At 64.1% G+C, this 112417-nt stretch carries 107 protein-coding genes, 1 other RNA gene and 3 pseudogenes (2 of these 111 only partly in view); 66 read left to right on the top strand and 45 right to left on the bottom strand.

The features are described from left to right. Window positions 1-209, bottom strand: partial view of a L,D-transpeptidase gene (locus IVB36_RS37160; RefSeq protein WP_085349071.1) — the start only. 598 nt of this gene lie to the left of the window's left edge; 209 of the gene's 807 nt are visible here — the first part of the coding sequence; its start codon is at window positions 207-209; its stop codon lies beyond the left edge, outside the window. Window positions 210-514: 305 nt separating this feature from the next. Here IVB36_RS37160 and IVB36_RS37165 point away from each other — a divergent pair, with 305 nt between their 5' ends. After that, window positions 515-838, top strand: a complete 324-nt coding sequence (locus IVB36_RS37165; protein WP_085349135.1) for a hypothetical protein — start codon at window positions 515-517, stop codon at window positions 836-838. Window positions 839-886: 48 nt separating this feature from the next. Here IVB36_RS37165 and IVB36_RS37170 read toward each other — a convergent pair whose 3' ends face one another. Both IVB36_RS37170 and IVB36_RS37175 read right to left on the bottom strand, forming a co-directional pair. Next, window positions 887-1648, bottom strand: a complete 762-nt coding sequence (locus IVB36_RS37170) for an ABC transporter permease (RefSeq protein ID WP_018454266.1) — start codon at window positions 1646-1648, stop codon at window positions 887-889. Further along, window positions 1645-2568, bottom strand: a complete 924-nt coding sequence (locus IVB36_RS37175) for an ABC transporter ATP-binding protein (RefSeq protein ID WP_018454267.1) — start codon at window positions 2566-2568, stop codon at window positions 1645-1647. The genes IVB36_RS37170 and IVB36_RS37175 overlap by 4 nt, the downstream gene beginning before the upstream one ends. A 280-nt stretch (window positions 2569-2848) precedes the next feature. Between IVB36_RS37175 and IVB36_RS37180 the strand changes: the two genes are divergently transcribed. Both IVB36_RS37180 and IVB36_RS37185 read left to right on the top strand, forming a co-directional pair. Next, window positions 2849-3562 (top strand): hypothetical protein, encoded by a 714-nt coding sequence (locus tag IVB36_RS37180; protein WP_247361207.1) that lies wholly within the window; start codon window positions 2849-2851, stop codon window positions 3560-3562. A 413-nt stretch (window positions 3563-3975) separates the two neighbouring features. Further along, complete coding sequence (locus tag IVB36_RS37185; protein WP_204512061.1) at window positions 3976-4965, top strand: putative zinc-binding metallopeptidase; 990 nt, start codon at window positions 3976-3978, stop codon at window positions 4963-4965. Between the two features lie 22 nt (window positions 4966-4987). On the opposite strand, the gene IVB36_RS37190 is transcribed toward IVB36_RS37185, so the two are convergent. Next, window positions 4988-5839 carry an alpha/beta hydrolase gene (locus IVB36_RS37190; protein ID WP_247294835.1) on the bottom strand — a complete coding sequence of 284 codons (852 nt, stop codon included), beginning with the start codon at window positions 5837-5839 and terminating at the stop codon, window positions 4988-4990. A 124-nt stretch (window positions 5840-5963) separates the two neighbouring features. On the opposite strand from IVB36_RS37190, the gene IVB36_RS37195 reads away from it, so the two are divergent. Both IVB36_RS37195 and IVB36_RS37200 read left to right on the top strand, forming a co-directional pair. After that, on the top strand, window positions 5964-6581 hold the full coding sequence (locus tag IVB36_RS37195) for an ABATE domain-containing protein (protein WP_247295147.1): 618 nt from the start codon (window positions 5964-5966) through the stop codon (window positions 6579-6581). A gap of 128 nt (window positions 6582-6709) precedes the next feature. Next, window positions 6710-7642 carry a LysM peptidoglycan-binding domain-containing protein gene (locus IVB36_RS37200; protein WP_247294832.1) on the top strand — a complete coding sequence of 311 codons (933 nt, stop codon included), beginning with the start codon at window positions 6710-6712 and terminating at the stop codon, window positions 7640-7642. A 336-nt stretch (window positions 7643-7978) separates the two neighbouring features. Here IVB36_RS37200 and IVB36_RS37205 read toward each other — a convergent pair whose 3' ends face one another. The 4 genes from IVB36_RS37205 to IVB36_RS37220 all read right to left on the bottom strand — a co-directional run bounded on the left by IVB36_RS37205 (window position 7979) and on the right by IVB36_RS37220 (window position 10408). After that, on the bottom strand, window positions 7979-8218 hold the full coding sequence (locus IVB36_RS37205; protein WP_018454273.1) for a hypothetical protein: 240 nt from the start codon (window positions 8216-8218) through the stop codon (window positions 7979-7981). 26 nt (window positions 8219-8244) lie between these two features. Further along, the gene (locus IVB36_RS37210; protein WP_018454274.1) at window positions 8245-8562 is read right to left on the bottom strand and encodes a hypothetical protein; all 318 of its coding nucleotides are present in this window, start codon (window positions 8560-8562) and stop codon (window positions 8245-8247) included. 117 nt (window positions 8563-8679) lie between these two features. Further along, window positions 8680-9135, bottom strand: coding sequence for an Hsp20 family protein (locus IVB36_RS37215; protein ID WP_247295145.1), 456 nt, complete (start codon window positions 9133-9135; stop codon window positions 8680-8682). Between the two features lie 199 nt (window positions 9136-9334). Then, window positions 9335-10408 carry a tartrate dehydrogenase gene (locus IVB36_RS37220; protein WP_247294829.1) on the bottom strand — a complete coding sequence of 358 codons (1074 nt, stop codon included), beginning with the start codon at window positions 10406-10408 and terminating at the stop codon, window positions 9335-9337. A 133-nt stretch (window positions 10409-10541) separates the two neighbouring features. Here IVB36_RS37220 and IVB36_RS37225 point away from each other — a divergent pair, with 133 nt between their 5' ends. Together IVB36_RS37225 and IVB36_RS37230 are read left to right on the top strand one after the other, a co-directional pair. Further along, complete coding sequence (locus tag IVB36_RS37225) at window positions 10542-11459, top strand: LysR family transcriptional regulator (RefSeq protein ID WP_018454277.1); 918 nt, start codon at window positions 10542-10544, stop codon at window positions 11457-11459. 37 nt (window positions 11460-11496) lie between these two features. Next, window positions 11497-12321, top strand: a complete 825-nt coding sequence (locus IVB36_RS37230; protein ID WP_247294827.1) for an aspartate dehydrogenase — start codon at window positions 11497-11499, stop codon at window positions 12319-12321. Between the two features lie 3 nt (window positions 12322-12324). On the opposite strand, the gene IVB36_RS37235 is transcribed toward IVB36_RS37230, so the two are convergent. The 8 genes from IVB36_RS37235 to IVB36_RS37270 form a co-directional block, all read right to left on the bottom strand. After that, entirely contained in the window at window positions 12325-13629 is a 1305-nt protein-coding gene (locus tag IVB36_RS37235) for a sorbosone dehydrogenase family protein (protein WP_247394817.1), read from the bottom strand. A gap of 391 nt (window positions 13630-14020) precedes the next feature. Continuing rightward, window positions 14021-14647 (bottom strand): isoprenylcysteine carboxylmethyltransferase family protein, encoded by a 627-nt coding sequence (locus IVB36_RS37240; RefSeq protein WP_007600907.1) that lies wholly within the window; start codon window positions 14645-14647, stop codon window positions 14021-14023. Window positions 14648-14677: 30 nt separating this feature from the next. After that, complete coding sequence (locus IVB36_RS37245) at window positions 14678-15709, bottom strand: NAD-dependent epimerase/dehydratase family protein (protein WP_018454281.1); 1032 nt, start codon at window positions 15707-15709, stop codon at window positions 14678-14680. A 29-nt stretch (window positions 15710-15738) separates the two neighbouring features. Beyond that, entirely contained in the window at window positions 15739-16275 is a 537-nt protein-coding gene (locus IVB36_RS37250; protein ID WP_018454282.1) for an Mpo1-like protein, read from the bottom strand. A 154-nt stretch (window positions 16276-16429) separates the two neighbouring features. Beyond that, window positions 16430-17101, bottom strand: a complete 672-nt coding sequence (locus IVB36_RS37255; RefSeq protein WP_018454283.1) for an OmpA family protein — start codon at window positions 17099-17101, stop codon at window positions 16430-16432. After that, window positions 17101-17517, bottom strand: coding sequence for a hypothetical protein (locus tag IVB36_RS37260; protein ID WP_018454284.1), 417 nt, complete (start codon window positions 17515-17517; stop codon window positions 17101-17103). Before IVB36_RS37260 ends, IVB36_RS37255 begins: the two co-directional genes overlap by 1 nt. Window positions 17518-17605: 88 nt before the next feature. Then, window positions 17606-17896 carry a type II toxin-antitoxin system HicB family antitoxin gene (locus IVB36_RS37265; RefSeq protein WP_247394820.1) on the bottom strand — a complete coding sequence of 97 codons (291 nt, stop codon included), beginning with the start codon at window positions 17894-17896 and terminating at the stop codon, window positions 17606-17608. 7 nt (window positions 17897-17903) lie between these two features. Then, a complete protein-coding gene (locus tag IVB36_RS37270; RefSeq protein ID WP_247394823.1) occupies window positions 17904-20543 on the bottom strand; it encodes a UvrD-helicase domain-containing protein in 2640 nt (879 codons plus the stop codon). Between the two features lie 241 nt (window positions 20544-20784). On the opposite strand from IVB36_RS37270, the gene IVB36_RS37275 reads away from it, so the two are divergent. Further along, window positions 20785-20958 (top strand): DUF1328 domain-containing protein, encoded by a 174-nt coding sequence (locus tag IVB36_RS37275; protein WP_007600914.1) that lies wholly within the window; start codon window positions 20785-20787, stop codon window positions 20956-20958. 5 nt (window positions 20959-20963) lie between these two features. On the opposite strand, the gene IVB36_RS37280 is transcribed toward IVB36_RS37275, so the two are convergent. Continuing rightward, window positions 20964-21470 (bottom strand): thioesterase family protein, encoded by a 507-nt coding sequence (locus IVB36_RS37280; RefSeq protein WP_085385101.1) that lies wholly within the window; start codon window positions 21468-21470, stop codon window positions 20964-20966. An 87-nt stretch (window positions 21471-21557) separates the two neighbouring features. Between IVB36_RS37280 and IVB36_RS37285 the strand changes: the two genes are divergently transcribed. Together IVB36_RS37285 and IVB36_RS37290 are read left to right on the top strand one after the other, a co-directional pair. Beyond that, window positions 21558-22982, top strand: a complete 1425-nt coding sequence (locus IVB36_RS37285) for an FAD-linked oxidase C-terminal domain-containing protein (protein ID WP_085350292.1) — start codon at window positions 21558-21560, stop codon at window positions 22980-22982. A gap of 50 nt (window positions 22983-23032) precedes the next feature. Then, the gene (locus tag IVB36_RS37290) at window positions 23033-23395 is read left to right on the top strand and encodes a hypothetical protein (protein ID WP_026232706.1); all 363 of its coding nucleotides are present in this window, start codon (window positions 23033-23035) and stop codon (window positions 23393-23395) included. Between the two features lie 6 nt (window positions 23396-23401). On the opposite strand, the gene IVB36_RS37295 is transcribed toward IVB36_RS37290, so the two are convergent. The 4 genes from IVB36_RS37295 to IVB36_RS37310 form a co-directional block, all read right to left on the bottom strand. Beyond that, complete coding sequence (locus tag IVB36_RS37295) at window positions 23402-25069, bottom strand: SulP family inorganic anion transporter (protein ID WP_018454290.1); 1668 nt, start codon at window positions 25067-25069, stop codon at window positions 23402-23404. Window positions 25070-25231: 162 nt separating this feature from the next. Then, a complete protein-coding gene (locus IVB36_RS37300) occupies window positions 25232-25498 on the bottom strand; it encodes a hypothetical protein (protein WP_018454291.1) in 267 nt (88 codons plus the stop codon). Next, window positions 25492-25773, bottom strand: coding sequence for a hypothetical protein (locus tag IVB36_RS37305; RefSeq protein ID WP_247394825.1), 282 nt, complete (start codon window positions 25771-25773; stop codon window positions 25492-25494). Before IVB36_RS37305 ends, IVB36_RS37300 begins: the two co-directional genes overlap by 7 nt. Window positions 25774-25863: 90 nt before the next feature. After that, entirely contained in the window at window positions 25864-26193 is a 330-nt protein-coding gene (locus IVB36_RS37310) for a hypothetical protein (RefSeq protein WP_247394826.1), read from the bottom strand. A gap of 171 nt (window positions 26194-26364) precedes the next feature. On the opposite strand from IVB36_RS37310, the gene IVB36_RS37315 reads away from it, so the two are divergent. Both IVB36_RS37315 and IVB36_RS37320 read left to right on the top strand, forming a co-directional pair. After that, window positions 26365-27075, top strand: coding sequence for a response regulator (locus tag IVB36_RS37315; RefSeq protein WP_018454293.1), 711 nt, complete (start codon window positions 26365-26367; stop codon window positions 27073-27075). 18 nt (window positions 27076-27093) lie between these two features. Beyond that, the gene (locus IVB36_RS37320; protein ID WP_018454294.1) at window positions 27094-28440 is read left to right on the top strand and encodes an ATP-binding protein; all 1347 of its coding nucleotides are present in this window, start codon (window positions 27094-27096) and stop codon (window positions 28438-28440) included. Here the strand turns inward: IVB36_RS37320 and IVB36_RS37325 are convergent. Together IVB36_RS37325 and IVB36_RS37330 are read right to left on the bottom strand one after the other, a co-directional pair. Next, entirely contained in the window at window positions 28434-29930 is a 1497-nt protein-coding gene (locus tag IVB36_RS37325; RefSeq protein ID WP_018454295.1) for a caspase family protein, read from the bottom strand. The genes IVB36_RS37320 and IVB36_RS37325 overlap by 7 nt on opposite strands. A 43-nt stretch (window positions 29931-29973) precedes the next feature. Then, window positions 29974-30288: a hypothetical protein gene (locus IVB36_RS37330; protein WP_247394828.1), complete on the bottom strand. Its 315-nt coding sequence runs from the start codon at window positions 30286-30288 to the stop codon at window positions 29974-29976. 68 nt (window positions 30289-30356) lie between these two features. Here IVB36_RS37330 and IVB36_RS37335 point away from each other — a divergent pair, with 68 nt between their 5' ends. Genes IVB36_RS37335 through IVB36_RS37345 form a run of 3 tightly spaced genes read left to right on the top strand, consistent with a single transcriptional unit; the run spans window position 30357 to window position 34263 of the window. Then, entirely contained in the window at window positions 30357-31388 is a 1032-nt protein-coding gene (locus tag IVB36_RS37335) for a TRAP transporter substrate-binding protein (RefSeq protein ID WP_085350285.1), read from the top strand. Between the two features lie 7 nt (window positions 31389-31395). Beyond that, window positions 31396-33273 (top strand): TRAP transporter large permease subunit, encoded by a 1878-nt coding sequence (locus IVB36_RS37340; protein WP_018454298.1) that lies wholly within the window; start codon window positions 31396-31398, stop codon window positions 33271-33273. 12 nt (window positions 33274-33285) lie between these two features. After that, window positions 33286-34263: a hydroxyacid dehydrogenase gene (locus IVB36_RS37345; RefSeq protein WP_018454299.1), complete on the top strand. Its 978-nt coding sequence runs from the start codon at window positions 33286-33288 to the stop codon at window positions 34261-34263. A 6-nt stretch (window positions 34264-34269) separates the two neighbouring features. Here IVB36_RS37345 and IVB36_RS37350 read toward each other — a convergent pair whose 3' ends face one another. After that, complete coding sequence (locus IVB36_RS37350; RefSeq protein WP_018454300.1) at window positions 34270-35403, bottom strand: ABC transporter substrate-binding protein; 1134 nt, start codon at window positions 35401-35403, stop codon at window positions 34270-34272. Between the two features lie 349 nt (window positions 35404-35752). Between IVB36_RS37350 and IVB36_RS37355 the strand changes: the two genes are divergently transcribed. The 3 genes and pseudogenes from IVB36_RS37355 to IVB36_RS37365 all read left to right on the top strand — a co-directional run bounded on the left by IVB36_RS37355 (window position 35753) and on the right by IVB36_RS37365 (window position 42272). Then, window positions 35753-38143: an EAL domain-containing protein gene (locus tag IVB36_RS37355; protein WP_018454301.1), complete on the top strand. Its 2391-nt coding sequence runs from the start codon at window positions 35753-35755 to the stop codon at window positions 38141-38143. 100 nt (window positions 38144-38243) lie between these two features. Beyond that, a complete protein-coding gene (locus tag IVB36_RS37360; RefSeq protein WP_018454302.1) occupies window positions 38244-39536 on the top strand; it encodes an MFS transporter in 1293 nt (430 codons plus the stop codon). 151 nt (window positions 39537-39687) lie between these two features. Then, a pseudogene (locus IVB36_RS37365) lies at window positions 39688-42272 on the top strand (EAL domain-containing protein). Window positions 42273-42337: 65 nt separating this feature from the next. Here IVB36_RS37365 and IVB36_RS37370 read toward each other — a convergent pair. After that, the gene (locus IVB36_RS37370; RefSeq protein ID WP_143273233.1) at window positions 42338-42622 is read right to left on the bottom strand and encodes a hypothetical protein; all 285 of its coding nucleotides are present in this window, start codon (window positions 42620-42622) and stop codon (window positions 42338-42340) included. A 417-nt stretch (window positions 42623-43039) separates the two neighbouring features. Between IVB36_RS37370 and IVB36_RS37375 the strand changes: the two genes are divergently transcribed. From IVB36_RS37375 to IVB36_RS37390, 4 genes are read left to right on the top strand one after another with little or no spacing between them, the layout of a single operon-like run. Further along, a complete protein-coding gene (locus IVB36_RS37375; protein WP_018454304.1) occupies window positions 43040-43231 on the top strand; it encodes a hypothetical protein in 192 nt (63 codons plus the stop codon). Window positions 43232-43255: 24 nt separating this feature from the next. Further along, complete coding sequence (locus IVB36_RS37380; protein WP_018454305.1) at window positions 43256-44221, top strand: class I mannose-6-phosphate isomerase; 966 nt, start codon at window positions 43256-43258, stop codon at window positions 44219-44221. Next, entirely contained in the window at window positions 44209-46485 is a 2277-nt protein-coding gene (locus IVB36_RS37385; protein ID WP_018454306.1) for a glycosyltransferase family 4 protein, read from the top strand. Before IVB36_RS37380 ends, IVB36_RS37385 begins: the two co-directional genes overlap by 13 nt. A gap of 44 nt (window positions 46486-46529) precedes the next feature. Continuing rightward, complete coding sequence (locus IVB36_RS37390) at window positions 46530-47834, top strand: glycoside hydrolase family 130 protein (protein WP_026232711.1); 1305 nt, start codon at window positions 46530-46532, stop codon at window positions 47832-47834. A 95-nt stretch (window positions 47835-47929) separates the two neighbouring features. Here the strand turns inward: IVB36_RS37390 and IVB36_RS37395 are convergent, their stop codons facing one another. Further along, on the bottom strand, window positions 47930-48733 hold the full coding sequence (locus IVB36_RS37395) for an isocitrate lyase/phosphoenolpyruvate mutase family protein (protein WP_018454308.1): 804 nt from the start codon (window positions 48731-48733) through the stop codon (window positions 47930-47932). Between the two features lie 56 nt (window positions 48734-48789). Beyond that, the gene (locus tag IVB36_RS37400; RefSeq protein WP_026232712.1) at window positions 48790-49698 is read right to left on the bottom strand and encodes an alpha/beta hydrolase; all 909 of its coding nucleotides are present in this window, start codon (window positions 49696-49698) and stop codon (window positions 48790-48792) included. 147 nt (window positions 49699-49845) lie between these two features. On the opposite strand from IVB36_RS37400, the gene IVB36_RS37405 reads away from it, so the two are divergent. Together IVB36_RS37405 and IVB36_RS37410 are read left to right on the top strand one after the other, a co-directional pair. Continuing rightward, the gene (locus tag IVB36_RS37405) at window positions 49846-50307 is read left to right on the top strand and encodes a MarR family winged helix-turn-helix transcriptional regulator (RefSeq protein ID WP_247371899.1); all 462 of its coding nucleotides are present in this window, start codon (window positions 49846-49848) and stop codon (window positions 50305-50307) included. 114 nt (window positions 50308-50421) lie between these two features. After that, a pseudogene (locus IVB36_RS37410) lies at window positions 50422-50878 on the top strand (hypothetical protein). A 76-nt stretch (window positions 50879-50954) separates the two neighbouring features. Here the strand turns inward: IVB36_RS37410 and IVB36_RS37415 are convergent. The 4 genes from IVB36_RS37415 to IVB36_RS37430 all read right to left on the bottom strand — a co-directional run bounded on the left by IVB36_RS37415 (window position 50955) and on the right by IVB36_RS37430 (window position 53148). Then, window positions 50955-51377: a hypothetical protein gene (locus IVB36_RS37415; RefSeq protein WP_018454312.1), complete on the bottom strand. Its 423-nt coding sequence runs from the start codon at window positions 51375-51377 to the stop codon at window positions 50955-50957. A 22-nt stretch (window positions 51378-51399) separates the two neighbouring features. Continuing rightward, window positions 51400-51753, bottom strand: a complete 354-nt coding sequence (locus tag IVB36_RS37420) for a hypothetical protein (RefSeq protein WP_026232714.1) — start codon at window positions 51751-51753, stop codon at window positions 51400-51402. Between the two features lie 59 nt (window positions 51754-51812). Next, window positions 51813-52349, bottom strand: coding sequence for a hypothetical protein (locus IVB36_RS37425; RefSeq protein ID WP_018454314.1), 537 nt, complete (start codon window positions 52347-52349; stop codon window positions 51813-51815). Window positions 52350-52536: 187 nt separating this feature from the next. Next, on the bottom strand, window positions 52537-53148 hold the full coding sequence (locus tag IVB36_RS37430) for a TetR/AcrR family transcriptional regulator (protein ID WP_018454315.1): 612 nt from the start codon (window positions 53146-53148) through the stop codon (window positions 52537-52539). A 127-nt stretch (window positions 53149-53275) separates the two neighbouring features. Here IVB36_RS37430 and IVB36_RS37435 point away from each other — a divergent pair, with 127 nt between their 5' ends. The 5 genes from IVB36_RS37435 (at window position 53276) to IVB36_RS37455 (ending at window position 60769) form a co-directional block, all read left to right on the top strand. Next, entirely contained in the window at window positions 53276-54505 is a 1230-nt protein-coding gene (locus tag IVB36_RS37435) for a cytochrome P450 (protein ID WP_018454316.1), read from the top strand. Between the two features lie 139 nt (window positions 54506-54644). Next, window positions 54645-58268 (top strand): AsmA-like C-terminal region-containing protein, encoded by a 3624-nt coding sequence (locus tag IVB36_RS37440; RefSeq protein ID WP_018454317.1) that lies wholly within the window; start codon window positions 54645-54647, stop codon window positions 58266-58268. Between the two features lie 326 nt (window positions 58269-58594). After that, window positions 58595-59713, top strand: coding sequence for a DUF2336 domain-containing protein (locus IVB36_RS37445; protein ID WP_018454318.1), 1119 nt, complete (start codon window positions 58595-58597; stop codon window positions 59711-59713). A 58-nt stretch (window positions 59714-59771) separates the two neighbouring features. Continuing rightward, the gene (locus tag IVB36_RS37450) at window positions 59772-60014 is read left to right on the top strand and encodes a hypothetical protein (protein ID WP_018454319.1); all 243 of its coding nucleotides are present in this window, start codon (window positions 59772-59774) and stop codon (window positions 60012-60014) included. 269 nt (window positions 60015-60283) lie between these two features. Then, the gene (locus tag IVB36_RS37455) at window positions 60284-60769 is read left to right on the top strand and encodes a DUF417 family protein (RefSeq protein ID WP_085360657.1); all 486 of its coding nucleotides are present in this window, start codon (window positions 60284-60286) and stop codon (window positions 60767-60769) included. A gap of 15 nt (window positions 60770-60784) precedes the next feature. Here IVB36_RS37455 and IVB36_RS37460 read toward each other — a convergent pair whose 3' ends face one another. Further along, entirely contained in the window at window positions 60785-61282 is a 498-nt protein-coding gene (locus IVB36_RS37460; RefSeq protein ID WP_018454321.1) for a GNAT family N-acetyltransferase, read from the bottom strand. Between the two features lie 143 nt (window positions 61283-61425). Here IVB36_RS37460 and IVB36_RS37465 point away from each other — a divergent pair, with 143 nt between their 5' ends. Further along, entirely contained in the window at window positions 61426-62601 is a 1176-nt protein-coding gene (locus IVB36_RS37465) for a GAF domain-containing sensor histidine kinase (protein ID WP_018454322.1), read from the top strand. 319 nt (window positions 62602-62920) lie between these two features. Beyond that, window positions 62921-64582, top strand: a complete 1662-nt coding sequence (locus IVB36_RS37470; protein ID WP_018454323.1) for a hypothetical protein — start codon at window positions 62921-62923, stop codon at window positions 64580-64582. A 169-nt stretch (window positions 64583-64751) separates the two neighbouring features. Here the strand turns inward: IVB36_RS37470 and IVB36_RS37475 are convergent, their stop codons facing one another. The 7 genes from IVB36_RS37475 to ssrA form a co-directional block, all read right to left on the bottom strand. Next, window positions 64752-66623, bottom strand: a complete 1872-nt coding sequence (locus IVB36_RS37475) for a ferrous iron transporter B (RefSeq protein ID WP_018454324.1) — start codon at window positions 66621-66623, stop codon at window positions 64752-64754. A 20-nt stretch (window positions 66624-66643) separates the two neighbouring features. After that, the gene (locus IVB36_RS37480) at window positions 66644-66919 is read right to left on the bottom strand and encodes a FeoA family protein (RefSeq protein ID WP_018454325.1); all 276 of its coding nucleotides are present in this window, start codon (window positions 66917-66919) and stop codon (window positions 66644-66646) included. Window positions 66920-67059: 140 nt separating this feature from the next. Next, window positions 67060-67314: a ribbon-helix-helix domain-containing protein gene (locus IVB36_RS37485; RefSeq protein WP_018454326.1), complete on the bottom strand. Its 255-nt coding sequence runs from the start codon at window positions 67312-67314 to the stop codon at window positions 67060-67062. Continuing rightward, on the bottom strand, window positions 67311-67499 hold the full coding sequence (locus tag IVB36_RS37490) for a DUF4169 family protein (protein ID WP_018454327.1): 189 nt from the start codon (window positions 67497-67499) through the stop codon (window positions 67311-67313). Before IVB36_RS37490 ends, IVB36_RS37485 begins: the two co-directional genes overlap by 4 nt. A 276-nt stretch (window positions 67500-67775) precedes the next feature. Further along, a complete protein-coding gene (fumC, locus tag IVB36_RS37495; RefSeq protein ID WP_244561280.1) occupies window positions 67776-69221 on the bottom strand; it encodes a class II fumarate hydratase in 1446 nt (481 codons plus the stop codon). A gap of 99 nt (window positions 69222-69320) precedes the next feature. Then, window positions 69321-69836, bottom strand: a complete 516-nt coding sequence (locus IVB36_RS37500) for a ClpXP protease specificity-enhancing factor SspB (protein WP_018454329.1) — start codon at window positions 69834-69836, stop codon at window positions 69321-69323. Between the two features lie 114 nt (window positions 69837-69950). Next, window positions 69951-70317: a transfer-messenger RNA gene (gene ssrA / locus IVB36_RS37505) on the bottom strand. Window positions 70318-70401: 84 nt separating this feature from the next. Here ssrA and IVB36_RS37510 point away from each other — a divergent pair. The 11 genes from IVB36_RS37510 (at window position 70402) to IVB36_RS37560 (ending at window position 80100) form a co-directional block, all read left to right on the top strand. Beyond that, entirely contained in the window at window positions 70402-71019 is a 618-nt protein-coding gene (locus IVB36_RS37510; protein ID WP_247394830.1) for a chromate transporter, read from the top strand. Then, window positions 71016-71546, top strand: a complete 531-nt coding sequence (locus IVB36_RS37515; RefSeq protein WP_018454331.1) for a chromate transporter — start codon at window positions 71016-71018, stop codon at window positions 71544-71546. Before IVB36_RS37510 ends, IVB36_RS37515 begins: the two co-directional genes overlap by 4 nt. A 95-nt stretch (window positions 71547-71641) precedes the next feature. Further along, window positions 71642-72403: a tripartite tricarboxylate transporter TctB family protein gene (locus tag IVB36_RS37520; protein WP_018454332.1), complete on the top strand. Its 762-nt coding sequence runs from the start codon at window positions 71642-71644 to the stop codon at window positions 72401-72403. 7 nt (window positions 72404-72410) lie between these two features. Then, window positions 72411-73976: a tripartite tricarboxylate transporter permease gene (locus tag IVB36_RS37525; RefSeq protein WP_018454333.1), complete on the top strand. Its 1566-nt coding sequence runs from the start codon at window positions 72411-72413 to the stop codon at window positions 73974-73976. A 221-nt stretch (window positions 73977-74197) separates the two neighbouring features. After that, a complete protein-coding gene (locus IVB36_RS37530) occupies window positions 74198-74992 on the top strand; it encodes a thymidylate synthase (protein ID WP_007613362.1) in 795 nt (264 codons plus the stop codon). A 5-nt stretch (window positions 74993-74997) separates the two neighbouring features. Beyond that, window positions 74998-75483, top strand: a complete 486-nt coding sequence (locus IVB36_RS37535) for a GNAT family N-acetyltransferase (RefSeq protein ID WP_018454334.1) — start codon at window positions 74998-75000, stop codon at window positions 75481-75483. After that, window positions 75483-75992 (top strand): dihydrofolate reductase, encoded by a 510-nt coding sequence (locus IVB36_RS37540; protein ID WP_018454335.1) that lies wholly within the window; start codon window positions 75483-75485, stop codon window positions 75990-75992. The genes IVB36_RS37535 and IVB36_RS37540 overlap by 1 nt, the downstream gene beginning before the upstream one ends. Window positions 75993-76145: 153 nt before the next feature. After that, window positions 76146-77282, top strand: coding sequence for an FtsH protease activity modulator HflK (gene hflK, locus IVB36_RS37545; protein WP_007600977.1), 1137 nt, complete (start codon window positions 76146-76148; stop codon window positions 77280-77282). After that, window positions 77279-78175 carry a protease modulator HflC gene (locus IVB36_RS37550; RefSeq protein ID WP_247394832.1) on the top strand — a complete coding sequence of 299 codons (897 nt, stop codon included), beginning with the start codon at window positions 77279-77281 and terminating at the stop codon, window positions 78173-78175. Before hflK ends, IVB36_RS37550 begins: the two co-directional genes overlap by 4 nt. Before the next feature lie 71 nt (window positions 78176-78246). Then, window positions 78247-78453 carry a DUF2065 domain-containing protein gene (locus tag IVB36_RS37555; protein ID WP_018454337.1) on the top strand — a complete coding sequence of 69 codons (207 nt, stop codon included), beginning with the start codon at window positions 78247-78249 and terminating at the stop codon, window positions 78451-78453. Between the two features lie 144 nt (window positions 78454-78597). Beyond that, window positions 78598-80100 carry a Do family serine endopeptidase gene (locus IVB36_RS37560; protein WP_018454338.1) on the top strand — a complete coding sequence of 501 codons (1503 nt, stop codon included), beginning with the start codon at window positions 78598-78600 and terminating at the stop codon, window positions 80098-80100. Window positions 80101-80222: 122 nt separating this feature from the next. On the opposite strand, the gene serB is transcribed toward IVB36_RS37560, so the two are convergent. Beyond that, the gene (gene serB, locus IVB36_RS37565; protein WP_018454339.1) at window positions 80223-81128 is read right to left on the bottom strand and encodes a phosphoserine phosphatase SerB; all 906 of its coding nucleotides are present in this window, start codon (window positions 81126-81128) and stop codon (window positions 80223-80225) included. An 11-nt stretch (window positions 81129-81139) separates the two neighbouring features. On the opposite strand from serB, the gene miaA reads away from it, so the two are divergent. The 11 genes from miaA (at window position 81140) to IVB36_RS37620 (ending at window position 92794) form a co-directional block, all read left to right on the top strand. Then, on the top strand, window positions 81140-82096 hold the full coding sequence (gene miaA, locus IVB36_RS37570; protein WP_018454340.1) for a tRNA (adenosine(37)-N6)-dimethylallyltransferase MiaA: 957 nt from the start codon (window positions 81140-81142) through the stop codon (window positions 82094-82096). A gap of 330 nt (window positions 82097-82426) precedes the next feature. Further along, window positions 82427-84202: an acetolactate synthase 3 large subunit gene (locus IVB36_RS37575; protein ID WP_018454341.1), complete on the top strand. Its 1776-nt coding sequence runs from the start codon at window positions 82427-82429 to the stop codon at window positions 84200-84202. Between the two features lie 5 nt (window positions 84203-84207). Continuing rightward, on the top strand, window positions 84208-85191 hold the full coding sequence (locus tag IVB36_RS37580; protein WP_026232715.1) for a threonine dehydratase: 984 nt from the start codon (window positions 84208-84210) through the stop codon (window positions 85189-85191). A 23-nt stretch (window positions 85192-85214) separates the two neighbouring features. Then, a complete protein-coding gene (ilvN, locus tag IVB36_RS37585; RefSeq protein ID WP_007613340.1) occupies window positions 85215-85757 on the top strand; it encodes an acetolactate synthase small subunit in 543 nt (180 codons plus the stop codon). Window positions 85758-85760: 3 nt separating this feature from the next. Further along, complete coding sequence (locus IVB36_RS37590; RefSeq protein ID WP_007613338.1) at window positions 85761-86450, top strand: class I SAM-dependent methyltransferase; 690 nt, start codon at window positions 85761-85763, stop codon at window positions 86448-86450. Window positions 86451-86519: 69 nt separating this feature from the next. Beyond that, window positions 86520-87395 carry an EamA family transporter gene (locus IVB36_RS37595; RefSeq protein ID WP_018454343.1) on the top strand — a complete coding sequence of 292 codons (876 nt, stop codon included), beginning with the start codon at window positions 86520-86522 and terminating at the stop codon, window positions 87393-87395. A 7-nt stretch (window positions 87396-87402) separates the two neighbouring features. Further along, the gene (locus IVB36_RS37600; protein ID WP_018454344.1) at window positions 87403-88005 is read left to right on the top strand and encodes a LysE family translocator; all 603 of its coding nucleotides are present in this window, start codon (window positions 87403-87405) and stop codon (window positions 88003-88005) included. 147 nt (window positions 88006-88152) lie between these two features. Further along, window positions 88153-89172 (top strand): ketol-acid reductoisomerase, encoded by a 1020-nt coding sequence (gene ilvC, locus IVB36_RS37605; RefSeq protein ID WP_007600992.1) that lies wholly within the window; start codon window positions 88153-88155, stop codon window positions 89170-89172. Window positions 89173-89644: 472 nt separating this feature from the next. Next, complete coding sequence (locus tag IVB36_RS37610; RefSeq protein WP_018454345.1) at window positions 89645-90496, top strand: SDR family oxidoreductase; 852 nt, start codon at window positions 89645-89647, stop codon at window positions 90494-90496. 62 nt (window positions 90497-90558) lie between these two features. After that, window positions 90559-90849, top strand: a complete 291-nt coding sequence (locus tag IVB36_RS37615; protein ID WP_018454346.1) for a DUF1330 domain-containing protein — start codon at window positions 90559-90561, stop codon at window positions 90847-90849. A gap of 232 nt (window positions 90850-91081) precedes the next feature. Further along, window positions 91082-92794: a sulfatase-like hydrolase/transferase gene (locus IVB36_RS37620; protein WP_018454347.1), complete on the top strand. Its 1713-nt coding sequence runs from the start codon at window positions 91082-91084 to the stop codon at window positions 92792-92794. Between the two features lie 56 nt (window positions 92795-92850). Here the strand turns inward: IVB36_RS37620 and IVB36_RS37625 are convergent, their stop codons facing one another. After that, on the bottom strand, window positions 92851-94410 hold the full coding sequence (locus tag IVB36_RS37625; RefSeq protein ID WP_018454348.1) for a glycine betaine ABC transporter substrate-binding protein: 1560 nt from the start codon (window positions 94408-94410) through the stop codon (window positions 92851-92853). Beyond that, entirely contained in the window at window positions 94407-95189 is a 783-nt protein-coding gene (locus IVB36_RS37630; protein WP_018454349.1) for an ABC transporter ATP-binding protein, read from the bottom strand. Before IVB36_RS37630 ends, IVB36_RS37625 begins: the two co-directional genes overlap by 4 nt. Window positions 95190-95335: 146 nt before the next feature. On the opposite strand from IVB36_RS37630, the gene IVB36_RS37635 reads away from it, so the two are divergent. Both IVB36_RS37635 and IVB36_RS37640 read left to right on the top strand, forming a co-directional pair. Beyond that, window positions 95336-96154: an ABC transporter ATP-binding protein gene (locus tag IVB36_RS37635; protein ID WP_026232716.1), complete on the top strand. Its 819-nt coding sequence runs from the start codon at window positions 95336-95338 to the stop codon at window positions 96152-96154. Further along, the gene (locus tag IVB36_RS37640) at window positions 96154-96939 is read left to right on the top strand and encodes an ABC transporter permease (protein WP_018454351.1); all 786 of its coding nucleotides are present in this window, start codon (window positions 96154-96156) and stop codon (window positions 96937-96939) included. The genes IVB36_RS37635 and IVB36_RS37640 overlap by 1 nt, the downstream gene beginning before the upstream one ends. A 45-nt stretch (window positions 96940-96984) precedes the next feature. Here IVB36_RS37640 and IVB36_RS37645 read toward each other — a convergent pair whose 3' ends face one another. Further along, a complete protein-coding gene (locus IVB36_RS37645) occupies window positions 96985-97434 on the bottom strand; it encodes a cupin domain-containing protein (protein ID WP_018454352.1) in 450 nt (149 codons plus the stop codon). A gap of 138 nt (window positions 97435-97572) precedes the next feature. Between IVB36_RS37645 and IVB36_RS37650 the strand changes: the two genes are divergently transcribed. The 9 genes and pseudogenes from IVB36_RS37650 to IVB36_RS37695 all read left to right on the top strand — a co-directional run bounded on the left by IVB36_RS37650 (window position 97573) and on the right by IVB36_RS37695 (window position 108447). Continuing rightward, window positions 97573-98598: an ABC transporter substrate-binding protein gene (locus IVB36_RS37650; protein ID WP_018454353.1), complete on the top strand. Its 1026-nt coding sequence runs from the start codon at window positions 97573-97575 to the stop codon at window positions 98596-98598. Window positions 98599-98627: 29 nt separating this feature from the next. Next, entirely contained in the window at window positions 98628-99332 is a 705-nt protein-coding gene (locus tag IVB36_RS37655; protein ID WP_018454354.1) for a hypothetical protein, read from the top strand. Window positions 99333-99427: 95 nt separating this feature from the next. After that, a pseudogene (locus IVB36_RS37660) lies at window positions 99428-100749 on the top strand (ABC transporter substrate-binding protein). Between the two features lie 31 nt (window positions 100750-100780). Continuing rightward, window positions 100781-101551 carry an ABC transporter ATP-binding protein gene (locus tag IVB36_RS37670; RefSeq protein WP_018454356.1) on the top strand — a complete coding sequence of 257 codons (771 nt, stop codon included), beginning with the start codon at window positions 100781-100783 and terminating at the stop codon, window positions 101549-101551. Next, complete coding sequence (locus IVB36_RS37675) at window positions 101551-102255, top strand: ABC transporter ATP-binding protein (RefSeq protein ID WP_018454357.1); 705 nt, start codon at window positions 101551-101553, stop codon at window positions 102253-102255. The genes IVB36_RS37670 and IVB36_RS37675 overlap by 1 nt, the downstream gene beginning before the upstream one ends. A 13-nt stretch (window positions 102256-102268) precedes the next feature. Beyond that, window positions 102269-103150 (top strand): branched-chain amino acid ABC transporter permease, encoded by an 882-nt coding sequence (locus IVB36_RS37680; RefSeq protein WP_018454358.1) that lies wholly within the window; start codon window positions 102269-102271, stop codon window positions 103148-103150. After that, window positions 103147-104166: a branched-chain amino acid ABC transporter permease gene (locus IVB36_RS37685; RefSeq protein ID WP_026232717.1), complete on the top strand. Its 1020-nt coding sequence runs from the start codon at window positions 103147-103149 to the stop codon at window positions 104164-104166. The genes IVB36_RS37680 and IVB36_RS37685 overlap by 4 nt, the downstream gene beginning before the upstream one ends. Then, window positions 104126-105085, top strand: a complete 960-nt coding sequence (locus IVB36_RS37690) for a polyphosphate kinase 2 family protein (RefSeq protein ID WP_018454360.1) — start codon at window positions 104126-104128, stop codon at window positions 105083-105085. The genes IVB36_RS37685 and IVB36_RS37690 overlap by 41 nt, the downstream gene beginning before the upstream one ends. A gap of 1040 nt (window positions 105086-106125) precedes the next feature. Beyond that, entirely contained in the window at window positions 106126-108447 is a 2322-nt protein-coding gene (locus tag IVB36_RS37695) for a mechanosensitive ion channel domain-containing protein (protein ID WP_018454361.1), read from the top strand. A 334-nt stretch (window positions 108448-108781) separates the two neighbouring features. Here IVB36_RS37695 and IVB36_RS37700 read toward each other — a convergent pair whose 3' ends face one another. Both IVB36_RS37700 and IVB36_RS37705 read right to left on the bottom strand, forming a co-directional pair. Then, window positions 108782-109501, bottom strand: a complete 720-nt coding sequence (locus IVB36_RS37700) for a hypothetical protein (RefSeq protein WP_018454362.1) — start codon at window positions 109499-109501, stop codon at window positions 108782-108784. Between the two features lie 106 nt (window positions 109502-109607). Then, window positions 109608-110582: a zinc-dependent alcohol dehydrogenase family protein gene (locus tag IVB36_RS37705; RefSeq protein ID WP_247394840.1), complete on the bottom strand. Its 975-nt coding sequence runs from the start codon at window positions 110580-110582 to the stop codon at window positions 109608-109610. A gap of 126 nt (window positions 110583-110708) precedes the next feature. Between IVB36_RS37705 and IVB36_RS37710 the strand changes: the two genes are divergently transcribed. Next, window positions 110709-111182: a helix-turn-helix domain-containing protein gene (locus IVB36_RS37710; protein ID WP_018454364.1), complete on the top strand. Its 474-nt coding sequence runs from the start codon at window positions 110709-110711 to the stop codon at window positions 111180-111182. 385 nt (window positions 111183-111567) lie between these two features. After that, window positions 111568-112417: the 5' portion of a tripartite tricarboxylate transporter substrate-binding protein gene (locus tag IVB36_RS37715; protein ID WP_085350245.1), read on the top strand. 146 nt of this gene lie beyond the right edge of the window; the window shows 850 of its 996 coding nt (coding positions 1-850); it begins with the start codon at window positions 111568-111570; its stop codon lies beyond the right edge, outside the window.

Consider the following 112417-nt stretch of genomic DNA (forward strand, 5'->3'; position numbering starts at 1 on the left):
GCGCCGTTCGGCGTCTCCCGCGAGGGGATGCCTGTCGACACCGGCCAGTGGTAGCGCGCGACGCCGTCGACGGCGACGGTCATCTGCTGATTGTCCTTGTCGACGGTGATGTCGACCTTGGCCTGCGCGGCGCCCGCGCTCAAAAGCATCAGGGAGGTGAAAGCAATAAAAAACGAACGCATCTGACTCGTGGCCTCCGGCCTGTTCATACTAGGCGCCGCGGCTCTCCGTCCCCCGGCGTGCATTATGCCTGCAATCGCGCTTTCGTTCCAGCGGCCTGCAAAGCAAACCTTATTGCCATCGTTAACGGGACGCCCGGCGTAAGCAAGGCCGCTTTGTGCCGCAAAGCGAGCGGCAGCGCTGACATTTTCGCGAGCGGGAGATGCGTTCACAACGCCGACAATTCATCACAATGGTGCAACCATCCGGGGCGCAACCATTTGGCCGCATCGGCGTTGACGATCGCTGCCTCGACCGGCCGCTTCCGCGGCCGGTTTTACCTTTGGGAATGAAGATGAACAAAGTCTGCGTCGCCGCCGCTTCTCGGCCGGCTGGTCTGCCTTTCCGTGTGCTCTTCGCTGGCGCCGCCGTTCTGGCCGCGCTGTCCTGCGTCCCCCAGCCTGGCCATGCCCAAGGCATCGTTCGGGGCGCCCAGGAAGGTTCTTACGAAGGCAACCGGATCGCCGGCCCCGTCGGCGGCGTGGTTGGGGGCGCGGTCGGCGCCGGTGTCGGCGGTGCCGTCGGCGCGGTCGAGGGGGTGTTCGGCATTCCCCATCGCGGCCACCGTCGGTGTCGCGGCTATTACGACGGATACAACCGCTTCCACTGCTATCGGTAGAGCTTGCGATTCCGGGGCGCGCGCGTGCCCCCCGGAATGACGGCCGGATCAGTTCTTCAACCGATATCCCGTGCGGAAAATCCACCAGATCACGACCAGGCAGATCACCAGGAACGCCGTTGTCATGCCGATGCTGACGGCCATGCTGACGTCCGCGATCTCGTAGAAGCTCCAGCGGAAGCCGGAGATCAGATAGACGACCGGATTGAGCAGCGCCACCGTGCGCCAGGCGGGCGGCAGCATGTCGATGGAATAGAAGCTGCCGCCGAGGAAGGTCAACGGCGTCACCACCAGCATCGGGATCATCTGCAGCTTTTCGAATCCGTCGGCCCAGATGCCGATGATGAAGCCGAACAGGCTGAACGTCACCGCCGTCAGCACAAGGAAGGCCAGCATCCAGACCGGATGATGGATGTGCAGCGGCACGAACAGGCCAGCCGTGGCGAGGATGATCAGGCCGAGGATGATCGATTTGGTCGCGGCCGCGCCGACATAGCCGAGCACGATCTCGAAATAGGAGATCGGCGCCGACAGGATCTCGTAGATCGTGCCGGTGAATTTCGGGAAGTAGATGCCGAACGAGGCGTTGGCGATGCTCTGCGTCAGCACCGAGAGCATGATCAGGCCCGGCACGATGAAGGTGCCGTAGCTGACGCCCTCGACCTGGCTGATGCGCGAGCCGATCGCGGCGCCGAACACCACGAAATACAGCGAGGTCGAGACCACCGGCGAGACGATGCTTTGCAGCAGCGTGCGCCAGGTGCGCGCCATTTCGAACAGGTAGATGGCGCGGACAGCGCGGTAGTTCATGACGCCCTCACGAGATCGACGAAGATGTCCTCGAGCGACGATTGCGTCGTGTCGAGATCGTTGAAGCGGATGCCGGCTGTACGGAGATCGCCGAGCAGGCTGGTGATGCCGGTGCGCTCGCCCTTGGTGTCGTAGTCGTAGACCAGCGTCGCGCCGCCGTCGCAGAGGTCGAGCTCGTAATGCCTGAGGCTCTCCGGCAGCGCATCGAGCTTGCCTTGCAGATGCAGCGTCAGCCGCTTCTTGCCGAGCTTCTGCATCAAGGTGGCCTTGTCCTCGATCAGCACGATCTCGCCCTTGTTGATGACGCCGATGCGGTCGGCCATCTCCTCGGCTTCCTCGATGTAATGCGTGGTCAGGATGATGGTGACGCCGGATTGCTGGAGCGTGCGCACCACCTCCCACATGCCCTTGCGCAGTTCGACGTCGACCCCGGCGGTCGGCTCGTCCAGGAACAGGATCTGCGGCTCGTGCGACAGCGCTTTGGCGATCATCACGCGACGCTTCATGCCGCCGGAGAGCGTGATGATCTTGCTGTCCTTCTTGTCCCACAGCGAGAGGTCTTTCAGCACCTTCTCGATATGATCGGGGTTCTTCGGCTTGCCGAACAGCCCGCGGGAGAAGCTCACGGTCGCCCACACGCTCTCGAAGGCATCGGTGTGCAATTCCTGCGGCACCAGCCCGATCAGCGAGCGCGCCTTGCGATAGGAGGTCTGGATGTTCTCGCCGCCGACGAGGACCTTGCCTTCGCTCGGATTGGCAATGCCGCAGATGATCGAGATCAGCGTGGTCTTGCCGGCGCCGTTGGGGCCGAGCAAGGCGAAGATTTCGCCGCGCGTGATGTCAAGATTGACGTTCTTGAGCGCCTTGAAGCCGGACCCATAGGTCTTCGACAAATTGGCGACGGAAATGATGGAGGACATGATGGCCGCAAGTCTGAGGGGCTAAGGCTGGGGAGGGGAGGCTGGAACCTACCGGGAGGGGCGGGTCAGCGGAGCCCTGACATAGGAAGGCCCTTGCGCGGCTGCAATTAGCGGGAGAAAAATGGCCTCGAAACAGCTCCTTCCGTGGCAGGTTTCGGGCAAGTGTTGCGCGATGGTCACGGCTTGATGCTAAGATCGTCGTTCACGCGGCTCTTTGTTGCGTCTGCGAGCAGGCCATGGCTACGATTCCGGCCGAAGCATATTCCCAGGGAAAAGATCGATGAGACCGAACGGCCGTCACACCGCTGGCGTCAGCCAGTTGTCCGCCCTCCGTGCCTGGGCGATGGGCCTGCTCCTGCTGTCAGCTGTTGCCATCAGCCCGACCACCGCCACGGCGGCGCCAAGCCAGGCTGCCGTCGCGACCACGCATGTCTACCTGCTCCGCGGCGTGCTCAACATCTTCTCGCTCGGGCTCGACACGATCGGCGCCCGGCTCCAGGCGCAGGGCATCCCGGTGACCGTGGCGAATTTCGTGTCCTGGTCCTCGCTCGCGGATGAGGCCGCGACCGCCTACAAGGCCGGCCGGCTCAAGACCATCGTACTGGTCGGGCACTCCTCCGGCGCGACTGCGCTGCCAGACATGATCGCCAAGCTCAACCGTCTCGGCGTGCCCGTGAAACTCGCGATCGGGCTCGACTCCGTGTTCAAGACCAAGCTGTCGACCGGCGCGGAGCGCTACATCAACATCTATATCGGCGACGGCCCCGGCGAGCCGGTGAAGCGCGCGGACGGTTTTCGCGGCAAGCTCGACAATGTCGACGTCCGCGGCTCCGGCGTCGGCCACATCTCGATCGACAAGAACGAAGCGATCCAGCGCCGCGTGATTGCCGAGATCGACGCCGCAATCATGCGATCGCGCGCACCGGCTCCGGTTGCCGAACCCGGCGCGCCCAGGTCGGCGCGCTCGGCGGCGGCAACGGCTCCCCGGAATTAAGCCGTTCGCCGCAAGCAGGTGAATTGACAATGCCGCCGTCACGCCGACGGCGGCATTGTCGTATCTGCACAAGCCAAGCTCGATCACCCGCCGGTCGAGGAAGGGAACTCGGCGTACGATCTGGTGTTGTTACAGCATGACAAGCGGACGAAACGTCGGCCCCATGGCGGTTCAGCCCGAGCGGACGTGGGCCGGTCGGCCTGTTTCCGAAAATGTCCTTGAGAAAAAGCCGCAGCCTCAATCGAGCCAGTTGAGCGCGACGCGAGCCGGCTTGTTAAGACAGCACGCGCTGCGGACGCAGCGTGCGTTGCTCGCCGGCAACAGCGACGGTCGCAAGAGTTCCTCGAAGTGCAAGAGTTCCTCGAATTGACAGGCCGGCCTTCCGGTGTGCCGTCTGTCTGGGGCCAGTCCACGTGAAGATCTTTCAGTGCCCGTCATGCCGCCATCCTGTCTCGTTCGAGCACATCGCGTGCGCGAATTGCAGCACTGAGCTGGCGTTCGACTCCTCGCGCATCGAGATGACTAGGCTTGCATCCCATCAATCTTGCCGTAACCGCGAGATCATCGGCTGCAACTGGTGTGTCGAGGGCGCGGACTGGTATTGCGGCTCGTGCCGCCTCACGCGCACAATTCCAAACCTCGGCAGCACCAGAAACATCATGCTCTGGCGCCTTATGGAGGAAGCCAAGCGCCGTCTTCTCTATGATCTCAGTCGCCTCAAGCTTCCGCTCGCATCGCGCAACGGCGCAGAATTGGCTTTCGACATTCTTTCGGACGAGGTCGGTCCGATCGTGACGGGGCATCTCTCGGGCCTGATCACGCTCAACCTTGCGGAGGCCGACGATGTCGAACGAGAATCTCGCCGCGTGGCGTTCCGGGAGCCGTACCGCACGCTGCTCGGGCATTTCCGGCACGAGATCGGTCACTTCTATTGGGACCTGCTCGTCGACGGCACGACATTCCAGGCCCCGTTCAAGCTGATCTTCGGTGACCAGGCGCAGGACTATCAGGCCGCGATCAACTCCTATTACAGCCGCGCCGATCGTTCATACGACCGAAGCGGCTTCATCAGCGAGTACGCCACGTCCCACCCCTGGGAGGATTGGGCGGAAACGTTCGCGCATTTCCTGCATATCGTGTCGACGCTCGACTCGCTCGCAGGTTTGCCGTTGGCGCTGGACGAGCGCGCCCGGCAGACCCTGACGGATCCCTATCTCGAGAGCGACTTCGAGGCACTCCTGGCACTGTGGATGCCGCTTGCTCGCAGCATCAACGAACTCAACCGCTCGCTCGGGATGAGCGATGCATATCCCTTCGACATATCGCCGGCGGTCAAAGGCAAGCTGCATCTCGTCCATATGGCGATCAGCGCATTCCGCGCTCAGCAGAGCCTGGCGGCGTAACTTTCGCGGAGGACAGCCCCCGTTACGTCAGGAAGGTACGAATGCTGTCCGCGATTTCCTTCGCGTGCGTCTCCAGCGCGAAATGACCGGTGTCAAAGAACTGCACCACGGCGTTCGGATTATCGCGCTTGAACGCTTCGGCGCCGGGCGGAATAAAGAATGGGTCGTTCTTGCCCCAGACCGCGAGGAACGGCGGCGTGTGCTTGCAGAAATAGTCCTGGAAGGCCGGATAGAGCGCGACGTTGCTCTTGTAGTCGCCGAACAGGTCGAGCTGCACGTCGTCCGAGCCCGGGCGCGCAAGGTAGAAATTGTCGAGGTTCTGGCCGTCCGGTGACACGGTCATCGGATCGGGGACGCCATGCGTGTACTGCCAGCGCGTCGCTTCCGGCGTGAGGAGCGCGCGTAGCGCGTCGCGATTGGCCGGCGACGGATCCTGCCAATAGGTCTTGAGCGGAGTCCAGTCGTCGCTGAGCCCTTCCTCGTAGGCGTTGCCGTTCTGTGAGATGATTGCCGTGATCCGCTCGGGGTGACTGAGCGCAAGCCGGAAACCAGTCGGCGCGCCGTAATCGAAAACGTAGACCGCGAAACGGTCGAAGCCGATCATTTCGGTGAAGCGTTCGATCACGCGCGCGAAATTGTCGAACGTGTAACGGAAGCTTTCGCGCGAAGGCATGTCGGATTGGCCGAAGCCGGGAAGGTCGGGCGCCACGATATGAAACCTGTCCGCCAGCAGCGGAATGAGGTCACGAAACATGTGGCCTGCGCTGGGGAAGCCGTGCAGCAGCAGGAGTTTTGGCGCTCCGACACGACCGGCCTCGCGATAGAACACCTTGAAGCCCTCGACATCCGCGGTGCGGTACGCGATTGCGGCCATGACATTCTCCATCTTAGTAACCACTAAATTGCCTACTAAGAGGTTACGTCTCCTTACCGTAACTTGTCAACGCCGTTCTATCAGGTTATCTGAGTCCATGCTCCCGACCGGCCAAGGACCGCTCATGGACCGCCCGCCCGCCATGTTCATCGCCGACTCTCTCGGCCTCGACTTCCTCAACTCGGTGGCGACGCCGCTCGATACGCCGGTCGACTGGATCGATGATGGTCATGGCCTGATCGACTGGCTGGCGCAGGCGAAGCTGGTGCCCGCGGATGATCTGCACGCGCTGACGGCGCGCGCCACGCCGGACGAGCTGGACAAGGTTGCGGATCAGGCGCGCGCCTTGCGCGAATGGTTCAGGGGCTTCGTGCGCAAGCATGCAGGCCGACCGCTCACGACGGATGCATTGCGCGAACTCGATCCGTTGAACAGCCTGCTGGAGCGCGACGAAGCGTTCAGCCGGATCGAGCCGGGCCATGCCGATGGCGGCGCTCTGGCATTGCGAATGAGGCGGCGCTGGCGATCGCCGGAGGCGCTATTGCTGCCGGTTGGCGAGGCCATGGCGAAGTTCGTTTGCGACGAGGATTTTTCGAACGTCAAGGCGTGCGAGGGGCACAACTGCACCATGCTGTTCGCTGACCACACGCGCAGACGCGCGCGACGATGGTGCATCATGGCGGTCTGCGGCAACCGCGCGAAACAGGCCGCACACCGCAGCAGGCTCAAGAGCATGCAGTGATTGGGGGGCGAGATGCTGGAATGAGCGCGGATCGAGCCCCGGTTCCGTGCCCCAAATTCCGCCCAATCGACCGTCACTAAGCGCCTTTGGGGGAGGCTGCAGCCTCCCGGAGTGGGACTGCTGGACTGATGATCGATTTGAGGCGACTTCTCGCGCTGGCAGCCGTTGCGCTGCTCGCCTTGAGCACCGGGACGACCGCTGCCTCACCTGCCAAGACGAAGCCCGCCGCGGCCGCACCCGCCGCGCCGCCGCCCCCACCGTTCGAGCCATTGCCGCCGCCGAAGATCTACCTGTTCCGTGGCGCCATGGGGCCGTTCTTCTCCACCGGCATGGACCGGCTCGAAGAGAAGCTGACGCAGGCCGGCTTTTCGGCCAACGTCTATGAATTCACCATCTGCCGATGGATCGGCGATCGTGCGATCTCCAGCTACAAGGAAGCGCCGGCGCCGATCGTGCTGATGGGGCATTCGATGGGCGGGCTTTGCTCGATCGTCATCTCCGAGATGGCGGCCAAGGAGAACATCCCGATCAGCCTCGTCATCACCATCGATCCCGCGCATGCGACCGGCGACGTGCCGCTCAATGTCGAGCGCTTCATCAACATCTATCTCTCCGACAGCGTGCTTGGCGGCGGCAACGTGGTCGCGGTGCCGGGCTATCGCGGTCACTATGCGAGCTATGACCTGAAGGAGAACGCGCGGGTCAGCCACATCAACATCGAGAAGTCCGACGACATCCACCGTCAGATCGTCGACATGGTCACGCAGTTGCCGCGCATTCCGCCCCAGACGCAGGTGGATGCCGTGCCGCTGCGTTATCTCGTGCCGGCGAATACGCTCGTCGAATTGTGGGACAGTGGCGTGCGGCTACCGGTGCGCCGCGGCGACACCATGGAGAGCATCGCGGCAGCCAATCGCGTGCCGCTGTGGTCGCTGGCGCAGAGCAACTCGCTGCCGGAGAACGCGACGCTCACCCCCGGCCAGTCCATCATCGTTCCACGCCACCTGACGCCGCCGGAGCCGACAGCCGCTATGGCGAACCCGCCGCCGGGACGGCGGTAAGCAGTCAGCAACGGAGATGGTCGGGATGGGCTGATGCAGGCACCATCCCTCGCGGCACCTGTCATTCACGCATCTTGTGCCGCGGCAGCCATCTTGATGCGGGTGTCGCCAAGGAGGAGCGAGCCGTGGCGGAAGCCCGGCCCGCCGGGCGATAGGGCGCGGCGAGAAGCATCATAAACAAGGCCCTGTCAGCCGCATATTTGGCAGCGGGTCGGCCATTTTCGAAGCCGTGCATGACCAGGCGTCCTTCCGTCGTGCAGACACGCCATCGCCATGTCCTTCGACCGCACTTCTTCAGGAACACTTCGAATGTCGGGAGGTGTTCGGGCATGTCGATCACCCGTGCCGGCTTGCCGTCAGGCGCGTGGTGGCGTTCCCCATCGCCCGGCTCGGAGCCTGAAAGGTGAGCGGAAAGGCGGAGACGGCGAGCTTCTCGATCGCCGAGCGCTCCTCGGACACACGTCTCTCGATGAACCGCCGTTCGAACTCGGTCAGCTCGGTCTTGAGCAACCGCTGATAGCGGCTGATGTTGCTGCGGTGGCCGCGCAACAAGGCCAGCTCTTCATCAAGCATCATCGCAATCCCCGTTGAGCTGTCGTTGCCTAGGCTGCGAGGCCGGTTCGTTCGACGGATCGCGTGCGGACCGGCTTGCCGCCCGGAGGGCCCTTCGGATGGTGGTCGAGGCTCGCGAGCGCTTCCAGAATTTCGTCGATGGTGACGGCTTTGTCCGAGCCGGGCAGCTCCCGCAATGTCGGGCTCGAGGCGACACTGGCTGCGTCCGAAGCCCAGGACGCTAGGATCGCGCGCTTCTCGCCGATCGACAAAGTTGGATCGGCTATGACGTCGCGGGGATGATCATAGACGGAGCCAGGGTGCAATATCGCGTTCAGATCGATGATGTTGTCGGCATGATCGAGCATGAGAGGTCCTCCTCCTTTCTCTAAAACCTCTGACTTGCATTCGGGTACGCGATCGAAGGCCATGGCCCATCCCGCCCGACGATCGGGCGGGATCACCGGGCCTCCGACAGACCGAATTCAGGCGGCTTTGCCCTCGAGTTGATGCACGTTGCCGGACGGCGCGGCATTGATCGCAATCCGCCGCGGCTTCATGGCTTCAGGGATTTCCCGGACCAGTTCGATCTTGAGCAGGCCGTTTTCGAACGAGGCGCTGTGCACCTGAACATATTCGGCCAGGTTAAACTGCCGCTTGAACGGCCGCGCGGAAATGCCCCGGTAGAGATACTCGCGTTCAGTTCTGTCCGGCTTGTTTCCCTCGACGGTCACCGCGTTCTGCTCGGCCGTCACCGCGACCTCGTTGGGTGAGAAGCCCGCAATCGCAAGCGAAATCTGGTAGCGATCCTCGCCGAGACGTTCGATGTTGTAGGGAGGATAGTTGTCCTCGCCGGCACGCTGTGCCGTTTCAACGAGGTCGAAAAGGCGGTCGAAACCAACGGTCGAACGCCACAAGGGAGAGAAGTCGTAAGCGCGCATAGCCAGATCCTCCAAGGAGCAAAATGGATACGAACGACACCGGACACGACCGGTGCCCGTCTCAGCTTCCCGACCCACCAGGCGTCGGGAACGCCACCTCTCGGCGGCAGCGGAAAAATAAAAAAAGCCCGTTTTGGTTTCAAGAGGGGGGCTCAAAATTTTTCGGAAACCCTGGCGCCTCCCGCTGACGTAGCTCGGATTACACGTTCGATCCGTGGATCGCTTCGATCACGGCATCGGTCACGTCCTTCGTCCTCGCCTTGCCGCCGACATCGGGCGTCAGCACGCCGGCCGCGCAGACGCGCTCCACCGCGGCCATCAACCGCACCGCCGCGTCCTTCTCGCCCAGATGCTCCAGCATCTGTGCGCCGGTCCAGAACGTCGCGACCGGATTGGCGATGCCCTTGCCGGTGATGTCGAAGGCCGAGCCGTGGATCGGCTCGAACATCGAGGGGAAGCGGCGCTGCGGGTCGATATTGGCGGTTGGCGCGACGCCGAGGCTGCCCGCCAGCGCCCCGGCGAGGTCGGAGAGGACGTCGGCGTGCAAATTGGTCGCGACAATGGTGTCGAGGCTCTTCGGATGCAGCGTCATGCGCACCGTCATGGCGTCGACCAGCATCTTGTCCCAGGTCACATCGGGGAATTCGGCCGCGACTTCGGCTGCGATCTCGTCCCACATCACCATGCCATGGCGCTGCGCGTTCGACTTGGTCACCACGGTCAGGAACTTGCGCGGGCGCGACCGCGCCAGCTCGAATGCATAGCGCATGATCCGCGTCACGCCGACGCGGGTGAACACCGCGACCTCGGTGCCGACCTCTTCGGGGAGACCCCTGTGGGCGCGGCCGCCCATGCCGGCATATTCGCCCTCGGAATTCTCGCGCACGATCACCCAGTCGAGGTCGCCGACGCCGACATTGCGCAGCGGCGAGGCGACGCCCGGCAAGATCTTGGTCGGCCGCACATTGGCGTATTGGTCAAAGCCCTGGCAGATCGGCAGCCGCAGGCCCCACAGCGTGATGTGATCGGGCACGTCGGGCGCACCGACCGCGCCGAAATAGATCGCGTCGAATTTCTTGAGCTCCGCGAGACCGTCGGCCGGCATCATCACGCCGTGCTTCTTGTAATAGTCCGAACCCCAGTCGAAGGTCTTGATGTTGAAGGCGAGGTCACCGCTGCGGTTGGCCAGCGCCTCCAGCACGCGGACGCCGGCGGAGATGACCTCGGGGCCGATGCCGTCCGCGGGGATCGCTGCAATCGAATGGGTGCGCATGAAGGGCTCCGTCCAGATGTCGGTGGGGTTGCGTGACACGAGCGAACCTAGGCGGGGAGGGGCAGGGACTCAATCGGCGCTGGTTTATACAAAAAAATGATATAATCCCGTCACGGGATCAGAGGACAGCGAGATGGAATTGCATCAGTTGCGATGCTTCGTGGCGGCGGCCGAGCAGCTGCATTTCGGCCGCGCAGCGCAGCATCTCCAGATGCTGCCCTCCGCACTCGGCCGCCAGATCAGGCTGCTGGAGCAGGATCTGGGCACGCGGCTGTTCGCGCGGACGACGCGTGCGGTGTCGCTGACGGAAGATGGCGTGACGCTGCTGCGTGATGCCCGTGCCATCCTCGCCCGCGTCGAGGCGGTCGAGACCAACCTGCGCAATCGCGCGCGCGCGGGGGCTGCTCGAAAACTCCGGGTCGGCGCCATCGACAGTGCCGCGGCGGGGCTGTTACCGGCGCTGCTGCGCGATTTTCGCGCAAAGCATCCCGATATCGCAGTGCAGCTCCTGGAAGAGAAGACCGTCCGGCTGCTGCCAAAGATCCTGACCGGCGCGCTCGATCTTGCCTTCGTGCGTCCACCGGCTCAGCGGGACAAGCGGCTCGAATTCCGCGATCTGCTGCAGGAAACAGCCATCGTGGCCTTCCCGCAGCGCCACGCGCTGGCCAAACGCAAGTCGATCACGCCGGCGGAGATCGCCGAGGAGGCGATGCTGGTGCCGGATCGTCGCTCGCGGCCGCACAGCCACGACCTCACGATAAGACTATTCGAGCAGGCAGGCCTCACGCCGCGCGTCGTGCAGGTCGCCGACGAGAAGCAGACCATCATCAATCTCGTCGCAACCAGGCTCGGGGTCGCGATCGTGCCGCGCTGGACCATGCGGATGGCGGTGTCAGGCGTGCGCTTCGTGCCGCTGCGGCCAAAGCAGATCGGGCCCGTCGGCCGGCTGCCGCTCGCTGCCGCATGGCTGCGCGGCTCGCGCGACCCCGCCCGCGACGCAATGCTCTCCGTGCTCGAGACGCGCCTGCGCAGCTATGCGCGCGACGCCTGAGGCGCTATGACATCGACTTGGCGAGAGGGGTGATGCGATGGCTGAACGGACAGCTTCGAACGAATTGCGGGTTGCCGTCGCGGGGCTCGGCTCGATCGGCACCAAGATCGCCGCCGCGCTCGATCAGGGCATCGAGGGATTGACGCTCTCCGCCGTGGCGGTGCGCGATCCTGCAAAGCATCAGAAATTGCTCGGCAGCCTGCGTCGTCCGCCATCCCTACTGCCGCTCGACCAGCTCGGCGACGCCGCCGATATCGTGGTGGAGTGCGCGCCGAGCAGCCAACTCCGCGCGATCGTCGAGCCCGCGGTGAAACGCGGCAGGGCCGCGGTCGTTGTCAGCGTCGGTGGGCTGCTCGACAATTTTGATCTCGTCGATCTCGCCCGGGCCAATGGCGGCCGCATCCTCGTGCCGACCGGCGCGCTGATCGGGCTCGACGCCGTCAACGCCGCCGCGATCGGCACAATTCACTCGGTGAAGATGGTGACGCGCAAGCCGATCGACGGCTTGAAGGGCGCGCCGTTCATCGTCCAGAACAACATCGATATCGACAATCTGCGCGAGCCGCTCAAGCTGTTCGAGGGGACCGCGCGAGAGGCAGCGAAAGGCTTTCCGGCCAATCTCAACGTCGCGGTCGCGCTGTCGCTCGCGGGCGTCGGGCCGGATCGCACCCAGGTGCAAATCTGGGCCGACCCGACCGTGACGCGCAATGTTCATCGCATCGAGGTCGAGTCGGATTCCGCGCGCTTCTCGATGTCAATCGAGAACGTCCCCTCCGAGAATCCCAAGACCGGGTTGATCACGGCACTGTCGGTGATCGCGCTGCTCCGCAAGCAGCGCACCACGCTTAGCGTTGGAACATAACCTTCAAGCGCCCGTCACGCGCCAGATCACGTTGCCGACGTCGTCGGCCATCAGCAGCGATTTCTTGTCGGGACCGATCACGACGCCGACCGGACGGCCGTAGGATTCTTTCTCGTCCGGCGCGAGGAAGCCGGACAGGATGTCGCGTGCTGGACCCGAAGGCTTTCCGTTCTCGAACGGGATGAACACCAGCTTGTAGCCGGACAGCGTGCTGCGATTCCACGAGCCGTGCTGGCCGATCGCCATGCCGTCGGGGAAGCCCGGCAGCGTGCCCGCGGGCATCCAGCACAGGCCGAGCGAGGCGGTGTGGCCGCCGAGCGCGTAGTCAGGCGTGAGTGCCTTGGCGACCATCGCCGGATCCTGCGGCACGCGGTCATCCACCGTCTTGCCCCAGTAGCAATAGGGCCAGCCGTAGAAACCGCCGTCGCGCACCGAGGTCAGATAGTCCGGCGGCGTTTCGTCGCCGAGGCCGTCGCGCTCGTTGACGACGGTCCAGAGCACACCGGTCGTCGGCTCCCAGGCGAGACCAACCGGGTTGCGCAGGCCGGCGGCGAAGATGCGGTGCGTACCGGCGACGAGGTCGAGCTCGTAGACCGCGGCGCGGCCTTCCTCGACCTCCATGCCCATCTCGCCGATGTTGCTGAGCGAGCCGACGCCGGCATAGAGTTTCTTGCCGTCGGGGCTTGCGAGCAGGCTGCGGGTCCAGTGGCCGCTCGGCTTGAAAGTGGTGAGGCGCTTGCCCGGCGCGGTGATGCGATCGGCATTCGCCACGTACGGGAAGGCCATCACGCCGTCGGTGTTGCCGACATAGAAGGTGTCGCCGACCAGCGCCATGCCGAACGGCTGGCTGAGGTTTTCCATGAACGCGCCGCGATACTCCGCGACGCCGTCGCCATCCTTGTCGCGCAGCAGCGTGATGCGGTTGGCGCTGACGCCGAGCGCGGCGGCGCGCCGCATCGTCGCTTGCATTGCGTAGTGAAACACGGACCGCGGCGCCCCCGCGATCTGCGTCGCCTCCGCGATCAGCACGTCGCCATTGGGCAGCACCTCGATCCAGCGCGGATGGTCGAGGCCGGTCGCGAACGCATTGACCTTGAGCCCGGGTGCGACCGTCGGCTTCTGTCTTTCGCTCCAGCCCCGCGCCGTCGGCATCTTCAGTGTCGGAATGGCGCCTTGCGGTTTTGCTTCGGGAATCGCGGGCGACTGGCCCCAGGCCGGCGCAGGCACGGTGCCTGACAGCTTCCGCCATTGCAGCGCGATGCCGCCGAGAAGCGCAACGAACTGCGCAAAGATGCTGGAAAACGTCATGAGAAGCCCCTGTTTGCGGGCGCATCCAACGGGCTGGCGGGGCAGACGTCAACCTGTGCGATGGGCCGCGGGGCTCTATTCCCGTGGAATGGCAGCCGTTCGAATTTGCATGGGACGAATGCCGGCAAGCGGGGCCCGGAGATCAGTGGCCGATCTGCCGCTCTGCCCGGCGCGCCGCGCGAAAATCATCCAGATGATGGATGTTCGGCGCGAGCGCGGCCTCCCTGGACAGGAGATGATAGACACGCGCCACGGTGCGCTGCTTCTGCTTCGGCCGCCCCGGCGGCAGCGCCCGCGCCTTGCGGACGGCGGCGATCGCGTGCTCGCGAAAATCTCGCTGTCGTCCGGCGAAGGCCGGGACGACAGCGAATGTGGGGCGCGTCCGCCGCTCTCAGCGCGGCGACAGGAACGGGATGATCATCGGCACGCGGCGGCAATAGGCGCCGTAGGCGTCTTCGCCGAGCTCCTTGGACAGGAACACTTCTTCCATCCGGCCCTTCTGCCACATGCCGAGCGAGATCAGGATCGCGCCGAGCATCGCGGTCACCGTGCCGACCGCGATGCCCGTCACCAGCATGCCGAGGATCAGGCCGGTGTAGATCGGATGGCGTACGATGCCGTACGGGCCGGTGTCGATGACGCGGTGGTCTTGCTTGTGGGTGATGGTGTTGGACCAGAATTGTCCGAGATGCAGCCGTCCCCACCAGGTGAAGGAGATCCCGGCCAGCACGATCAGCGCCACCACGTAGACAGCTGTATTGCTGAACACCCAGAGCGGCTTCTCGCCGAGCACTTCCGCGGTCCATGGCGTGAACAGGATGCCGCCGACCAGGATCGGGATGCGATAGCGGCCGGACTCCAGCGTCATTACCTGCTTCTGGGTGCGGCCCTGCCAGAACGAGGCGCCGACCCAGCTTGCGAGCCAGGCGAGCCAGATCAGGGCGAGCAGTTGCGTCGGCCAAGTCGTGGTCCAACCACCCCAGGCGACAGAGAGAAGCTTGCTGAAATCGAAGGACATGCGGAAAGGTTCTTTGGGTTGGGCGGCAGCTCAGCTGGCGCGCGAGGAGAGCGCGTGATGCTCGATGGCGCCGGAGGCAAGCGCGCCGCCGCGGGCGAGAAGATGGGTGATGGTTTCGCGCAGGACCGGCTCGATCGGGCGCGGCGCGTAGCCGAGTTCGGTGCGCGCCTTGCTGATCGAGAGGTCGCTCGCGGCGAGCGCAATGCGCACGCCCTCGGCGGTGCCGTTGGGCGGCCTGCGCGTGATGCGGTCAGAGAGATATTCAAGCATGATGCCGGACAGCTCGGCCATCTTGCCGGGAACGACGACCGGGAATTGCCGGCGGCCGCTCATCGCGGACATCATCCGCAGAATCTGGCCGAGCCTGACGCAGTCGCCGCCGAGGATGTAGCGCTGGCCGTTACGCCCGCGTTCCATGGTCAGCACGAGGCCCATGGCAACGTCGCGAACGTCGACGAGATTGACCGGGAAGTCGAGATGCGGCTGCACTTTCTTCTGCAGGAAGTACCACAGCATCGCAGTCGGCGGCGTCAGATTGTGGTCGGCAGCACCGATCGGCATGGTCGGGGTGCCGATCACCAGCGGAAAACCTTCAGCTGCGGCCTTCGCGGCGCAATGCTCGGCCAGCGATTTCGACCGCGTGTAGGCGCCCGGCATCGCATCGGCCGGCTGCAGCGCCTCTTCGGCGGGAACACCGTTGAGGTCGGAATAGGGGAATAGGATCGATTCCGTCGAGCAGTGCAGAAAGCGCGAGACCCCGCGCTTCATCGCGGCCGCGAGCACGATCTCGGTGCCGCGGCAATTGACGTCGTGAAAGGCCTGCTTGTCGGCGACCCACATGCCGGGCAGGCCCGCGAGGTGATAGACCTGATCGACCCCAGCAATCGCGGCATCGACCGCGGCACCGTCGAGCACCGAGCCTTGGGCATATTCAACGTCGGCATACGGCGCGGCAGGCGCACGGACGTCGAGAACACGCACCCGCTGCCCACGGGCGCGGAGCGCTTCTACAAGATGATGTCCGATGAAGCCGCTGCCACCGGTAACCAGTACGAGAGCCATGCAGTAGGTTTGCTGTTTCGCGTCTAGAACTATCGGGTTGAAAGGGAATTGGTCGGAGCAGGCGCCAGAATCGCGGCAAGGTCGCGACGGAAGCCCAATGCAATGAATAATTTTGCCATGACAAACATCGGTCCAAGCAGAAAATGCGTGGGGTGGTCGACCATCGACGGCTGCCGCTCCTCGAAAACCTTGTGACCGACGATTTGCGACGCGACGCCGAGCCCGATCAGCACCACAAAAATCGACCACATCATGACGATCGAGACCTGATTGCCAATCGCGGTTGCGACCGAAAGCAGCACGATCATCGAGGCGAGGATGCCGAGCCCGATCCCGGCGTCCAGCATCAGCCAGTAGGCCAGCACCGGCAGGGCAAGAACCATGGCCAGGCTGACCTCGATCCCGAACACCGGGAAATGGACCAGCGTCAGCGGCAGCACGGCGCCGGTGAAGAGCAGGAGGATGCCGACCACGTGCATCGCGCAGTTCCAGGGATCGCGATGATATTCGACGTAGTCGGCCAGCTGACGTTGAAAATAACTGGCCATCTCGGTCTCGTGCAGCATGGGGTCGGGCAGGGCGAAAAAAGCCTATAGCACCTGATAGGGCGGTGCACAAACCGGCGTAATTGTCGCGCGAAACCGCGCTGTTGCGCTGTGAGACAGGTCACAAAAGAAACGTGACTTCAAAGGGTTGCGTCAGACGCCGTGGCGCGTCCGCTCAGCGCTTCTTGGCGGGCTTTTTCGCTGCAGGCGCAGGTGTCGCAGCCGGATGCGCAGGCGCTTCCTCCGGTACCTTGGCGTAGGTCAGGATTTGCAACTGGGCGTTGGCGGCTGAGGTCGGCCTGGCCCGGTCGAGAAACTGCTCCTCGCCGAGGCCGATCGGATGCAGCCGCTTGGTCGAGATCTTGAACGTGTTCACCAGCACGTCGCGTATCGCGTCCGCCCGGCGCTGGCTCAGGATCGCGTTGGCCTCGCGCGTCTTCGCGTTGGATTCGACATGGCCGACGATCAGGAACGTGTAGGGCAGCAGCGAGGCATGGACCAGCGCATCGGCGAGGCGGCCGACGGTCTGGTAGGACGCCGGCTGGATGATCGGCGTGTCGGCGTCGAACTGGATCTGCGCAGTGAAGGTCGGCAGATTGACCAGATCAGGCGCGATCAGCGGCCGGTTCACCGGACCGGGATCGTTCTTGATCCTGGCCTTGGCCCGCTCCATCACCTGCAGCTTCAGCGCGGGGAGATCGATCTCGGCGGCTTGTTCGAAATGGTTGAGCTTGCCGACGATGTCGTCGCGGGTTGGCGGCGCCGTCTGCGCTTCCGCTGTGCCCGCGAGCAAAGCGAGGCCGAGCGCGATGCATATTCCGGCGGTGGAAAGCCTCGTCGCTGGCATCACCGATACCCCGCGTCGTCAACGGCCTTCAGGCAATTGTTGCTGATGCCCTTGGGCGTCGAGACCAGGCAGGGGACCGCCTTGCTGGTCTCCTTGGTCGAGCCGCCGCAGACCTTGACGATCTCGCGCTGGCAGACGTTCGCCACGGTGACACGGGCTGCGACGCGCTTCTGGATGGCGTCGAAGGCACCGAGATAATCGCTCTGGCACTGCTGCGAGAGCACGTCGCGGTTGCGCGAGAGGCACTCCTTCAGGCGGGTCGAATCCGGGTTGACGCCGCGGCAATTGGCGACGATTTCCGCGCCGCAACTTTTCGCCAGCAGCCCGATCGCATCGCCAAAGCTCATGGTCTCCGCCGCCGCAAGCGACGGCATACCCAATGCCAGCAAGATCAGTGTGATGGAGCCCCGGACCATGGCCGCATCTGATACGGGGAAGTTCACGGTGGTCAAGGGCTGTTCGGACCTGAACTGTCGAGAGTCCGACCAGTGCGGCGAACAGTCCTCACTCCGTGGCCTCAGTGAGGGATGGCCATTCGATCAGGGCGACCGTGTGCTTCCCGAGCTCGTCGGCGACATCAGGGTCGGCCTTGAGCTCGTCCAATGTCCGCGGCGGGGGAAGCTGGCGGCCGTCCGCGGTCAGTTCCTGTGCATAGAACGCGAGTGCCTCGGGCGCATTCTCCAGGGCCTCATCGACGTCGTCGCCGCCGGAAATGCAGCCGGGCAGGTCCGGAAACCACACGCCGACGGCTTCGTCCGGGCCGGCGTCCTCGATGATGGCGATGTAGTGCGGCATGCAGGCCTCACGCCCGCTGCACAAAACTGTCCACGACCTTCTTCTCCCCCGCCTTGTCGAAGGCGATGGTGAGCTTGTTGCCGTCGATCTTGGTGACGCGGCCATAGCCGAATTTCTGGTGGAAGACGCGGTCGGAGAGGGAGAATTCCGAGGTCGTGCCGGTGGATTTGGCCACCAGCTCGCCCTCGATCGTCAGCGGCCCGCGGCGGCGCGAGGAGAAGCTGCCGAAATCGGGCGAGGACGACTGGGACGAAAACGACGAGGCCTGTTCCTCGAAACTGCCGCGGCCGCCATTGCCGCCGCCACCGCCGCCGCGATTGCGATTGGCCTGGGCGCGCTGCCAGCCCGGGGTCGAATAGGTGGAGCCGAACGCTTCCATGTCGTCGAAGCGGGAGGCGCCGTAGCCGCCGGTGCCGCCCCAGGCCGAGCCGCCCTTGGATTCCGTGATCTCGACATTGGCCGCGGGCAGTTCGTCGAGAAAGCGCGAGGGGATCGTGGTCGACCAGGTGCCGTGGATCCGGCGGTTGGTGGCAAAATAGATTTTGGCGCGGCGGCGGGCCCGGGTCAGGCCGACATGACCGAGCCGGCGCTCTTCCTCGAGGCCGGCGCGGCCCTGTTCGTCCAACGTGCGCTGGCTCGGAAACAGGCCTTCCTCCCAGCCGGGCAGGAACACGTTGTCGAATTCCAGCCCCTTGGCCGAATGCAGCGTCATCAGCGACACCGCGTCCTCGTCGGCGCCGCTGTCGCGGTCCATCACCAGTGAGATGTGCTCCAAAAACCCTTGCAGGTTCTCGAACTCCTCCATCGAGCGCACCAGCTCCTTGAGGTTTTCGAGCCGACCCGCGGCGTCCGCCGAACGGTCCTTCTGCCACATCTCGGTGTAGCCGCTCTCGTCGAGCACGATCTCGGCGAGCTCGGTGTGCGAGGTGACCTCGCGCTGGGCGCGCCAGCGGTCGAACTGGGCGACGACGTCGCGCAAGGAGCCGCGCGCCTTCGGCTTCAGCTCATCGGTCTCGACCACCGCGCGCGCCGCCTCGAACAGCGGGATGCGGCGCTTGCGGGCGTGATCGTGCAGCATCTGCACGGTGGCATCGCCCAGGCCGCGCTTGGGCGTGTTGACGATGCGCTCGAAGGCGAGATCGTCGGCCGGTGAATTGATGACGCGGAGATAAGCCAGCGCATCGCGGATCTCGGCGCGCTCGTAGAAGCGCGGGCCGCCGATGACGCGATAGGGCAGGCCGAGCGTGACGAAGCGGTCCTCGAACTCGCGCATCTGGTAGGAGGCGCGCACCAGAATCGCGATCTCGTTGAGCTTGTCGCCCTGGCGCTGGATCTGCTCGATCTCCTCGCCGATGCCGCGGGCTTCCTCTTCCGAATCCCAAGAGCCTGTTACCGTGACCTTCTCGCCGTCCTGGTCCTCGGTGCGCAGCGTCTTGCCGAGCCGGCCCTCGTTGTGGGCGATCAGGTGCGAGGCGGCGGCGAGGATGTGGCCCGTCGAGCGGTAGTTGCGCTCGAGGCGGATGACCTTGGCGCCGGGGAAATCATGGTCGAAGCGCAGGATGTTGTCGACCTCCGCGCCGCGCCAGCCATAGATCGACTGGTCGTCGTCGCCGACGCAGCAGATGTTTTTGACGTGGCGCGTCTGCTCCTTCTCCCCGCTTGCGGGGTCGCGACGAGCTTCGCTCACGCTGAGAAGGTTAGGATGAGGGGCTGCCTCCACGAGCTCAGCTTGCTGAGAGTCCCCCTCACCCGGATCGCTCGGGCGCGCAATTGCGCTGCCGGGCGATCCGACCTCTCCCCGCACGCGGGGAGAGGCAAAAGAAGTCGGCGCTTGGGACAGCAGCCGCAGCCACAGATATTGAGCGACGTTGGTGTCTTGATACTCATCGACCAGGATGAATTTGAAGCGCTGCTGGTACTGCCGCAGGATATCCGGGTGCTCGCGGAAGATGCGGATGTCCTCGAGCAGCAGATCGCCGAAATCGGCGGCGTTCAGGATCTTCAGCCGCTCCTGGTAGCTCGCATAGAGCTTGCCGCCCTTGCCGTTGGCGAACACGGCGGCTTCGCCCGACGGCACCTGCGACGGCGTCAGGCCGCGGTTCTTCCAGCCGTCGATCAGCCCGGCCAGCATGCGCGCCGGCCAGCGCTTGTCGTCGATATTGTCGGCTTGCAGAAGCTGCTTGAGCAGTCGGACCTGATCGTCGACGTCGAGCACGGTGAAGTTCGACTTGAGCTGCGCCAGCTCGGCGTGGGTGCGCAGGATGCGCCCGCCGATGGAGTGGAAGGTGCCGAGCCACGGCATGCCTTCGACGGCATGGCCGAGCATCTGACCGAGCCGATGTTTCATTTCGCGCGCGGCCTTGTTGGTGAAGGTCACCGACAGGATTTCGGATGGGCGGGCGCGGCCCTGGCTCAGGATGTGGGCGATGCGCGTGGTCAGCACGCGGGTCTTGCCGGTGCCGGCGCCGGCCAGCACCAGAACCGGCCCGTCCAGCGTCTCCACAGCCTCGCGCTGCTCCGGATTGAGCCCGGACAGGTATTGCGGGCCTACCGAGGCGCGCGCACGCGCGGCGATGCCGCCGGCTGCGGGCTGGTGGTCGGGGACGCTCTGGGACGTGATCTTGCTCGGCTCGGTCATGCGAATCATTTGCCCCACGTTGGCACCGCGGGGTGGTGAAAGGGGAGCCTTCTTAACAGGGATTGGTCCCTATATGGGGCCGCGGACAGGGGTTTTCCACGTGCGCCGAAAGCCAATTTGTTCCTGTCGGTCAGGCGAATTTCCGGCTTCAGCGGCCCGGAACCATTGTTCCGAGTTGGCGATTGGTTCTGCAAGTGAGGCGCGTCAGCCGCGCCGATCGCAGACAGACATCGAAACAGAGGTTCGGATCATGCTTAGCTGGGTAGTTACGTTTCTGGTTATCGCCCTGATCGCCGGTATCCTGGGCTTTGGCGGCCTCGCCGGCGCGTCGATCGAAATCGCCAAGATCATCTTCTTCATCGCAGTCGTGTTGTTCCTGGTCTCGGCCGTTGTCGGACTGGCACGGGGTCGTAACAGGGTTTAGCGCGCTTACCGCTTCGAGGGCATCGCCACGTTCCGGCCGATGCCCTCGGGCCGCGGGACGGCGCTGTGGGCCTTGACCACCGCTGCGATGCGCTCACGGATGTCTGGGGGAAAAGCCGCCACCTTTCGTGAGCCCATGTCGATGTGAAGCGACATGTTTTCCGATGTGGCGGACAGCCATCCTTCGGTCGCGTGCCGCAGCTCCTGGAAGGTGTGCAGCCGCTTGTCGTCGGCTTCCAGCAGCCAGACCGAGACCTGCACGAGATCGTCGAGGTGGATTTCGCGCAAATACCGCACGTGGCATTCGGCGGTGAAGGTCGAGCCGCCGCGCTCCTTCATGTAGCCCGGTCCGATCCCGAGCGTCAGCCACATCTGGTCGATCGCGCGGTCGAACATCACGTTGTAATAGGCCATGTTGAGGTGGCCGTTGTAGTCGATCCATTGCGGCTCGATCTGCATGATTGACGAGCGGAACGGCACGCCCTCGATCGTTGTGGCAGCAGTCTCCGGCATGTGTCCTTCCCCAGCTATGCGTCCGGTCGCTTGACTTGACCGGTGAGATGTCCTTTGCCACGGTTCGTCTCGTCGGGAGGAACGTCCGTGGGTACGACCATCACCAATAATCCGCCGCGGCCGGCGCCGAAAGCCCTCGCGAGCGCGCTGGAGCAACTTGCCGCGCGGTTCGGCAACCGCCTCATCACCTCGCAAGCCGTCCGCGAGCAGCACGGCCATACCACCACATGGATCGTGAACCAGCCGCCGGACGGCGTGGTGATGGCGCAGGAGACTGCCGACATCCAGGACGTGGTGCGGATCTGCGCGAAAAACGGCGTGCCTGTCATCGCCTTCGGCACCGGCACCTCGCTCGAGGGCCAGGTCAACGCACCCGCCGGCGGAATTTGCATCGACCTGCGCGACATGAACAAGGTGCTCGCGGTGCATGCCGAGGACCTCGACTGCGTGATCCAGCCCGGGGTGACCCGCAAGGCGCTCAACGAGCATCTGCGCGACCAGGGCCTGTTCTTCCCGATCGACCCCGGCGCGGACGCTTCCCTCGGTGGCATGGCCTCGACCCGCGCTTCCGGCACCAATGCGGTGCGCTACGGCACCATGCGCGACAGTGTGCTGGCGCTGAAAGTGGTCCGCGGCGACGGCGAGATCATCACGACCGGCACGCGTGCGAAGAAATCATCCGCCGGCTACGACCTGACGCATCTGTTCGTCGGCGCCGAGGGCACGCTCGGCATCATCTCGGAGCTGACCATCCGCCTGCGCGGCATCCCCGATACGATCGCGGCCGGAGCGGTGTCGTTCGAGACCGTGCACGGGGCGTGTCAGGCCGTGATCCTGGCGATCCAGACCGGCATTCCCGTGGCGCGCATCGAGCTGCTCAACGCCGCGCAGGTGCGGGCCTGCAACGCCTATTCGAAGTTGACCCTGCCCGAAACGCCGCTGCTGCTGATGGAATTCCACGGCAGCGAGATCGAGGTCGCCGAACAGTCCAAGGCCTTCGGCGAGATCGCCAGGGATTGCGGCGGCGGCGACTTCTCCTGGACCACCAAGCCGGAGGATCGCACAAAGCTGTGGCAGGCGCGGCACGACGCCTATTGGTCGGTGAAAGCGCTGCGGCCCGGCGACAGCATCGGGGTGGTCGCGACCGACGTCTGCGTGCCGATCTCGCGGCTTGCCGAATGCGTCGGCGAGACCGAGGAAGATCTCAAGCGCCTCAACCTGTTGTCGCCGATCGTCGGCCATGTCGGCGACGGCAATTTCCACTGCTCGCTGGTCTGCGACACCAACGATGCCGACGAGATGGCGCGCGGCGAGGAGTTCATGCATCGGCTGGTCGAGCGCGCGCAGGCGATGGACGGCACCTGCACCGGCGAGCACGGCATCGGTCAGGGCAAGCAGAAATACCTCAAGGCGGAGCTCGGCCCCGAGGCGATCGACGCGATGCGGGCGCTGAAAAAGGCGCTCGATCCGCAGAACATCTTCAATCCCGGGAAGATCGTACCGGAGGCGTAGCGCGCGGCGTGGCCGCCGTTTATGCTCGCTCCCTCACCACGGAGCAGGCAATGCAGTGGTTCGCGCGCAAGACGCGTCAGGACGTCTGGGACGAAGCGATCGAACGGCCGCTCGGCGACATCGAGGCCGCCGAGCGCATCCGTGCGATCTGTGACGCCGCTGCGGCGAGCGCGGCAGGTAGCGCGCGCAGCGACAAGCGCGACAGCGAGCGCTACGAGCGCGCGGCGAAAGTCGCGATGGAAATCGCGATGAAGATCTCGGATGGACTGATGCGCGACGACGCAGTCCGTCGCATCGTCGATCTCTGCATGAAGGCGAACGACCTCAAGACGGCGCAAATCCTGTTTCGCGCGATCCATGCCAGCTGGATCCGCGAAACGATCCAGCGCGATCACCCGCCATTGGCGCAGTGAGCCCAGTTATCGCGCCAACTTCCGCACGGCCTCGTCGACGCTGTGGAAGACACGCTCTCTCGGCAGGGCGTCGAACAATCTAAACCGCTCGAACGCGTCCTGCGCGCGCACTGATTCCAGCCGGGCCAGCGCGACGGTGACGCCCTGTTCGCTGCACGCCCTGAACACGTCCAGCAGGATCTGCGCGGCGGTGAAGTCGATCTCGACCATGCCGCTCGCCTCCAGCACCAGCAGCTGTGGCGGCATCGTGCCGAGCACCTTGATCACGTCGCTGCGAAAGCCGGGCGCGTTGAGGAAGGACAGCGGCGCCTGCAGCCCGAGCACGGCGACGCCGGCGATGCGCTCGCCGGCGATGTGCGGATGTGCCGGCCACCAGATCGTGGTGCCCGGCACGCGCTCGAACTCGACCAGCCGCGCGCGCGTCGTGCTCCAGATGCCGTGCAGCAGCGACAGCACGATGCCGAGGAACGCGCCTTGCTGGATCGGCAGCACGATGATCAGCGCGGCGGTGGCGGCGATCAGCAGGAATTCGCTGGGGGATTGGCGATAGATCGTGACGATCTGCTTCACGCGGATGATGCGCAGCGCGACGAACAGCAGGATGCCGCCGAGGGCTGCGTCTGGAACGTGCTGCAGCAATCCCGTTCCAAACGCGAGCAGCGCCAGCACGATCGCAGCGGCGGCGAGACCCGCGAGCTGCGATTGTCCGCCGGTCTCGGCGACAATGCCCGTCCGCGGCGGGCTGGCGTTGACCGGAAACGCGCCGAACAGGCCCGACAGTACGCAGCCTACGCCCGCGCCGAGAAAATCGCGATCGACATCGGCCGGCTTGTCGGGATCGGACGGGAATGAGCGCGTCGTCGCCGCGGTCTGCACCATCACCACGACCGTGATGACAAAGGCGAGCGGCACGAGGCGGACCCATTGCTCCGGTGCAAGCTCGGGGAAGGTCGGCCGCGGCAGCGTCCCCGGCACGAGGCCTACGACATTGACGCCCTTGCTCTCGAGGCCGAGCGCGATCGTGGCCAGGGTCGCGGCGACGAGCCCGATCAGCGCGCCCGGAATTTTTGCGCTGATCTTCTCGGCGACGAAGACCACGGCCAGCACACCGAAGCCGATGCATAGCGTGAAGGGATTGGTGCGGCCGAGCTCGCTTGCGAGCACACCGATGCGATCGAGCGTCGGCCCGTTCGGCGAGTCCAGGCCCAGCACGCCCGGTAATTGCGACACGATGATGTGGACGGAGATGCCGGCGAGGAAACCGACCATGACGGGCACGGACAAGAGATTGGCGATGCCGCCGAGGCGGAAGGCGCCGCCGGCCAGCATCATTGCGCCGACCATCAGTGCCAGCGCGATCGCGAGGCCCTGATACTCAGGCGAGCCGGCGGCGGCCAGCGCCGCCAGCCCGCCGGCGAAGATCGGCGTGATCGTGGAATCGGCGCCGCAGGACAGGAAGCGGTTTCCGCCGAGCATCGCAAAGCCGAGCGATCCCGCCATGAAGGCGAAGAAGCCGATCTGCGGCGCGAAGCCGCCGAGCCGCGCCGTGGCCATCTGCTCTGGGATCGCGATTGCCGCGAGCGTCAGGCCGGCCATCAAATCGCCCGGCAGCGAATAGGACGCGAGTGAGCGAAACAGCGGCCATGATGTTGCGGTGTGAGCGTCCTGCGCCATCAGCAGCGAATCCCCGAAGTGTTCCGTTGGTCGACCAGACCACAGCTGCCGGTCGTCGGCAAACATGGGGTTGCCGGCCTCGCCTGTATATCGTGCGATACCGCAGGGCTCGCGGCACTTATCGCGTCTGCGAGCCCCACGCGCACTCCCGCGAGGCACGCCCTATGGCTTCGACGCCTGCGCCTGCTTCAGCGCGCTCTTGCAGCCATCCGACAGCTGGTTGAAATGCTCGATCATGCACTGCTTGACGCGGCCGCCTCCCGGCATGATGCCGGAGCACAGCGCGCGCATGTCCGCGGTGCACGCTTGGCGTATCTCCTGTCGCGGTTGCTGGGCGGACGCGGCGCCCGCGGACGATATCGCGACCAACGCGGCGATGATGGCCGCGATCGCGCGTCGCAGCTCCCGTAGCTGTACAGGTCTCACCATGCGCAGACCCTCCGCACGCCGAATGGCGTGCTGGTCCACCAACAGGCCCCAGGATAGGGAGGCGCCGCATAGGCATAGGGTGGATGGGCGTAGGGCACGATGGTCCGCCGGCACAGGCGGTTCGCCGTCAGGTGCCAGCCGGGTCCGCAGCCGCCGCTGACTTCGGTGAGGCCGTCGGACATGCCGGGGTGAGGGCTGGGGGTGAAGGCTAGCGCGGTCGAACCTGCGGCCAGTGCGGCTGCCGCGGCCGACGCCAAGATCGTCAATCGTCGCATTCGAGATATCCATGCTTGCAAGTTGGAGGAAGGCAGTCCGCGGCCAGTGTTCTGACCCCGGCCGGAATTCACGGTCGTGCGGCGCGAGGGTCAGTACCGGTATCCGTAATAGGGATGAGTCCCGACCGTGCCGCTGCGCGTCACGCTGTTGCCGTTCGGACCCGTCGTGGTGCGCGTGTAGTCGAATGCATGCGGAGCGACGCGCGTGATGCTGCCGCTGCGTGCGATCGTGCCGTCATAAGGTCCCGTCACCGAAGCCGAACGCGAGCAGGTTCCGCCGGCGCATCCGCCGCTGGCGCTGCCGTAGTAGGTACCTCGCCAAGTCGTGACGCCGCCGCTGCGAACCCAGGCGTTTGCACCGGAGGCTCCCGTGAGGGCCAGCACCGTTGCGAGTGATAGCGAAGCCAGAATGGGTTTCATCGGATACTCCTGTTTGTGAGGACGCGCCGGAACGAGACCGGTCGCCGCATGGGGCCAATCTCGCCTCGATCTTTTGCCGTGATATTGCCGGCGAGGCCGGAAGTGTAACGTTTTGTAACGAGTGACGGGGTCGCCACATTCCTGCCAGCGGGCTGCTCGATAGAGGCCGCGATGGACACTCGGACGATCATGATCGTGGAGGACGACCGCGAGATCCGCGCGCTCTTGGCGGACCTGCTGACGCGGGAGGGCTATGCGCCGGTTTGCGTCGAGAACGGCGCGGCGATGGACCGGGCGCTGATGCAGGCATGCCCGGATCTCATCGTGCTTGACATCATGCTGCCGGGCGAGGACGGACTGTCGATCTGCCAGCGCCTGCGCAGCAAGAGCCGCACGCCGATCCTGATGCTGACGGCCAAGGCCGACGATGTCGACCGCATCATCGGCCTGGAGCTCGGCGCCGACGATTATCTGCCGAAGCCTTTCAATCCTCGGGAATTGCTGGCGCGCATCAAGGCCGTCTTGCGGCGTGTGGACGGCCCGCTGCAGATGCCGCCGCCGCGGCGAATTGCTTTCGGCAGGCTGGTGGCCGATCTCGACGGGCGCAGCCTGACCAACGACCAGAACCGTGTCGTCGAGTTGACGGCAGCGGAGTTTGATCTGCTGGCATGTTTCCTCGAACGGCCCAAGCGGGTGCTGTCCCGCGACCAGTTGCTCGACTGGACACGCGGCCGGACCGCGGATCCGTTCGACCGCGTCATTGACGTGTCGGTTAGCCGGCTGCGCCGCAAGCTCGTCGCCGCGGATCCCAAGGCTGCGTTCTCGATCAGGACCGTGCGCAATGGCGGCTATCTCTTCAGTGCTGACGTTCGCCCGCTCTGAGCACGGAGCCTGTGCGGAATGAGCAGGCTTCACATCGCCGCCCGCCTCGGCCTTATCGTCGTCGGCGCCATCATTCTCGTGCAGTTGCTGTCGGTCGCCATCTATTTGGTGGAGCAGCGCGGCCGCGGCGAGCCGTCCGGATTTGCCGCTTTGCTCGCGCAGGTCGCCGCCTTGGCGGAGGCGATCGACAGGGTCCCGCGCGACGATCGCGACCTGGTGCTGCGCGCGGCCACGACGGCGCGATTTAAGCCGGTCGTGCGTCAGGACGTGCCGCCCAACCCGTTGCATGGCCGTTTCCTGGGCAGCGCGGAGCAACGGTTGCGCGCGCTGAGCGGTGTGCCAGCGGAGCGGCTGGTCGCACTGTCCTTCGTCAACGTCAGGGACGGCCAACAGGTGGCCCGCTTGCGTGATCTCGTCACCTCGCGCCTGCAAGCTGTCATTGAACTTGCTGGCGGCGGCTATCTGGTGATCGAGACCGCAGGTGAGCTCAGCCTTCGCCTGCTCGGCATTCCTGTCGGCCTGCTGGCCGGAATTCTCGGCTTCGTCGTCGCTTTGGCGGCCTTGCTCGCGGTCCGCCACGAGACCAGGCCGCTGTCCGAGTTGACCGTCGCCATCGAGCGCTTCGGCGCTGCCATGGAGACCATGCCGGTCAGCGAGCGGGGTGCTCCCGACGTCCGGGCGCTGATCCGCGCCGTCAACGCCATGCAGGCGAACATCGCCGAACTGCTGCGCAGCCGCACCCTCGTGCTCGGCGCGATCAGCCATGATCTGCGCACTTATGTCACGCGGCTGCGGCTACGTCTCGAGCTGCTGCCCGAAAGCGTGCAGCGGGACAAGGCAACCGTCGATCTCGACGACATGCAATCGCTGATGGATGATGCGCTCGCCTTTGTCCGCGCCTCGTTCGCAGGCCCGTCGGCGGAAACCGTCGATCTTGCCCGCGTCGCGCGGACCGAGTACGAAGCGCGCAAGGGCGCCTGCGCAGCGCTGACGCTCACCTGCGAAGATCCGGCTCTCCTCATCCGCGGCTCGGCTGCGGGCATGGCTCGGGTCGTTGCCAATCTCGTCAACAACGCGATCCTCTATGGTGGCGCCGCGGACATCTCGTTGTACGCCGAGACCGATGTGATCGAACTCCTGGTCGAGGACCGCGGGCCGGGAATCCCGGTTGACGAACGCACCCGCGTATTCGATCCATTCTACCGGCTGGAGACCTCGCGCAGCCGCGAGAGCGGCGGCGCAGGATTGGGACTCACAATCGTGAGGCAAGTTGTCGAAAGCAACGGCGGCACGGTCGCCATTGAGGATCGTCCCGGTGGCGGCACCCGTGTCCGCGTCCGGCTGCCGCGCGAGCGGTCTCAGTAACGGCTGCGGTAGCCATCGCCGTGTCCCGGGCCGCCGTAGTTGCCGCCTCGACCGCCCATGCCCATGCCAATTCCGATGCCTATTCCGACACCTAAGGCTTCTGGCGGCGGGCCGCGATCCGGTGGCGGCGCGCGCTCGTAGATCACCTCATCAGGCGGCGGCCGGCGCGGCCTGGGCGGCGTGTCGACCACCTTGCGCTTCGGCGGTGTGTCGTCGACGCGCTTCTTGATCACAGGCGCGATCGTCGGGTTGATCGGCGAAGCCGGTGGTGTGGGCGTCGAGCACGGGCAGGTCGGGGCCATCGCGACGGCGACCGGGGCAGGAGCGGCCGCGACCGCGGCAGGCAAGACGTAGTTGCGGTTCTGCACGCGGAGCAGCAGCCGGCGTGCGGTCGCGGCCAGATCGCTGTTGTCCCAGTTCGCCAGATACGCCTCGAACGAGGCGCGGGTGTTGATCGCGGTGGCGCGCTCCCACGCCAGCATCTGGCGCCGGCGCTCCACAATCGTGCGCAGCCGCGGCGTACGGGTATCCTGAGCGTACAACTCGATATAGGCCTGATACGCCGGCACGGTGTCGTCGGTGATCACTATCTCATAGGCGACCATGGCCGGCTTGCCCTGCAAATCCTTGCGCCAGTCCTCGAGGCTGCGCGTGCCGCTCGCAAGTGCCATGGAGGATGCGCCAGGAAGCGCAGTCTGACTGCCGCTGCTGTCGCCGCCGAAGAACTTGAAGTCAGTCGTCAGCGACGAGCTTTCCCAGGGGATCTGGCGTCCGTCGGTCGATTGCGCCACGGCGACGCGAATGCGCTTGAACACTTCCTCGATCGGCAGATTGGGCTGCTTGGCGACGGTCAGCGCCGCGGTGGTATAGGGGCTGTCGATGCCGGAGCCATCCTCGGCTTCGGAGCCCGGCGAGGTCGAATAGGAAATGAAGGAGCCCGGCGCGCCGGCCTTGGTGTCGACGATCGCAAGCCCGTGTCCGGCGCCGCTGAGCGCAGGGAAGGGATTGTTGCGGCAGGCATCGAGCATGAAGATGCGCGCCCGCGTCGGCAGTGCGCCGAGCGTGTTGAGCAAATCGTTCAGTCGCACACCCTGCAGCGGAATGTCGGCTTCGCGCTTGGGGTCGAGATCGACGGGAACGAGATAGTTCTCGCCGTCGATCTGGAGGCCGTGGCCGGCATAGAACACCAGCGCGACGGTGTCGGCGCCGCTGGCGCTGACCTTGCCGGCGAAATCCGAGATCGCCTGACGCATATCGTTTTGCGCCAGATTGGATGCCGTGGTGACGGTGAAGCCGGCATTGCCGAGCAGCTCCGTCATGCCCTTGGCGTCGTTGGCTGCGTTGGGGAGTTCCGGCACGGTGCGATAGGCCGATTGGCCGATCACCAGTGCGAGCCGCGCTTCGGCCGCGGCCCCCGTCGGCATCGTCAATTGCGTGAGCGCGAGAAGAGCGGATGCAAGAAACAAATTGCGAAAGACTGGACGGCGCATGGTGTCACCTCCATCGGCAATGCGCGCGATGATGTCACCTTTTCTAGGTGGCCGCCATGCGTCTGTCTGTGCACTGGATCACGTTGAGCTGCGGCAAAATGGGGCAGAAGGTCTGCCAGAGCTGGTGCGGCATCGTTCTGGCGCCATCCATGTGAATTGCGCATTGATCCATGCGCCAATTGGATCGATGCCCAACGCTGCGCGAAAGCATCTTCTCGCGCATCGGCCCCCTGCCGATCTGATCGAGAATCCCGCAAAAACATGGCTGTTTTGCCGCGCGCTGATGCCGTTGATCCTCGCGACACGCCGCTTTGCAACGGCCGGCCGCAAGCCTTGCCTGCGCCGTCGCTTTGGCCATACAGTCCGCGCAACGGGCTGCGGCAACGACCGTTGCTCGAAAAACAATAATTGGGGAGAAACCGCATTATGTCCATCGTGCCCGTGAACCGTCGCGCGTTCATCAAGTCGTCGACGGGACTTGCTGCCGGCCTCGTGCTTTCCCCCGCACTCATCGGCCGCGCCGAAGCCGCGACGCTGAAGCTGAAATGCTCCTCGTCGCTGCCGAACGATCCCAAATTCGCCAACGGCCGGGTCTACTACGACAATCTGGTGAAGAACCTGAAGGCGAACGGCCTCGGTGAGCAGGTCGAGGTCGCGTTCTTTCCCGACAACCAATTGGGTCAGGAAATCGACGTCATCAACTCAGTGAAGCTCGGCGTCATCGACCTCATGGTGTCGGGCTCCTCGATCTCGGCGAATCTGGTGCCGCTGGTCGGCACCTACGACCTCGGCTTTCTGTTCTCGAGCTTTCCGCAGCAGACCAAGGCGTTCGACGCTGGCGCGGCCAAGCCGATCGAGGACGCGCTGCTCAAGGGCAGCAACATCCGCATCATCGCCTGGGCCTATAATTTCGGTTCACGCAGCGTACTTGCGAGGAAGCCGGTGAAGACGCCGGAAGATCTCGCCGGTCTCAAGATCCGCACGCTGCCAAATCCCGTCATCACGGAATGCCTGCGCCTGATGGGAGCCGCCGCGACGCCGCTGGCGTTCGGCGAAATCTACACGGCATTGCAGGCCGGCGTGCTGGACGGGCTAGAGCACGACCCGCCGACCATCCTGGCCAGCAAGTTCTTCGAAACGGCGAAATTCTATGCATTGACGCAGCACAATTTCTCGCCGCTCGCGATCTATTTCAGCGACACGACCTACAATCGCATGGATCCGAAGCTGCGCGAGGGATTTCTCGATGCCGCGAAGAAGGCTGCGGCCGACACGCGGACCCACGGGCTCGCCGTCGAGAAGGAAGCGCTGTCGGCCTTGACCGAAAAGGGCGTGACGGTGGCCGAATGCGACCGCGAGGCGTTCAAAAAGCGCGTCGCGCCGCAGATCGAGAACTTCATGAAGGCGCGGCCGGAATCCAAGGCCGTGATCGACATCATCCGCGCCACGCAGGCCTGACGTGGCAATGACAGCTGCCGTACCTCTCTCGGGCGGCCGCCACGGGAGCATCGCCCTGCTGCTTCGCTTCAGCGACGCGATCGCGGCCATCCTGCTGGCCACGGATCTCGTCGTCGTCTGCGGTTCCGTGCTGCTGCGCTTCTGCTTCAACGCGCCGGTGGAGTGGTCCGACGACGTCGCGCGCGGACTGATGGTCGGATCGGCCTTCTTCGGCGCGGCGAGCGCGCTCGCGCGCGGCGAGAATGTCGGCGTCTCTTTCTTCCGCGATCTGGCTCCGGTACGGCTGCGCGCGCTGGTCGACGCCGCGAGCGCGCTGCTGGTGGTGCTGATTTCGGGCTACGTCGCCTACAACGCCATCAAGCTCGGCTCGCTGACGGCGGGCCAGACCACCGGATCCGGCCTGCCGCTGGAGCTGACCTTCTACCCGATGGGCGCCGGCGCGCTGTTCATGACGGTGTTTGCGATCGACCAGCTCTGCGCCAGGCCGCTCCCTGACATCGTCAGAGGCCTCGTCGCGATTGCCGTCGTGACCGGCCTTTATCTCGCCTGGGATTATCTGTCGCCCGCCACGGTGCCGTCGGCGGGCACGCTGATGCTGATCGGTTTCTTTGCGACGTTGGTCGGTGGCTTGCCGATCGGCTTTGCACTGGCGCTGGCCGCGCTGATCTTCATCTGGGTCGAGGGCGCGCTGCCCGGCGTGATCTTCGCCCAGCAGATGGCGCGCGGCATCGACAATTTCGTGCTGCTCGCGATTCCGTTCTTCATTCTCGTCGGCTACCTCATGGAAGCCAACGGCATGTCGGTGCGGCTGATCGAGCTGTTGCAGCGCGGGGTCGGCCGCATGCGCGGCGGTTTGAACGTCGTGATGGTGGCCTCGATGGTGCTGTTCTCCGGCATTTCCGGCTCGAAGATGGCCGACGTCGCCGCGGTCGGCTCCGTGCTGATTCCGGCCGCGCGCCGCTCCAAGCAGAATCCGGGCGGCGCCGTGGCGCTGCTCGCAGCCTCCGCGGTGATGGCGGAGACTATTCCGCCCTGCATCAACCTGATCATCCTGGGCTTCGTCGCGAACCTGTCGATCGGTGGTCTGTTCGTCGCAGGGCTGTTGCCCGCGGCGCTGATGGCGCTGGCCTTGATCGCCGTCTCCATCATCTTCGGCAAGACTCCAATTGAGACTCCAACTGAGTCTCCAGCTGATGCCGAGGTCATCGCGCCGCAGATGCCGGTGTCGGGCCTGTGGAGCGGCGCGATCGCCTCGTTCGGCCTGATCTTCATGATCTTCTTCGGCTTCAAGAGCGGCTTTGCCACCGCCACGGAAATCTCGGCCTTCGCCGTGGCTTATGCACTCGTCGTCGGCAGCGTGGTGTTCCGCGAACTCAGCTTCACATCGGCTGCGCACAGCTTCGTCCAGGGAGCGACGCGCGCGGGGCTCGTGCTGTTCATCGTTGCCGCAGCGCAATCGCTGGCGTTCACGCTGACCCTGCAGCAGGTGCCGCATGCGGTCGGCGATTTCATGCTGGGATTGTCCAAGACCAGCGGCACCTGGCTGTTCATCCTGCTCGCGATCGGCGTGCTGATCGTGATGGGCTCGGTGCTGGAGGGGGCGGCCGCGCTGATCATCTTCGGGCCGCTGCTGCTGCCGGTGGCCGTGCAGCTCGGCATCGATCCCCTGCATTTCGGGGTGGTGCTTGTGATCGCGATGGGCATCGGCCTGTTCGCGCCGCCGCTCGGGCTCGGGCTTTACGGCGCCTGCCTGATCGGCAATGTGCCGATCGAGCAGACGGTGAAGCCGATCATGGGCTATCTCGGCCTGTTGTTCCTTTGCCTGCTCGTGATCGCGTTCGTGCCATGGCTCAGCACGGCATTGCCGCGCGCGTTCGGCTATTGAGGGAGTATCGCCGTGAAAGTCCTGCTGGCCCACACGCCGGAGATGCGCCGCAATTACTACGGCGATCGCAGCCTGAACGGCTTGCGCGCGACCGCCGAGGTGATCCTGCACGAGAGCGATGAGACGCTGGTCTCAGCCAGCCTCGTGCGCGCTGCGCAAGATGTCGACATCATCGTGGCCGATCGCATGACCGAGGGACGCGGCGAGATCTTTGCGCAACTGCCGCGCCTGCGCGCCTTCGTCCGCTGCGCCGTCGACATCCGCAACGTCGATGTCGAGGCGGCCTCGAACGCCGGCGTGCTCGTGACCCGCGCCGGGCCTGGCTTCGTGCAAGCCGTTGCCGAGCTCGCGGTTGGCTTCATGGTCGATCTCTCCCGCGGCGTATCGCGAGCGACGGCCGATTATCACGCCGGCCGCAAGCCGGAAGCGCGGATGGGCCGTCAACTCGCCGGCAGCAAGATCGGCATCATTGGCTATGGCAGCATCGGGCGCTATCTCGGGGAAATCGCCAAGGTGATGCGCATGGAAGTGCTGGTCGCAGATCCCTTTGCGACCGTGACCGACGGTGCCATCCGGCAGGTCAGCCTCGACGAGCTCCTCGCCGCGTCCGACTATGTCGTCTGCCTTGCCATCGCCAACGAGCAGACCGAAAATCTGATCGGCGAGGCGGCGCTGGCGCGGATGCAGAAGCATGCGGTCTTCATCAATCTCTCCCGCGGCAACCTGGTCGACGAAGCGGCGCTGGCGAAGGCGTTGCTTGAAAATCGAATCGCGGGTGCCGCGATGGATGTGGGCCGCGCGCCCGACCAGATGCCAAGCCCGGAGCTTGCGAAGCTTCCCAACGTCATCGCCACGCCCCATGTCGGCGGCCTGACGCCGCAGGCGATCGAATATCAGTCGCTGGAAACCGTGCGGCAGGTCGAAGCGATCGTCAAAGGCGAGATCCCGCAAGGCGCCGTCAACGCCGACCGCTGGACGCGGCGGCCGTGATCTGCTCTATAGCCGGTCCACAGCTTTGAACGTCCCGTCCTTCTGGATCACCGTCAAAAACACCTTCGGCGGCGCGTCGAGCATGCGCATGCCGACGGTGATGGTGCTGCCGCTGATGTCGAAGCGGCCGACATCGTTGATGGTGCGCAGCAGGCTCGCGCGCGTCGGTTGCGGTCCGGCTTGTTCCAGCGCCGCGGCCGCGAGACGGCCGGCGATATAGCCTTCGAGCGCCACGAAATTCGGTGTCAGCGCCGGGTCGAACGCCGTCTGCGCCGCCTGGTAGTCGGCGACCAGCTTAAGCGAGCGGTCCCAGGGAAACGGCACGACCTGCGTGACGACGACGCCTTCGCCCTCGGGGCCGAGCTCCTTGGCGAGCGCAACGGCGCCGACAAAGGAGATGTTGACGAAGGTCGGATTGGCGCCGCTGCGGTGCGCGAGCTTGATGAACTCGGCGCAGGGACCGTAGGTCCCGACCATGACGATCGCCTCGGGTTCGACGCGCTTGATCGTGCGCCAGGCCGACGCGACGGCGCGGGTGTTGCGCTCGAAGGTGCCTTCGGCGGCGAGCTCGAGGCCGCGCCTGGCAAGCGCGCGCTTCACGCCGGAAAGACCGTCGCGCCCGAACGAGTCGTCCTGGTAGAAAATGGCGATGCGGGTGAAATGGCGATCCTCGGTGAGATGCTTGACCCACGCCTCGGCCTCGGCGCCATAGCTTGCACGGATGTTGACCACGTTCGCAAGCTCGAAGTCGCGCAAGAATTCAGCGCCGCTGAAGGGACCGATGAAGGGCACGTTCCTGGCGCTGGTGATCGGTATCGTCGCCACCGCGGTCGGCGTGCCCACCGCGCCGATCAGCGCGAACACCTTCTCGTCCTCGATCAGCCGCAGCGTCTGCGCCAGCGAGCGGTCGGGGTCGTAGCCGTCGTCACGGCTGATGAGCTGGAGCTTGCGGCCGTGGACGCCGCCTTTGGCGTTGATCTCGGTGAAGGCTGCGACAATGCCCTGCCGCATGCGCTGTCCGAGTGTGGAGGAGGGACCCTCGAGCGCTGCGGCTTGGCCGAACAGGATCGCATCCTCGCTGACGCCGATCTCGTCGGCTTTCGCCGGCAGCATGATTGCTGCCAGGACGGCGACGGTCATGACGATGCATGTCGCAGATCGAGATCGATACATCAGAAAAGTCTTGCTGGGTGCGGTGAGTAGCTTCGTGAAAGCTATCGCCACGGGATGAATCGGCGATGTATCGACGGCTCCGTACTACTCCGGGGAAAACCGGCAACTTGCTTCGACAGAGCCCGCATCATCCTGCACTTCATTAACTAAACCGGGTAATGCGGAAAAGCCGGGTTCCGAAATTGTGCAGTTCTTAACCGCGGTCCTGTTCCGATAGTGGCTCCGGCGGCTCAACCAGAGGTTCGGTTGAGCGGGACAGGGGACGGCGGTTTTTGGAATGGGCGGTCGGGATCAGAACGATCAGGATCGGGGGCGTATGACCGGATGGTGGCGTGCCGCGCCGCTGCTCGGGCTCTATCGCCCTGCGCTCGTCGCAGTCGGCGTCGGTCTTCTGTTCTCGGTCGTGGCTGCAGCCGCCGTGGCGCGATGGGAAGGCCGCGTCAACAAGATCGAGTTCGAGAACGCGGCCGAGACCGAAGTGATCGTCATGCAGAACGGCATGAGCGAGTACATCTCCAGGCTCGTCGCGCTGCGCACGCTGTTCGAATCGACCAATCAGGAGATCACCCGCAGCGAATTCGAGACCTTCAGCGCCCGCCTGTTCGAGCGCCATCCCGGCATGCTGCGCATCTCCTGGGTGCCGCGGGTGAACCGCAAGGAGCGCGCCGAATACGAGGCCGCGGCGATCACGGACGGCGTGTCCGGCTATCGCATCAAGTCGCTCCAGGGCGATGCGTTCGCGACCGCGCCGCAGAGCGACGAATATTTTCCGGTGTTCTACTCGACCCAGCCGAAGACGTCTCCAGTCTACGGAATGGACTACGCGACCGTTCCGGAGCGCCGCGCGGTCCTCGAGCGCGCGCGCGACACCGACCGGATAGGGGCCATTCGCACCCGCCTCTACGAGCCGAAGGAGGGCGGCCGGTTGCCCGACGTCCTCGTCGCCATTCCCGTCTACGCCAAGGGAACGTCGCGCGACGCGGTCGTGGACCGGCGCCGCAATCTCGCCGGCTTCGTCGTCGGCGTCTTCGACCTGCCGCTGCTGATCCAGTCCATTCGCGTGACCACCGGGGCAAGCCCCGCGGTCAGCGTCAACGTCTATCCGCCGTTCGCGGGTCAGATCGTCGGCCTGGAGCAAATGCTGCCGGATTACTCGTCGGCCGCGACGGCGCCGCAGACGATGCGGGACGTCGCGCTAGCCCTGCACTGGTCGGGCAATCTCAAGATCGGCGACACCGATTGGCAGGTGCGGGCGGTTCCGGCTGCCGGCGGTCCGCTGGAGACGACTTACGATCGCGCGGGTGCGGTGCTGATCGTCGGCATGCTGCTGACGCTGTCGCTTTCGACCTATCTCATGCTCGCAACCCGCAATTCGCAGCGGCTGTCACTGGCGAACCGGCGGGTGCTCGAACTCGCCCAGACCGACATCCTGACCGGATTGCCGAACCGCGCTTTCTTCCTGGCCCGGCTCGACGAGCTCAAGGGCCGTTTGAAGGACGCCGGTCCGACCTTCTCGATCCTGATGCTCGACCTCGACCGCTTCAAGAACGTCAACGACTCGCTCGGTCACGGTGCCGGCGATGCGCTGCTGCGTCAGGTCGCACAGCGGCTGAAATCCGCTTTGCGCACCAGCGACGTGCTGGCCCGGCTCGGCGGCGACGAATTCGCCATCATCCAGGAAGCTTGCGAGGATCAGCGCGTCTGCTCGACCGAACTGGCGGGGCGGATCGCCAAGCTCGTGGCCGAGCCGTTCCTTCTTCCCGGACACCGCGTCGAGATCGGTACCAGCATCGGCATTGCGATCGCGCCCGATCATGGCAGCGATCAGGAGCAGCTGCTGAAGAAGGCGGACCTGGCGCTCTACCGCTCGAAATCGTCGGGCCGCAACTGCTTCACCATCTACGACAAGGCGATGTCGGCCGAGCTCGAGGCGCGCAGCACGCTGGAAGGCGATCTGCGCGACGCCATCGCGCGGTGCCAGCTCGAGGTGCACTACCAGCCGTTCGTCGACGCCCTCAGCGGCACGCGGCGCGGCTTCGAGGCGTTGGTGCGCTGGCGGCATCCGACGCGCGGCTTGATTGCGCCGGACCAGTTCATCCCGCTTGCGGAGGAGACCGGGCTGATCGTGCCGCTCGGCGAGTTTGTGCTGCGGCGCGCCTGCGCGGACGCGGCCGGCTGGCCGTCCGATCTTGCGGTCGCCGTCAACCTGTCGCCGATCCAGTTCAAGGAGGCCGAGCTGTTCGAGATGATCAGCGCGGCGCTCGCCGATTCCGGATTGCCGCCGCAGCGGCTGGAGATCGAGATCACGGAATCCGTGCTGCTGGAGCGTGGCGTCGAGAACCACGCCTTCATGGAGCGGCTGAAGAGCATCGGCATCGCGCTCGCACTCGACGATTTCGGCACCGGCTATTCGTCGCTCAGCTATCTGACCGCTTTCCCGTTCGACAAGATCAAGATCGACAAATCGTTCATCCGGAACCTCACGCATCAGCCGCGCAGCTCCGCCATCATCTCCTCGATCGTGACGTTGGCGCGCGGGCTGGACATGTCGGTCACCGCCGAGGGCGTCGAGACCCGCGAGGAGTACGAGCGGCTGAAGGCGCTCGGCGTCAATTTCGCGCAAGGCTATCTGTTCGGCCGCCCGCAGCCGATCGAACGGATCCTGTTCGACGCGCCCGCCAAATCGTCGCAACGCGACGCGGCCTGAGGGCGGCCGCCCAAGGATCGCTCAATGAGGCATGCGCGAAAAGCGCTTGACCCGGGCAGTCCTGGATGGTCGGAAGGACCGTCCAGGGATGAAACACACAATGCGGCTTCCGTTCTTCTACGGCTGGGTCGTGGTCGCGGTGACCTTCGTCACCATGGCCATCGGCGTCAACGCGCGCACCGCCTTCTCGCTGTTCTTCCCTCCCATCATCTCCGAATTCGGCTGGGAGCGCGGCGTCACCGCGGGCGCCTTCTCCTTCGGCTTCGTGGTGTCGGGCATGGTCAGCCCGCTGATCGGCCGGCTGATGGACCGCGCCGGCCCGCGCGCGGTGATGGAGCTCGGCGTCGTTCTGATGGGCGGCGGATTGCTGCTCGCGCCGCTCACGAGCCAGCCATGGCATCTCTATGTCACCATCGGCGTCATGGTCGGCGCCGGTTCGGTGTGTCTCGGCTATTCCGGGCAGTCGTTGTTCCTGCCGAACTGGTTTATCCGCACGCGCGGCCTCGCCATCGGCATCGCCTTCGCCGGGGTCGGCATCGGCTCGGTCACGCTGCTGCCATGGGTGCAACACATGATCGAAGGGACCGGCTGGCGCACCGCCTGCACGGCGATGGGCCTGATGATCCTGATCGTGCTGGCGCCGATCAATCTGTTCCTGCATCGACGTCCCGAGGATATCGGCCTTCGGCCTGACGGCGATGCGGCCCCGGCCGCAGGCGCCGCAAAACCCGCCTCCAACGTCGTCGATCCCGTCTGGGCCGGGACCGAATGGACACTCCGGAAAGCGGTCGCCACGACACGGTTCTGGTGGATCGCGCTCGGCTATTTCTGCGGCCTCTACATCTGGTACGCGGTGCAGGTGCACCAGACCAAATTCCTGCTCGACATCGGCTTCAGCCCGGGTGTCGCGGTGTGGGCACTCGGCATCGTCAGCCTGCTCGGCATTCCCGGCCAGATCCTGCTCGGCCATGTCTCCGACCGGATCGGGCGGGAATGGGTGTGGGCGATCAGCTGCGCGGGTTTTGCGATCTCTTTCGCGGCGCTGATGGCCCTGAAATTCCAGCCGTCATTGTGGCTGGTCTACCTCATGGTGTTCACGCAAGGCGCGCTCGGTTACGGCCTGACCTCGATCATGGGCGCAGTGGTGTTCGAGATTTTTCAGGGCAAGCACCAGGGCAGCATTTTCGGCACGATCATGCTGGCGGCATTGGCCGGCGGCGCTGCCGGTCCCTGGGTCACCGGCTTGCTTTACGATCGGGTCGGCGACTACACGCTGGCCTTTGGCGTCGCCATCATCGTGAGCGGATTGTCGGCGCTCTCGATCTGGCAAGCTGCGCCCCGCAAGGTGCGCGCCGTTGCCGGCAAGCTTCAGGTGGAAACCGGCGCCGAATAGGTTCCGTGCGCGCCCAATTACCTTCGTTTCTTTCGCGGAATGTTAATCATGTCGCGTCTTGGCGCGGTGCGAGGGGACTGCAAAAAGGACTTGGACACCATGGTGGCGCTAGCGTCGGTTGCATATTTTCCCGATGCCTCCGGGTCTAGCGATGTCCGCCTCCGATTGTGCCATGACAGAAACTCCGGAAGTGCTGTTGGCCGCGCTCGAACGCGCCGACGAGGGCATCGTCATCGTCGACAGCGCGCATCGCATCACGCATTTCAATGCCGGTGCGGAGCGGATTTGGAAACTCGCACGCGCTGATGTGCTCGGTCACGACGCCGAAATTCTCACCCTCAAATGCCTTCAGGCCGATCCGGTTGCAGAATTCCGTGACGAGATCAGCCTCGTGCGAAACGACGGCAGCCGCATCCGGGCGGCCATCTCGCTTTCATCCATTGCAAGTGAAGGCATCACCTATCGCATCGTGTTCGCGCGCGACGTCACCGCGAATGCCGAACGCCGCGCCAGGATCGGGCTTCTCCACGCCGTCTCCGACCAGACCAACCGCGCGGTGCTCATCACCGACACCGACCAGAGCATCGTCTACGTCAATGCCGCCTTCACGACGCTGTTCGGCTACACCAGCGAGGAAGCCGAGGGCCGCCGTGCCAGGGGCCTGCTCGCCGGCCGCCACACCGATCGCAAGGCCGTTGCGAAGCTCGTCAAGCGCCTGATGGAGGGTGGCCACCGCGGCGAGGTCGAGATGCTCGCCTATGACAAGGACGGCGAGGAGATCTGGGTCTGCGCCCGCATCGATGCCTTCCGCGACAGGAGGGCCAGGTCAAGCACATCTTCGCGCTGCTCGAGGATATCACCGAGACCAAGCAGCTGCGCTCGCTGCAGCAGCTCATCATGGGCGCGCTCGCCGACGAGGTTCCGATCGGCGAGATTGCCGACCGGCTGTGCCGCCGTGTCGAGCAGATCGCGCCCGACGTCGTCTGTTCGCTGCTTCATATCGATGCCGCGGGCCTGATCCATCCGCTCGGCGGCCCAAGTCTGCCCGAGGACTATTCCCGCGCACTGGACGGCGTTGCCATCGGCCCCAATGTCGGCTCGTGCGGAACCGCGGCCTTCTACGGCGAGCCGGTGCTGGCGACGGATCTGGAGACCGATCCGCGCTGGCGGCCGTATAAGGCGATGCCGCTCGCGATTGGCCTGCGCGCATGCTGGTCGACGCCGGTCAAGGCCAAGGACGGACGGGTCATCGCCACGTTCGCCTTCTACTACCGGGAGCCGCGCGCGCCGAGCAATTGGCATCGGCGCATCGTCGAGGCCTGCGTCAATCTCGGCGCTTTCGCGATCGAGCGCAAGGAAGCGCGCGCCGAGATCGCGCGGCTCGCCTATCACGATATCCTCACGGGCCTGCCGAACCGCGCGCAATTGCGGCGCCTGATCACCACCGCCATCGATGCCTGCCCGACCGGCAGCCACGTCGCGCTGGCCTTCCTCGACGTCGATCATTTCAAGGACGTCAACGACACACTCGGTCATGCCGCCGGCGACGAGCTCCTGATCCAGCTCGCGCAGCGCCTGCGCGAGCAGATCGGGCCCGAGGACATGCTGGGGCGACTCGGCGGCGACGAGTTCGTGATCCTGCTGCCGCAGCGCAACGCCGAGGGTGCCGAGCGCGTCGCGGCCGGAATCACCGAAGCGCTGGCCGCGCCGCTGCGGCTCGGCTCCAGGCAACTGCAGATGTCGGCGAGCATCGGCGTCAGCCTCTATCCCGATCACGCCACCGACATCGACACCCTGATGCAGCAGGCGGACGCGGCCATGTACATGGCCAAGCAGGCCGGCCGCTCGACCCATCGCCTGTTCAGCGCCGAGATGAACGGGCTCACCGAGCAGCGGCTGGCCTTGATTGCGGCGCTGCGCCGCGCCATCGCCGAGGGCACGCTGACCCTCCGCTATCAGCCGCAGATCCGCAGCTGCGACGGCGCGATCCATGGCGTCGAGGCGCTGGCGCGCTGGCACGATGCCGAGCTTGGCGACGTCTCGCCGGCAAAATTCATCCCACTCGCCGAAGAGTGCGGCCTGATCGAGCAGATCGGCCTGTGGTCCGTGCGCGAGGCCTGCCGGCAGATGGCGAGCTGGCGCCGCGCTGGGCTGAACATTCCATCCGTGTCGGTGAACCTGTCGCCGATCAATTTCCGCAACGTCACGCTGGCCGCGCGGCTCAAGGATATCCTCGCCGAATACGATCTGGCGGCGGATGCGCTGATGCTCGAGATCACCGAGGGCGCGTTCATGCAGGACAGCGTCGCCGCGCTCGAGACGATGAACGCGATCCGGGAGCTCGGCGTCGGGCTTTCCGTGGACGATTTCGGCACCGGCTATTCCAGCCTCAGCCGGCTCGCCCATCTGCCGATCCGCGAGCTCAAGATCGACCGCAGCTTCATGCGCGACATCGAGCGTGACGCTGGCGCGCTCGCGATCGCCACCGCTGTGGTGCGCGTCGGGCAGGGCCTCGGCATGACTGTCGTCGGGGAAGGAGTTGAGACCGAGGCGCAGCGCAAGGTGCTGGCCGAGCTCGGCTGCGACGTCGTGCAAGGCTTCCTCTACGCGCCCGCGCTCGCGCCCCTAGCGTTCGAGCGCTGGCTGATCGAGCACTGCGCCGAGCAGGCGCGGGCGATGCTCGCTCGTCTCGACATTGCACCGGCCGGCGCGACCGCGGTGAAGCGGTCGGCGTAGGGCGTCTACTCTCGGAGCCGCCACGGCAGCAACGACCGGCTAGTCATCGAAATCAACGAAACGCGTTACTTCGATCGTGTCTGGTTTGATTTTGCTCGGCATTGACGCGGCAATGCATAGTGAACGGTCAGCAGGCTTTCGTTCCTGTCATCGAAAATCAAATGATCGGTCAAGGCCATTTCCGCGCGCATCGCGTTGCAGCAGAAGATCATCCATCGATTGAACGTGGGCAGCTGGCTCATGGAGCGGTAAAGCTCGCCACACTCGATGGTCAGGTTCGGCCGGCCTTGCGCGTTCGCCAATTCGAGCCGGGATCGAATCTCTTGCCGGAAACGATCCGTTGAAACCATGCGACATCCGATTGCCGAAAACCCTTCTGAGAGGGGGATCAGCCGCCCAATAATGAAATCGAGCGAGGAACCCCGTCAACTCAGACGCCAGGCCGCGTGACCATAGAGCAATGCCAACACAAAGATACAGCTAATAAAGCCGATCGGATTGATGCGCTCGTCTCGCTATTGGGTGACGGCGTTCCTATATGCTCGAGATCACCGCCCGCCCTTGGCAGTTATCGGTGACTGAGAGCATTTCGCTCCCGCCTCAACCACGCAGGCGGTCGCATGTCCGATATCCCAAAATACAAATCTCCTGGACCGATTGGTATCTCGGGTGCCGGTGCGGGTCGCTGCGTCGGCCTGCATGCAGCGGAATCCATTTTCAATTGATCTGCGGCAGCGATCTCGCACGCAGATCGTCAGGAGGTTTACGTGGCAAACACAGCAACGATCCGAAATTCGAACGGACTTCCGGCCACATTCACGGGATCGAAGACCGGGCAGGACGACGCTCCGTTTGTCTTCGTCAAGGTCGGCGATGAAGAGCGCCGCATGCGAAGGGCCGAATGGGATGCGCTTCCGCCCTGGACCGGTCCGCGCCCGGCACGAACAGCCAACGACTGATCGCACAGCCTTGGGGAGGCCCGCTTGACGGTCGAACATGCCATCGTGCGAACCAAGCCGAAGCCCTGGGGCAGTCTCGATCTGCGGCCCTGGAGTGAGACGTCGACGAGCGACGGGCCGATCGGGGAATTGTGGTTCGAGCGCCCCGGTCTTGCTGCGCCCAAGACGACGTTGCTGCTCAAAATGCTCTTCACCACCGAGCCGCTGTCGATTCAAGTTCATCCGGATGATGCGTTCGCGCGTTCGATCGGGCTTGCCAATGGCAAGACCGAAGCCTGGTATATCGTCTCCGCGATCCCCGGCGCCCGGGTCGCGGTGGGATTGAACCATTTGCGCTCCGCCGCGGAGTTGCGAACCGCGATCACTGATGGCTCGATCGCCGATATCGTGGATTGGCAGCCGGTTCATCCAGGCGACGTCATTCTCATTCCTGCTGGAACGATCCACGCGATCGGCGCCGGCATCGTGCTCGTGGAAATCCAGCAGCACAGCGACGCCACGTTCCGGCTGTTCGACTATGGACGAGCGCGCGAACTGCACATCGACCATGCCGTCGCGGTGGCGACGGCAGGCCCACGCCAGATTCAATCGCCGTCCGAACGCCTGAGCGGCGCGCGAACGGTCCTCACGGTCAATTCCTATTTTGCGCTGGAGCAGACGGACCTTGCTCCTGGCTCCGTTTGGATGCTCGACGCACCGAAAGAGACCTGGCTGCTGGCGATAGAAGGCCAGGCCCAACTCGGCTCGACGAGGCTGGCGCCGGGGGACGCGATCTTCCTGGAAGCCGACCATGCGGAAATCGAGGTCGGTGCGAGCGGCTTGAAAGCGCTGCTGGCCTATCCCGGCCCGAAGATAAACCCTGCTGCGCTAACAGAGCGCAGTGCCGCGAGCGCCAGTCTCGCACCGCACGCCTTTCCCGGCACCCTGGTCCCGTCTCCCTTCGAGACCGCCACGCTCAAACAATCGGAGACGCCAAATTGGCTGCCGTAAATCGTATCGCATTCATCGGCAATTCGCTTCCCCGCCGCTGCGGCATCGCGACCTTCACTACTGACTTGCAGAGCGCCGTTGCGGCGTCCCGGAGTGATCTGGAGACGGTCATCGTCGCGATGACCGATCACGGCCAGGTCTACGATTATCCTACCACCGTGGGCCTGGAGATCGACGACGACAGGCAAGATGATTATGTCCGTGCGGCTGCCTATCTGAACAGCGGCGGCTTCGAGGCCGTTTCGCTGCAACACGAATTCGGAATTTTCGGCGGCGAAGCCGGAGGCCAGATCATGGCGCTTCTGTCGCGCCTGACCATACCGATCGTGACAACCCTGCATACGGTCTTGTCCGAGCCGACAGAGGCTCAGCGCGACGTCATCACGCGCATCGTCGAGTGCTCGTCCAAGATCGTCGTGATGGCCGAAAAAGGTCGGGAATTGTTGCGCTCCGTCTATCACATGGCTGACGAGAAGATCGAGATCATCCCGCATGGCATCCCGGAATTTGCGTTCGTCGAACCCGACGCGGCCAAGGCTGCGCTCGGATTCAGCAACAAGTCGGTCATCCTGACCTTCGGATTGCTGTCGCCGAACAAGGGTATCGAAGTCATGATCGATGCGATGCCTTCGATTCTGAAGACCCGACCCGACGCCGTTTACGTCGTCCTCGGTGCGACGCATCCCAACCTCGTGCGCGACCGTGGCGAAGCTTATCGTGAGTCCCTGATGGCGCACGCGCGCCAGGCTGGCGTCGAGGATCACGTCGTGTTCCTCGATCAGTTCGTCGACAAGAAAACGCTGCTCGATTTCATCTCGATGTCTGACGTCTACGTGACGCCGTACCTCAGTGAGGCCCAGATGACCTCGGGCACGCTGGCCTACAGTTTTGGCCTCGGTAAAGCCGTGGTGTCCACCCCGTATTGGCATGCCCGTGAACTATTGGCCGAGGGCCGCGGCATCCTGGTTCCGTTTGGCGACGCGGCAGCGCTCGGCATTGAAATCGCCAAGTTGCTCACCAACGACGTGCTTCGGCAGGCGATGCGCAAGCGCGCCTATTCGAGCAGCCGCGCGATGACATGGGAAAGAACCGCCGAGCGCTATATGTCGGTCTTCGAGAACGCCGGCCGCCGGCATCGGCTCAAGACCATCGCGCGTATGGATACTGGCACGCTGCTGCGCGACAGCCGCGCCCCGCCGGAAATGCAGCTCGGCCATTTCCTGTCGATGTGCGACGACACGGGACTGTTTCAGCATGCCGTTCATAGCGTGCCGGATCGTGCCCACGGCTATTGCGTCGACGACAACGCCCGGGCGCTGCTCGTGGCCTGTGCGCTCAACAATCCGGGTGAAGAGCGGCTGCCGGATGCGCTGACGGCACGATTTGCCGCTTTCGTCCAGCACGCCTGGAATCCGGATACACGACGATTTCGCAATTTCATGGGCTTCAACCGCTGCTGGTTGGAGGACAAGGGGTCGGAGGACAGTCACGGACGTACGCTCTGGGCCTTGGGGGTGTGCGCGTTGACCGACGCCAGCTCGTCGCGGCGCTCATGGGCCGGGGCCTTGTTTTCCGAAGCAATGGCGACAGTGGAAGATTTTCGTTCGCCCCGTGCGTGGGCGTTCGTATTGCTGGGCCTCGATGCTTACTGCTCGGCTGTCCCGGGCGATGTCCAGGCGACCCGCCTGCGTGCCGTGCTTGCCGATCGCTTGATCTTGATCTTCGACACCGTGGCAACCGGCGATTGGGTCTGGTTCGAGGACGGGTTGGCCTATGATAACGCGCGCTTGCCCCAGGCGCTGATCATAACCGGTCTTGCCAGCAAGACATCGCGCTATGTCAATATCGGGCTGGAGTCGTTGCGCTGGCTTGTGAAGCGGCAAACCTCAGCGAAAGGCCAATTCCGCCCGATCGGCACGGCGGGGTTTGGCGATCGACGCCAGCCGTCGCAAGCCTTCGACCAGCAGCCGCTGGAGGCCGCGGCGACCATCGCGGCATGCCTCGCCGCGTGGCGGGCCGATCACGATGTCGAGTGGAAAGCCGAAGCCGCGCGGGTCTTCGCGTGGTTTCTGGGCAGCAACGACCTGTCGGCCTCGCTGGTCGATCTGGAGACCGGAAGCTGCCGGGATGGCCTGCATCCCGATCGTCCCAATGAGAACCGGGGAGGGGAATCCGTGGTGTCTTATTTGCTTGGGCTTTCCGAGATTCGGCAAATTGCCCGCCTGAGCGAAAGCCGGGCCAAGCCTGCTCCTCTCGTCGCTTGACGGAGCAGGATTACGATTTCCTCCTTCAACCCATCGAGGCCGTCTTGTCGCAATCTCCCTTCCTCAAACGTCAAGCCCTTCAGCTGCGGCCTGATCCGACCCGTGTCATCGTTCGGCCTTTCAAGCCGGCAACAGAGCCGCGCGACCTCAATCCGACGGACAAGACCCGCGCCAACCATATCGTCGAACGGGTCCTCGCGCTCGATGCCGAGACGGCTGACCGGCAATTGGCCGACGTTCTGGAGAATTTCCTCGGCCGTCACCGCAACCTGTTGCAGATATTCGAGACACGCGCCGCGGAAATGGAAGAGGCGCTGGCCGACCATGCTGTATTCACGCAGGTGCAGCGCCAACTCGCGGGCGCCTATTTTCTCAACGAATATTCGTTCGAGGCCTCGGCATTGTTCAATCCGAGTATCGTGCCGCATCCCGATCAATCCGGAACGCCGGAAGGCAGCCTTCGCTTCATCCTAAGTCTTCGTGCCGTCGGCGAGGGTCACGTGTCGTCCCTGACATTTCGCTCGGGGCTTATTGCGGCAGACGGGACCGTGACCATCGACCCGACGGCGCGCCTTGCATCCAGCCCCGATCTCGTCAAGCTGACATCGGGCGCCGGCGGCGACGAGATTGATGTTACATTTGCGGCCGGCCAGGATCTGAGCGAGCGGGTGATTTTCCCGGTCACTGAAGCGCAGTCGAACGGGATCGAGGACGCCCGCTTTGTGCATTTCAGCAACGCCGGCGAGACGATCTACTACGCGACCTACACCGCTTATAGCGGACGGGCGATCCGGTCGGAGCTGATCGAGACGTCCGACTTTGTATCGTTCCGGCTATCGACCCTGAAGGGCAGTGCCGCGCGCAACAAGGGCATGGCGTTATTCCCGCGCAAGATCGGGGGCAGATATGCAATGATCGCGCGCCAGGATAACGAGAACCTCTATCTGATCTTTTCCGACGATCTCCAGACGTGGGATGGCGGCCAGCCGATTCTGAAGCCGCGATACCCCTGGGAATTCGTGCAGATCGGCAATTGCGGATCACCCATCGAGCTCGACGTCGGGTGGCTGCTGCTGACGCACGGCGTCGGACCTTTGCGAAAATATTCGATCGGGGCCGCGCTGCTGGACAAGAACGACCCTTCGAAGGTGCTCGGCCGCCTGCGCGAGCCACTATTGCGCCCGGACCCTTCCGAACGCGAAGGATATGTTCCAAACGTCGTCTACACTTGCGGCGCGATGCGCCACCACGACAAGATCATCTTCCCCTACGCGGTCTCCGACAGCTACTGCAATGTCGCGACAATCGAGATCGGATCCTTGATCGCGGCCATGGACAGGAGCGCATAGGAACTGCGCTGACCGTTCTCGACATCCATCCGGTGGATTGGAAAAGCGTGAAGCGGTCGGCGCAGAACACTGCGTCGAGCTGGTGATATCCGGGCTCAGGCATCCGGTTGCAGGAACGTGCCGTACTGCTTGGTCGCGGCGACCGCGGCCGCGGCCTGTCCGATCATCCGCATCGCGGCCATCATCGGCCACGGCCCGAGGCTGACCCGCCGAACGCCGACGCGAGCCAGATCCGGAAGTGCGGGAACGCCTTGTGTCACCATGATGTTGACCGGCAGAGGCGTGAGCTGAACCAACTTTTCAATGAGAGCGAGATCGGTGAGGCCGGGGACGAAAATTCCGTCGGCGCCGGCCTCGGCATAGACCTTCGCCCGCCTTGCCGCTTCGTTCATGCACTCGTCCGGCGATCCGAATTTCAGCAGGAACGGATCTGTTCTCGCATTGATGAACAGCTGAACTCCAAGATCTTTCGCGGCGTCGCGCACGGCCTTGATCTTGGCGGCATGGAGTTCGGGATTGACCAGTTGCCGCTTTCCCCCCGATAGCCCGTCCTCGATATTGATGCCGACGGCGCCGGCTTTCAAAATCTCGGTCGCCGATCTGGCGGCGGCCTCCGGGGTGTCGCCATATCCTGCCTCCAGATCGATTGAGACTGGAACTGACACGGCCGCAGTCATCCGCGATACGAGGCCGGTCACCATGTCGAACGGGACATTTTCTCCGTCGGCGTATCCAAGTGCGGAGGCGACCGCGCCGCTGCTGGTCGCGATGGCCGGAGCGGTCTTCGCGATGGCTTTGGCGGTGGCGGCGTCCCAGGCGTTGAACAGGACGAGCGGATCGCCCTTCCTGTGAAGGGCATGAAAGGTCTCGGCATATTGATGTTGTGTCTTGGCGTCCATTGCGCGCACTCCAGATTAGAAAATCGAAGGATGTTGTGGGCCACCGCCCTCTGCGTTCAGTCAGGCGCGTGCGTCTTGAACCAGTCCATGATCAGGCCGGTGACTTCTTCCTCACGCTCGAGGTGCGGGAAGTGCCCGACATCGGGCAGGACAATCCGCTTGTGCGGCCCCTTGAACAGCGGCTCCTCCTTGACCGAGTACCTCGCTGTCGGATCGTTGCTGCCATAGATCGTCAGCGTCGGCGTGTGCATGTCATTGATCGGCAGCCGGCCCGTGAGCCCCGCATCGGTCAGGCCTCCGTAATATTTCAGCGCCGCGGCCATCGTGCCGGGCGAGCTGAGTGTCTCCTTGATCGAACGGATGTGCTCGGCATTGTTGAATGTCGGTGACCACAGCTTCCAGAGATAGTCGACAAAGGGGAGGCCCTCGGTATTGACCGCGGATTCGGCGCCGGGCAGCTGGAAAAAATAGACGTGGAAGACGGCTCGAACGAGCTCCGGATCCCGTCTGATGCTCGAAATTGTAATCGGGTGCGCGGTGTTCATGACCACGGCGGCCTTGATTGCCGATGGCGCCGTGGCCAGCGCCTGAAAGGTCGAGGTGCCGCCCCAATCCATGCCGACGACGCGTGCCTGTCCGTCGTCGCTCAGCGCCGCGATGAGGGCTTCGAGATCCTTGCCCAGTGCGATCGGATCGAAAATGCCGTCCGCCGGAATCTCGGTCGGCGCATAGCCACGCAGGAACGGCGCGACGGCACGATACCCGGCATCCGCGAAGACCTGCAGCTGCTTTCGATACGACCAGGCATTGTCGGGAAAGCCGTGCAGGAACATGACCAGGGGGCCATCGCCCTGTTCGAGATAGGCGAAGCGCACGCCGTTGGCCTGCACGTATTTCAAGGCGGGTTCGGTGCCCCTGGTATCCGCTTGGGCATTCGCTTGTCGTGCCGCGCTCCGAGTATTCATCGTCATTCTCCATGTGATCGAGCCCCGCGATCCAAATTATGTGCGGAGCGCACATATCGTCAAGTTGTTTTTTGTGCGCTCCGCACATATTGTCGGTGTATGGAAATTGGAATCGCAAATTTGCTGGGGGCGCTTTCGCTCGCCGTCATGGATCGGATCGAGCAGGGCGCGCGCGAGGTCATCGGCCGCGGTGGCGAGACCCCTGCGGCACTGGTCGTCATCGGCTATGGCCAGGGCATGACCAACGACAAGCTGCGGCGGATCCTTGGCCTGTCGCATTCAGGAACGGTCCGGCTGGTGGACCGTCTGGTGTCGGATCGGCTGGTCGAACGTCGGCCCGGACAGGACGGCCGCGAGGTTGCCTTGCACCTGACGGCGAAGGGCGCCGCAACCCGCAACGATTTGATGACTTCGCGGATTTCGGCCGTCGCGTCGCTTCTGGATGTACTGTCGCCGGCTGAAACGAAGCGCCTTGAAACGCTGCTCCATGAGTTGTTGGCTCGGCAGGATACCTCCGAGATGGATCGCTTCACGATCTGCCGCATGTGCGACGACAGCGCTTGTACGAATTGCCCCTTGCCCACGGACAAGGGCAAACGCGCTCGCTAGCGGGCGCGCTCGAGACTATCATCCGGCTTGGGCGCAACGCGCGTTCACATCGCGGAAAGGAACGTCCGGCGTTTCCCCACGTTGTCGGCCCACCAGCACAAGCCGGTCCATACGATGAAGAAGATCGCCACCATCCTTGTCATGCTCTGTGCCTTTCCGGCGGCCGCCCGCGCGGACAGCTGGAGTGGCTATCGCATTCCCGAGACCGGGACCAGCGTCGATATCCCTTCGTCCATCTTCACCGAGCAAGCCGGCCGGCCCGACGGCTATGGCATGCAGTACCGGACCAGCGACGGCCGTGCGGATTTGACGGTGCAGGCCGTTCCCAATGACGGCAGCTCACCGGCCGCTTTCCTGGCGCGGAAGAATCCGCCGCCCGGCATCACCTACAAGCGCATCACGCCGCGCTTCTTCGTGGGTCTCCAGCACCCGGGGCGGCAAGATCTGGTACGACCGCTGCAACTTTGGCCGCCGCTACGTGCATTGCGTGCTGATCAACTATCCGGCCGCCGAGAAGCGGCAGTGGGATGCACTCGTGACCCGCGTCAGCCGCACGCTGAGCGGCGGTTGATCCGTTCACCAACGAAAAACCTGCTCACAAAGAAAAACTGCCCGCAGGTTGCGGGCAGCAGTCTCGTGAGGATGGTTCAGCGCACGTTGGTCGATGTCGTCGACATGGTCGGCTTGGAGCCCGGCACGTGCGACATGGTCTTGGTGGTCGACCCGACCTCCTCGCCCGCCTTGACTTTCGTGCGGGTGTGGGAGCGGCTGAACGTACCACCCTCATGCGCCTGCGCGCGCGCATTGGAATTGAGCACCGGACCGTTGCCCTTGTTCATGCTGGTGCCGGACTGCGCCTTGCCGTTGGCAGACGCGGCGCTGCCGCCCGCTGCAATCGACGAGCCGGTCTGTCCGGAGCCCGACGTCGACGTGCCGCCGGTGCCGAGCGTGCTGGCCGAGGTGCCGCCGGCCGCGGCCGAGCCCCCGGTGCCGCCGGTCATGCTGGTTTGCGCCGACAACGGCGAGGCGGCGGCGAGCAGAAGTGCGACCGACGAGGTCGCGATCAACATTCTCATCTGTGAAATCCTTTTGCTAGGGCGACGATGTCGAGATGGTGCAGCCGTTGACCGTGACGGTGCTCGCGCTGGTCGAACCCGGGCCGCCGGCCGTCGAGGACGAACTCGACACGTTGCCGCCACCGGCCTGGACGTGCACCGACGATCCGCCGGCCGAGCTAGAGCTCGACAGCGAGCCGCTCGATGAGGTCGAGCCGGTGGTGCCCGAACCCGATGACCCCAGCGCGGTAATGCTGCCGTCGGGATGTTTTTCCACCGTGACCCGGCAGGTCTCGCCGGACGCGGTCTTGCCGGTTTTCTGCATGGTTTCCCCCGCAGCGGCGCTGCTCATCAAAGTCAAAACTGCGATCGCAACGATTGGTCTGTTCATGCCAGTCCTCCTCAGGAAGGACGAAGGAGCGGCATTGCTGCCGCTCCGCCGGCCGGATGTCAGTCCTTGTCCTTCTTCATCTCGTCCTTGTGGTGGCCTTTGCCCTTTTCCATGCCCATGTCGCTGGCATGTCCCGCGGAGGAGCCGGCCGCTCCCACGGTCGAGCCGCTCTTGCCGCCGCCGGCCGACGAGCCGCCCGTGCCGACTGTCGATGCCGAGTTGGAGCCGGAGCCTGCCGCAGAGCCGCCGGTGCCGACGCTGGACGAACTCTTGCCGCCACCCGCCGACGAACCACCGGTGCCGAGCGTCGAGGCCGAGCCTGAGCCGCTGCCGGAGCCTGCGGCGGAGCCGCCGGTGCCGATCGACGAACTGCTGGTGCCGCCGCCCGCCGACGAGCCGCCGGTGCCAAGCGTCGAGGCCGAGCCCGATCCGCTGCCCGAACCCGCCGATGAACCGCCCGTGCCTACGGTCGAGTTGCTGGTGCCACCGCCGGCTGACGACCCGCCAGTGCCGACCGTCGAACTCGACTGCGCCACGGCGAGCGCGGTACCGGCCAGCAGCGCAGCTGCGGCCGCAGACAATTTCAGAATCCTCATCGCTGTCTCCTCGAATGATCAAATTGCCAAAACAGGCACGGGATAAAGTGGCAAGCTGCAGAAACGTTCCTTGGATCGGTATGAGGATGTGGAAAATGCGCGCGAGAATTGCGACGAGGTTCCAGCGGCGCGGCGCGCCGATGCCGAGCGGGAACAGCGAAGCGCGACGATCTGAAGAAAACAAACGCTACTTCAACGACAATCCCGTCCTGCGCCGCAGATCCGTGATCGCGCGCAGAAAACTGTCGGCCGGCGTCGTCTCCGGATCGATCAGGCGGTGCAGGCGAAAGCCGTCTTCCAATGCCAGCACGACGGAGGCCATCCAGGGGGGATTGAGCGTGTCGCCCTTCGCGTTGCTCTTCAGCGTTGCCTCGATGATGTCGGCGACCAGCTTGCGCCGCGCGCGCAGGCGCTTTGCAAGCTCCGGTCGGCGCTTCTCGGCGCGGGCGACAAACAGGATCATCTCCATGTGGAGCAGCGGCGAGCGGCCGAGCGGATCCTGCCTTGTGCGATCCATCGCCTTCAGCGCCGCGATGAAGTCGTCGAGATTGTCGTGCTGCGCGAGGATGTCCATGTTGCGCCGGATCGACTGCGCGACATGCTCCTCGAGCATGGCGATAATCAGCTCGTCCTTGCTCTTGAAGTTGGAATAGAACGCGCCGCGGCTAAATCCGGCCGCCGCCGCGATCGCCTCGATGCTGGCGCCGCCGATGCCGTCCTGCTCGAACACGCGCGCCGCCGCCTCGAACAGCCTGTCGCGCGTGTCGTCCCTGGTCGGCCTGGTTCTCACCCTTGACATCGGGGCAGTTTAGGGCAAAATGCAACTCGATACAACAATGTATCGAGTTGATAATTCCGGGATGGTTACGCTGCGCAAGAGGGGCTGCGGCGTATGCGATTCATGCGGCAACCGATATGAGGTCACCATGAACGAGCACGTGCAGGGCACCGGCGGTCCGCTGTTCAACCCGCTGTCGCCGGACTTCATCCGCGATCCCTATCCGCATTATGACCGGCTCCGCGCGATCTACCCGATTCACGTGACGCCGTTCGGCCAGTTCGTCGCCAGCCGCCATGCCGATGTCAGCCTCGTGATGCGCGACAAGCGTTTTGGCAAGGATTTCGTCGAGCGCTCCAAGCGCCGCTATAGCGAGAAGATCATGGAGGAGCCGGTCTTCCGCAGCATGAGCCACTGGATGCTGCAGGCCGATCCGCCTGACCACACCCGCCTGCGCGGCCTCGTCGTGAAGGCCTTCACCGCCCGCCGCGTCGAGGACATGCGGCCACGCATCCAGGAGATCGTCGACCAGACCATCGATGCCGTGATCGACCGCGGCCACATGGACCTGATCGAAGACTTCGCCTTCCGCCTGCCTGTCACCATCATCTGCGACATGCTCGGCATCCCCGAGGACCATCGCGAGACTTTCTATAACAGCTCGCGCGATGGCGGACGGCTGCTCGATCCCGTGCCGCTGTCGCCGGAGGAGATCGCCAAGGGCAACGCCGGCAACATGATGGCGCAGATGTATTTCCAGCAGCTGTTCGAGCTTCGTCGCAAAAATCCCGGCGACGATCTCATTACCCAGCTGGTGCAGGCCGAGGAAGACGGCAACAAGCTCACCAACGAGGAACTGACCGCCAACATCATCCTGTTGTTCGGCGCCGGCCACGAGACCACGGTCAATCTGATCGGCAACGGCCTGCTGGCGCTGCATCGCAATCCGGACCAGCTCGCGCTTTTGAAGGCGCGGCCGGACCTGATGGTGGGCGCGATCGAGGAGTTTCTGCGCTACGATTCCTCGGTGCAGATGACCGGGCGGGTCGCGCTGGAGGATATCGACGATCTCGGCGGCGCCAAGATCCCCAAGGGCGAGACCGTGCTCTGCCTGCTGGGCTCGGCCAACCGCGACCCGGCGGTCTATCCTGACCGGCCCGACCGGCTCGACGTCACCCGCCAGAATGTGAGGCCGCTGTCGTTCGGCGGTGGCATCCATTTCTGCCTGGGGGCCCAATTGGCCCGCCTCGAGGCCGAGATCGCCATCGCCACGCTGTTGCGTCGGCTGCCCGACCTGCGCATCGACGACGTCGAAAACCCCGAATGGCGGCCGACCTTCGTGCTGCGCGGCCTGAAGCGGCTGCCTGCGAGCTGGTGATGGCTGCCGGCGTTAACCTCCGCGCGCAACAGTCGCTGTGACTTCGCCACACTTCCCCCTATATAAGGGGCTGTTCCGGTACGTCTGAGGCCCTGCGGCTCAGGCAAGGCCCGCATCCGGTTTGGCCGAGGGGAGACCCGTGCAGACGACGCTGCTCGGATTGGCGATTGCCTTTATCTTAGCGCTGCTGGCCGCTCTGATCGGACCGTACTTCGTCGACTGGAACCAGTTCAGGCCCCAGTTCGAAGCAGAGGCCGGCAGGATCATCGGCGTGCCGGTGCGGGTGGCGGGCGAGCTCGACGCGCGGCTGTTGCCGGCGCCGACGCTGCGGCTGCGCGCGGTCACCTTCGGCGGCAACAACGATCTCGGCCGCCTGCGCGCCGACAAGCTCGATGTCGAATTCAGCCTGAGCTCGCTGATGCGCGGCGAATGGCGCGCCACCGAGCTTTCGGTCAATGGCATGGCGGTCGATCTCGGCCTCGACGCGCGCGGGCGGGTCGATCTGCCGTCCACCGCGAGCGGGAGCTTCAATCTGGCATCGCTGGCGATCGAGCGGCTGAATCTCACCGGTCGCATCGCCCTGCATGATGCCGCCAGCCATTCGACACTGGAGCTCAACGACATCGCTTTCTCCGGCGATGTGCGCTCGCTGGCCGGCTCGGTCCGGGGCGACGGCAGTTTTGCCCTCAGCGGCGTGCGCTATCCGTTCCGCGTCTCCTCCGGCCCGAGCGCCGACGGCAATGCCACCCGCCTCCACCTCAACATCGATCCCGGCGAGCGCGCGATCCTCGCCGATCTCGAAGGCGTGCTCGCCTTCGACAACCGCCTGCCGAAATTCGAGGGCGCGCTGACGTTCGCCGTGCCGGCGCCGAAGAAGCCGGGCGAGGCGGGGCCGATGCCCTGGAAGCTCACGACGAAACTCAAGGCTGATCCGGCCGGCGCCAAGTTCGAGCAGGTCGACGCCAGCTTCGGGTCCGAAGACTCCGCGCTGAAGCTCGGCGGCGTCGGCGATATCAGGTTCGGGGCTTCGCCGCTGCTGCGTGCGGTGCTGTCGGCGCGCCAGGTCGATGCCGACAAGCTGACCGGCAAGGACGAGCCGCAGCGCATCCTTCCGGCGCTCCGCGCAGGCCTCGCCGCAATCCCGCAGGCGCCGATCCCGGCACAGATCGAGTTCAACTCCGACCAGATCATGCTCGGCGCACGGCCGCTCCAGAACATCACGGCCGAGCTTGCGACCGACGGACGATCCTGGACCTTCCAGCGGCTCGAGCTGCGCGCGCCGGGACAGACGCAGCTCTCGCTCAACGGCGCGACGCCCGGCGCCGACAGCTTCAGCGGCCGTCTCAGCGTCGATTCCTCCGATCCCGATACGCTAGTGGCCTGGCTCCAGGGCCGCAGCGAGGTCAACCGCCGCAGCACGCGGCCGCTGCGCCTTGCCGGTGACGTGACCATCGCCGCCAACCATTTCGCCATCGACAGGCTGAAGGCCGAGATCGACGGCGGCGCGGTCGAAGGCCGCATCGCTTTCGTCCAGACCGGCGCGAGCAAGGGCTCGCGGATCGACGCGGAGCTCAAGGCCGACCGCCTTGACCTCGATGCGGCCGCAAGTTTTGTGCGCGCGCTTTCGGGACCGCAGGGCGAATGGCCGGAGGAAGCGAAGCTGTCGCTCGATATCGGCCGCGCGATCTCGGCCGGGCAGGAGCTGCGGCCGTTCACCGCGAAACTCGGCTACGGCCCCGCATCGCTCTCGCTGGAGCAGTTGCGGTTCGGCCAGGCCAGTGGCGTGACCACGGAAGCAAGTGGCAGCTTCGACCGCGCCAAGGCCACGGGCAAGCTCGCGCTGAAATCCTCCGCCAATTCGCTGCGCGATCTCACTGCACTGCTCGAGCCGTTTGCGCCATCGGTGCGCGCGCGCTTCGACGCCATCCCGTCGCTGCCGGCTGCGACCCGCCTGAAGCTCGACCTCAGCCTCGACAAGAACGCCGAGCACGCCGATCGCAACGACGCGCGCGCTGTCCTCGAACTCGACGCGCCGCAGCTCAAGGCCACCGCGACGCTGGCTGCGCAGACGCCGGTGGCCGCCGTCAACGGCATCGACGTCGACCGCTTGCGCAACAGCGACTTCACGCTGGACTCGAAAGTCGCGACACCGCAAGCCAGTGCACTGCTGGCGTTGCTCGGGCTCGATCGCGTGGTGGCCGCAGGCGAGGGCGCTTCGCAGTTCGAAGGCCGCTTGAGCGGCGCGTGGCGCCATCAGCTGCAATTGAATGCCAAGCTTAGCGGCGGCGGGCTGGATGCGGACGCACAAGGCAACGTCGAATTGTCGGAGCCGAAAGGCAGCGTAAATTTGCGCGTGCGCAACGCCAATCTGGGGCCGCTGTTCGGGACCAGCCCGGCCGATAAATCGGTGCAGAGCGTCAATCTGTCCTCGCGCGTCGGCCTCTCCGGCAACCGCCTGACCTTCAACGATCTCGAGAGCACCCTGGCCGGCTCGCATTTGCGCGGTCATCTGGCGGTGACGCTCGATCAGGAGAAGACCGTCGACGGCGAAGTCGGCCTCGATACGCTCGACCTCGTGCCCGCGCTCGCGATGGCCATCGGCGCGGCCGGACACGATGCCAATGCGCCGCTGAGTGCCGGGCTTCTCGGCGGCTGGCGCGGCCGCGTCGCCTTCCAGGCGTTGCACGGCACGTTGCCCGGCGGCATCGAGCTGCGCCCCTTCGGCGGTACGGTCCGGAGCGACGGTCAGTCGCTCGCGCTCGACGCAATGAAGGGCGGCGTCGGCGGCGGCGAGATGTCGGCGAGCCTTGATGCGCGCAATGGCGCCAATGGTCTGACGCTCAACGCGCGCATCGAGCTCGGCAATGTCGACGCGGCGGCGCTGCGCTACCGCGACCTCGCGCTGCCGAAGGGACGAGCCTCGGCGCAGATGGCGCTGACCAGCCAGGGCCGTAGCGTCGCGGCGCTCACCGGTGCGCTCGCCGGCAACGGTACGGTGACGCTCGAATCCGCTGAAATCTCCGGCCTCAATCCACGCGCCTTCGAAATCGCCATCCGCGCCAGCGACGGCGGCCAAATTGCCGACGACAATCGGCTGCGGCAGCTGGTCGAGCCCGCGCTGTCGGCGGGTCCGATTGCAGTGGCCTCGGCGCAGATCCCGTTCACGATCCGGGACGGGCGCCTGCGCGTCGGCGCAACGTCGCTAGAGGCGAAGAACGCGCGTGCCATCGTCTCCGGCGGTTACGACATCCCCGCCGACCAGGCCGACATCCGTGCCAGCCTGACGCCGATCATGACCGGGCTCTCCGGCGCGCCGCCCGAAATCCAGCTGTTCGCGGCCGGTCCCCCCGACAGGCTCAATCGCACCGTCGATCTTGGGCCGCTGTCGTCGTGGCTCGCGGTACGCACGATCGATCGCGAGACGCGCCGGCTGGACGCCATCGAGCGCGGCGAGCCGCCGCCGGCCACCGCCGCGTTGCCGACGCTGGTGTCGCCCGAACCGGCGCCGGAGCCGTCGCTCACGGATGTGCCGATGCCCGGCCGCGATCCGCGCCGTGCGCCGCCGCCGAAGCCCAAGTCCGATATCAGGGTTGCGCCGACGCCAAAGGCGCCGCAGGCCGCTCCCGCGGCACCAAGCCCGCCGCTTGCAAGCACGCAGATCGCGCCGCTGCCTCCGCCGATCGACGTCAGGCCGGCCCCGGGCCCGCCGCCCGCAAAGCCCAAGCCAAAGCCGCCGCTGGTGCTGACGCCGTCAAATCCGTAGGCGATAGTCCGTCATGCCCGGGCTTGTCCCGGGCATCCACGTTCTCCGTCCCAGGCGGTGAGACGTGGATGGCCGGGACAAGCCCGGCCATGACGCCGGAGAGACACCCTCACCCCAACCCTCTCCCGCAAGCGGGAGAGGGGGCGCAGCTTCCTCGTGACGTACCGGTAAACTCATTCTCTCGCTTTTTATCGAATTTTCCGCGGCAAAACTGATCTGCCGACTTTACCGGATTCTCGCGTTTGTTCCCTAGCCTCTGTTCCCAGAGGAACTCGGCGTCCTGCCGGCACAAGCAGGATGGCCAGCCAAGAACTGGGGTCATCGGGATGAACGGCGCGACAACACTTCTGCAGGATCTGGACGACGCAATCGCACGCGGCACCGACGAAAGCCGGACCAAGGCGTTGTGGCATGCGACCGACATTCTGATCACCGGTCGCTACAGCGACGACGAGATCAGCACGTTCGGCGAAGTCATCGGCCGGCTCGCCGACGAGATCGAGGTCGCCGCACGGGTGCAGCTCTCCGAGGTGATGGCAGCCTGCGATCACGCTCCGCTCAATGTCATTGCGCAACTCGCGATCGCCGACGAAATCGAGGTCGCCGGTCCCGTGCTGCGCGATTCCAATCGTATCGACGAGAAGCTGCTGGTCGAGAGCGCCATGACCAAGAGCCAGTCGCATCTGCTCGCGATCGCCCAGCGCAAGTCGATCGGCGAGGCCGTCACCGACGTGCTGGTCAAGCGCGGCGACCAGGAGGTCGTGACGTCGGTCGCCAAAAACGAGGGCGCGCGCTTTTCAGGTTCGGGTCTGCTCCACATGGTCCGCCGCGCCGAGGGTGACTCGATTCTCGCCGAGCAGCTTGGCCTGCGCAAGGACGTGCCGCGTCACATCTTCCAGCAACTGATCTCGAAGGCGTCGGAGGACGTCCGTCGCCGGCTCGAGCACGAGCGCCCGGAAATGATGGCGCAGATCCAGAGCTCGGTAAGCGACGTCACCGGCGATCTGCAGTCCAAGTTCGGCCCGTCCTCGCGCAGCTATTTCGTTGCCAAGCGCGTGGTGACGACGCAGTACCGGCAGGGCAACCTCAACCAGGACTCGATCTCGAACTATGCTCGCCAGCACCGGTCCGACGAGGTGCAGATCGGCCTGTCGCTGTTGTCGTCGCTGCCGGTCGACGTGATCGAGCGTGCGATGATGGACCGCAATCGCGAGATGATCCTGGTGCTGTGCAAGGCGCTCGACTTCTCCTGGGACACCACCATGTCGCTGCTGTTCCTCGGCGCCAAGGATCATCTGATCACGGCGCGCGAGCTCCACGACAACGAGCGCGATTTCGGCAAGCTCAAGATCGAGACCTCGCGCAGCGTCTTGAAGTTCTACCAATCGCGCAAGACCGGCACCGATCCCGTCACGGGTCGTCAGCCCGAGCTGCAGGTGCACTGAGCGGTACACCGAACAGGTACACCGAGCATCATCCGGGAATTGGCAGGGAGTATTTTCAATGTTGCCTCAATTCGGCACCGCAGTTCGCAAGAAGAACCTCAACAACGCCGCAGCCGGCGAGATCGGCGGCGGAGCAGCGGACCAGGCCTCGGTCGATGCGGCATGGCTCGTGCTGGAAGCCGCCAACGACCTCGGCGACCATGCCGCGATCGAGGCTTGCCGCCGCGTCATCGACGCCGAGCTGAACGGCACGGCGGCCGGCAGCGCGGATGTCGATCTCGTGCTCGGGTATTTCAGGTAGACTCCGCGGGCGTCCGCTCCATCCGCGCGATAGCGGCTGTTTCCACACCGTCATTGCGAGCGCAGGGCACCGCCGTCGCTCCTTCAACGGCACATTAACGCGCCGACAGCCCCAGACCGGGCGGCCATCCCGCGAACACGCGCATCGCACGCAGCTGTGATCTCCGGAACCGGCCGACGCGGGTAACGACCGAAGCTCCCCTTCGTACAGCCTTCAGCGAGCGTAGTCTCGCAGAGCTGATGGATGTGAAACCGGGGAAACATGGTCGGATGAAAGAGTTCAACGTCGCTGAGGTCGGGGGCGGTTCCTATCGTCCTCTTGCCATTCTGCGCTGGGTCATGGTGATCATCTTCGTATCGTTTGGCATGCAGAAATTCACGCCGCAATCTGCGCAGGGCATCGCGCAGTTCATCAGCAACAGCCCGTTCATCTCCTGGCTGTCGGTGTTCGGCCTGAGGGGAGAGGCCTATGTCCTCGGTGTCGCTGAATTCGTGATTGCGGCGCTGCTCGCGGCAGGCAGCTTCAGCCCGGTTTCGTCCGCCCTCGGTTCATTCATGGGCATGGTGACCTTTGCGATCACCTGGTCGTTCTTCTTCACGACGCCCGGTGTGGTCAAATGGAGCCTTTCATCCGATCCGATGGCGTGGAATCTGACCGGCGAATTTCTGTTCAAGGACATCGTCCTGCTGTGCGTTTGCGCGGTGTTGTTTCTGGCCTCCCTGCCGCAATCGGTTGTCCGGCTGCGCACCGGGTGATCGTCAGGCCGTCTCTCACCGCCGGATCCGGTAGAGGACGCCGTTCTCGCCGTGACGGAACGTGGTTCGCTCGAGGAGATAGTTGGACTTCTCCAGAACTCGGCGCGATGCGCCATTGCCGACATAGACCAGGCCAATGAGGGACGGCAGCTCATGGTGTAACAGTCCAATATCGGTGAGTGCGGTCGCGGTCTCGCTTGCAAGGCCACGGCCCCAGAATTCGCGCTTGAACGCGTAGGCAATCTCGATCTCGTCGACATCGTCCACGAGGATATGCCTGATGCCCGCTCGCCCGGCGAATGCCCCGTCTTTCGTTCGCAGCACCCACAGACCGAAGCCATGCTGATCCCAATGCGCCATATTGGCGTCGAGATAGGTCTTCGTCTTCTCCGCCGAACGGACGCCGCCGAGATAGCGCGAAACCTCGGCATCGAGATGCAACGCGACGAGGTCGGCGAGATGATTTTCACGAAGCCTTTCGGCGCTGAGCCTCGCCGTTCTGAAATGTTCCATTGGGAACAGATAGCCGCTTCCGAGGTGGGGCGTCGAGTAACATTGACGCGGAATGACTTGGCTGGCAGTGCTTTTCACCGTTGCAAGGACGCGCTTTCAGTTGGGCGGCCGGCCCGGGGCGAATGTTCCCAAGCGGAGTGGCAATGGATTTCGAGCGCGACATAGCCAAGATCAGCGGGATCGCTGCGGTCTCGACCATCCTCGACGTGGTCAGCCGGACCACCGGCATGGGGTTTACGGCCGTTGCCCGCGTCACCGAGGACAGGTGGATCACATGTGCCTCGCGTGACGAACTTGCGTTCGGGCTGAAACCCGGTGACGAGCTCAAGGTCGAGACCACGATCTGCCATGAGATCCGGCAGAGCCGCGAGGCGGTCGTCATCGAGAATGTCAGCAAAGACGCCGGCTACTGCAAGCATCACACGCCTGCACAATATGGCTTCCAAAGCTACATCTCCGTGCCGATCATTCTGCCCGACGGTTCATTCTTCGGAACTCTTTGTGCGATCGATCCGAAGCCGCGCAAGCTTCGGACTCCCGAAGTCATCGGCATGTTCAAGCTTTTTGCCGAGCTGATCGCGTCTCATCTCGACGCGGCCGAGCGCGTCGAACTGATCGAGAACAGGCTCGCGCTGGAACAACGCAATGCGGAACTGCGCGAGCAGTTCATCGCCGTGCTCGGTCACGACCTCCGAAACCCTCTTGCCTCGATCCAGGGCGGCCTGCGGCTTCTGAACAAGAAGGTCGATGACGAGGGGAAGAACTGGATCAACCTCCTGCAGGGAAGCGTGGGCCGGATGGCGGGCCTGATCGACAATGTCATGGACTTCGCCCGCGCGCGGCTCGGCGCCGGGATGCAGCTCAAGTTGAAAGAACAGCCACTCGAGCCTGTCATCAGGCAAATCGTCGCGGAGTTCGAGAACGTGCACCCGGATCGCGTCATCGAAACGGTCGTCAACGTTCCGGGACCTGTGAGAATCGACGCCGACCGCATAGGTCAGATGCTGTCCAATCTTCTCGGCAACGCGATTTCCTATGGCGCCGCCGACAAGCCGATCAGGGTGCTGGCGCAGACGACCGGCGCTGGCTTTGATCTCAGCGTTGCCAACAAAGGCGCGCCAATTCCGGCTGATGCGATCCCGCGCCTTTTCACTGCGTTCGATCGCGGCGACGTTCTGCCGAACCAGAAAGGGCTTGGGCTCGGACTGTACATTGCCCAAGAGATCGCGCGCGCCCATGGCGGGTTGATCGTCGCGTCGTCGATGCGAGATGAAACGGTGTTCACCGCGACGTTTCCGGCGAGCCCGGCCCGCGGCTGAGAAGGCGTGCTACGCCGGCCTAGCTTGCCGTCACGAAGCGTCGCGCCAATTCTCCGACAATACCATCATGCGCCTGTTTTGCGCGACGGTGCAACCGGCGAACAGCTGATAGCGCTGATTGTGCGAGGCTCTTTCCGGATGCGGTCCGGCGATTTTCTTGCGGGCAAGGCATTGTGCCTCTTCAGAGAGAGAGCTGCACGAAAACGTCCAGAGGATGTGAATTGGTTCACACACACGTGGTCGCTCCGGATTTACGGTACGCCTAATTCCGCGTAGAGCGGCCCGTTCGAACTATCTCGCTCAAGAGGGAGTTCAGGCTATGGCTAGCATCGTGTTGGGAATTGTCATTTCCATTTTACTATCGACACAAGCCTCCGCAGATCAGGTCCGTGACGCCGCGTCCGACCTGGTTCCTTCGCTGGTGCGCTGGTCCATCACGTTGTTGGGCCTGGTGGTGGCAGGCCGGTTGGCCTGGCAGGCTTTTGGCCGCGCGGTCAACATTGCCGAAGTCCCGACTTTCCCGCGATACATGACGACCCGGCAGCAGTATCGATTGGGCGGGTTCATCTTTGTCGTATTCTCATGCGGCTTCTTCCTTCTTCTCATCCATGAGAACCGCGACGTCATTGCCCTGGCGCCGCTGGTTCCTGCATTTCCAGTAGCCTTCATAGAGGCTGCGAAAAGTCAGTCTGCTCCGTACCTGACCGTCGTCGCCGCAATGGGGATCGTGTATCTGTTCCTCCTGACGAAGGAGGCTCAATGGAACGTCCTGCTGATGGTGCGCGATGTGATCCAGAGCTGGATCAGCGTGCCTCAGCTCGCGAAGCAGATCATGGCGCAAATCCGCTTTTCGCTGCGTGTGCCGCAGGAGGTGCTCTCGAAAGTCATCGCGAATTCTCCAGATGTCGTCGATCAGGACTTCCGCAAGGATCCGAACACCCCGGATCGGATGTGGGCGGAAATCTGTTACATGAAATGGTGGCTGACGCAGGGACGCGACACCGGAGATGACGCCACCTTCTTCACCGAGGACAGCTTTGGTTTCGACAAGCTGATGGCAGACTTCCAGCAGGGGGCGCCGACGATGAGCCAGTGGAAGGCTGGGACGTTGACGGGCCTTGCTGCGCCCCAGGCCACGCAACTGATCAAGGACCTCTACAACCGATTTGCCCGGCTTGTCGCGTGTTACCTGATCTATCGCAACGGCTCCCGCATCGACCTGCGCAATGAGGCCAGCAAATTCGGCATCGAAATCGATGCGCCCATTCACGACAATCCGCTACGGTACTGGATCGTCTATATCATTGCCTTGATCTGCTCCGTTTATCTGGGCGTGACCATTTCGGCCGTGATTTATGACGTGCTGCAAGGCAGAGGCGTCGTCTGGGCGCAGGACCCCAATCGCTCGATTGCATGGGTCATGTATTCGCTTTGCAATTATGGATTGGCAATCGTCGTCGTTCTCTTGCTTCGATTTGCGATGTCATCTCTGGGAAGCGATTCAGATCAGTCCCACCTCACCACTTATTGCTGGAGCTTCCTGGTCGCGCTCGCCGTAGGGCCCGCTGGTCTGACGTTGGCCGTGCATAACTTTGGCGAGGGCAATTTGCGGGAAATGTCCCTTGCCAGCCTTTACTTTGCGATGTTGCGGTGGGGCCTCGGGCCGGCGCTCGTGACAGTCTATATTTCGTACTATCTCGACAGGCAGAGCTGCTCCGATCTGCCGGACATCGACAATTCGATGCGAACGGTCGCGTGGCGGCTGTTCAATTGCTTCGGCTTTGCGGCAACCAATGTGTTCTTGCTTCTGCCCCAACTGCTGTCGCTGATGGCACAGGAGGGGGCAATCTGGGAAACCAATAAGCTGCGCTTCATTGCGGCTGGGACGACGTTCTGCCTGGCATTCGGCCTCGCATTGGCCGCGCAGTTCGCGCTCAAGAAGGAGCGGATTGGAACGGTGCTGGCGCATAAACCGGCTTGACGCCAGATATGGTCGGTCGTGGCGATGATGGCATCATGCTCCTGTTTTGCCCGACGGAGCAACTGGCGCAGCCCTGCGGCCGGACGATTTTCGCACAAGTGTAAGTCATTGATTTCACAACACCCGTCTACTGTGCATGGGGTTGTTTTCGCAGTTTTTTGTTTGGGGCCTACCCCGCCCCGAACGCGACCGCGACATTGTAGGTCAGAAGGCTCGCGGCATAGGCCAGCACCAGCATGTAGAAGAAGGTGACGGCCATCCAGGTCCAGCTTCCGGTCTCGCGCCGGATCACGGCCAGCGTCGATGCGCATTGCGGGGCAAAGATGTACCAGGCAAGCATCGACAGCGCGGTCGCGAGCGACCATTTCGTCGCCAGCACCTGGCCGATCTGCTCGGCCGCTTCCTTGCCGCCTTCGATCGCATAGACGGTGCCGAGCGCCGCGACCGCGACCTCGCGCGCCGCCATGCCGGGGATCAGCGCGACCGCGATCTGCCAATTGAAGCCGACCGGCGCCAGCAGCGGCTCGAGTGCCTTGCCGATGATCGCAGCGAGGCTGAAATCGATCGCCGGTTCGGTGGCGCCTGCGGGCGGCTGCGGGAACGAGGCCAGGAACCAGATCAGCACCATCATCGAGAAGATCGTGGTGCCGGCGCGGTGCAGGAACATCTTGGCCCGCGTGTAGACGCCGATCGCGATCGATTTCAGCCGCGGCATCTTGTAGTCCGGCAGCTCCAGCATGAACGGCGCCGGCGCATAGTCGCGCAGCATGAAGAATTTGATGAGAAACGAGACCAGCAGCGCGCTGATGATGCCGGCAGCGTAGAGGCCGAACATCACGAGGCCCTGGAGGTTGATGAAGCCCCAGACGTCTTTGGCCGGAATGAAGGCGGAGATGATCAGCGTGTAGACGGGAATGCGCGCCGAGCAGGTCATCAGCGGCGCGATCAGGATCGTGGTCAGCCGGTCGCGCTTGTTGTCGATCACGCGCGTCGCCATGATGCCGGGGATGGCGCAGGCGAAGCTCGACAGCAGCGGAATGAAGGCGCGGCCGTGCAGGCCGGCGCCGCCCATGATGCGGTCCATCAGGAACGCGGCGCGCGCCATGTAGCCGAAATCTTCCAGCAGCAGGATAAACAGGAAGATGATGATAATCTGCGGAAGGAACACGATGACGCTGCCGACGCCTGAGATCACGCCGTTCTGAAGGAAGCTCTGCAGCAGGCCGGCGGGTAAGGTCGCGTGCACGAACTCGCCGAGGGAGTCGAAGCCGGAATTGAGCAACTCCATCAGCGGCTGCGCCCAGGCGAACACCGCCTGGAACATCACGAACAGGATCGCCGCGAGCACGATCAGCCCCCCGACGGGATGCAGCACGACCGCGTCGATCCGCGCCGTCCAGGTGTCGGGCCGGCTGGGCAGGCTGACGCAGTCGGCGATGATGCGGTCGGCTTCGCGCTGGGTGGCGCGCAAGTCGGCCACGCTGAGCGCCCGCCAATTGTTCTCTCCCGGCTCGGCGGCGAGCTTTGCCGAAATCTCGTCGGTCAGCGACAGCAGGTCGGCCGTGCCGCCCTTGCGCACCGCGATCGAGGTGACCACGGGCACGCCGAGCTCCTTGGCGAGCCGCTCGACGTCGACAGTGATGCCGCGGCGGGTCGCGATGTCGAACATGTTGAGCACGAGGATCATCGGCCGGCCGGTGCGCTTGAGCTCCAGCAGCAGGCGGATGGTCAGGCGCAGATTGGTCGAGTCCGCCACGCACAGCACGAGGTCGGGCACGATCTCGCCGGTGGCCTTGCCGAGCACGAAGTCCCGGGTGATCTCCTCGTCCGGGCTCCGTCCGCGCAGCGAATAGGTGCCCGGCAGGTCGACCACGGAGACCTGGCGTCCCAAGGGCGTGACGAAGAAGCCTTCCTTGCGCTCGACGGTGACGCCGGGATAGTTCGCGACCTTCTGCCGGCTGCCGGTCAGCGCATTGAACAGCGAGGTCTTGCCGCTGTTTGGCGTGCCGACCAGGGCGAGATGCAGCAGGGGTGCTTCCATGGAATTGGGGTCCGGTCGCTTCAGGCGACGATAATGGCCATGGCTTCGCGACGGCGGACCGCGATGGTGATGCTGTCGACCCGCACGGCGATCGGGTCGCGGCCGACCAACCCCTCGTGCAGGATCTCGACCCGCGCGCCCTCGACGAAGCCGAGCTCGATCAGCCGACTCTCGAGTTCGATGTCCGAGAGTGCCGAGCCTGCGTCCTTGGGGGAAAGGTGCTGGATGACGCCGGTATAGCCGCGCTGGGCCAGGCCCAGCGGCATCTGCGGACGCGTATCATGGATGTCGGTCATGCCCTGTATTTTCAACGCAGGGCATCGAGGTCAAGCGCGCTCGGTCGCTGAAACTGCACCTTAGAGTGATTTTAAAGTACCAGCTTCGTGACAGAAGCGATCGGCGCCAGGATCGGCATCAAGGATCGGCGCAAAGACGGCTACTGGGCCGGGACCTTTTCCGCCTGGATGGCGGCCATGGCGCGGCTCTTGAAGTAGTCGAGCACGAACAGGCGGATCGCCGAGGACAGATTGCCCTGCTGGCGGTTGCTGTCGATCTCGCCGACCAGCTCGGACAGCGTCATGTTGCGCAGGCCCGAGATCTCCTTCATGCCGTTCCAGAACGCCTCTTCCAGGCTGACACTGGTCTTGTGGCCGGCGACGACGATCGACCGTTTCACGACGGGCGACTTCATGGCTGCTCCTCGCAATCGATCCGGTGCTGGTCCAGGTGCGTCTTCGCCTGATCCGCGCGCGTCTCCTCCGCCGACCGCTCCGCCTTCGTGCGGCCGAACTTCGTTCGGTTGGCGTCCGCCTGCTTCGCCGTGGCTTCCCGCTCGGCGCGCTTCCGGAAACGATTCAGGTTGATGACGTTCGCCATGTCGCGTCTCCATCATCCGATCCTCCGTGGGCAGGATGAAACATTCAGAAACTGTGCGCCGAATTGCGCCCGATGAGACTTGATCGCCATTCGCTTGTCCTCGTCAATCGACCCTTGGGCCATCAAACGATGAATTCCGCCCCGTGGGGGCGGAGGGGCTACGTAACACGCAATCCCGCCGCGACATTGACGGTAATCAAATCCCGTCCTTTAAGCCCTACATTTAATGGAGCTAGGGGCTCCGTATCATTACGGATGGCTATCGGAATTCGGAATTTATCCCGGGCTGGTCATCTTCTCGGGGCGCACCAGGCGGTCGAATTCCTCGCTTGAGACGAAGCCAAGCCGCAGCGCCTCTTCCTTCAGGGTGGTGCCGTTGGCATGCGCCGTCTTGGCCACCTTGGCCGCGTTGTCGTAGCCGATCTTGGGGGCGAGCGCCGTCACCAGCATCAGCGAGCGCTGCATCAGTTCCTTGATGCGCTTCTCGTCGGCGCGGATGCCGCTGACGCAATGCTCGGTGAAGGAGCGCGCGGCGTCCGCCATCAGCCGGATCGAGTGCAGCATGTTGTAGGCCAGTACGGGCTTATAGACGTTGAGCTCGAAATGGCCCTGGCTGCCGGCGACCGTGATCGCGGTGTGATTGCCGAACACCTGGCAGCACACCATCGTCATCGCCTCGCACTGCGTCGGATTGACCTTGCCCGGCATGATCGAGGAGCCCGGCTCGTTCTCCGGCAGCATGAGTTCGCCGAGGCCCGAACGCGGACCCGATCCGAGCAGGCGGATGTCGTTGGCGATCTTGAACAGGCCTGTCGCGACCGAATTGATGGCGCCGTGCGCCGATACATAGGCGTCGTTCGAAGCCAGCGCCTCAAATTTGTTGGCCGCGCTGGTGAACGGCAGCTTGGTAATCCCGGCAACGTGCTTTGCGAACAGTTTTGCAAAGCGCGGCTTCGAATTGAGGCCGGTGCCGACGGCGGTGCCGCCCTGCGCCAGCGGATAGAGCTCCTTCACCGCGACCTTGAGCCGGGCGATGCCGCTTTCGACCTGTGCGGCATAGCCGGAAAATTCCTGGCCGAGCGTCAACGGCGTCGCGTCCTGGGTGTGGGTGCGGCCGATCTTGACGATCTTTGCGAACTCCTTCTCCTTCTTGCGCAGTGCACGCAGCAATTCGCCAAGGGCAGGGACCAGATCGGCGGTAATGCGGCTTGCCGCCGCGATATGCATCGCGGTCGGGAACGAGTCGTTCGACGACTGGCTCATGTTGACGTGATCGTTGGGATGCACCGGCTTCTTGGCGCCAAGCTCGCCGCCCAGGATCTCATTGGCGCGGTTGGCGATGACCTCGTTGAGATTCATGTTGCTCTGGGTGCCCGAGCCGGTCTGCCACACCACCAGCGGAAAATGATCGTCCAGCTTGCCCTCGATCACCTCGCGCGCAGCGCGGATGATGGCGTTGGCGCGGCGCTGGTCGAGCAAACCGAGCTCCTGGTTGGACTGCGCTGCGGCGAGCTTGACGATGCCGAGCGCATGCACGAGCGAGATCGGCATGCGATCGATGCCGATGCGAAAATTCTGGCGCGAGCGTTCGGTCTGCGCGCCCCAATAACGATCGGCGAGGACCTCGATCGGGCCGAAGCTGTCGGTCTCGGTGCGGGTCGCCGGGCGCGAGGAGCCGTCGGTCTTCGAGGGGGAAGTCTTCGAGAGGGAAGTTTTGGCCATGAGCACATCCATTCCGCCGCGCGAAATGCCGCGCGGCCTCATCATGTGCCTCTATATAGGGAGTTTGGCCGCCTGCGACGGGCGCCGACCCGATCTAGATCATTTCTTGCGGAAACGATCCAATCGCACGACTTCGGCGCCGCCCTGGTTCGGAGCCGCCGGCTCCTCAGTGCCTTCCGCAGGGTCAGTGGCAGGGGCCACCGCGACCGCGGACGGGGCGGGAGCGGCCGGCAAGGTCTCGGCCGAGACGTCGGCGACATCGGAGGTGTCGAACTGGAGGCCGAATTTCACGGACGGATCAAGGAAGCTCTTGATGGCGCTGAACGGCACGATCAGCCGCTCCGGAATGCCGCCGAAAGACAGGCCGACCTCGAAGCGGTCCTCGAGCACGGTCAAATCCCAGAACTGGTGCTGCAGGATGATCGTCATCTCTTCTGGATATTGGGCCAGCAGCCGCGACGACAGCTTCACGCCCTCCGCCTTCGACACGAAGGTGATGAAGAAATGATGCTCGCCGGGTAGTCCCTGGGACGCGGCGTCGGTCAGCACCTTGCGCAACACGCCGCGCAGCGCGTCGCGGGCCAGCACATCGTATCGGATATGATCGGTCGCCATGGTGGTCCTGTTGCATTCCAGGAGCTGGGCCCTGCCGGCCCGACTCGCCAAGTCGCAATAGTACCGCGCCTGACGGGTCAGCAGGAGTCCCCGCGGTGTAGGAAATAAGAGGTAAGTGGAGGCTTCTGTTGCCAGGTGCCTCCGAACCCCGCCTAACGGAGCTTAACCCGTTAGGACTTCAGAATGGTCTTTCAAACTGCGTTACGCAGCCTGAGCAACCGGAGCAAAGTTGTCGTTGGCAACTATTGCATAGCCCGATAACGGCGGAACAATACCGGGAAAAAGAACGCCCTTTACGCCCTCGTCGATCCTATTTCGCCCCCGCCAAAGCCCGCTTTCAGGGCCAGCCCGCTGGTGGGCTTTGGTGGAGGCGCCGGGTACCGCCCCCGGGTCCGAATGGTTTATTGCGACGACCGTTTATTTCCATAGCCGGCGAACCGGCACTCCCAATATAGGGGGCAAACGTTTCAAATAACAGGTGTTTCGAGGGATCATTCCGAGGTTCCCTCTGGATAGGTTCCCGGCAGGCTTGGCCGCCTCCCGGCCGGCGTTCTAAGCTCCTGACATGTCCGAGGATTCCGCACCGGTCGCGCAACAACGAGTTCAAGAGCCGGACGGTCCAGCCACCAGCGCCGTTCCGCCGGGCTTGCTCGCGCTGTTCCTCGCCTTCGCCAGGATGTCGCTGGCGGGCTTCGGAGGGGTTTTGGTATTCGCCCGGCAGGCCATCGTCGAGCAGCACCGCTGGATGACGGCGGACGAGTTCAACGAGACTTTTGCGCTCTGCCATTTCCTGCCCGGGCCCAACATCGTCAATCTCTCGATGGTGTTCGGCGCGCGGCTGCGCGGGATCGCCGGCGGCATTGCCGCCTTTGCAGGGCTGTTGCTGCCGCCCACGCTGATCATGACGGTGCTCGCGATCATCTACGCCCGGTTCGGCGATGTGGACGTGCTGCGCCGCATCCTCGCGGGCATTTCCTGTGCGGCCGTCGGCCTCTTGATCGCGGTGGTCTTCCGGATGATGACGCCGCTGCTCAAGCGGCTGGACGCCTTGGCGCTCATCCTGATGCTGGGCGTGTTCCTCGCCATCGGCGTCCTTCGCCTGCCGCTCCAGGCCGTGCTTTTGGTCGCGATCCCCGTCAGCGTCGGCGCCACTTTCCTGATGCGGCGGAAGGTAGCAGCATGAACGCGGAGAACCCGATCTGGGGGCTGATCTCGACCTTCGGTCTGATGTCGCTGTTCGCGGTCGGCGGTGCCGCGGCGGCGGTGCCCGAGATGCACCGCATCGCGGTCGATGTGCATCACTGGATGACCGACAAGCAGTTCGCCGATGCCTATGCGATCGCGCAGCTCTCACCAGGTCCGAATGTGCTTATCGTCACGTTGATCGGCTATGCTGTCGCCGGCATCCCCGGCGCCCTGGCGGCGACTTTGGCCATGTGCCTGCCCACCGCGTTGCTTGCCTATTATGTCAGCCGGCTCCTCAACCGGCCGAACCAATCGCGCTGGCCCGGGCTGATCCAGGCTGCACTGGTTCCGCTCTCGATCGGCCTGATGGCGGCGAGCGCCCTGATCCTCGCCGAGTCGACCGATCGTACGCTTGCTGCGCTGCTTCTGACCGCGACGGTTGCAGTGGTCGCATCCGTCTCGCGCATCAATCCACTATGGATTTTGCTCGTCGGGGGCTTGTTGGGTTTTGCTGGCATTGTGTAATGAAAATGGCTAGGCAGGGATCCGGGCGGGGGCATCGATTTCCAGCCGATTAGAACAACAGTGCTCGTGGCTTACGGGTCGCGGAGGAGACATGCATGGCCGATACGATGGGCCACTCGGCGACAGCCAACCGAAACACCTCGGTGGTGATCAGCTTTTGTCTGCTGGCCATAGCGCCGCAGATTTTCGAATTCATCTGGTCGTTCGGGACGATCTTTGGCTGGGGCGCTGGACGCGGGCCGGCCGCCGTCGTCATCAGCCACGCGACTGCGCTGCTCGCGGGGGCGCCCGGCGCGTTGCTCGGGGCGGTCGGCGGTGACACCAAGAAGGCGTCATCCGATGTGCTGCTGGCGCTGATCTATTCCTATCCGATCTTTGCGGTGGCGATTCTCACGTTCTTCATGACGATCAGGTCCGCGCAGGACTATGTCGGCGGAATCGTGCTGATGGCGCTCGCCTTGTTCGCACTGTGGGCCTCTAGCGATTTGCAGGGGATGCGGGGCTTCTCCTTTGGCGCCGGCACGGCGCCGCGGATGTTTGGCGGGCTCCTCGTCGCACTTGGCGCCGGCATCGCGTTGACGGGGCTGCTGACCGACGGGCCCAGCATGGCGCACTATGCCTGGCGTGGGCCGCTCTTCGTGATGTTCTCGATCGTCTTCTTCGCGCTGGCGATTCGTCCGCTTGGGGTGGTGGTAACGGCGTTCGCAAGCTTCATGATCGCGGCGATGGGTACGCATGAGACACGCTGGGTCGAAGCGCTCATTGTCGGCGCCTGCCTGACGCTCGGCTGCGCGCTGCTCTTCCCCTACGTGCTAGGCCTGCCGATGCCGATGTTCCCGCGCTTCCTGGTTCAGTGAGGGTGTGATGTTCGATCTCTTCCACAATCTGGGCCTTGGTTTCGGTGTGGTGTTTCAGATCTCCTGGTGGTCACCCTGGTGGCTCTACGGTCTGTCGCTCCCGATCTCGATCAATATTCTCATGTGCCTGATTGGCGCATTGGTTGGCACACTGGTCGGCGTGCTGCCCGGTATCGGCACCGTCGCAACCGTGGCGATGCTCCTGCCGATCACGTTCGGATTGCCGCCGGTCGGCGCGCTGATCATGCTCGCCGGCATCTATTATGGTGCCCAGTACGGCGGCTCCACCACCTCGATCCTGGTCAATATTCCCGGTGAGGCGACGTCGGTCGTTACCGCCATCGACGGTCACCAGATGGCGAAGCAAGGCCGTGCCGGCCCGGCGCTGGCGATCGCGGCGATCGGCTCGTTCTTCGCCGGATGCGTTGCGACCGTGCTCATCGCCGTGCTCGGTGCGCCGCTGACCAAGCTCGCTCTGGCGTTCGGCCCGGCGGAATATTTCTCGCTGATGGTGCTCGGCCTGATCTTTGCGGTGGTGCTGGCCAAGGGCTCGGTCCTGAAAGCGATCGCGATGATCGTGTTCGGCCTGATGCTGTCGATGGTCGGCTCCGACATCGAGACCGGCGCCTCGCGCATGGCGTTCAACATTCCGGAGCTTGCCGACGGTCTCGGCTTTGCGACGGTGGCGATGGGCGTGTTCGGCTTCGCCGAGATCATCCGCAACCTCGACGCCGGCGCCGAGATGAACCGCGACCTCGTGCAGCAGAAGATCACCGGCCTGATGCCGACCAGGAAAGACCTGATCGACTCGGCGCCTGCGATCCTGCGCGGCACCGTGCTCGGATCGATCCTCGGTATCCTGCCGGGCGGCGGCGCGGTCATCGCGTCCTTTGCGTCCTACACGCTCGAGAAGAAGATCGCCAAGAACCCGTCGCGGTTCGGCCGCGGTGCGATCGAAGGCGTGGCGGCGCCGGAAAGCGCCAACAATGCCGCGGCGCAGACCTCCTTCATCCCGCTGCTGACACTCGGCATCCCGCCCAATGCCGTGATGGCGCTGATGGTGGGCGCGATGACCATCCACGGCATCGTGCCCGGTCCGCAGGTGATGCAGAAGCAGCCGGAGCTGGTTTGGGGCATGATCGCCTCGATGTGGATTGGCAATCTGATGCTGATCATCATCAACCTGCCGCTGGTCGGAATCTGGGTGCGGCTGTTGCGCGTCCCTTACCGGCTGATGTTCCCCTCGATCGTGATCTTCTGCGCGATCGGCATCTACTCGGTGAACAACGCGCCGGTCGACGTCATCCTGGCAGGCGTGTTCGGTCTGGTCGGCTACTGGCTGATCAAGCACGATTTCGAGCCGGCGCCGCTGCTGCTCGGCATGGTGCTCGGACCGCTGATGGAAGAGAACCTGCGCCGCGCGCTGCTGATCTCGCGCGGCGACTGGAGCGTGTTCCTGACGCGTCCGCTGTCGGCCGTGCTGCTCGGCATCGCCGCTTTCCTCCTGGTGCTCACGGTGCTGCCGGCGTTGCGTGCCAAGCGCGACGAGGTGTTCACCGAATCCGAAAACTAGGGGCGCCGCCAGCGTCGGCGCGCCGTGACCCGAACCCAAGCCGGCAAGTTGGCCAGCAGGATCAATCTGATAGACAAGGGGCGGGACGCTGAGTTCCGCCCCTTGTCGTTTGCACCGGGAGCGCTCACTTTTCCGGGTATAATGCGCATGGATGGCGAATCGCCGCTGTCGCAGCGCGGGGGCGGCCGCTAAGTTCGCCGCCTCCCCAAAGGCTCACGCACATGCACCAGTATCAGGACCTGCTCGAGCGGATTCTTTCAGACGGCGCCGAAAAGACCGACCGGACCGGCACCGGCACGCTGTCGGTGTTCGGCCATCAGATGCGCTTCAACCTGTCCGCCGGTTTTCCGATGCTGACGACAAAGCGCCTGCCGCTGAAGGCGATCGTGCACGAACTGTTGTGGTTCCTGAAAGGCGATACCAACATCAAATATCTGCGCGACAACGGCGTCACCATCTGGGACGAGTGGGCCGACGCCAACGGCGATCTTGGCCCCGTCTACGGCCACCAGTGGCGCTCCTGGCCCGCGCCGGACGGACGCAGCATCGATCAGATCGCGAATGTGATCGACATGATCAAGCGCAACCCGGACTCGCGCCGCCTGATCGTCTCGGCCTGGAATCCGGCCGAGGTCGACAAGATGGCGTTGCCGCCGTGCCACTGCCTGTTCCAGTTCTATGTCGCCAACGGCAAGCTGTCGTGCCAGCTCTATCAGCGTTCGGCCGACGTGTTCCTCGGCGTCCCCTTCAACATCGCCTCCTACGCACTGCTCACCATGATGGTGGCGCAGGTCACGGGCTTGAAGCCCGGCGACTTCGTGCATTCGTTCGGTGACACCCATCTCTATTCCAACCATCTGGAGCAGGCGAAGCTCCAGCTCACGCGCGCACCGCGCGCGCTGCCGGTGATGCGGATCAACCCCGACGTGAAGGACATCTTCTCCTTCCGTTACGAGGACTTCGAGCTCGTCGGCTACGATCCGCATCCGCACATCAAGGCCGCGGTCGCGGTCTGAAGTCGATGCAGCTCAACATCCGCCGTGTGCGTCCCGGTGAGGCCGGGCTGGTTCTCGCTTTCATCCGCGAGCTCGCCGAGTACGAAAAACTTTCGCACGAGGTCGAGGCGACCGAGGCTGACATCGCCGACGCACTGTTCGGCGAACGACCGCAACTCCATTGCGCTCTCGCCGAGTGGAACGGCGAGCCGGTCGGCTTCGCGGTGTGGTTTGCGAATTTTTCGACGTTCAGCGGCCGCCACGGCATCTATCTCGAAGATTTGTATGTGCGGCCATCGCATCGGGGCAGGGGCCTCGGCAAGGCTCTGCTCGTGCACCTCGCCAGGGAATGCGTCGAGAACGGCTGGTCCCGGCTGCAATGGGCGGTGCTTGACTGGAACGCGCCGTCGATCGCGTTCTACAAATCGCTCGGTGCCATCATGCTGGAGGACTGGACGCTGTGCCGCGTCACCGGTCCGGCGCTGACGCGGCTTGCCGGGAGCGCGACCTGATGGAGATCGTCTTCGTCGTCGCGATCGCGGAGAACGGCGTCATCGGGGCCGGCAACGCAATGCCGTGGCGAATGAAATCCGACATGGCGCGCTTCAAGGCGCTCACGATCGGCAAGCCCGTGATCATGGGCCGCAGGACCTTCGAATCCCTGCCCCGGCCGCTTCCCGGCCGCACCAACATCGTCGTCACGCGCGATGCGGATTATCGCGCCGCCGGCGCCATCGTGACGACATCGACTGCCGCCGCAGACGCCATCGCGCGCGGCGATGCCCTGCGGCGTTCGGTCGCCGAGATCGCCGTGATTGGCGGCGCCGAAATCTTTCGGCAATGGCTCGATCGCGCCGATCGCCTCGAGATCACCGAAGTGCATGCCCGGCCCGAAGGCGACACGCATTTCGACATCGACAGGGCAGAGTGGGATGAGGTTGAACGCATCCGTCATCCTGCCGGACCCCACGACAGCGCCGACTACTCCTATGTGACATATCGTCGGCGGGCAGGCCATTAACCGCATTTGCCAATGTTAACATTGACTTTTCTGCCCCCAAGCTTAGCTCGGAGGGCGGCGAGGGCTGCGTTGTAAGGGACCTGCCTGTCCCCTATAAAGCCGGACCGGACAAAGCGGGCGGGGGCAATTTCACCCTGCCGAGGAGAGCGTCGAATGCCGTGGAAGAATCAGGGCGGTGGCCCATGGGGCTCGGGTCCGAAGGGACCATGGGGCAACGGCCCGCAACCGGTCGGGCCAAGGCCGCCGGATCTGGAAGATCTTCTGCGGCGCGGCCAGGATCGCCTCCAGCAGATCATGCCGGGTGGCTATTTCTCCGGCATCGGCATCACGCTGATCGTGCTGCTCATCGTCGCGTTCTGGCTGCTGTCGGGCTTCTTCCGGGTGCAGTCCGAAGAGCTCGGCGTCGTGCTGCGCTTCGGCAAGCATGTCCGCACCGTGGAGCCCGGCCTGAACTACCATCTGCCCTATCCAATCGAGACCGTGCTGCTGCCAAAGGCCTTGCGCGTTTCCACCATCTCCATCGGCATGACGCTGATCGACGACCCGGCGCGGCGCGGCCGCTCCATTCGTGACGTGCCGGAAGAGAGCCTGATGCTGACCGGCGACGAGAACATCGTCGACGTCGACTTCACCGTGCTCTGGCGCATCAAGCCCAACGGCGTCGGCGATTTCCTCTTCAACATCCAGAATCCCGAAGGCACCGTGAAGGCGGTCGCCGAGAGCGCGATGCGCGAGGTGATCGGCCGCTCGCAGATCCAGCCGATCCTGACCGGCGCGCGCAACGTTACCGAACAAGGCGTACAGGAACTAATCCAGAAGACCCTGGACAGCTACGGCGCCGGCATTCAGATCAGCCAGGTGCAGATGCAGAAGGTCGACCCGCCGGCGCAGGTGATCGACGCCTTCCGCGACGTCCAGGCGGCGCGCGCCAATCTCGAGCAGCTGCAGAACGAGGCGCAGACGTATGCCAACCAGGTCGTGCCGCAGGCACGCGGGCGTGCGGCGCAGATCATGCAGGCCGCCGAAGGCTACAGGGAGCAGACCGTCGCCGAGGCCAAGGGCCAGAGCTCGCGCTTCCTGAAGGTTTACGAGGAATACAAGAAGGCGCCCGACGTGACGCGTGAACGGATTTATCTGGAGACGATGGAGCGCGTGCTCGGCGGTTCGGAAAAGCTCATTTATGACGGCGGCCAGTCGGGCCAGGGCGTCGTGCCTTATCTGCCGCTCAGCGAGTTGACGGCCAAGCGGCCGCCTGCAACCGGCCAGCAGACGACCGGAGGCAACCGATGAGATCTCCGGTCACAGGTATCGTCACGCTGCTCGGCCTCCTGCTCGTCGTGATCGTGGGCTACATGTCCCTGTTCACGGTGGCGCAGACCGAGCAGACCATCGTGCTGCAGTTCGGCAAGCCCGTCGATGTCGTTACCGCTCCCGGCCTGCACTTCAAGGCGCCGTGGAATTCGGTGATCAACATCGACAAGCGCATCCTCGATCTGGAGAACCCGTCGCAGGAAGCGATCGCGTCCGACCAGAAGCGGCTCGTGGTCGACGCCTTCGCGCGTTACCGCATCAAGGACGCGCTCCGCTTCTATCAGAGCATCGGCTCGATCCAGGCCGCCAACATCCAGCTCACCACGCTCTTGAACGCTGCGCTGCGCCGCGTGCTCGGCGAGGTCACCTTCATCAACGTGGTCCGCGACGACCGCGAGAAGCTGATGCAGCGCATCCGCGATCAGCTCGACCACGAGGCCGACGGCTACGGCATCCAGGTCGTCGACGTCCGGATCCGCCGCGCCGATCTGCCGGAGCAGAACAGCCAGGCGGTCTATCAGCGCATGAAGACGGAACGCGAGCGCGAAGCCGCCGAGTTCCGCGCGCAGGGCGGCCAGAAGGCCCAGGAGATCCGCTCCAAGGCCGACCGCGAGGCGACCGTGATCGAGGCGGATGCAAGGTCGCTGGCCGAGCAGACGCGCGGCGTCGGCGATGCCGAGCGCAACCGTCTGTTCGCCGAAGCCTACGGCCAGGACGCGGATTTCTTCGCCTTCTACCGTTCGATGGCGGCCTATGAGACCGGGCTGCGCGCGAACGACACCCGCTTCCTGCTGCGCCCGGACTCGGATTTCTTCCGGTTCTTTGGTAACCCGTCCGGCAAGACGGCGACCACGACGCTAGCGAAGCCGTAAGTGAGACAAGGGCGGCAAGTCTGGCCGCCCTTCGTCCAGACAAGAACAGCACAACGGGAGGTTCCAATCCGATGAGGTCCATTGCGTTCGCCGACTTCCTCATCGGTTTGGGCATCCTGTTCGTGCTGGAAGGCTTGATGTTCGCGGCAAGTCCGGCCTGGATGCGCAAGGCCATGAAAAGCGCGATGGCCACGCCGGATAACGTCCTGCGGGCGGTCGGCATTGGTTCGGCCGTGGCCGGCCTGGTCCTGATCTGGGTTATGCGACGTCCAATTTAGCCGTCGCACCAACGCCAAAGTGAAGGCGAGGGACCGGTTTTCGCCTTATTATCCGGGTCTTGAGGCCCGTTAAGGTCCGCGCTTGCGCCGTCCCCCCGTTCGAGCGCAGTCTTGACGTCGAATCCTTGTTTCCTGGAGATCACAATGACCGCTGCCACCATTGCCCCGACCCGTTTGCGCTTAGGGCTGGCCGCGCTCGCCGTTGGCGCTTTCAGCGCACTCGGCACACCGGCCTATGCGCGCGGACCGGATGGCATCGCCGACGTCGCCGAGAAGGTGATTGACGCGGTCGTCAACATCTCGACCTCGCAGACCGTCGAAGCCAAGGGCGGGGGCGGCGGCAGCAATGCCATGCCGCAACTGCCGCCCGGTTCGCCCTTCGAGGAGTTCTTCGACGACTTCTTCAAGAACCGCAAGGGTCCCGGCGGCGGCAGCAAGGGCGGCGAGAACAGCCCGGCGCCGCGCAAGACCAACTCGCTCGGAAGTGGCTTCATCATCGACACGTCAGGCGTCGTCGTCACCAACAACCATGTCATCGCGGACGCCGATGAGATTAACGTCATTCTCAACGACGGGACCAAGATCAAGGCCGAACTGGTCGGAGTCGACAAGAAGACCGACCTTGCCGTGCTCAAGTTCAAGCCGTCGAAGCCGCTGGTGTCGGTGAAGTTCGGTGATTCCGACAAGCTGCGCCTCGGCGACTGGGTCGTCGCGATCGGCAATCCTTTCAGCCTCGGCGGCACCGTGACGGCCGGTATCGTTTCGGCGAAGAACCGTGACATCTCCTCAGGTCCCTACGACAGCTACATTCAGACCGACGCCTCCATCAACCGCGGAAATTCCGGCGGTCCGCTGTTCAACCTCGATGGCGACGTCATCGGCGTCAACACGCTGATCATCTCGCCGTCCGGCGGCTCGATCGGCATCGGCTTCGCCGTACCGTCGAAGACGGTGGCGGGTGTCGTCGACCAGCTCCGCCAGTTCGGCGAATTGCGCCGCGGCTGGCTTGGCGTGCGCATCCAGAGCGTCACCGACGAGATCGCCGAGAGCCTCAACATCAAGCCGCCGCGCGGCGCGCTGGTTGCCGGTGTCGACGACAAGGGCCCGGCCAAACCGGCCGGCATCGAGCCCGGCGACGTCGTCGTCAAGTTCGACGGCAAGGACGTCAAGGACCCGAAGGATCTGTCTCGCGTGGTCGCCGACACGGCGGTCGGCAAGGAGGTCGACGTCGTCATCATCCGCAAGAGCCAGGAGGAAACCAAGAAGGTCACGCTCGGCCGGTTGCAGGATGCCGACAAGGTGCAGGCCGCGGTGAAGACCGACGAGCCTCCGCCTGAAAAGACCGTGACACAGAAGGCGCTCGGCCTCGATCTCGCCGCGCTGAGCAAGGACCTGCGTGCGCGCTACAAGATCAAGGACAGCGTCAAGGGCGTGGTCGTCACCAATGTCGACGCCAATTCGGATGCCGCCGAGAAGCGCCTCTCGGCCGGCGACGTCATTGTCGAGGTGGCGCAGGAGGCCGTCTCCAGCGGCGCCGACATCCAGAAACGGGTCGACCAGCTCAAGAAGGACGGCAAGAAATCGGTGCTGCTGCTGGTGTCGAACGCCGACGGCGAGCTGCGTTTTGTCGCGCTGAGCGTGCAGTAAGAGCGCTCGCTTTCACCTCTCGTCATGGCCGGGCTTGACCCGGCCGTCCACGCCTTGCCATGCGGACGAGCGTAACGTGGATGCCCGGGACAAGCCCGGGCATGACGGCGGAGAGGAGGAGGCTACGCCTCCACGAACTCCTCGCGCCGATACCCCTGCGCGTACAGCAGCGCGGTGAGATCGCCATGATCGATCCGCGCCGCCGCAGCGGCGGCCACCGCGGGCTTGGCGTGATACGCCACGCCCAGCCCCGCCGCCTGGATCATCGCGAGATCATTGGCGCCGTCGCCGACCGCCAGCGAGTCGATGTCGTCGAGATCGAACGATTCCATCAGATCCACCAGCGTCGCGAGCTTTGCCGCGCGCCCCAAAATCGGCTCCTTCACCTCGCCAGTGAACTTGCCGTCGCGGACGACGAGCTCGTTGGCGCGGTTCTCCTGGAAACCGATCCTGGTGGCGACCGCGCTGGTGAAAAGCGTGAAGCCGCCGGAGACGAGGCAGGCATAGGCGCCATGGGCGCGCATGGTCGCGACCAGTTCGCGGCCACCCGGCGTCAGCGTAATGCGCTTGGCCAGCACCTCGTCGACGGCACTGGCGGGAAGGTCCTTGAGCAGCGCGACGCGCTCGCGCAGCGCCGGCTCGAACTCGATCTCGCCGCGCATCGCGCGCTCGGTGATGGCGGCCACATGGGCCTTCACCCCGACGAAATCGGCGAGCTCGTCGATGCATTCCTGACCGATCATGGTGGAATCCATGTCGGCGAGAAAAAGCTTCTTGCGCCGGAAGCCGACTGGCTGCACCACGATGTCGATGGGCAGGTCGCCGCGAAGCTCGCGGAGCCGCTGCTCGATGGCGTGACGGTCGCCTTCGAGGTTACTGTCGGCGCCGAACGGGATGTCGACTGCAACCCCGTCGAACAGCCAGTGCGCGGGAGCTGCCTGAGGCAGCACGGCGCGGGCGCCGTCGACGATGGTCGAGTCGAGCGCGGGATTATTCGGGTTGCAGATCAGCGTGGCAACGAGGGACATTTGAGGTTTTCGTGAGCGAGGGGCAAGTCGGCAGAAGGCATGTTGGCAAGGCGGTGCTTATCGCAGGCCCGACCGCCAGCGGCAAGTCGGCGCTGGCGCTCGAGCTTGCGCTCGCTGCGGGCGGGGTCGTGATCAATGCCGATTCCATGCAGGTCTACCGTGACCTCCGCATCATCACCGCGCGCCCCACCCTTGGCGACGAGGCGCAGGTGCCTCATCGCCTGTACGGCCATGTCGATGCGGCCGTGAATTTTTCAGCCGGTGCCTGGGTGGGCGACGCGGCCAAGGCGCTCGAAGCGGCGAAAGCCGAAGGGCGCCTGCCGATCTTCATCGGCGGCACCGGGCTCTATTTCAAGGCGCTCACGGCGGGCCTTTCCGTGGTGCCACCGATCCCTCTCGAGGTGCGCGAGGACGTCCGGGCGCGGCTGGAGCGGAACGGCGTCGAAGCGCTGCACGACGAACTCGCAGCCTCCGATCCGCGGGCGGCCGAGCGCTTGAACCGTCGCGATCGCACGCGCATTGCGCGCGCGCTCGAAGTGGTCGAAGCCACCGGCCGTTCGCTGCTGGACTGGCATCATGAGGGCCAGCCGCCGCTCTTGCCCAAGGACAGTTTTCGGGCGGTGTTCCTCGCGCCCGAGCGCGACGAGCTCTATGCGCGCATCGACGCCCGCTTCGACGCCATGTTGGGTGCCGGCGCGCTAGAGGAGGCGGTGCGTCTCGCCGCCCGAAACCTCGATCCGCTGCTGCCGGCGATGAAGGCTCATGGCGTGCCGGCGCTAATCCGGCATCTGCGCGGTGAGCTCAGCCTGGAGCAGGCGGCGACCATCGGCCGCGCCGACACCCGCCACTACGCCAAGCGGCAGTTCACCTGGTTCCGGCACCAATTGCCCGAATTCGAGTGGGTGAAGCCGGGGGAGATTCGGGGCTGGCTGGCGGCGATCGTGAACGCGGCGCGGGACCAAGGCTGACACGCTTTTGTGCCTCGGCTCCCGAATTTACCTCTCGCCCAACCCCGGGAACACCGCTACACTGCCAAAATCGCGCGGGAACGGCCGCATTGCCTTGACATCGGGGCGCTGGCCGCTATGTTTCGCGCAACCTTTGGGAAGCCGGGCACCTGCCATGCGTAACATTATTACCAAACTCCTTATCGCCGTCGTACCCAGGCACACCGCCGGGGGTGGCTAGCTGCCATCCACATGACAGGCGGTGTGCATGGGCCCTCTTCGGGGCCTTTTTTATTTCCGAAAACCCGACACGAACGAAGCCGCTGACAACAGCGCATCCGGAGCAAGCCAATGAGCGACAAGAGCCACGATCCGAACCAGATGACCGGCGCCGCGATGATCGTCCGCGCGCTCATCGATCATGGCGTGACCGACATTTTCGGCTACCCCGGCGGCGCGGTGCTCCCGATCTACGACGAGATCTTCCAGCAAAGCGAGGTCCAGCACATCCTGGTTCGGCATGAGCAGGGCGCGGGCCACGCCGCCGAGGGCTATGCGCGTTCGACCGGCAGGCCGGGCGTTGCACTGGTGACCTCCGGCCCCGGCGCCACCAACATGGTGACGCCGCTCACCGACGCGCTGATGGACTCGATCCCGCTGGTCTGCATCTCCGGCCAGGTGCCGACGCACCTGATCGGCAACGACGCGTTCCAGGAATGCGACACCGTCGGCATCACGCGCCCCTGCACCAAGCACAACTGGCTGGTGCGCGACGTCAACGATCTCGCAAAGGTGCTGCACGAGGCGTTTTACGTTGCGACCACGGGTCGGCCGGGCCCGGTGCTCGTCGACGTGCCCAAGGACGTGCAGTTCGCGACCGGCACCTATCATCCGCCGCGCAAATCCGACGTGCATCGCTCCTACGCGCCGCGCGTGAAGGGCGATGCGACGCAAATCCGCAAGGCCGTCGCGCTGCTCGCAGGCGCCAAGCGCCCCGTGATCTATAGCGGCGGCGGCGTGATCAATTCCGGTCCCGAGGCGACCAGGCTGCTGCGCGAGCTGGTCGAGGTCACCGGCTTTCCGATCACCTCCACCCTGATGGGCCTCGGCGCATATCCCGCCTCGGGCAAGAGCTGGCTCGGCATGCTCGGCATGCACGGCACCTATGAAGCCAACATGACCATGCATGATTGCGACGTCATGCTGTGCGTCGGCGCGCGCTTCGACGACCGCATCACCGGCCGCGTCGATGCGTTCTCGCCGGGGTCGAAGAAGATCCACATCGACATCGACCCGTCTTCGATCAACAAGAACATCCGCGTCGACGTGCCGATCATCGGCGACTGCGGCAACATCCTCGGCGACATTCTCCAGGTGTTCAAGGCGGAGGCGAAGAAGCCCGACATCAAGGCCTGGTGGCAGCAGATCGCGCAGTGGCGCGCCCGCAACTCGCTCTATTTCAGGAAGAGCAACGACGTCATCCTGCCGCAGCATGCGATCCAGAGCCTGTTCGAGGCGACGCGCGGCAAGGACACCTACATCACCACCGAGGTCGGTCAGCATCAGATGTGGGCCGCGCAGTTCTACGGCTTCGAGGAGCCGCATCGTTGGATGACCTCGGGCGGTCTCGGCACCATGGGCTACGGCCTGCCGGCCGCGGTTGGCGTGCAGGTTGCCCATCCCGACAGCCTCGTCATCGACATCGCGGGTGATGCCTCGGTGCAGATGACGATGCAGGAGATGTCGACGGCTGTGCAGTACGAGCTGCCGATCAAGATCTTCATCCTGAACAACCAGTACATGGGCATGGTGCGGCAGTGGCAGCAGCTGCTCCATGGCAACCGCCTGTCGCATTCCTATTCGGAGGCGATGCCGGACTTCGTCAAGCTCGCGGAAGCCTACGGCGGCGTCGGCCTCCAGGTGCACAAGCCCGGTGATCTCGACGGCGCCATCCAGGAGATGATCTCGGTCAAGCGCCCGGTGCTGTTCGACTGCCGCGTCGCGTCGCTGGAAAACTGTTTCCCGATGATCCCCTCCGGCAAGGCGCACAACGAGATGCTGTTGCCGGAGCAGGCCAACGACGAAGCCACCGCGAAGGCGTTCGCCGGCGGTAAGGCGCTGGTGTGAGCGTGATGTTCGACCTGAACGAGCTCGAACGCGCACATGCGATCGTGGGGCAGGCGGTGCCGGCAACGCCGGCGCACGCCTGGCCGCTGCTCGCCGAGCGGCTCGGCACGCAGGTCGTGGTCAAGCACGAGAATCACACGCCGACGGGCGCCTTCAAGGTGCGCGGCGGGTTGGTCTATCTCGATCGGCTGAAGCGCGAACGGCCGAACATTCCGGGCATCATCTCGGCGACGCGCGGCAATCATGGCCAGAGCCTCGCCTTTGCGGCGAGCCGCCATGGCGTAACTGCCGTGATCTATGTGCCGCGCGGCAATTCGGTCGAGAAGAACCGCGCGATGAAGGCGTTCGGCGCCGAACTCGTTGAGCACGGCGAGGACTTTCAGGCCGCACGCGAGGAAGCCGGACGCCACGCGCAGTTCGCCGGGCTGCACATGGTGCCGTCGTTCCATACGGACCTGGTGCTGGGCGTGGCGACCTATGCGCTCGAATTGTTCCGGGCCGCGCCCGATCTCGACATCCTCTATGTGCCGATCGGGCAAGGCTCGGGGATCTGCGGCTGTATCATGGCGCGCGATCTGCTCGGCCTGAAGACCGAGATCGTGGGCGTGCAGTCGACCGAGGCGCCGTCCTACGCGCTGTCGTTCGCGGCGGGTCAGGTGGTGACCACCGAGACCAGCAACACGCTCGCGGACGGCATGGCGACGCGGATTCCCGATCCGGAAGCGCTCGCGGTCATCCTCAAGGGCGCCTCGCGTATCGTCCAGGTGACGGACGATGAAATCGCGCTCGCGATCCATGCGCTCTGGACCGACACGCACAATCTCGCCGAAGGCGCCGGCGCCGCCGCGCTCGCCGCGGCGCTTCAGGACAAGACAGGATTGTCGGGCAAGCGCGTCGGTCTCGTGCTGTCCGGCGGCAATATCGATTTCGATCTGTTCCGCGGTTGGGTCGGGACGGATGCGCCGGTCGCTCATCAGGCGACGGCGTAACGACGAGAATGAAGGGGACGACAATGAACCAGCCCGCATCTGCCTATTTCATCGAGGAGCGCCACGACCCGAACGAGACGCATACGCTTTCGGTGCTCGTGCAGAACGAGCCCGGCGTGCTCGCGCGCGTCATCGGCCTGTTCTCGGGGCGCGGCTACAACATCGAGAGCCTCACGGTCTCGGAGACCGAGAGCCAGAAGCATCTCTCGCGCATCACTATCGTCACCACGGGTACGCCCATGGTGATCGAGCAGATAAAGCATCAGCTCGACCGCATGATCCCGGTCTATCGCGTCGTCGACATGACGCTGACCAAGCGCTCGATCGAGCGCGAGCTGGCGATGGTCAAGGTACGCGGGCAGGGCGAGCATCGCGTCGAGGCGCTGCGGCTGGCGGACGCGTTCCGCGCCCGCGTGATCGATGCCACCACCGAGAGCTTCGTGTTCGAGATCACAGGCAATACAGACAAGATCAATCAGTTTATCGACCTGATGCGTCCGCTTGGCCTTGTCGAAGTGTCGCGCACCGGTGTTGCCGCGATTGGTCGCGGGCCTGAGGGAATGTGAGCCATGCTGGCGCGCGACTGGTATTACAACGAGCGGAACCGGATGGGGATCGGGCCTGCAGTGGCCTCGATCTACGACAGTCATGACGATGCCGATCTACGGGCGCGCGCCGCGCTGAAAATGCTCGGCGTCCAGCGCGGCTGGCGCATTGCCGATATCGGTTGCGGCAACGGCGTGCTCGCGACCGAGGCGGCGCTGATGGGCGCCGAGGTCGATGCCATCGACATCTCGCCCGCGATGCTGGCGCTCGCCGAGATCTACGCGCGCGACCGCAAGGCGCCCGTGCGCACGCAGTCCGCCGGCCTGCTCAGCTTCGCCTACCGGCCGGAATCCTATGACCTGATCGTCAGCGAGTTCACGCTGCACCATCTGCCGGATTTCTGGAAGGCGGTAGCCATGTCGCGGATCTATCGCGCGCTCAAGCCCGGTGCCACTTTCTATTTGCGCGACATCGTCTACGCCTCGATGCCCGATGCCGTCGAGCGCGACGTTGACCAATGGGCCGACTTTGAGATCAAGAACCACGATGTCCCGCGTGAAAGCGTCGTCACCCACATGCGCGACGAGTATTCCACTTTCGGCTGGGTCATGGAGCGGATGCTGACCGACGTCGGCTTCACGCTGGTCTCGGCCGATTACCACGCCCCGATGCACGGCACCTATCTGCTGCGGAAACCCAATTCCTCCACGTAACGGCCGGCGAGCAAGGCTCGACCAGAACAACAAACAGGGCTGCACGACAGGGCAGAACCGGGAACGACAATGAAGCCGGCCGACATCCTCATCGCCATCCTGGTGGCGGTCATCTGGGGGCTTGCCTTCGTGGCGAGCCGGATCGCGCTCGACGAATTTTCGCCGGAGCTGATGACGGCGATGCGCTTCACCATTGCCGCGGTGCCGTGCCTATTCATCCGCAAGCCCAAAGTCGCCTGGTCGCTCCTGATCGCGATCAGCTTCACGCTCTTTCTCGGCCAATTTCTGAGCCAGGCCTATGGCATCGCCCATGGCGTGCCGGTGGGGCTGACCAGCGTCGTCGTGCAGAGCCAGGCGCTGTTCACGATCGGCTTTGCCGCGATCGCATTCGGTGAGCGGCCGACGCCGGTGCAGACGCTGGGCATCGTCATCGCAGCCATCGGCCTTTTGATGATCTGCGGCACGGTCGGCTATGATTTCAGCGTCGGTGCCTTCGCCGTGCTGATGATCGCGCCGGTCAGCTTTGCGGTCGGCAATGTCCTGCTGCGCGGCGCCCGCGGCGTGCCGATGTTCGATCTGTTCGCCTGGTTGTGCCTCGCCACCGCGGTGCCGCTGTTCGCGCTCACGCTGGTCGTCAACGGACCAACGCCGACCTGGCAGTCGCTGATCCACATGTCGCTCACCGGCCTCATTTGCCTGCTGTTGATCGGCGGCATCTCCACCAGCATCGCCTATTGGCTGTGGGGCCGGCTGCTACGTGACTATCCCCCTGCGCAAGTGGTGCCGTTCGCGCTGCTGGTGCCGTTCGTCGGCTCGGCTGCGTCCAGCATCGTGTTCGGCGAGCGGTTCGGCCCGCTGCGTCTCGCCGGCATGCTCACCGTGATCGGCGGTATCGCGGTGATGGTGCTCGCGAAGCGTCCGCAAGTCCTGCCGAAGACCGCGTGAGGTGACTATGGCCTATTCGCTCTTCTATGCCTTCCTCGCCTTTATGGTCGTGATGTATTTCACGCCCGGGCCGAACAACATCATGCTGCTGGCCTCGGGCCTGACCTACGGCTTTCGGCGCACCATCCCCCACATCGCCGGTATCGTCATCGGCTTTGCTTTCATGATCGCCGCCGTGGGTCTCGGGCTCGGCACAGTGTTTCTGGCCTATCCGATCCTTCAGACCATCCTGAAATACGCCGGCGCGGTCTATCTGATTTACCTTGCCGCCGTGATTGCTTTGTCCGGCCCGACCACGCCGGACGGCGAGACCGGCCGCGGCCCGATGACCTTCTGGGGCGCGGCGATGTTCCAGTGGATCAACGCCAAGGGCTGGGTGATCGTGATCGGCACAATCACCGCCTACGCGGCGATTGCCCGATTCCCCATCAATATCGCGATCCAGACCCTGGTCAGCCTACTCGTCGGCGCGGTCTCGACCGTGGTCTGGGTCCTGTTCGGCACTGCACTACGGCCGGTGCTGACCTCCGAGCGGCTGGTCCGCGCCTTCAACATCCTGATGGCGATCCTGCTGCTGGCGTCTCTCTACCCCGTCGTTATGGATGCATGATGCCTCAGCTTTCCATGCAGAAACGGGTTTCCCAGGGGGCCGAAAATGCTCTAGACAGCCCCCGAAATCCGCAAATTTCACCGTCCGAGACCTGACCGACAAGACCTGACCAACGGCCGATTCCGGCCCCTGAACGAGGAAACGACCATGCGTGTTTATTACGATCGCGACGCCGACCTGAACCTGATCAAGGGCAAGAAGGTCGTCATCGTCGGCTATGGCAGCCAGGGCCACGCCCATGCGCTGAACCTGAAGGATTCCGGCGTCAAGGACGTGGCGATTGCGCTCCGCAAGGGTTCGGCCTCGGCCAAGAAGGCGGAAGCTGCCGGCTTCAAGGTGATGGAAGTCGCCGAGGCCGCCAAATGGGCCGACCTGGTCATGATGCTGACCCCGGACGAGCTCCAGGGCGACATTTACCGCGAGCACCTGCACGACAACATGAAGAAGGGCGCCGCCCTCGTCTTCGCGCACGGTCTCAACGTCCACTTCAACCTGCTCGACCCGCGCGCCGATCTCGACGTTCTGATGATCGCGCCGAAGGGCCCCGGCCACACGGTGCGTTCGGAATACCAGCGTGGCGGCGGCGTGCCCTGCCTGATCGCGATCGCCAAGGACGTCTCGGGTAACGCCCACGACCTCGGCCTGTCCTACGCCTCCGCCGTCGGCGGCGGCCGTGCTGGCATCATCGAGACCACTTTCAAGGAAGAATGCGAGACCGACCTGTTCGGCGAGCAGGTCGTGCTCTGCGGCGGCCTGGTCGAGCTGATCAAGGGCGGCTACGAGACGCTGGTCGAAGCCGGCTACGCCCCGGAGATGGCCTATTTCGAGTGCCTGCACGAAGTGAAGCTGATCGTCGACCTGATCTATGAAGGCGGCATCGCCAACATGAACTACTCGATCTCCAACACCGCGGAGTACGGTGAGTACGTCACCGGCCCGCGCATCGTCACCGACGAGACCAAGAAGGAGATGAAGCGGGTTCTGAACGACATCCAGTCCGGCAAGTTCGCCCGCGACTGGATGCTCGAGAACAAGGTCAACCAGACCTCGTTCAAGGCGACCCGCGCCAAGCTCGCCGAGCACCCGATCGAGGAAGTCGGCGCCAAGCTGCGCGACATGATGCCCTGGATCAAGAAGGGCGCGCTGGTCGACAAGTCGAAGAACTAAGCGGCCGTTCGGATGCGGCGTATCGGTTGCGCCGCATCCGGACACGCGAGCGAAAACACAAGCTTCGCTCGCCAAACCAATTCTTAAATCTTCGCGATTATATTCGAGCGAGATCGCAACCAGCGGTCTCGCTCTTTTCGTCTCGCGCGAAGCATTGCTGCTTCATTCAAATTCTTCGCGAGCTGAAGTGCTCCCTGAGCATGAAGAACTGACGCTTAAACCACATTCTTGGTCTCGCGTTGTTTTCGGAATTTCTCAGAAGCTCCCGATCCTCAAAAGCCCAGCGTCTTCAGGGTCAAGGATTCGGCTCTTCATCCATACCTTCAGGATGCAATCAATCGCACGTCGCGAGGTTCGCACCTCGCCTTCAACTTAAGAACTGACACCCGCGGCGTCTCCTTGAGCGGTGGACGGCATTGCGCCCCGGCACCTTTCGCCTGCATGATCGCGGGAGCTCTTGGGGAGGAAGATCATGCGATCCGTCGTCGTCACCGGCGCGTCCACCGGCATCGGCTGGGCCATTGCGAAGTTTCTGATCGGGCGCGGCTATCGTGTTTTCGGTAGTGTCCGCAAGCAGGCCGATGCGGATCGGCTCATGGGTGAATTCGGTACGAACTTCACGGCGCTGCTGTTCGACGTCACCGACGAGGCGGCGGTCCTCGCGGCTGCGCGAAAAGTCCGCGAGGCGCTGGGCGGCGAGACGCTGGCCGGTCTCGTCAACAACGCCGGCGTCGCGGTCGCCGGTCCCGTGCTCGAATTGTCGGTCGACGACTTTCGCCGGCAGATGGAGATCAACGTCATCGGCCCGGTCATCGCGACGCAGGCCTTTGGGCCGCTGCTGGGCGCCGACCCGTCGCTGGAGGGACCGAAGGGCCGGATCGTGATGATCAGCTCGGTCGCGGGCAAGAACGGCAATCCGTTGTCGGCGCCTTACTGCACCTCCAAGCATGCCATCGAAGGTCTGTCGGAGAGCTTGCGCCGCGAATTGATGCTGTTTGGCATCGACGTCATTATCGTCGCACCCGGCGCCGTCAAGACGCCGATCTGGAGCAAGGCCGAGCAGATCGATCTTTCGGTCTACCAGAACTCGCCTTATCTGCCGGCGCTGAACAAGGTCATGGCGTTCATGATGAAGCTCGGCGAGACCGGGCTGCCGGCCGAGCGGATTGCCGAGGTCGTTTTCGAGGCGCTCACCGCCGAGAGGCCCAAGGTTCGCTACCAGATCACGCCGGACCGGATGCGGCATTTGATGACGGCCACGCTGCCCAAGCGTGTGGTCGACCGCATCATCGCCAAGCGGCTCGGGCTGCTGCCGCAGGGCTGAGCCTCCGAGGTGAGACCATTGCCGGACAGGTGATCAATTTCCGATCGTGGGAGCGTCTTGAGATGCCGGCTTATGTGATTTTCGACGTCGAGATCAGGGATTTGCAGCAGTACCAAAGCTTCATGTTGGGCGTGAAGCCCGCCCTGGAGGCCGCTGGAGCTCGATATCTGGCGCGAGGGGGCGCCCACAAGGTCTACGAGGGAGACTGGCAGCCCCGCAGGATCGTTCTGCTGGAATTCCCATCCGTCGCAGCCTGGGAGGCATTTTACACAGGCGCGACCTACCAGGGTCTCAAAGCGGTCCGGGACGCTTGCAGTTCTGCCCGCCTGGTCAGCGTCGAAGGCCTCGACTAGACGGCAAGTCGGTTCTGCACTGCGGGATTTGCCCTAGGGACGAATTGGGCCCGGAGACCGATCGGCTTCCGCTAACATTAAGCGAAGGTCGGACCGCGACACGCGTTGCTTGTCCGTGACCGTTCAATTACAGTTTTATGACACGGTGCAGGCCTTCCGGCTGCGCCGAACGCCGCAGGCCCGGTCAGCCGGCTCGGCATCACCGTGCCGGACCAGCAGTTGCGTGTCGTCGATGGCGTCCGCGCCCAATCCAGGTCCTTCTGCCACGACCGCCGTGCTGGCAAGCGTCGCTGCGCTCGGCATCTGGCGGCTGCTCGCGGTTGCAGCGCCGCATCTCGCGGCGCTCGTCCTGATGTACGAGACCGAGACGGATTTCGGCGCACGGCTCTCCTTCGTGCTGGCCTGGGGCATCCTCAACTTCTTCTGGATCGCGCTGCTGCGGCGGCCGGCGCTCTCGGGTGCGCTGTCGCTGACTATGGTCGTGGTGCTGGTGCTGCTGTCACGGCTGAAGCACGACGTCGTGCAGATGACGGCCAACTTCATCGACCTGATGATGATCGACCGCGACACGGTGGCGTTCCTGTTCACGATCTTCCCGAATTTGCGCTGGTCGGTGATCGGGGCCGGCCTGGTCACGCTGCCGCTGATGTATGCGCTGTGGTGGCTCGACCCATTCCGCATCCGTAGGCTACCGGCGCTCGCCTCGATGCTCGCCTGCCTCGCCGCGCTGGTCGGCTATTCGCTCCACCATCCGGACGAGGCTTGGCGCGGCTATTACGACGACGGCTATCTCTCGAAGTTCTTCCGCTCCGGCGTCAGCGCGGTCTCCGACTTCGCGCAATACGGCTTCATGGAGTCGGCCGCTTCGACCAACGAACGGCTCAACATGCCGCTGGTCGATGCCTGCCATCCTGCCGGCCGGCGGCCGAACATCATCATGGTCCATGATGAATCGAGCTTCGACATCCGCGCCGCGCAGGGCATCAAGGTGCCGGCCGGCTACGGCAGCCATTTCAAATCCTGGGACGGCAAGGAGCGCGCGTTCCTGGCCGAGAGCAATGGCGGGCCGAGCTGGTTCACCGAATACAACGTGCTCGCGGGGTTGTCGTCGCGCTCGTTCGGCCGCTTCGCCTATTTCGTGACGCGCATTGCAACAGGCCGTGTCGAGCGCGGCCTGCCGCTGGCGCTGCGCCGCTGCGGCTACGACACGATGTCGCTGTACCCCGCCTATGGCGGCTTCATGGCCGCGCGCAGCTTTCAGGTGACGACCGGCATCGAACGCTTTCTCGACTCCAAGGATCTCGGCGCCAAGGATGTCGAGCCGGATAGCTTCTTCTACGACAAGGCGCTCCGGCTGATGGGCGAGCGGACGCCGAACAAGCCGCTGTTCACCTTCATCTATCTCGGCGCCAATCATTTCCCCTGGGAGACGCGCTTCCGCCCGGATCTGCTGCCGAACTGGCGCGCACCGGGCAATGTGCCGTCCATCGACGAGTACCTGCGGCGGCAGGCGATGAGCGCCGAGCAGTACAACGCTTTCCTCGCGGGCTTGAAGAAGAAATTTCCCGGCGAACCCTTCCTGATCGTGCGCTACGGCGATCATCAGCCGGAATTCGCGCCCGGTATCCTCGAGCCCGGGCTCGACGAGGGCGCTCTCGGCAAGAAGCTCGACGCCTACGACGCACGTCTCTACGCGACTTACTACGCGATCGACGCCGTCAATTTCGAGCCGGTGAAAAGCGAGGCCGTGATGGACACGGTCGACGGCCCGTATCTGCCGCTGGTTATCCAGGAAGCCGCCGGCATCCCGCTCGATCCGTCCTTCGCCGAGCAGAAGGAGATCATGCTCCGCTGCAAGGGCATATTCTACGGATGCAAGGACGGGGCCGAAGCGCGCCGGCTTAACCGGCTGCTGATCGATGCGGGGATGATCAGGGGGCTGTAGCGTCTCTCCAACGTCGTCCTGGCGAAGGCCAGGACGACATCGAACGAATGGCGCGGCTACCGCCCACCCACCTTCTCCCACAGCCATTTCGCCACTGCATCCGGCGACGAATTCGCGTCATTGCCGGCGGCGCGCAAATTAGCTTCGCGCATGGTCGCGATGTCGATCTTGCCGAGCAGCGGCTTCACCGCGGCCCGCAGCCGTTCGTCGCCGGCGCGCTTTGGGGCCAGCAGCAGGATCGCATCGTAGGGCGGGATCGCGTGCCTGGGATCGTCGAGCGCAACGAGATCGTATTTTGCGATCAACCCGTCGCTGGTGTAGCCGGCGATGACATCGACCTCGCCGCTGGCGACGGCCGCATACATGAAGTCCGGCTGCATCTGGCGCTGGGCGCGGAACGAGAGGCCATAGGCCTTTTGCAGCGCCGCCCATTCGGGTCGCGAGAAAAACTCATAGTCGCCGGCGATCGACAGGGTCGAAGCATGCGCGGCGAGATCGGCGATGGTGCGGATGCCAAGCGCCTCGGCGCGCTTCTTCGGGATCACCAGCGCATAGGCGTTCTCGAAACCGAGCTCGCCGAGCAGGGTGATGTTCTCCTTCGCAAGCGTTGTCTGCAGCTCCGCCAACAGCTCCGCGCGCGGCTTGATGTCCGTGCGGTGAAGCTGATTGGCCCAGAGCGTGCCGGAATAATCGACGTAGAGATCGATATCGCCGGCTTTCAACGCCTCGAAGATCACGCTTGAGCCGAGACCGGAGCGTGCGACGGCGGCGAGACCGGCGGCCTGAAGCCGGTCCCGCATCAGCGCCGACAGCACATACTGCTCGGCGAACGTCTTGGCGCCGACGACATAGTTCTGTGACGAGCGCCCCATCGTCGGCACCAATGTTGCGGCGACCAGTGCCGCGATCCCGGCCGCGCCAAGCGCCGCACGCACGCGGCTGCGCCAGCGCAGGCCGCTCTCGACCAGGCCGAGCAGTTGATCGACGGCGAGCGCCAGCAGGGCCGAGGCAAAGCAGCCGAACAGCACGAACACCCAGTTCTGGGTCTGGAGCCCGGCAAAGATGTAATTGCCGAGGCTGGTCTGCCCGATCGGGGTCGACAGCGTCGCGGTGCCGATCACCCACACCGCGGCGGTGCGGATCCCCGCCATCATGACCGGCAGCGCCAGCGGCAGTTCGACCATCACCAGCGACTGCCGCGCGGTCATTCCGACGCCTTTGGCAGCCTCTATCAGCGCGGGATCGATGCCGTTGAGGCCGGTGATGCCATTGCGCAGCACCGGCAGCATCGAATAGAGCGCCAGCGCCAGCATCGCCGGCAGGAAGCCGAAAGCGGAGAAGGAGACGCCGAACCAGGCCAGCGCCACGGAGGCCGCGAGCAGCAGGAGCGGATAGAACAGCGCGAGCAGCGCCAGCCCGGGCACCGTCTGCACGATGCTGGCGAGCGCGAGCAGCACAGCGCGCGGCGTGGGACGGTTGCGCGTCAGAATCGCCAGCGGCAGGCTGACGATCAGGCCGAGCGCAAGCGCGGCGAGACTCACCCGCACGTGGTTGCCGAGATAGTCGGGCAAATGCGCCAGCGCTTCGCCCCAACGCGGATCCGTGAAAAGGCTCATGCCGCCCCGCCCTTTAGCAGCAGCGCGTTCAATCGCTCGACCTGGCGTCGCGGCGTCCGCAGCAGCTCCAGCACGTAGGCGTCGCTGCTTTTCGAGAGCTCCACTGGCGTGCCCTGCGCCAGCAGCTTCCCGCTGCGCATCACCGCGATGCGGTCGGCGAGCAGGATCGCTTCCGTCATGTCGTGGGTGATCATCACGGTGGTCAGGCCGAGCTTGCGGTGCAGCTCGCGAAAATCGTCGCCGAGCGCATCGCGGGTAAGGGGATCGAGCGCGCCGAATGGCTCATCCATCAGCACGATGCGGGGCCTTGCCGCAAGCGCCCGCGCCACGCCGACACGCTGGCGCTGGCCGCCCGAGAGCGCATCCGGCAACCGCCCGCGATGGGCGGCCCGGTCGAGCTGCACGAGCTCGAGCAACTCATCGACCCGTGTTGCGATATCCGCTGCCGAGACGCCGAGCAGCTTCGGCGTGATCCCGATATTGTCGGCGACGCTCAGATGCGGGAACAGTCCGCCGCTCTGGAAAACGTAGCCGATGCGGCGCCGCAGCGCGACCGGATCGACGGATTGCACGTCGTCGCCCTCGACCGTGATCGTGCCCCCATCCGCCTCGATCAGGCGGTTGGCGAGCCGCAGCAGCGTCGTCTTGCCCGAACCCGAGCCACCGACGACGGCTACAAATTCGCCTTCGGCGATGTCGAGTGACACATCGTCCACGGCCTTGAGCGCGCCGAAGCTCTTGGTGACGTGGGCATAGCCAATCATCGGCCTGGACGGCATCGGGCGGGGCTCACTGCGCTGACCCGCCCCAGGGAAGGGAGGGGGAAGGGAGGGGATGACAAGGCCCATGCGTAGCACGCTTGGCGGCTTGATTGAACTTGGTCGCGCGAGCGGCTAAGGCATCGGGCCAAGTTCGGAGGAAGCATATGATAACGCCTACGGCAGTGGCGCTGGAAGATGCCAAGGTCGCGTTCCAGTTGGGGGACGGGCGGGTCTATACGGCGGTGGAGAAGGCGCATCTGACGGTGGCGCAGGGCGAGTTCGTCGCCATCGTCGGCCCGACCGGCTGCGGGAAATCAACACTGCTCAACGTCGCGGCCGGGCTGCTGAAGCCGGCTGCGGGGAGCGTCAGGATATTCGACCAGCCACTTGCCGGGCTGAACCGGGACGCCGGCTACCTGTTCCAGGCCGATGCGCTGTTCCCCTGGAAGACCGCGCTCGACAACGTCGCGATCGGGCTCGAAGTCAGCGGCACGCCGCGCAGCGAGGCACTGCCGCGGGCGCAGAAATGGCTGACCTCGGTCGGCTTGGGTGCCTTCGCCAACCGCTATCCGCACATGCTCTCGGGCGGCCAGCGCAAGCGCGTGGCGCTGGCGCAGGTGCTGATCCGCGATCCAAAGATCCTGCTGATGGATGAGCCGTTCGGACCGCTGGATGCACAGACCCGGCAGGTGATGGGCAACCTGTTGCTCGACCTCTGGAACGCTGACCGCAAGGCCGTGCTGTTCGTCACCCATGATCTGGAAGAGGCGATCGCGCTCGCCGACCGCGTCGTGATCATGTCGGCGGGGCCGTCCTCCCGCATCATCGGCGACTGGCGCGTGAGCCTGCCGCGCCCGCGCGACATTTTCGAAGTGCGGCTGGACAAGGAATTCCATGCGCTTCATCGCGAGATCTGGAGCGTGCTCAAGGACGAGGTCATGAAGGGCTATGCGCAGTCCACGCAAGCGGCGGAGGCGGTCTGATGTCGCGCGTCACGCTGCTTACGCTGCAAGTGCTGGTCGCGGTGGTCTGCCTCGCGCTGTGGCAATTGCTGTCGACCGTGCCCGTGTTCGGCAAGATCCTGCTGCCGCCGTTCTTCTTCTCCAATCCGGTCGATGTCTTCGCCCAGATCGTCAAATGGTTCTCGTCCGGTGTGATCTGGAAGCATCTCGGCATCACGCTGACGGAATCGATCCTGGCCTTCGTGATCGGATCGGCCGGCGGTGTGCTGATCGGCTTCTGGTTCGCGCGCCAGCCGCTGGTCGCCGCGGTGTTCGATCCCTACGTCAAGATGGTCAACGCTCTGCCGCGTGTGGTGCTGGCGCCGATCTTCGCGCTGTGGCTTGGGCTGGGCATCTGGTCCAAGGTCGCGCTCGGCGTGACGCTGGTGTTCTTCATCGTGTTCTTCAACGTCTATCAGGGCGTCAAGGAGGTCAGCCGCACCGTGCTGGACAACGGCCGCATGCTCGGCATGAGCGAGCGGCAGCTGATGCAGCACGTCTATTGGCCTTCGGCGCTGTCGTGGATGTTCTCCTCGCTGCACACGTCGGTCGGTTTTGCCGTGGTCGGTGCCGTCGTCGGCGAGTATCTGGGATCGGCGGCGGGGCTCGGCTACCTCATTCAGCAGGCCGAGGGCATATTCGACGTCGCCGGCGTCTTCGCCGGCATGTTCGTGCTGTCGGCCTTCGTCATCCTGATCGATTTTGGCGTGACATTGGTGGAGCGGAGACTGCTGGTCTGGCGCCCGACCGTGGACGGGCGTGGCTAAGCCGCGAGGGGCCCGCGCACCGCGCGAGCCCCGGATCGCGAAAGCTCAATCCAGCAGCTTGGTGTCATCGGGGGCCTGCGGCGGCGTCTTGATCGCGATCGCCTTGACCTGTCCGCTGATCGGCTTGGTGCCGCCATGCGGCGTCCCCTTCGGGATGATGACGAGGTCGCCCGGCTTCACCGTGACCTCCTTGTCGCCGAACCAGATCGTGCCGGTGCCCTCTAAGATGTACTGGATCTCGTTGGTGTTGGGATGCATGTGCTTGGGCACATTGCCGACCTGGATCGAGATGGTGGCGCCATCGGCGCTTGCGAACGTCTTGGAGCGGTAGCCGACGGCGTTGGCATTCCCGAGCGCGTCGCCCTCCATCTCGCCGGTGTGGATGATCTGCGGAGGGATGTTCTCCGCGGCCAGCGCCGGCCGCAGCAGGTGGGTTGCGCCGCATCCGGCGGCAAAAGCGGTGGCGATCGACAGTCCGATTGCAAGGCGATTCATGGATGATCCTCCCCATCAAGAATTGTTCTTGTGGGCTTCATGCTATTGCGCCGAAAGGCCGATGGCCAGCGCCTTCGGTCCTGCTTCTCAAGCCAGCCCGGCTGCTTTATGGTGCCGCCAGCCGAACGGAGGAAACCAATGAAGAACACGATAGCCAGGCTCGCGGGCGCGCTGCTCGCGCTGACGCTCACCACCGGTCTTGCCGCGGCGCAAAGCAAGGTCACGATCGCGATCGGCGGCGGCTCCTGTTTGTGCTATTTGCCGACGGTGCTGGCAAAGCAGCTCGGCGAATACGACAAGGCGGGTCTCGACGTTGAGCTCGTGGACCTCAAGGGCGGCTCGGACGCGCTCAAGGCCGTGCTCGGCGGCAGCGCCGACGTGGTCTCCGGCTATTTCGACCATTGCGTCAACCTCGCGGCCAAGAAGCAGGAGCTTCAGGCCTTCGTGGTCTATGACCGTTATCCCGGCCTCGTGCTGGTGGTTTCGCCGTCGCACACCAACGAGATCAAGTCGATCAAGGACCTCGCCGGCAAGAAGGTCGGCGTCAGCGCGCCCGGCTCCTCCACTGACTTCTTCCTGAAGTATATGCTGAAGAAGAATGGCGTCGATCCCGCCAGCACCGCCGTGATCGGCGTTGGCCTCGGCGCCACTGCGGTCGCCGCCATGGAGCAGGGCCAGATCGATGCGGCCGTGATGCTCGATCCCTCCGTGACCGTGCTCCAGGGCAGCCACAAGGATCTGCGCATCCTCTCGGACACCCGCACGCAAAAGGATACACTTGAGACGTTCGGCGGCGAATATCCGGGCGGCGCGCTGTACTCGACCGCGGCCTGGGTCGCCGGCCACGAGAAGGAGACGCAGGCGCTGACCAACGCGATCCTGGGCACGCTCGCCTGGATCCACTCGCACTCGCCCGAGGAGATCATGGCGAAGATGCCGGAGGAGACGGTTGGCAAGAACAAGGACCTCTATCTCGCGGCACTGAAGAACACGATCCCAATGTTCTCCGAGACCGGCAAGATGGACCCGAAGGGCGCCGACGCCGTGCTCGCGGTGTTCAGCGTTGGATCGCCCGAGGTCGCCAACGCCAAGATCGACGTCAGCAAGACCTTCACCAACAAGTATGTCGAGCAGGCCAAGAAGACCACGGGAAGCGTCAAATAACTGACGCGAAGGTGTGGTCATCAGGCGTCATGACGTCACCAATCATTCATCGGGTCACGACGCTTGAACTTGCCGTGCGGCCGATCGTCTGGGCGTTCGCGGAGGAGCGGCGCGCCGAGATCGCCACGCATTTCGCCGAGAAGCAGCGCGAGCGGCCAAAGATCTGGAACGGTCGCGTCCTGCTCGGGCGTGATGCAACGTTCGCCGACGGGCATCTTTCTGCGACCTATTTCGAGACCGATTTCGCGAGCTTCCTCGCCTGGCGCGATTGGGGTTTTCCCGACAAGGCCGTGTTCAACGGTTTTGGCATGGGCGCGTTGCGCGCCTCCGACGGCGCCTTCGTCATGGGTGAGATGGCGCAGCACACCGCCAATGCGGGCCGGATTTATTTCCCGTCCGGTACGCCCGATCTCGAAGACGTCAGGGGCCACACGCTGGACATTCCCGGCAGCGTGATCCGCGAACTCGAGGAAGAGACCGGCCTGACCGCCGCCGACTATCGGGTCGAGCCGGACTGGCACTGCGTCGTCACCGGCCCGACGATTGCGATGTTGCAAATCGTCAACCTGGACATGCCGGGTGATGTGGCGCGTGCGCGGATCGAAGCCAATCTGGCGGACGAGGCCGAGCCAGAGCTCTCGGCCATTCATCTCGTGCGCGGGGTGAGCGATCTCACGCCGTCCATGCCGCGATTTGTCACGGCCTTCGTCGAGCAGCAGTTCGCGTTGCGCTGATGCGCGAGGCTTGACATCGCTGCGCTCAGCCCATGTGATGGGCGAAAATATAAAACCAAAAAGAATGCAATGCACAATCGTCCAGGGAGGTTTTGATGCGCGTGCGCATGGCTGCCCGTTTGGTACGTGGGCTGTTGGTCGCGGTATCGGCGACAGGCTTGGCGCTGTCCGCCCAGGCCCAGGATCAAGGCAAAGAGAAGAAGATCAAGATCGGCGTCGTTTTCGATCTGACCGGGCCTCTCGCCGGCGGTGGCTCTGAACTCGGCTATATCGGCGCAAAGATCATTCTCGACCATTTCGCCAAGACCGGCGTCGAGGGTTACAAGATCGAAGCGGTCTATGCCGATGCGCAAAGCAAGCCCGACATCGCGATCAACGAATCCGTCCGCCTGCTCGAGCAGGAAAAGGTCGACATGGTGCTCGGCTTCTTCTCCTCGGCGCAATGTGTGCCGGTCGCGGCCCGCGTCGAGCAGCTCAAGAAGTTCATGTGGATGACGACTTGCATCTCGTCGGCCGTGTTCAACGAGAAGGGTTACAAATACGTCTTCCGCCCGCAGGCGAGCGGCGACCAGTTCGGCATGATGACCATGGATTTCATCGCGCAGAATGCCAAGGCGAAGTTCGACAAGGAGCCGAAGGATCTGCGCGTCGCCATCATTCACGAAGACGGCGCCTATGGCGTCGACGTGTCCAGGGGCAACGAGGCCGGCGCGAAGAAGGCGGGATTCAACGTCGTGATGAAGGAGGGTTATTCAGCCACCGCGCCTGACCTCTCCGCGCTGGTGACCAAGCTGAAGCGCGCCAAGCCTGATGTCATTTTCCACACTGGCTACAACCCTGATATCACGCTGTTGCTGCGTCAGGCGCGCGAGCAGGGGCTGAAGTTCGGCGCGCTGATGGGGCACGGCGCGGGTTACGGCGTCTATGAAAAACTGAAGGAAGGCATGGGAGCCGATGCCACCTACATCTTCAACACAGACCCGATCTCGATCTGGCTTGCCAACCAGAAGACCATGGATCCCAAGCTCCCGCCTGTGATCAAGATGGTTGGCGAGGAATTCGACAAGATCCGGCCCGGCGTCGCGATCCGCTCGGCGCATGTCGGCATCGGTGCGTCCAACACCTATGTGTTCACAATGACGTGCTGCCGCGCGCGATCAAGAAGTATGGCGGGGTCGATCCGGATGCGCTGCGCAAGGCTGCCCTCGATACTGATATTCCCGAAGGGGGCACCATGCTCGGCTTCGGCGTGAAGTTTTACGGCGAGGGCACGCCGATGGCCGGGCAGAACGAGCGCTCGTTCCCGGTCGTGATCCAGTACATCGACGACAAGTCCTCCGTGGTGTGGCCCAAGAGTCAGGCGCAGCGCGAGGCTGTGCTGCCGCTGCCGAAGGGCACCACCTACAGCAATCAGTAGCGCAAATGCGCGCAGAGAGGAGAGCGGGACGGTGCTGGAAGTCAGCGGGCTGGTGAAGCGGTTTGGTGGCTTCACCGCCGTCAACAATGTGTCGTTCAAAGTCGATCAGGGCGAGATCCTCGGCCTGATCGGCCCCAACGGCTCGGGCAAGAGCACGATCTTCAATATGCTCTCGGGTACACTGGCGCCGACGTCCGGTTCGATCCTGTTCGACGGCTCCGAGATCGCGGGCCTTCCGCCGCACCGGATCATCAACAGCGGCATCGGCCGCACCTTCCAGATCCCGCGACCATTCCGCCGCCTGACGATCTTCGAGAACGTCGCGCTCGCCGGATTCTATGGCCAGGGCCGCCACAGCCGTGCCAGGGCCGAGGAGGCGGCCGAGCGCTCGCTGGCGATGGTCGGCTTGCCGACCGATCGCCATGCCAGCGTCGACGGCCTCGGCGCAGCCGGCCTGAAAAAGCTCGAACTGGCGAAAGCACTCGCCACCGCGCCCAAACTTCTGCTGGCCGATGAGAGCCTCGGCGGCCTCGACGAGGCCGAGATGGGGCAGGCGGCTAACATGCTCCGCAACATCCGCGACGAGCTCGGCATTACCATCATCTGGGTCGAGCACATCATGGGCGTGCTGATGCGCGTCGTCGATCGCGTCATGGTGCTCGATCACGGCGAGAAGATCTCGGAAGGTTTGCCGAGTGCCGTTGCCGGCGATCCCCGTGTCATCGAGGTCTATCTCGGCACCGATGCCGAGACCACGCAGGCTGCGGCCGCCGCAGCGCGCCGCCGCGCGGGGGTGCAGTGATGTTGGAGCTCCGCGGCGTCAATGCCGGCTATGGTACCTTCCAGGCACTGTTCGACGTCGATCTCGACGTGAGGGCGGGTGAGGCCGTCGGCGTCATCGGTCCCAACGGGGCCGGCAAGACCACCCTGATGCGCGTCATCTCCGGCCTGATCCGCCCCTCGCGTGGGGCGATCAGAATGGAAGCCGTCGACGTCGTGGCCACGCCGCCGCACAAGATCGTCAGCCTCGGGATCGCGCATGTGCCGGAGAACCGGCGGCTGTTTCCGCAGCTCTCGGTCGACGACAATCTCAAGATGGGCGCCTTCATGCAGGAGGCGCGCGGCCACTATGCCGAGCGGCTGGACGTGGTGTTCGAGCTGTTTCCGCGCCTGAAGGAGCGCCGCCACCAGATGGCGGGCACCATGTCCGGCGGCGAGCAGCAGATGTGCGCGATCGGCCGCGCGCTGATGTCGAATCCAAAGCTGCTGCTGCTCGACGAGCCGTCGGCGGGGCTCGCGCCGGTCGTGGTGCAGCAGGTGTTCGAGCTGGTGAAGCGGATCCGCGCCAGCGGGCTGACCGTGCTGATCGTCGAGCAGAATGTGCAGCAGGTGCTGAAAGTGGTCGATCGCGCCTATCTGATCGAGGCGGGTACGATCAGGTCCTCAGGCACCTCGGCCGAGATGCTGGCGAGCGACACGGTCAAGGAAGCGTATCTCGGGGTGTGAGGTTCATGCAGGCATGCAAGCATTTCTGGACATTTTCGACATCTACCTGCTGGAGGCCGTGATCAACGGCATCCTGCTCGGCGGCGTGCTGGCGTTGCTCGCGCTCGGGCTCAATTTGATCTTCGGCGTCATCGACGTGACCTGGATCTGCTACGCAGAGCTGGTGATGATCGGCATGTACGCCATGTACTTCCTGGTGCAGTATTACGGCATCAGCTATTTCGTCGCCGCGCCGCTCACCATCCTGCTGGTCGCGGTGCTCGGCGCGGCGCTGCATTACCTCGTGATCGCGCCGCTGCTCACGGCGCCGCCAATCAACCAGTTGCTGGCGACCGGCGGGGTGCTGTTCGTGCTGCAGAGCTTTGCCACGGTCGCCTTCGGCATCGACTTCCGTAACCTCGGCATCCGCCTGCCGGTGCTCGCCTTCGGCGACATGAATTTCAGCTACGCGCGACTGCTGTCCTTCCTGGCCGCGCTGGTCGGCATGGTCGCGGTCTATCTGTTCATGACGCGGACCTTCACAGGGACCGCGATCCGGGCGATCTCGCAGGACCGGCAGATCATGGCGCTGATGGGCGTCGACACGAAGCGGATCTATCTCATTACCTCTGCGATCGGCGGGGGGCTGGCCGGGCTCGCAGCATGCCTGCTGGTTCTGCAATATGACGTGCATCCCTTCGTCGGCCTGTCGTTCGGCCCGATCACCTTCCTGATCTGCGTGCTCGGGGGCCTCGGCAATTTCATCGGCGGCTTCATCGCCGCCTTCGTGTTCGCCGAGATCATCTCGCTCGGCGGCCTGTTCTCCGATCTCGAATGGGGCTATGTGCTTGCCTTCGCGTTCTTCATCGTCATGATGTTCATCCGGCCCGCGGGCCTGCTCGCGAGGCGCCGATGATGGGGCGGGGACGGCTTGCAGCCTGGGGGATCGGATTGGCGGCGCTGGTCGCGCTGCCTTTCGTCTATCGCGATCCCTATCATCTGCACATCCTGGTGCTGATCCTGATCTGGTCGTTCGCCTATACGTCCTGGTCGATGATGGGGCGGTTCGGCCTCGTCTCGCTCGGCCACGGCGGTTTCATGGGAATCGGCGCGTATGTCACCGCGCTACTCTGGAATCACCTGGGCTGGTCGCCCTGGATCGGCATCCCCATCGGCATGGTCGCGGCCGGCGCGCTGGCGCTGATCGTCGGCTATCCCTGTTTCCGCTTCCGCATCACCGGGCACTATTTCGTGCTGGTGACGCTCGCGCTCTCCGGCATCGTGCTCCAGGTCATTACGGCGACGCGCGACTACACCGGCGGCTCGCTCGGCTACACGCCGAACCGGGCCGCGGGCAACAAGCTCTGGTCGCTGCAATTCGACGACAAGATCACCTGGTACCTGATCGCGCTCGGGGTCTGGCTTTTCGGCATCGTGGTCTGGCACTGGGTCGACCGCAGCATGGCCCGCTATGCGCTGGAGGCGATCTCGGAGGACGAGGACGCCGCGGCCGCCGCCGGCGTCGACGTCACCGCGGAGAAGCTGAAGATCACGCTGCTCAGCGCGCTGATGACGGCATTGGCCGGCGCGCTCTACTGCCAGTACCAGATGTTCATCACGCCTGATACCGTCAGCGGCATCGCGGTGTCGCTCCAGATGGTGTTCGCGGCCATCGTCGGCGGCCTGTTCGTCTCGCTCGGCCCGACCTTCGGCGCTATCATCACGATTATGCTGGCCGAGACCCTGCGCATCGGCTTCGGCACCAAGGCGGTCGGCTGGGACAATCTCGTCTACGGCGTGTTGCTCGTGCTTTTCATCATATTCCTTCCCAAGGGTATCCTTGGTAGCTTGCTCGACCGATTGAAGCCGCAACGCAAGGTGTCCCGCGCTCATGAGCAAGAAGTCGTCCAAATCGCTCGCCCAGGAACTTGACCGCTACATCACGCCGTTCCGCTACGATGGTTCGGGCAAGTTTCATCTCAAGGATCACAAGACCAACGAGAAGGGCGACCTCGACAAGGAGAAGGCCCAGGAGATTCTCGATGCCAACATGAAGCGGCTGATCGCGTTTCAGGAGAAGCTCTACGCCCAGGACCGCTGGTCGGTACTGATCGTGTTCCAGGCGATGGACGCCGGCGGCAAGGATTCCGCGATCAAGGCGATCTTCGAGGGGATCAATCCGCAGGGCTGCGAGGTCAGTGCCTTCAAGGCGCCGAGCAGCAAGGAGCTCGATCACGATTTCCTCTGGCGCCACGTGGTCGCGCTGCCGGAGCGCGGGCATATCGGCATCTTCAACCGCTCCCATTACGAGGAATGCCTGGTGACGCGCGTGCATCCGGAGGTCCTCGCCAAGGAGAAGCTGCCGTCAATGCTCGTCACCAAGAACATCTGGAAGGAGCGGTTCGAGGACATCTGTGCGTGGGAGCGCTATCTCGCGCGCAACGGCACCGTGGTGCTGAAGTTCTTCCTCAACCTGTCCAAAGACGAGCAGCGCGAGCGCTTCCTCGACCGGCTGGAGGATCCGTCCAAGCAGTGGAAGTTCTCCATGGACGACATTAAGGAGCGCGCGCTGTGGCCGCGCTACCAGGCGGTCTATCAGGACATCGTCCGGCACACGGCAACGCCTCATGCGCCGTGGTATGTCGTGCCGGCCGACCACAAATGGTTCGCGCGCGTCGTGATCGGGTCGGCCATCGTCGCGGCGCTCGAAAAGCTCGATCTGCGCTTCCCTCGCGCCGACAAGGCCTCGGCGGGTGAATTCGACGAGGTGCGCAAGGCGCTGGAGAAGGAGGAGAAGGCGGGCAAGAAACAAAAACGCGAAAACAACCCCATGCACAGTAGCCGGGGATAACGAAATCAATGACTTGAAGGTCAGCGCGAGCGCTTGCGGATTTAACGAAATCGTTTGACTCGTCGGGCAAAACAGGGGCATGATGTGATCATCCCCAAATTCCTCAGTACTCGCGTCCACCGGTAGCAGAAGCGTTCTACATTGGCGGGAAGGGCGGCCTCGCAATTCGCCCACTTCTCGCATTTCGCTGCAAGCGAATCCGTCGCAGTCAGATGGAACGCGCCCTCAAATGTGATTTGCGCGCCGTTGATCTTGCTTGACAGTTCTTCGTCACGGGAGGACCATCTCAATGGTCGCAAACAAGCGACGCGCAACGTCCACATCAAGAGCAAGGGGAGGTCTATGACACCACCTCCGCAGATCCAGCCGCGTTAAGTGCGATGGAGCTCGTTCGGACTATCGCATAGCGGCAGAAAACCGCGAACGGCACGCCGGGCCAAGGTTTAGAGGGCTGCATCAGTGTGGCATAGCCCCTACCTGCCCGGCGCTGTATTGTGCATCACATCGATTGCACACCGATCCACGTCGGAGGGCCGTGACGCGGCCGCCGTGCTTTTGACATCGTGCTTCTCTCTTCCTCCTCCTCACGGCCGTCATTCCGGGCCGACTCCCGGAATGACGGAGGGCTGTCGCATATCAGGGCTGTCGCATATGACGTCTCAGCGGCGCCTGAGCGAGCGCCTCGTCCTTCGAGACGCCGCGTTCTGCGGCTCCTCAGGATGAGGCTCAGCTGCATCCATCTGCGTTGAAATGTTGCCGCATATTCATCCCTCATCCTGAGGGCTCGCCGCAGGCGGGCGTCTCGAAGAATGGCCGCGGTTGAGCTTCCAGCCGCGTGCCTGCATTCCGATCGCTGCACGTCCTGCCTTGAGACCGCGGTTCCCGTTTACTGCACCGCGGCAAATGCCAAGAGAATGTCGCCTCATTGGCCAACTTCCGACACAGCGCCCGGGCGAATAGCGTCGATCCGACATGATGCATGTGCTTCGGCGGTGACGGGCCCGACGTCGCCGTCGCATTCATTTTCCCAGGGATCCCTCGTGTCGCATAAGCTTGCCTCCGCGCTTCTCGCCGCGCTCTTGATCGCGATCTCATCTCTCTCCTGCGCCCGCGCCGCGCCGCCGACGAGTAGCGCTGCCGCGTTGTCGCCCGATGAGGCCAAGCGCGCGCTGGAAACGCTGCAGGACGACAAGAAGCGCGCGCAGATGATCGACACGCTGCGCGCGATCGCCAATGCGTCCGGTGCACAGCAGCCCGCGCCCGAGCCAAAATCGCCGATCCCGCTCGCGGCCGACGGCCTCGGTGCGCAGCTCATGCTCACCGTGTCCGAGGAAATCGGCGAGATTTCGCGAGACGTCGCCGATATGGCCAGGACGCTCACGCACTTCCCGGCGTTCTATTACTGGATCGTGCGGACCGCGAACGATCCCGCGGCCTACAATCTCCTGATCGAGATCGCCTGGAAGCTTGCGCTGGTGTTCGGCTGCGCCTTCTGCGCCGAATGGGTGATCTTCCGTCTGATCCGCCGCCCCGTCGTGTTCCTGGAAGGGCGCATGCCGCAAACGGCGCGTCTGCCGGTGCAGGTGTTGCCCATTGCCGATCCGCCGTCATCCGTGGCCGATGTCACCCCGGCGCCCGAACTGCACATGCGCCGCCACAGCCTGGCGCGGGCCTGGCAAATCATGCTGCGGCTGCCGCTCGTGCTGGGACGCTTCCTGCTCGAGCTGCTACCCGTGTTGGTCTTTGTCGGCGTCGCCACGGCGCTGCTCGGCACCGAGATCGGCGGGCCCACCACCGTCCGTCTCGTGATCCTCGCCGTCGTCAACGCCTATGCGTTCTCGCGCGGGCTCTTCTGTGTGGTCCGTGTGCTGGCGGGACCGTTCGGCTTGTTTCCGGTCAAGGCCGAAACCGCCGCCTATATCGAGATCTGGGCGCGCCGTATCGTCGGTGTCGGCGTCTCCGGCATCGCCTTTGCGAATGTGGCGCTGCTGCTCGGCCTGCATCGCGGCGGCTACGCCGCGCTCCTGCGCATGGTGATGCTGGTCGTGCATCTCTTCATCGTCGTCATCATCCTGCAATGCCGCCGCCAGGTCGCCGAAGCGATCCGCGCGCCGGCCGACCGGCAGGGGATCGCGGCGCGACTGCGCAACCGCATCGCGGGCGGCTGGCACTATCTCGCCATCGCGCTCGACCTTGCGCTGTGGGCCGTGTGGGCGCTGAACATTCGCAACGGCTATTCGTTGCTGCTGCAATATTTCGTCGGCACCATCGCGGTGGCGCTGATCACGCGTGTCGCCATCATGCTGACGCTGGGCCTGATCGACCGCGGCTTCCGCATCAAGCCCGAGATCCTCCAGCGCTTTCCGGGCCTCGAGATCCGCGCCAACCGCTACCTGCCGCTGCTGCGCAAGATCGTATCCGGCGTGATCGCCTTCATCGGCCTGGTGGCCGTGCTCGAAGTCTGGGGCGTCGACGCCATCGTATGGTTTTATGGGGGCCAGATCGGCAGCCGGCTGATCTCGGCGGTGGTGACGATCGGACTTGCCGTGTTCATCGCAGCTGCGATCTGGGAAGCCAGCAACGCGCTGCTGGACCGCCAGATCAATACGCTGTCGCGCGATGGGCACTATGCCCGGGCCGCGCGGCTGCGGACCTTTCAGCCGATGCTGCGCACGGCCTTGCTGTGCGTGATCGCCACTGTCGTCGGGCTCACGGCGCTCAGCGAGATCGGCGTCAACGTCGCGCCGCTGCTGGCGGGCGCCGGCATCGTCGGCATCGCCATCGGCTTCGGCTCGCAGAAGCTGGTGCAGGATCTCATCACCGGCCTGTTCCTGCTGCTGGAGAACACCGTCCAGGTCGGCGACAGCGTCAGCGTGTCCGGGCTATCGGGCGTGGTCGAGAACGTCTCGATCCGCACGATCAGGCTTCGTGCCGGCGACGGTGCCGTGCACATCGTGCCGTTCAGCGCGGTCACGACTATCACCAATGCCAGCCGCGGCGCCGGCAATGCGTCCGTCAGCGTCAACGTCGCCTACAAGGAGGATACCGACCGCGCCGGCCAGATCCTCAAGGACATCGTCGACGAGATGCGCCGCGAGGTGGAATTCCGCAGTCTGATCCGCGGCGATCTCGAGCTCTGGGGCATCGACAAGGTCGACGGCGCCATGGTGTCGATCGTCGGCCAGATCCGCTGCACCGAGGCCGGCCGCTGGCCGGTGCAGCGCGAATTCAACCGCCGCATGAAGCAGCGTTTCCAGCACAACGGCATCGAGGTCGCATCCGCCACCCAGACCATCCTGATGCACATCGCGCCGCCGGCTGATGGCGCCGCTCATCTGACGCCAAGGCGAGCGGTCGGCTAGAGAGTCTGTCCATAAACGTCGGCTTGCCAATCGAAAGCGGAAGTGTCCGACCTTACGTGTGATCGGCGGCTCGTGATCCAAACCGGAAGTCGGCATGCCAACGATAACTCAGAACAGAGGAGGTGGCGCCTTTTGGCCCCGCCTTGCCCTTAAGTTCGTTTGTGTCCACGCCATGAACGTACTCGCGCGTGTCCTTCAAACGTTTTTCTTGGATGTACGCGCTCCTCAAGTCGATTGTGTCTACCCCAATCGCCGATGACACCCACGGCGCGCGCCATGGGGCAGTCGGGGGGTACCCATTTGCTTGCGTGCTTCCTGCCGTCTGAATGCTTTTTTAAGTCAAAGCAATTGCAGAGATATCGATACCGACGAGGACAGATTCGGTATTTATACTTCCGTCCGGGTTTCTCCTGAACGCGCGCCGTTTGGTTGGCATCATAATCCCTTGAATGTTCTTGTACTCGGACATGTAGTGCGCGGCTGGAGCACCACCTGCCACGAGTGTGGTATAATCCAAACGAGCGATGAGCCCGTTTTCATCGACGTGGAATATCTGGTCCGGACAGTGAGTTCCAACCTTCTCGGGAAAAGTGATCTTGAGCCGCCGGCGTACCGTGCCTTGGTCGGTCGCCGGGTCTATCTCTTCCGCTTTGGCACTCTCAGTGACAAACATAAATGGAGTATTCAGATAATTCCAAAGTGCATACCCGGTAAAGTAAGCCAGATGCAGCCTATCCCACGTCGTCTGAAGAGTATGTCCTTCAAACGCATTTCTTGGATGTACGCGCTCCTCGATAAGCTTCCCGTCGATTGTCTCTAGCCGAACACGATCCGGTTCGTAGATGCTTTGCACGCCTTCTTCGGTAAAGTGCGTAAAGCAAGTTCGCTGTTCTTTCGTTTGCGCCTTCAATTGAACATTTTCGAAGACACCATCCCATCCCTTTCTAGTCCAGTGCGAACCATGCATCGAGAGGTTCACGTCGATCGCGTTGAATTTTCGCCATCGTTCAAGAGTTCCGTGAGACTCAAGCACCAGATCTAAAAGAGCAGTCATGTGTCCTCCGGTTCGCCCTATTGGAATTAGGGCCATCGCTTTCGATATCGCACTAGCTGCGGTTTCAGGCGCTTAGAATTCAGGGCGCCTGACCGTTGATCATCCATTAGTTGGGTTTCAGAAGGACTTTCCCGCCTTTTTGCGCATGCGCCATGGCCTGAGTTGCCTGCTCGAGCGAATAAACGCCGGCGACCGGAACGTGCAGTTTGCCTTCGGCGATCAGTCGCTCGGCTGTCCGCGTATGAGCCGCAAGCTTTTCGTGTGCATCTCGAAAGCGCGGAAATCCCAGCCAAAACCCTTCCAGGGTCATCTGCTTGAAAATGATGTTCAGAGGACTCATGGCCGCGGGCTTTCCGCTGACGCCGCCATAGACGACCATCTTGGTGTTCGACGCGAGGCAAGACGCTACCGAGTGCGAGGACTCGCCACCCACGCCGTCGATGCCCAGCTTGATTTTAGCCTTGCCGGTCGCCGCTGCGACCTGCTTCACAACGTCGGGTCCATCGACAAGGACGACGTCAGCTCCGGCTGACTTCAGCTCATCCACCAGCTCGGGTCTGCGCACGAGGCTTACCGAGCGCAGTCCGAACTCCTTTGCAAACGCAATGACGCTGCGTCCCACACCGGAATTGCCGGCGTTCTGGATGACCCAGTCGTCCTTGCCGAGTTCGACATACTCGGTTAGGAGCAATGCCGCTGTGAGCGGATTGATCCGAAGCATTGACATCTGTTGGGGATCGGCTTGCTCAGACAAGACGATGAGATCGGTGGCCGGCACCGTGATGGCCTGTCTCCACACGGGAAGCCCGATCGGAATGGCCACACGATCGCCAGTCCTTACATTTTTAACCGAGGCTCCTACGGCGACAACGCGGCCAATAGCTTCGTTCCCGAGCGGCGCGGGCGGCTGCGGCCTGATCGCATACATGCCACGGATCATCAGAAGTTCAGCAAGTCCGATCGCTGAGTATTCGACCGCGACCGTGGCTTCATTTGCTGCCGGCGGTGGGGGTGGATCGCTTTCGACAACTTCAACCACGTCGGTGGGTTTGCCAAACTTAGACATTTGCAGAAACTTCATTGTCCCCTCCGCGAGAGCTGTATGGCTCATTCCGCCAAGTAATCTTACGGTTCCCTGACCGCTCGACGCCAAACCATGCTAAGTTCATATAACGAACTGTCATTAACGTCAACCTGTGTATGAAAAATGAACTCAGAAAAAGCGCATTCGCCCGAGCTGGATCTTCGCTTGATGTTGGAGCTAAAAAACAACTGCTCCATCAAGCGAACGCTCGAGATTGTTGGTGAAACCTGGACCTTGTTGATCTTGCGCGAGGCCTCATGGGGGGTTCGCCGCTTCCAGGACTTTCAAACGTTTTTGGGCATACCAAGAGCGGTGCTGTCTGAGCGCCTGGAAAAACTTGTTGAGTACGGAATCTTTGAAAAAACTCCTTACAAGGAGCCGGGGGCGCGAAAGCGCTATCAATACGAACCCACCAAAGCCGGCATCAAGCTATTGCCTGTGCTGATGGCATTGAGCCAATGGGGAGATGAGCATCTCGGCAAAGGATCTGCCCGCATGATCGACAAAGCGACTCGGGAAGAAGTGTTTCTGAAGGTCGTCAGCAAAAACGGCGACCATGTCCCAGTGGAGCGGGTGCGACCAGTAGTGCGGAGGTAATCACACGTTTGTGGTCAATAATGTTGATCGGCTTGCTGAAAGTAAGAAAGAAGTTCTTGAGCGATTGAGCAGGCGGGGTCCCATCGTGCGATTTGCCGAGCCTGCGGATCATCGGTCGGACACGCGCCAATGAAGCACTAACGCCAGCTGAGCGGGCCCCACGCGATTTCCACACATGGCCCAACTCGGACCTAGGGTGAGGTGCGCCAACGCGGCCGGTATCGGAGGCAGAGTGGACCTCAGACGAAGTGCAGCGCGAGTTTATGAGTACATGTCCTAAGCTGTCCGACATCATTTTCAGCTTGCCTCGGCCCGCGCCGCAGCGTTCACTCCGGCTCCAGCCTGCTGACAACATGCGGGCGACAAAAAGCGTGGGGGGAGACTGATGCGGGGGCTGTGGGCCGGATTGCATAATCATGCGATCGTCATTGCTGGGCTGATCGCCTATGGGTTGATCGCGCCGCTAAGCGCCCAGCCGTTTCCGTCGCGGCCGATCACCCTCGTGGTGCCGTTCGCGGCGGGCGGTCCGACCGATACGCTGGCGCGCATCCTGTCCGAACGCATCGCCGCTGAATTGCACACGTCGATCGTGGTGGAGAACATCGCCGGCGCCTCCGGCAGCATCGCCGGCGCCCGCGTCGCGCGCGCAACGCCTGATGGCACCACGATCACGATCGGCCATTGGGGCACGCATGTGCTCAACGGCGCGATCTTCAAGCTGCCATACGACGTGATCGCCGATTTCGAGCCGGTCGCGACGATCGCGATGGGCACGCAGCTCATCGTCGGCCGGAAGACGCTCGAAGCCAACACTCTGAAAGAGATGATCGCGTGGCTGAAGGCCAACCCCGGCAAGGTGACTGCCGGCACGGCCGGCGCCGGCACGGGGGCCCACGTCGCCGGTGTCTTCTTCAAGGAGAGGACCGGCACCGACTTCCAGTTCGTGCCGTATCGCGGCGCGGGGCCCGCCATGATCGACCTCGTGGCCGGGCAGATCGACATCATGTTCGATCAGGCCTCGAACTCGCTGCCGCACTACAAGAACGGTGCGATCAAGGCGTTCGCGGTGACGTCGCCGACGCGGCTCGCCTCCGCGCCCGATATCCCGACGGTCGACGAGGCGGGGTTGCCCGGTCTCTACATCTCCTACTGGCACGGCATCTGGGCACCGAAGAACACGCCGAAGGAGATCGTCACAAAGCTCAACGCGGCCATTGTCACCGTGCTTGCCGATC

It is taken from the genome of Bradyrhizobium sp. 35 (assembly GCF_023073215.1).
In the GTDB taxonomy this organism is placed as follows: domain Bacteria; phylum Pseudomonadota; class Alphaproteobacteria; order Rhizobiales; family Xanthobacteraceae; genus Bradyrhizobium; species Bradyrhizobium canariense_D.

What these genes read in the sequence shown, in the direction of transcription:
- IVB36_RS37165 (WP_085349135.1), top strand. Translation starts at nt 515, where the DNA reads ATGAACAAAGTCTGCGTCGCCGCCGCTTCTCGGCCGGCTGGTCTGCCT.
- IVB36_RS37170 (WP_018454266.1), bottom strand. Translation starts at nt 1,648, where the DNA reads ATGAACTACCGCGCTGTCCGCGCCATCTACCTGTTCGAAATGGCGCGC.
- IVB36_RS37175 (WP_018454267.1), bottom strand. Translation starts at nt 2,568, where the DNA reads ATGTCCTCCATCATTTCCGTCGCCAATTTGTCGAAGACCTATGGGTCC.
- IVB36_RS37180 (WP_247361207.1), top strand. Translation starts at nt 2,849, where the DNA reads ATGAGACCGAACGGCCGTCACACCGCTGGCGTCAGCCAGTTGTCCGCC.
- IVB36_RS37190 (WP_247294835.1), bottom strand. Translation starts at nt 5,839, where the DNA reads ATGGCCGCAATCGCGTACCGCACCGCGGATGTCGAGGGCTTCAAGGTG.
- IVB36_RS37195 (WP_247295147.1), top strand. Translation starts at nt 5,964, where the DNA reads ATGGACCGCCCGCCCGCCATGTTCATCGCCGACTCTCTCGGCCTCGAC.
- IVB36_RS37200 (WP_247294832.1), top strand. Translation starts at nt 6,710, where the DNA reads ATGATCGATTTGAGGCGACTTCTCGCGCTGGCAGCCGTTGCGCTGCTC.
- IVB36_RS37205 (WP_018454273.1), bottom strand. Translation starts at nt 8,218, where the DNA reads ATGATGCTTGATGAAGAGCTGGCCTTGTTGCGCGGCCACCGCAGCAAC.
- IVB36_RS37210 (WP_018454274.1), bottom strand. Translation starts at nt 8,562, where the DNA reads ATGCTCGATCATGCCGACAACATCATCGATCTGAACGCGATATTGCAC.
- IVB36_RS37215 (WP_247295145.1), bottom strand. Translation starts at nt 9,135, where the DNA reads ATGCGCGCTTACGACTTCTCTCCCTTGTGGCGTTCGACCGTTGGTTTC.
- IVB36_RS37220 (WP_247294829.1), bottom strand. Translation starts at nt 10,408, where the DNA reads ATGCGCACCCATTCGATTGCAGCGATCCCCGCGGACGGCATCGGCCCC.
- IVB36_RS37225 (WP_018454277.1), top strand. Translation starts at nt 10,542, where the DNA reads ATGGAATTGCATCAGTTGCGATGCTTCGTGGCGGCGGCCGAGCAGCTG.
- IVB36_RS37230 (WP_247294827.1), top strand. Translation starts at nt 11,497, where the DNA reads ATGGCTGAACGGACAGCTTCGAACGAATTGCGGGTTGCCGTCGCGGGG.
- IVB36_RS37235 (WP_247394817.1), bottom strand. Translation starts at nt 13,629, where the DNA reads ATGACGTTTTCCAGCATCTTTGCGCAGTTCGTTGCGCTTCTCGGCGGC.
- IVB36_RS37240 (WP_007600907.1), bottom strand. Translation starts at nt 14,647, where the DNA reads ATGTCCTTCGATTTCAGCAAGCTTCTCTCTGTCGCCTGGGGTGGTTGG.
- IVB36_RS37245 (WP_018454281.1), bottom strand. Translation starts at nt 15,709, where the DNA reads ATGGCTCTCGTACTGGTTACCGGTGGCAGCGGCTTCATCGGACATCAT.
- IVB36_RS37250 (WP_018454282.1), bottom strand. Translation starts at nt 16,275, where the DNA reads ATGCTGCACGAGACCGAGATGGCCAGTTATTTTCAACGTCAGCTGGCC.
- IVB36_RS37255 (WP_018454283.1), bottom strand. Translation starts at nt 17,101, where the DNA reads ATGCCAGCGACGAGGCTTTCCACCGCCGGAATATGCATCGCGCTCGGC.
- IVB36_RS37260 (WP_018454284.1), bottom strand. Translation starts at nt 17,517, where the DNA reads ATGGTCCGGGGCTCCATCACACTGATCTTGCTGGCATTGGGTATGCCG.
- IVB36_RS37265 (WP_247394820.1), bottom strand. Translation starts at nt 17,896, where the DNA reads ATGCCGCACTACATCGCCATCATCGAGGACGCCGGCCCGGACGAAGCC.
- IVB36_RS37270 (WP_247394823.1), bottom strand. Translation starts at nt 20,543, where the DNA reads ATGATTCGCATGACCGAGCCGAGCAAGATCACGTCCCAGAGCGTCCCC.
- IVB36_RS37275 (WP_007600914.1), top strand. Translation starts at nt 20,785, where the DNA reads ATGCTTAGCTGGGTAGTTACGTTTCTGGTTATCGCCCTGATCGCCGGT.
- IVB36_RS37280 (WP_085385101.1), bottom strand. Translation starts at nt 21,470, where the DNA reads ATGCCGGAGACTGCTGCCACAACGATCGAGGGCGTGCCGTTCCGCTCG.
- IVB36_RS37290 (WP_026232706.1), top strand. Translation starts at nt 23,033, where the DNA reads ATGCAGTGGTTCGCGCGCAAGACGCGTCAGGACGTCTGGGACGAAGCG.
- IVB36_RS37295 (WP_018454290.1), bottom strand. Translation starts at nt 25,069, where the DNA reads ATGGCGCAGGACGCTCACACCGCAACATCATGGCCGCTGTTTCGCTCA.
- IVB36_RS37300 (WP_018454291.1), bottom strand. Translation starts at nt 25,498, where the DNA reads ATGGTGAGACCTGTACAGCTACGGGAGCTGCGACGCGCGATCGCGGCC.
- IVB36_RS37305 (WP_247394825.1), bottom strand. Translation starts at nt 25,773, where the DNA reads ATGCGACGATTGACGATCTTGGCGTCGGCCGCGGCAGCCGCACTGGCC.
- IVB36_RS37310 (WP_247394826.1), bottom strand. Translation starts at nt 26,193, where the DNA reads ATGAAACCCATTCTGGCTTCGCTATCACTCGCAACGGTGCTGGCCCTC.
- IVB36_RS37315 (WP_018454293.1), top strand. Translation starts at nt 26,365, where the DNA reads ATGGACACTCGGACGATCATGATCGTGGAGGACGACCGCGAGATCCGC.
- IVB36_RS37320 (WP_018454294.1), top strand. Translation starts at nt 27,094, where the DNA reads ATGAGCAGGCTTCACATCGCCGCCCGCCTCGGCCTTATCGTCGTCGGC.
- IVB36_RS37325 (WP_018454295.1), bottom strand. Translation starts at nt 29,930, where the DNA reads ATGCGCCGTCCAGTCTTTCGCAATTTGTTTCTTGCATCCGCTCTTCTC.
- IVB36_RS37330 (WP_247394828.1), bottom strand. Translation starts at nt 30,288, where the DNA reads ATGGCCAAAGCGACGGCGCAGGCAAGGCTTGCGGCCGGCCGTTGCAAA.
- IVB36_RS37335 (WP_085350285.1), top strand. Translation starts at nt 30,357, where the DNA reads ATGTCCATCGTGCCCGTGAACCGTCGCGCGTTCATCAAGTCGTCGACG.
- IVB36_RS37340 (WP_018454298.1), top strand. Translation starts at nt 31,396, where the DNA reads ATGACAGCTGCCGTACCTCTCTCGGGCGGCCGCCACGGGAGCATCGCC.
- IVB36_RS37350 (WP_018454300.1), bottom strand. Translation starts at nt 35,403, where the DNA reads ATGACCGTCGCCGTCCTGGCAGCAATCATGCTGCCGGCGAAAGCCGAC.
- IVB36_RS37355 (WP_018454301.1), top strand. Translation starts at nt 35,753, where the DNA reads ATGACCGGATGGTGGCGTGCCGCGCCGCTGCTCGGGCTCTATCGCCCT.
- IVB36_RS37360 (WP_018454302.1), top strand. Translation starts at nt 38,244, where the DNA reads ATGCGGCTTCCGTTCTTCTACGGCTGGGTCGTGGTCGCGGTGACCTTC.
- IVB36_RS37370 (WP_143273233.1), bottom strand. Translation starts at nt 42,622, where the DNA reads ATGGTTTCAACGGATCGTTTCCGGCAAGAGATTCGATCCCGGCTCGAA.
- IVB36_RS37395 (WP_018454308.1), bottom strand. Translation starts at nt 48,733, where the DNA reads ATGGACGCCAAGACACAACATCAATATGCCGAGACCTTTCATGCCCTT.
- IVB36_RS37400 (WP_026232712.1), bottom strand. Translation starts at nt 49,698, where the DNA reads ATGAATACTCGGAGCGCGGCACGACAAGCGAATGCCCAAGCGGATACC.
- IVB36_RS37405 (WP_247371899.1), top strand. Translation starts at nt 49,846, where the DNA reads ATGGATCGGATCGAGCAGGGCGCGCGCGAGGTCATCGGCCGCGGTGGC.
- IVB36_RS37415 (WP_018454312.1), bottom strand. Translation starts at nt 51,377, where the DNA reads ATGTTGATCGCGACCTCGTCGGTCGCACTTCTGCTCGCCGCCGCCTCG.
- IVB36_RS37420 (WP_026232714.1), bottom strand. Translation starts at nt 51,753, where the DNA reads ATGAACAGACCAATCGTTGCGATCGCAGTTTTGACTTTGATGAGCAGC.
- IVB36_RS37425 (WP_018454314.1), bottom strand. Translation starts at nt 52,349, where the DNA reads ATGAGGATTCTGAAATTGTCTGCGGCCGCAGCTGCGCTGCTGGCCGGT.
- IVB36_RS37430 (WP_018454315.1), bottom strand. Translation starts at nt 53,148, where the DNA reads ATGTCAAGGGTGAGAACCAGGCCGACCAGGGACGACACGCGCGACAGG.
- IVB36_RS37435 (WP_018454316.1), top strand. Translation starts at nt 53,276, where the DNA reads ATGAACGAGCACGTGCAGGGCACCGGCGGTCCGCTGTTCAACCCGCTG.
- IVB36_RS37445 (WP_018454318.1), top strand. Translation starts at nt 58,595, where the DNA reads ATGAACGGCGCGACAACACTTCTGCAGGATCTGGACGACGCAATCGCA.
- IVB36_RS37450 (WP_018454319.1), top strand. Translation starts at nt 59,772, where the DNA reads ATGTTGCCTCAATTCGGCACCGCAGTTCGCAAGAAGAACCTCAACAAC.
- IVB36_RS37455 (WP_085360657.1), top strand. Translation starts at nt 60,284, where the DNA reads ATGAAAGAGTTCAACGTCGCTGAGGTCGGGGGCGGTTCCTATCGTCCT.
- IVB36_RS37460 (WP_018454321.1), bottom strand. Translation starts at nt 61,282, where the DNA reads ATGGAACATTTCAGAACGGCGAGGCTCAGCGCCGAAAGGCTTCGTGAA.
- IVB36_RS37465 (WP_018454322.1), top strand. Translation starts at nt 61,426, where the DNA reads ATGGATTTCGAGCGCGACATAGCCAAGATCAGCGGGATCGCTGCGGTC.
- IVB36_RS37470 (WP_018454323.1), top strand. Translation starts at nt 62,921, where the DNA reads ATGGCTAGCATCGTGTTGGGAATTGTCATTTCCATTTTACTATCGACA.
- IVB36_RS37475 (WP_018454324.1), bottom strand. Translation starts at nt 66,623, where the DNA reads ATGGAAGCACCCCTGCTGCATCTCGCCCTGGTCGGCACGCCAAACAGC.
- IVB36_RS37480 (WP_018454325.1), bottom strand. Translation starts at nt 66,919, where the DNA reads ATGACCGACATCCATGATACGCGTCCGCAGATGCCGCTGGGCCTGGCC.
- IVB36_RS37485 (WP_018454326.1), bottom strand. Translation starts at nt 67,314, where the DNA reads ATGAAGTCGCCCGTCGTGAAACGGTCGATCGTCGTCGCCGGCCACAAG.
- IVB36_RS37490 (WP_018454327.1), bottom strand. Translation starts at nt 67,499, where the DNA reads ATGGCGAACGTCATCAACCTGAATCGTTTCCGGAAGCGCGCCGAGCGG.
- fumC (WP_244561280.1), bottom strand. Translation starts at nt 69,221, where the DNA reads ATGGCCAAAACTTCCCTCTCGAAGACTTCCCCCTCGAAGACCGACGGC.
- IVB36_RS37500 (WP_018454329.1), bottom strand. Translation starts at nt 69,836, where the DNA reads ATGGCGACCGATCATATCCGATACGATGTGCTGGCCCGCGACGCGCTG.
- IVB36_RS37510 (WP_247394830.1), top strand. Translation starts at nt 70,402, where the DNA reads ATGTCCGAGGATTCCGCACCGGTCGCGCAACAACGAGTTCAAGAGCCG.
- IVB36_RS37515 (WP_018454331.1), top strand. Translation starts at nt 71,016, where the DNA reads ATGAACGCGGAGAACCCGATCTGGGGGCTGATCTCGACCTTCGGTCTG.
- IVB36_RS37520 (WP_018454332.1), top strand. Translation starts at nt 71,642, where the DNA reads ATGGCCGATACGATGGGCCACTCGGCGACAGCCAACCGAAACACCTCG.
- IVB36_RS37525 (WP_018454333.1), top strand. Translation starts at nt 72,411, where the DNA reads ATGTTCGATCTCTTCCACAATCTGGGCCTTGGTTTCGGTGTGGTGTTT.
- IVB36_RS37530 (WP_007613362.1), top strand. Translation starts at nt 74,198, where the DNA reads ATGCACCAGTATCAGGACCTGCTCGAGCGGATTCTTTCAGACGGCGCC.
- IVB36_RS37535 (WP_018454334.1), top strand. Translation starts at nt 74,998, where the DNA reads ATGCAGCTCAACATCCGCCGTGTGCGTCCCGGTGAGGCCGGGCTGGTT.
- IVB36_RS37540 (WP_018454335.1), top strand. Translation starts at nt 75,483, where the DNA reads ATGGAGATCGTCTTCGTCGTCGCGATCGCGGAGAACGGCGTCATCGGG.
- hflK (WP_007600977.1), top strand. Translation starts at nt 76,146, where the DNA reads ATGCCGTGGAAGAATCAGGGCGGTGGCCCATGGGGCTCGGGTCCGAAG.
- IVB36_RS37550 (WP_247394832.1), top strand. Translation starts at nt 77,279, where the DNA reads ATGAGATCTCCGGTCACAGGTATCGTCACGCTGCTCGGCCTCCTGCTC.
- IVB36_RS37555 (WP_018454337.1), top strand. Translation starts at nt 78,247, where the DNA reads ATGAGGTCCATTGCGTTCGCCGACTTCCTCATCGGTTTGGGCATCCTG.
- IVB36_RS37560 (WP_018454338.1), top strand. Translation starts at nt 78,598, where the DNA reads ATGACCGCTGCCACCATTGCCCCGACCCGTTTGCGCTTAGGGCTGGCC.
- serB (WP_018454339.1), bottom strand. Translation starts at nt 81,128, where the DNA reads ATGTCCCTCGTTGCCACGCTGATCTGCAACCCGAATAATCCCGCGCTC.
- IVB36_RS37575 (WP_018454341.1), top strand. Translation starts at nt 82,427, where the DNA reads ATGAGCGACAAGAGCCACGATCCGAACCAGATGACCGGCGCCGCGATG.
- IVB36_RS37580 (WP_026232715.1), top strand. Translation starts at nt 84,208, where the DNA reads ATGTTCGACCTGAACGAGCTCGAACGCGCACATGCGATCGTGGGGCAG.
- ilvN (WP_007613340.1), top strand. Translation starts at nt 85,215, where the DNA reads ATGAACCAGCCCGCATCTGCCTATTTCATCGAGGAGCGCCACGACCCG.
- IVB36_RS37590 (WP_007613338.1), top strand. Translation starts at nt 85,761, where the DNA reads ATGCTGGCGCGCGACTGGTATTACAACGAGCGGAACCGGATGGGGATC.
- IVB36_RS37595 (WP_018454343.1), top strand. Translation starts at nt 86,520, where the DNA reads ATGAAGCCGGCCGACATCCTCATCGCCATCCTGGTGGCGGTCATCTGG.
- IVB36_RS37600 (WP_018454344.1), top strand. Translation starts at nt 87,403, where the DNA reads ATGGCCTATTCGCTCTTCTATGCCTTCCTCGCCTTTATGGTCGTGATG.
- ilvC (WP_007600992.1), top strand. Translation starts at nt 88,153, where the DNA reads ATGCGTGTTTATTACGATCGCGACGCCGACCTGAACCTGATCAAGGGC.
- IVB36_RS37610 (WP_018454345.1), top strand. Translation starts at nt 89,645, where the DNA reads ATGCGATCCGTCGTCGTCACCGGCGCGTCCACCGGCATCGGCTGGGCC.
- IVB36_RS37615 (WP_018454346.1), top strand. Translation starts at nt 90,559, where the DNA reads ATGCCGGCTTATGTGATTTTCGACGTCGAGATCAGGGATTTGCAGCAG.
- IVB36_RS37620 (WP_018454347.1), top strand. Translation starts at nt 91,082, where the DNA reads ATGGCGTCCGCGCCCAATCCAGGTCCTTCTGCCACGACCGCCGTGCTG.
- IVB36_RS37625 (WP_018454348.1), bottom strand. Translation starts at nt 94,410, where the DNA reads ATGAGCCTTTTCACGGATCCGCGTTGGGGCGAAGCGCTGGCGCATTTG.
- IVB36_RS37630 (WP_018454349.1), bottom strand. Translation starts at nt 95,189, where the DNA reads ATGCCGTCCAGGCCGATGATTGGCTATGCCCACGTCACCAAGAGCTTC.
- IVB36_RS37635 (WP_026232716.1), top strand. Translation starts at nt 95,336, where the DNA reads ATGATAACGCCTACGGCAGTGGCGCTGGAAGATGCCAAGGTCGCGTTC.
- IVB36_RS37640 (WP_018454351.1), top strand. Translation starts at nt 96,154, where the DNA reads ATGTCGCGCGTCACGCTGCTTACGCTGCAAGTGCTGGTCGCGGTGGTC.
- IVB36_RS37645 (WP_018454352.1), bottom strand. Translation starts at nt 97,434, where the DNA reads ATGAATCGCCTTGCAATCGGACTGTCGATCGCCACCGCTTTTGCCGCC.
- IVB36_RS37650 (WP_018454353.1), top strand. Translation starts at nt 97,573, where the DNA reads ATGAAGAACACGATAGCCAGGCTCGCGGGCGCGCTGCTCGCGCTGACG.
- IVB36_RS37655 (WP_018454354.1), top strand. Translation starts at nt 98,628, where the DNA reads ATGACGTCACCAATCATTCATCGGGTCACGACGCTTGAACTTGCCGTG.
- IVB36_RS37675 (WP_018454357.1), top strand. Translation starts at nt 101,551, where the DNA reads ATGTTGGAGCTCCGCGGCGTCAATGCCGGCTATGGTACCTTCCAGGCA.
- IVB36_RS37680 (WP_018454358.1), top strand. Translation starts at nt 102,269, where the DNA reads ATGCAAGCATTTCTGGACATTTTCGACATCTACCTGCTGGAGGCCGTG.
- IVB36_RS37685 (WP_026232717.1), top strand. Translation starts at nt 103,147, where the DNA reads ATGATGGGGCGGGGACGGCTTGCAGCCTGGGGGATCGGATTGGCGGCG.
- IVB36_RS37690 (WP_018454360.1), top strand. Translation starts at nt 104,126, where the DNA reads ATGAGCAAGAAGTCGTCCAAATCGCTCGCCCAGGAACTTGACCGCTAC.
- IVB36_RS37700 (WP_018454362.1), bottom strand. Translation starts at nt 109,501, where the DNA reads ATGACTGCTCTTTTAGATCTGGTGCTTGAGTCTCACGGAACTCTTGAA.
- IVB36_RS37705 (WP_247394840.1), bottom strand. Translation starts at nt 110,582, where the DNA reads ATGAAGTTTCTGCAAATGTCTAAGTTTGGCAAACCCACCGACGTGGTT.
- IVB36_RS37710 (WP_018454364.1), top strand. Translation starts at nt 110,709, where the DNA reads ATGAACTCAGAAAAAGCGCATTCGCCCGAGCTGGATCTTCGCTTGATG.